Origin of the sequence: Gilliamella sp. G0441, from assembly GCF_050589305.1 — a bacterium.
GTDB lineage: Bacteria > Pseudomonadota > Gammaproteobacteria > Enterobacterales > Orbaceae > Gilliamella.
In genome coordinates this window covers 1-115,343 of sequence record NZ_JBNRJF010000006.1, presented here as the reverse complement: position 1 = coordinate 115,343, position 115,343 = coordinate 1, and the positions used below count along the sequence as shown (strand labels likewise).

Annotated in this window: 94 protein-coding genes, 1 tRNA gene and 1 CRISPR repeat array (1 of these 96 running past the window's edge); of the genes, 64 read left to right on the top strand and 31 right to left on the bottom strand. The window is 34.0% G+C overall.

The window, feature by feature from the left end; all coding sequences use genetic code 11:
• From ACKJXD_RS07085 to ACKJXD_RS07065, 5 genes are all read right to left on the bottom strand, one after another.
• A protein-coding gene (locus ACKJXD_RS07085) for an NADH-quinone oxidoreductase subunit N (RefSeq protein ID WP_430875940.1) crosses the window boundary here: on the bottom strand, positions 1 to 322 show its 5' portion. The gene continues 1,217 nt to the left of window position 1, outside the view; the window shows 322 of its 1,539 coding nt (coding positions 1–322); the start codon lies at positions 320 to 322; its stop codon lies off the left edge, out of view.
• A gap of 207 nt (positions 323 to 529) precedes the next feature.
• Complete coding sequence (locus tag ACKJXD_RS07080) at positions 530 to 2,074, bottom strand: complex I subunit 4 family protein (protein ID WP_430875939.1); 1,545 nt, start codon at positions 2,072 to 2,074, stop codon at positions 530 to 532.
• A 17-nt stretch (positions 2,075 to 2,091) separates the two neighbouring features.
• Positions 2,092 to 3,939 carry an NADH-quinone oxidoreductase subunit 5 family protein gene (locus tag ACKJXD_RS07075; protein WP_430875938.1) on the bottom strand — a complete coding sequence of 616 codons (1,848 nt, stop codon included), beginning with the start codon at positions 3,937 to 3,939 and terminating at the stop codon, positions 2,092 to 2,094.
• Entirely contained in the window at positions 3,936 to 4,238 is a 303-nt protein-coding gene (nuoK, locus tag ACKJXD_RS07070; protein ID WP_220216452.1) for an NADH-quinone oxidoreductase subunit NuoK, read from the bottom strand. Before nuoK ends, ACKJXD_RS07075 begins: the two co-directional genes overlap by 4 nt.
• A gap of 1 nt (position 4,239) precedes the next feature.
• Positions 4,240 to 4,731, bottom strand: coding sequence for an NADH-quinone oxidoreductase subunit J family protein (locus ACKJXD_RS07065; protein WP_220216453.1), 492 nt, complete (start codon positions 4,729 to 4,731; stop codon positions 4,240 to 4,242).
• Positions 4,732 to 5,077: 346 nt separating this feature from the next.
• On the opposite strand from ACKJXD_RS07065, the gene ppc reads away from it, so the two are divergent.
• The gene (ppc, locus tag ACKJXD_RS07060; RefSeq protein ID WP_430875937.1) at positions 5,078 to 7,723 is read left to right on the top strand and encodes a phosphoenolpyruvate carboxylase; all 2,646 of its coding nucleotides are present in this window, start codon (positions 5,078 to 5,080) and stop codon (positions 7,721 to 7,723) included.
• Between the two features lie 23 nt (positions 7,724 to 7,746).
• Here ppc and ACKJXD_RS07055 read toward each other — a convergent pair whose 3' ends face one another.
• Positions 7,747 to 8,805, bottom strand: a complete 1,059-nt coding sequence (locus ACKJXD_RS07055) for an SEL1-like repeat protein (protein WP_220216455.1) — start codon at positions 8,803 to 8,805, stop codon at positions 7,747 to 7,749.
• A 509-nt stretch (positions 8,806 to 9,314) separates the two neighbouring features.
• Here ACKJXD_RS07055 and yajC point away from each other — a divergent pair.
• The 7 genes from yajC to ACKJXD_RS07020 all read left to right on the top strand — a co-directional run bounded on the left by yajC (position 9,315) and on the right by ACKJXD_RS07020 (position 17,203).
• Positions 9,315 to 9,644, top strand: a complete 330-nt coding sequence (yajC, locus tag ACKJXD_RS07050; RefSeq protein ID WP_220216456.1) for a preprotein translocase subunit YajC — start codon at positions 9,315 to 9,317, stop codon at positions 9,642 to 9,644.
• A 61-nt stretch (positions 9,645 to 9,705) separates the two neighbouring features.
• On the top strand, positions 9,706 to 11,562 hold the full coding sequence (gene secD, locus ACKJXD_RS07045; RefSeq protein WP_255556808.1) for a protein translocase subunit SecD: 1,857 nt from the start codon (positions 9,706 to 9,708) through the stop codon (positions 11,560 to 11,562).
• A gap of 27 nt (positions 11,563 to 11,589) precedes the next feature.
• The gene (gene secF / locus ACKJXD_RS07040) at positions 11,590 to 12,573 is read left to right on the top strand and encodes a protein translocase subunit SecF (RefSeq protein WP_430875954.1); all 984 of its coding nucleotides are present in this window, start codon (positions 11,590 to 11,592) and stop codon (positions 12,571 to 12,573) included.
• Between the two features lie 125 nt (positions 12,574 to 12,698).
• Positions 12,699 to 12,774 (top strand) — tRNA-Ala (locus ACKJXD_RS07035).
• A 492-nt stretch (positions 12,775 to 13,266) separates the two neighbouring features.
• Positions 13,267 to 16,401 (top strand): autotransporter outer membrane beta-barrel domain-containing protein, encoded by a 3,135-nt coding sequence (locus tag ACKJXD_RS07030; RefSeq protein ID WP_430875936.1) that lies wholly within the window; start codon positions 13,267 to 13,269, stop codon positions 16,399 to 16,401.
• Positions 16,402 to 16,591: 190 nt separating this feature from the next.
• Positions 16,592 to 16,915, top strand: a complete 324-nt coding sequence (locus ACKJXD_RS07025; RefSeq protein ID WP_430875935.1) for a chorismate mutase — start codon at positions 16,592 to 16,594, stop codon at positions 16,913 to 16,915.
• Positions 16,916 to 16,966: 51 nt separating this feature from the next.
• Entirely contained in the window at positions 16,967 to 17,203 is a 237-nt protein-coding gene (locus ACKJXD_RS07020) for a hypothetical protein (protein ID WP_220216461.1), read from the top strand.
• Positions 17,204 to 17,368: 165 nt separating this feature from the next.
• On the opposite strand, the gene cas3 is transcribed toward ACKJXD_RS07020, so the two are convergent.
• On the bottom strand, positions 17,369 to 20,074 hold the full coding sequence (cas3, locus tag ACKJXD_RS07015; RefSeq protein WP_430875934.1) for a CRISPR-associated helicase Cas3': 2,706 nt from the start codon (positions 20,072 to 20,074) through the stop codon (positions 17,369 to 17,371).
• Between the two features lie 442 nt (positions 20,075 to 20,516).
• On the opposite strand from cas3, the gene ACKJXD_RS07010 reads away from it, so the two are divergent.
• The 5 genes from ACKJXD_RS07010 to ACKJXD_RS06990 are packed head-to-tail and all read left to right on the top strand — an operon-like array spanning position 20,517 to position 27,230.
• On the top strand, positions 20,517 to 22,475 hold the full coding sequence (locus tag ACKJXD_RS07010; RefSeq protein WP_430875933.1) for an extracellular solute-binding protein: 1,959 nt from the start codon (positions 20,517 to 20,519) through the stop codon (positions 22,473 to 22,475).
• A 1-nt stretch (position 22,476) separates the two neighbouring features.
• On the top strand, positions 22,477 to 23,565 hold the full coding sequence (locus ACKJXD_RS07005; RefSeq protein WP_430875932.1) for a microcin C ABC transporter permease YejB: 1,089 nt from the start codon (positions 22,477 to 22,479) through the stop codon (positions 23,563 to 23,565).
• The gene (locus ACKJXD_RS07000) at positions 23,565 to 24,596 is read left to right on the top strand and encodes an ABC transporter permease (RefSeq protein WP_430875931.1); all 1,032 of its coding nucleotides are present in this window, start codon (positions 23,565 to 23,567) and stop codon (positions 24,594 to 24,596) included. Before ACKJXD_RS07005 ends, ACKJXD_RS07000 begins: the two co-directional genes overlap by 1 nt.
• Complete coding sequence (gene yejF / locus ACKJXD_RS06995; protein ID WP_430875930.1) at positions 24,593 to 26,311, top strand: microcin C ABC transporter ATP-binding protein YejF; 1,719 nt, start codon at positions 24,593 to 24,595, stop codon at positions 26,309 to 26,311. Before ACKJXD_RS07000 ends, yejF begins: the two co-directional genes overlap by 4 nt.
• Positions 26,312 to 26,369: 58 nt before the next feature.
• On the top strand, positions 26,370 to 27,230 hold the full coding sequence (locus ACKJXD_RS06990; RefSeq protein ID WP_430875929.1) for a hypothetical protein: 861 nt from the start codon (positions 26,370 to 26,372) through the stop codon (positions 27,228 to 27,230).
• 69 nt (positions 27,231 to 27,299) lie between these two features.
• Here the strand turns inward: ACKJXD_RS06990 and frdD are convergent, their stop codons facing one another.
• Together frdD and ACKJXD_RS06980 are read right to left on the bottom strand one after the other, a co-directional pair.
• Positions 27,300 to 27,653 (bottom strand): fumarate reductase subunit FrdD, encoded by a 354-nt coding sequence (gene frdD, locus ACKJXD_RS06985; RefSeq protein WP_430875928.1) that lies wholly within the window; start codon positions 27,651 to 27,653, stop codon positions 27,300 to 27,302.
• Positions 27,654 to 27,667: 14 nt separating this feature from the next.
• Positions 27,668 to 28,105 carry a hypothetical protein gene (locus ACKJXD_RS06980; protein WP_430875927.1) on the bottom strand — a complete coding sequence of 146 codons (438 nt, stop codon included), beginning with the start codon at positions 28,103 to 28,105 and terminating at the stop codon, positions 27,668 to 27,670.
• A 640-nt stretch (positions 28,106 to 28,745) separates the two neighbouring features.
• On the opposite strand from ACKJXD_RS06980, the gene ACKJXD_RS06975 reads away from it, so the two are divergent.
• From ACKJXD_RS06975 to cas2e, 8 genes are all read left to right on the top strand, one after another.
• A complete protein-coding gene (locus ACKJXD_RS06975; protein ID WP_267351526.1) occupies positions 28,746 to 28,904 on the top strand; it encodes a hypothetical protein in 159 nt (52 codons plus the stop codon).
• Positions 28,905 to 28,985: 81 nt separating this feature from the next.
• The gene (casA, locus tag ACKJXD_RS06970; RefSeq protein WP_430875926.1) at positions 28,986 to 30,536 is read left to right on the top strand and encodes a type I-E CRISPR-associated protein Cse1/CasA; all 1,551 of its coding nucleotides are present in this window, start codon (positions 28,986 to 28,988) and stop codon (positions 30,534 to 30,536) included.
• A gap of 25 nt (positions 30,537 to 30,561) precedes the next feature.
• Entirely contained in the window at positions 30,562 to 31,182 is a 621-nt protein-coding gene (casB, locus tag ACKJXD_RS06965; RefSeq protein ID WP_430875925.1) for a type I-E CRISPR-associated protein Cse2/CasB, read from the top strand.
• Positions 31,183 to 31,187: 5 nt separating this feature from the next.
• Positions 31,188 to 32,252, top strand: a complete 1,065-nt coding sequence (gene cas7e / locus ACKJXD_RS06960) for a type I-E CRISPR-associated protein Cas7/Cse4/CasC (RefSeq protein WP_430875924.1) — start codon at positions 31,188 to 31,190, stop codon at positions 32,250 to 32,252.
• A gap of 12 nt (positions 32,253 to 32,264) precedes the next feature.
• On the top strand, positions 32,265 to 33,008 hold the full coding sequence (gene cas5e, locus ACKJXD_RS06955) for a type I-E CRISPR-associated protein Cas5/CasD (protein WP_430875923.1): 744 nt from the start codon (positions 32,265 to 32,267) through the stop codon (positions 33,006 to 33,008).
• Positions 33,009 to 33,680, top strand: a complete 672-nt coding sequence (cas6e, locus tag ACKJXD_RS06950) for a type I-E CRISPR-associated protein Cas6/Cse3/CasE (RefSeq protein ID WP_430875922.1) — start codon at positions 33,009 to 33,011, stop codon at positions 33,678 to 33,680.
• 10 nt (positions 33,681 to 33,690) lie between these two features.
• Positions 33,691 to 34,608 (top strand): type I-E CRISPR-associated endonuclease Cas1e, encoded by a 918-nt coding sequence (gene cas1e, locus ACKJXD_RS06945; protein WP_430875921.1) that lies wholly within the window; start codon positions 33,691 to 33,693, stop codon positions 34,606 to 34,608.
• 2 nt (positions 34,609 to 34,610) lie between these two features.
• Positions 34,611 to 34,904, top strand: coding sequence for a type I-E CRISPR-associated endoribonuclease Cas2e (cas2e, locus tag ACKJXD_RS06940; protein ID WP_220216475.1), 294 nt, complete (start codon positions 34,611 to 34,613; stop codon positions 34,902 to 34,904).
• 84 nt (positions 34,905 to 34,988) lie between these two features.
• Positions 34,989 to 35,261: direct repeats of the CRISPR family, unit length 29 nt; unit sequence GAGTTCCCTGTATACACAGGGATAAACCG.
• Positions 35,262 to 35,345: 84 nt separating this feature from the next.
• Here the strand turns inward: cas2e and ACKJXD_RS06935 are convergent.
• From ACKJXD_RS06935 to ACKJXD_RS06915, 5 genes are all read right to left on the bottom strand, one after another.
• Positions 35,346 to 35,870 (bottom strand): hypothetical protein, encoded by a 525-nt coding sequence (locus ACKJXD_RS06935; protein WP_430875920.1) that lies wholly within the window; start codon positions 35,868 to 35,870, stop codon positions 35,346 to 35,348.
• A 99-nt stretch (positions 35,871 to 35,969) separates the two neighbouring features.
• Positions 35,970 to 36,500 carry a hypothetical protein gene (locus ACKJXD_RS06930; RefSeq protein ID WP_430875919.1) on the bottom strand — a complete coding sequence of 177 codons (531 nt, stop codon included), beginning with the start codon at positions 36,498 to 36,500 and terminating at the stop codon, positions 35,970 to 35,972.
• Positions 36,501 to 36,599: 99 nt separating this feature from the next.
• The gene (locus tag ACKJXD_RS06925; RefSeq protein ID WP_430875918.1) at positions 36,600 to 37,118 is read right to left on the bottom strand and encodes a hypothetical protein; all 519 of its coding nucleotides are present in this window, start codon (positions 37,116 to 37,118) and stop codon (positions 36,600 to 36,602) included.
• Between the two features lie 9 nt (positions 37,119 to 37,127).
• Entirely contained in the window at positions 37,128 to 37,598 is a 471-nt protein-coding gene (locus ACKJXD_RS06920) for a hypothetical protein (RefSeq protein ID WP_430875917.1), read from the bottom strand.
• Between the two features lie 250 nt (positions 37,599 to 37,848).
• Positions 37,849 to 38,373: a hypothetical protein gene (locus ACKJXD_RS06915; protein WP_430875916.1), complete on the bottom strand. Its 525-nt coding sequence runs from the start codon at positions 38,371 to 38,373 to the stop codon at positions 37,849 to 37,851.
• Between the two features lie 386 nt (positions 38,374 to 38,759).
• Here ACKJXD_RS06915 and tmk point away from each other — a divergent pair, with 386 nt between their 5' ends.
• From tmk to yciH, 7 genes are all read left to right on the top strand, one after another.
• A complete protein-coding gene (gene tmk, locus ACKJXD_RS06910; RefSeq protein WP_430875915.1) occupies positions 38,760 to 39,401 on the top strand; it encodes a dTMP kinase in 642 nt (213 codons plus the stop codon).
• Positions 39,398 to 40,384: a DNA polymerase III subunit delta' gene (gene holB, locus ACKJXD_RS06905; RefSeq protein ID WP_430875914.1), complete on the top strand. Its 987-nt coding sequence runs from the start codon at positions 39,398 to 39,400 to the stop codon at positions 40,382 to 40,384. The genes tmk and holB overlap by 4 nt, the downstream gene beginning before the upstream one ends.
• 58 nt (positions 40,385 to 40,442) lie before the next feature.
• A complete protein-coding gene (locus ACKJXD_RS06900) occupies positions 40,443 to 41,840 on the top strand; it encodes an MBOAT family O-acyltransferase (RefSeq protein WP_430875913.1) in 1,398 nt (465 codons plus the stop codon).
• A 61-nt stretch (positions 41,841 to 41,901) separates the two neighbouring features.
• Positions 41,902 to 43,116, top strand: coding sequence for an SGNH/GDSL hydrolase family protein (locus ACKJXD_RS06895; RefSeq protein WP_430875912.1), 1,215 nt, complete (start codon positions 41,902 to 41,904; stop codon positions 43,114 to 43,116).
• Positions 43,109 to 44,287, top strand: a complete 1,179-nt coding sequence (locus ACKJXD_RS06890) for an SGNH/GDSL hydrolase family protein (protein WP_430875911.1) — start codon at positions 43,109 to 43,111, stop codon at positions 44,285 to 44,287. The genes ACKJXD_RS06895 and ACKJXD_RS06890 overlap by 8 nt, the downstream gene beginning before the upstream one ends.
• Positions 44,288 to 44,313: 26 nt before the next feature.
• Entirely contained in the window at positions 44,314 to 45,018 is a 705-nt protein-coding gene (pyrF, locus tag ACKJXD_RS06885) for an orotidine-5'-phosphate decarboxylase (RefSeq protein ID WP_430875910.1), read from the top strand.
• 4 nt (positions 45,019 to 45,022) lie between these two features.
• Positions 45,023 to 45,346, top strand: a complete 324-nt coding sequence (yciH, locus tag ACKJXD_RS06880; protein WP_220216486.1) for a stress response translation initiation inhibitor YciH — start codon at positions 45,023 to 45,025, stop codon at positions 45,344 to 45,346.
• Positions 45,347 to 45,400: 54 nt separating this feature from the next.
• Here the strand turns inward: yciH and tmaR are convergent, their stop codons facing one another.
• From tmaR to aspS, 5 genes are all read right to left on the bottom strand, one after another.
• Positions 45,401 to 45,721 (bottom strand): PTS system regulator TmaR, encoded by a 321-nt coding sequence (tmaR, locus tag ACKJXD_RS06875; RefSeq protein WP_220216487.1) that lies wholly within the window; start codon positions 45,719 to 45,721, stop codon positions 45,401 to 45,403.
• Positions 45,722 to 46,011: 290 nt separating this feature from the next.
• Positions 46,012 to 47,475 carry a 4-hydroxy-3-polyprenylbenzoate decarboxylase gene (gene ubiD, locus ACKJXD_RS06870; protein WP_430875909.1) on the bottom strand — a complete coding sequence of 488 codons (1,464 nt, stop codon included), beginning with the start codon at positions 47,473 to 47,475 and terminating at the stop codon, positions 46,012 to 46,014.
• Between the two features lie 84 nt (positions 47,476 to 47,559).
• Positions 47,560 to 47,976, bottom strand: a complete 417-nt coding sequence (locus ACKJXD_RS06865) for a hypothetical protein (RefSeq protein ID WP_220216489.1) — start codon at positions 47,974 to 47,976, stop codon at positions 47,560 to 47,562.
• Positions 47,977 to 47,997: 21 nt separating this feature from the next.
• Positions 47,998 to 48,435 carry a dihydroneopterin triphosphate diphosphatase gene (gene nudB / locus ACKJXD_RS06860; protein WP_294829432.1) on the bottom strand — a complete coding sequence of 146 codons (438 nt, stop codon included), beginning with the start codon at positions 48,433 to 48,435 and terminating at the stop codon, positions 47,998 to 48,000.
• A 10-nt stretch (positions 48,436 to 48,445) separates the two neighbouring features.
• Positions 48,446 to 50,203: an aspartate--tRNA ligase gene (gene aspS, locus ACKJXD_RS06855; protein WP_430875908.1), complete on the bottom strand. Its 1,758-nt coding sequence runs from the start codon at positions 50,201 to 50,203 to the stop codon at positions 48,446 to 48,448.
• Positions 50,204 to 50,475: 272 nt separating this feature from the next.
• Here aspS and ACKJXD_RS06850 point away from each other — a divergent pair, with 272 nt between their 5' ends.
• From ACKJXD_RS06850 to dusC, 5 genes are all read left to right on the top strand, one after another.
• Positions 50,476 to 51,267, top strand: a complete 792-nt coding sequence (locus ACKJXD_RS06850; protein ID WP_220216492.1) for a DUF3100 domain-containing protein — start codon at positions 50,476 to 50,478, stop codon at positions 51,265 to 51,267.
• Positions 51,264 to 51,713 (top strand): hypothetical protein, encoded by a 450-nt coding sequence (locus ACKJXD_RS06845; RefSeq protein ID WP_220216493.1) that lies wholly within the window; start codon positions 51,264 to 51,266, stop codon positions 51,711 to 51,713. Before ACKJXD_RS06850 ends, ACKJXD_RS06845 begins: the two co-directional genes overlap by 4 nt.
• A 20-nt stretch (positions 51,714 to 51,733) precedes the next feature.
• The gene (locus ACKJXD_RS06840) at positions 51,734 to 53,053 is read left to right on the top strand and encodes an amidohydrolase (protein ID WP_294829439.1); all 1,320 of its coding nucleotides are present in this window, start codon (positions 51,734 to 51,736) and stop codon (positions 53,051 to 53,053) included.
• Positions 53,054 to 53,132: 79 nt separating this feature from the next.
• Complete coding sequence (locus tag ACKJXD_RS06835; protein ID WP_430875907.1) at positions 53,133 to 53,894, top strand: molybdopterin-synthase adenylyltransferase MoeB; 762 nt, start codon at positions 53,133 to 53,135, stop codon at positions 53,892 to 53,894.
• Positions 53,895 to 53,902: 8 nt separating this feature from the next.
• The gene (gene dusC / locus ACKJXD_RS06830) at positions 53,903 to 54,856 is read left to right on the top strand and encodes a tRNA dihydrouridine(16) synthase DusC (RefSeq protein ID WP_430875906.1); all 954 of its coding nucleotides are present in this window, start codon (positions 53,903 to 53,905) and stop codon (positions 54,854 to 54,856) included.
• Between the two features lie 156 nt (positions 54,857 to 55,012).
• Here dusC and ACKJXD_RS06825 read toward each other — a convergent pair whose 3' ends face one another.
• Positions 55,013 to 55,594 (bottom strand): hypothetical protein, encoded by a 582-nt coding sequence (locus ACKJXD_RS06825; RefSeq protein WP_430875905.1) that lies wholly within the window; start codon positions 55,592 to 55,594, stop codon positions 55,013 to 55,015.
• Between the two features lie 522 nt (positions 55,595 to 56,116).
• On the opposite strand from ACKJXD_RS06825, the gene crp reads away from it, so the two are divergent.
• The 13 genes from crp (at position 56,117) to ACKJXD_RS06760 (ending at position 72,203) form a co-directional block, all read left to right on the top strand.
• Positions 56,117 to 56,749, top strand: a complete 633-nt coding sequence (gene crp, locus ACKJXD_RS06820) for a cAMP-activated global transcriptional regulator CRP (RefSeq protein WP_220216498.1) — start codon at positions 56,117 to 56,119, stop codon at positions 56,747 to 56,749.
• A 64-nt stretch (positions 56,750 to 56,813) separates the two neighbouring features.
• Positions 56,814 to 57,545: an isoprenyl transferase gene (locus ACKJXD_RS06815; protein WP_430875904.1), complete on the top strand. Its 732-nt coding sequence runs from the start codon at positions 56,814 to 56,816 to the stop codon at positions 57,543 to 57,545.
• A complete protein-coding gene (locus ACKJXD_RS06810; protein ID WP_220216500.1) occupies positions 57,539 to 58,381 on the top strand; it encodes a phosphatidate cytidylyltransferase in 843 nt (280 codons plus the stop codon). The genes ACKJXD_RS06815 and ACKJXD_RS06810 overlap by 7 nt, the downstream gene beginning before the upstream one ends.
• A 14-nt stretch (positions 58,382 to 58,395) precedes the next feature.
• The gene (rseP, locus tag ACKJXD_RS06805; RefSeq protein WP_220216501.1) at positions 58,396 to 59,715 is read left to right on the top strand and encodes an RIP metalloprotease RseP; all 1,320 of its coding nucleotides are present in this window, start codon (positions 58,396 to 58,398) and stop codon (positions 59,713 to 59,715) included.
• Between the two features lie 25 nt (positions 59,716 to 59,740).
• Complete coding sequence (bamA, locus tag ACKJXD_RS06800; protein ID WP_430875903.1) at positions 59,741 to 62,164, top strand: outer membrane protein assembly factor BamA; 2,424 nt, start codon at positions 59,741 to 59,743, stop codon at positions 62,162 to 62,164.
• 38 nt (positions 62,165 to 62,202) lie between these two features.
• The gene (locus ACKJXD_RS06795; protein WP_220216503.1) at positions 62,203 to 62,691 is read left to right on the top strand and encodes an OmpH family outer membrane protein; all 489 of its coding nucleotides are present in this window, start codon (positions 62,203 to 62,205) and stop codon (positions 62,689 to 62,691) included.
• Positions 62,691 to 63,719 carry a UDP-3-O-(3-hydroxymyristoyl)glucosamine N-acyltransferase gene (gene lpxD / locus ACKJXD_RS06790; protein WP_430875902.1) on the top strand — a complete coding sequence of 343 codons (1,029 nt, stop codon included), beginning with the start codon at positions 62,691 to 62,693 and terminating at the stop codon, positions 63,717 to 63,719. The genes ACKJXD_RS06795 and lpxD overlap by 1 nt, the downstream gene beginning before the upstream one ends.
• A gap of 108 nt (positions 63,720 to 63,827) precedes the next feature.
• Positions 63,828 to 65,129 (top strand): trigger factor, encoded by a 1,302-nt coding sequence (tig, locus tag ACKJXD_RS06785; RefSeq protein ID WP_430875901.1) that lies wholly within the window; start codon positions 63,828 to 63,830, stop codon positions 65,127 to 65,129.
• 90 nt (positions 65,130 to 65,219) lie between these two features.
• Positions 65,220 to 65,822: an ATP-dependent Clp endopeptidase proteolytic subunit ClpP gene (clpP, locus tag ACKJXD_RS06780; RefSeq protein WP_294827491.1), complete on the top strand. Its 603-nt coding sequence runs from the start codon at positions 65,220 to 65,222 to the stop codon at positions 65,820 to 65,822.
• A 15-nt stretch (positions 65,823 to 65,837) separates the two neighbouring features.
• Positions 65,838 to 67,124, top strand: a complete 1,287-nt coding sequence (gene clpX, locus ACKJXD_RS06775) for an ATP-dependent protease ATP-binding subunit ClpX (RefSeq protein WP_255556809.1) — start codon at positions 65,838 to 65,840, stop codon at positions 67,122 to 67,124.
• Between the two features lie 182 nt (positions 67,125 to 67,306).
• Positions 67,307 to 69,742 (top strand): endopeptidase La, encoded by a 2,436-nt coding sequence (gene lon / locus ACKJXD_RS06770; RefSeq protein WP_430875900.1) that lies wholly within the window; start codon positions 67,307 to 67,309, stop codon positions 69,740 to 69,742.
• A 129-nt stretch (positions 69,743 to 69,871) separates the two neighbouring features.
• On the top strand, positions 69,872 to 71,722 hold the full coding sequence (locus tag ACKJXD_RS06765; protein WP_430875899.1) for a SurA N-terminal domain-containing protein: 1,851 nt from the start codon (positions 69,872 to 69,874) through the stop codon (positions 71,720 to 71,722).
• A 160-nt stretch (positions 71,723 to 71,882) separates the two neighbouring features.
• Positions 71,883 to 72,203, top strand: coding sequence for a ComEA family DNA-binding protein (locus ACKJXD_RS06760; RefSeq protein ID WP_220216509.1), 321 nt, complete (start codon positions 71,883 to 71,885; stop codon positions 72,201 to 72,203).
• Positions 72,204 to 72,245: 42 nt separating this feature from the next.
• Here ACKJXD_RS06760 and priA read toward each other — a convergent pair whose 3' ends face one another.
• Positions 72,246 to 74,414, bottom strand: a complete 2,169-nt coding sequence (priA, locus tag ACKJXD_RS06755) for a primosomal protein N' (RefSeq protein ID WP_430875898.1) — start codon at positions 74,412 to 74,414, stop codon at positions 72,246 to 72,248.
• A 189-nt stretch (positions 74,415 to 74,603) separates the two neighbouring features.
• On the opposite strand from priA, the gene moaC reads away from it, so the two are divergent.
• The 5 genes from moaC to ACKJXD_RS06730 all read left to right on the top strand — a co-directional run bounded on the left by moaC (position 74,604) and on the right by ACKJXD_RS06730 (position 78,528).
• Positions 74,604 to 75,086 (top strand): cyclic pyranopterin monophosphate synthase MoaC, encoded by a 483-nt coding sequence (gene moaC, locus ACKJXD_RS06750; RefSeq protein ID WP_430875897.1) that lies wholly within the window; start codon positions 74,604 to 74,606, stop codon positions 75,084 to 75,086.
• Positions 75,087 to 75,098: 12 nt separating this feature from the next.
• Positions 75,099 to 75,344, top strand: coding sequence for a molybdopterin synthase sulfur carrier subunit (gene moaD / locus ACKJXD_RS06745; RefSeq protein ID WP_220216512.1), 246 nt, complete (start codon positions 75,099 to 75,101; stop codon positions 75,342 to 75,344).
• A 1-nt stretch (position 75,345) separates the two neighbouring features.
• Positions 75,346 to 75,789, top strand: coding sequence for a molybdopterin synthase catalytic subunit MoaE (gene moaE, locus ACKJXD_RS06740; RefSeq protein WP_220216513.1), 444 nt, complete (start codon positions 75,346 to 75,348; stop codon positions 75,787 to 75,789).
• A gap of 59 nt (positions 75,790 to 75,848) precedes the next feature.
• Positions 75,849 to 76,547, top strand: coding sequence for a Bax inhibitor-1/YccA family protein (locus ACKJXD_RS06735; RefSeq protein ID WP_294827510.1), 699 nt, complete (start codon positions 75,849 to 75,851; stop codon positions 76,545 to 76,547).
• Between the two features lie 142 nt (positions 76,548 to 76,689).
• Complete coding sequence (locus ACKJXD_RS06730) at positions 76,690 to 78,528, top strand: sulfatase-like hydrolase/transferase (RefSeq protein ID WP_220216515.1); 1,839 nt, start codon at positions 76,690 to 76,692, stop codon at positions 78,526 to 78,528.
• A 34-nt stretch (positions 78,529 to 78,562) separates the two neighbouring features.
• Here the strand turns inward: ACKJXD_RS06730 and sppA are convergent, their stop codons facing one another.
• From sppA to pcnB, 6 genes are all read right to left on the bottom strand, one after another.
• A complete protein-coding gene (sppA, locus tag ACKJXD_RS06725) occupies positions 78,563 to 80,392 on the bottom strand; it encodes a signal peptide peptidase SppA (RefSeq protein ID WP_220216516.1) in 1,830 nt (609 codons plus the stop codon).
• A 14-nt stretch (positions 80,393 to 80,406) separates the two neighbouring features.
• Positions 80,407 to 81,240 carry a bis(5'-nucleosyl)-tetraphosphatase (symmetrical) ApaH gene (apaH, locus tag ACKJXD_RS06720; protein ID WP_430875896.1) on the bottom strand — a complete coding sequence of 278 codons (834 nt, stop codon included), beginning with the start codon at positions 81,238 to 81,240 and terminating at the stop codon, positions 80,407 to 80,409.
• A 1-nt stretch (position 81,241) separates the two neighbouring features.
• Positions 81,242 to 82,042 carry a 16S rRNA (adenine(1518)-N(6)/adenine(1519)-N(6))-dimethyltransferase RsmA gene (rsmA, locus tag ACKJXD_RS06715; RefSeq protein ID WP_294827519.1) on the bottom strand — a complete coding sequence of 267 codons (801 nt, stop codon included), beginning with the start codon at positions 82,040 to 82,042 and terminating at the stop codon, positions 81,242 to 81,244.
• On the bottom strand, positions 82,035 to 83,348 hold the full coding sequence (surA, locus tag ACKJXD_RS06710) for a peptidylprolyl isomerase SurA (RefSeq protein ID WP_294827521.1): 1,314 nt from the start codon (positions 83,346 to 83,348) through the stop codon (positions 82,035 to 82,037). The genes rsmA and surA overlap by 8 nt, the downstream gene beginning before the upstream one ends.
• Before the next feature lie 77 nt (positions 83,349 to 83,425).
• Positions 83,426 to 85,783, bottom strand: a complete 2,358-nt coding sequence (gene lptD / locus ACKJXD_RS06705) for an LPS assembly protein LptD (RefSeq protein WP_430875895.1) — start codon at positions 85,781 to 85,783, stop codon at positions 83,426 to 83,428.
• A 68-nt stretch (positions 85,784 to 85,851) separates the two neighbouring features.
• Complete coding sequence (pcnB, locus tag ACKJXD_RS06700) at positions 85,852 to 87,189, bottom strand: polynucleotide adenylyltransferase PcnB (protein ID WP_370632151.1); 1,338 nt, start codon at positions 87,187 to 87,189, stop codon at positions 85,852 to 85,854.
• A gap of 457 nt (positions 87,190 to 87,646) precedes the next feature.
• On the opposite strand from pcnB, the gene oxyR reads away from it, so the two are divergent.
• Together oxyR and fabR are read left to right on the top strand one after the other, a co-directional pair.
• The gene (gene oxyR / locus ACKJXD_RS06695; RefSeq protein ID WP_220216522.1) at positions 87,647 to 88,573 is read left to right on the top strand and encodes a DNA-binding transcriptional regulator OxyR; all 927 of its coding nucleotides are present in this window, start codon (positions 87,647 to 87,649) and stop codon (positions 88,571 to 88,573) included.
• Positions 88,574 to 88,614: 41 nt separating this feature from the next.
• Complete coding sequence (gene fabR, locus ACKJXD_RS06690) at positions 88,615 to 89,259, top strand: HTH-type transcriptional repressor FabR (protein ID WP_220216523.1); 645 nt, start codon at positions 88,615 to 88,617, stop codon at positions 89,257 to 89,259.
• Positions 89,260 to 89,351: 92 nt separating this feature from the next.
• Here fabR and pntB read toward each other — a convergent pair whose 3' ends face one another.
• The gene (pntB, locus tag ACKJXD_RS06685) at positions 89,352 to 90,752 is read right to left on the bottom strand and encodes a Re/Si-specific NAD(P)(+) transhydrogenase subunit beta (RefSeq protein WP_294829054.1); all 1,401 of its coding nucleotides are present in this window, start codon (positions 90,750 to 90,752) and stop codon (positions 89,352 to 89,354) included.
• A 15-nt stretch (positions 90,753 to 90,767) separates the two neighbouring features.
• On the bottom strand, positions 90,768 to 92,300 hold the full coding sequence (gene pntA / locus ACKJXD_RS06680; RefSeq protein ID WP_220216525.1) for a Re/Si-specific NAD(P)(+) transhydrogenase subunit alpha: 1,533 nt from the start codon (positions 92,298 to 92,300) through the stop codon (positions 90,768 to 90,770).
• A 584-nt stretch (positions 92,301 to 92,884) separates the two neighbouring features.
• Here pntA and ACKJXD_RS06675 point away from each other — a divergent pair.
• Positions 92,885 to 94,273 (top strand): MFS transporter, encoded by a 1,389-nt coding sequence (locus ACKJXD_RS06675; protein WP_430875894.1) that lies wholly within the window; start codon positions 92,885 to 92,887, stop codon positions 94,271 to 94,273.
• Between the two features lie 44 nt (positions 94,274 to 94,317).
• Here the strand turns inward: ACKJXD_RS06675 and ACKJXD_RS06670 are convergent, their stop codons facing one another.
• On the bottom strand, positions 94,318 to 95,043 hold the full coding sequence (locus ACKJXD_RS06670; protein WP_220216527.1) for a DUF4198 domain-containing protein: 726 nt from the start codon (positions 95,041 to 95,043) through the stop codon (positions 94,318 to 94,320).
• A 379-nt stretch (positions 95,044 to 95,422) separates the two neighbouring features.
• Between ACKJXD_RS06670 and mukF the strand changes: the two genes are divergently transcribed.
• From mukF to mukB, 3 genes are read left to right on the top strand one after another with little or no spacing between them, the layout of a single operon-like run.
• Entirely contained in the window at positions 95,423 to 96,745 is a 1,323-nt protein-coding gene (mukF, locus tag ACKJXD_RS06665) for a chromosome partition protein MukF (protein ID WP_220216528.1), read from the top strand.
• A 43-nt stretch (positions 96,746 to 96,788) separates the two neighbouring features.
• A complete protein-coding gene (gene mukE, locus ACKJXD_RS06660; protein WP_363317426.1) occupies positions 96,789 to 97,520 on the top strand; it encodes a chromosome partition protein MukE in 732 nt (243 codons plus the stop codon).
• Positions 97,521 to 97,522: 2 nt separating this feature from the next.
• A complete protein-coding gene (gene mukB, locus ACKJXD_RS06655; RefSeq protein ID WP_430875893.1) occupies positions 97,523 to 101,941 on the top strand; it encodes a chromosome partition protein MukB in 4,419 nt (1,472 codons plus the stop codon).
• 62 nt (positions 101,942 to 102,003) lie between these two features.
• Here mukB and ACKJXD_RS06650 read toward each other — a convergent pair whose 3' ends face one another.
• Complete coding sequence (locus ACKJXD_RS06650) at positions 102,004 to 102,492, bottom strand: hypothetical protein (RefSeq protein ID WP_220216531.1); 489 nt, start codon at positions 102,490 to 102,492, stop codon at positions 102,004 to 102,006.
• Between the two features lie 1,420 nt (positions 102,493 to 103,912).
• Between ACKJXD_RS06650 and ACKJXD_RS06645 the strand changes: the two genes are divergently transcribed.
• The 7 genes from ACKJXD_RS06645 to ACKJXD_RS06615 form a co-directional block, all read left to right on the top strand.
• On the top strand, positions 103,913 to 107,323 hold the full coding sequence (locus ACKJXD_RS06645; protein ID WP_430875892.1) for a M23 family metallopeptidase: 3,411 nt from the start codon (positions 103,913 to 103,915) through the stop codon (positions 107,321 to 107,323).
• A gap of 836 nt (positions 107,324 to 108,159) precedes the next feature.
• A complete protein-coding gene (locus tag ACKJXD_RS06640; RefSeq protein ID WP_430875891.1) occupies positions 108,160 to 108,432 on the top strand; it encodes a hypothetical protein in 273 nt (90 codons plus the stop codon).
• On the top strand, positions 108,422 to 109,351 hold the full coding sequence (locus ACKJXD_RS06635; protein WP_220216534.1) for a hypothetical protein: 930 nt from the start codon (positions 108,422 to 108,424) through the stop codon (positions 109,349 to 109,351). Before ACKJXD_RS06640 ends, ACKJXD_RS06635 begins: the two co-directional genes overlap by 11 nt.
• A gap of 36 nt (positions 109,352 to 109,387) precedes the next feature.
• A complete protein-coding gene (locus tag ACKJXD_RS06630) occupies positions 109,388 to 113,344 on the top strand; it encodes a toxin VasX (RefSeq protein ID WP_430875890.1) in 3,957 nt (1,318 codons plus the stop codon).
• Between the two features lie 17 nt (positions 113,345 to 113,361).
• Positions 113,362 to 114,189, top strand: a complete 828-nt coding sequence (locus tag ACKJXD_RS06625) for a DUF6708 domain-containing protein (RefSeq protein WP_430875889.1) — start codon at positions 113,362 to 113,364, stop codon at positions 114,187 to 114,189.
• 54 nt (positions 114,190 to 114,243) lie between these two features.
• Positions 114,244 to 115,068, top strand: a complete 825-nt coding sequence (locus tag ACKJXD_RS06620) for a DUF6708 domain-containing protein (RefSeq protein WP_430875888.1) — start codon at positions 114,244 to 114,246, stop codon at positions 115,066 to 115,068.
• Between the two features lie 53 nt (positions 115,069 to 115,121).
• On the top strand, positions 115,122 to 115,343 hold a 222-nt coding region (locus ACKJXD_RS06615), incomplete at its 3' end, for a hypothetical protein (protein ID WP_430875887.1).

Genomic DNA, 115,343 nt, shown 5'->3' with positions numbered 1-115,343 from the left:
TTACGATAATTGATATCATTAAAATTAAACTACTATAAAGTAAACCATATCCATCACATGTAAAAAGTGTGGTGATTTCTTGTGACACCCAATCAGTATTATCTTCGTTTAGTTTCAGGCGTGAAGAATGTTTAGGCGCCTTTACAACATGTTTATGCTCAGTTGAATTGTTTTCTAACGTAATGTTATCGTTAGTAATTTTACTTTCTGTCGTATTGTTATCTGATGCCGTAGGGGCTGTAGGTGGGGTTTCAACAGCAAGTATTTTTTCTTTAGAAAAATTTGAAAATGTTGGAAGAGTTAAAGAAAAAGATAGTTGCATATTATCACTACTGATATCAGTAATGTTTTTATTATTGATAGAAATTTTATATCCAATTATCGCTGCGCTGAATAAAGCTAAGCTTAAACCGCTTATAGTTAAAATTGCACATTTTTTTGTTTCAATTTTTAAAAAAAATATTGAAAACAACAAGATAATTATTGTAACGCTCAATATGAAAATAGGCGATAAAGCAATCATAACTTATTATTCTCCTACTCGTTCCGTAGTGATATATTGTTGTATTTGGTTAACAACAGAATAAGACATATCTAAAATCAATTGAGGATATAGACCGATAAGAATAAGTACAGCTGATAAACTGCTTAATAATAATAAATCTTTTTTACTTAGTTGATTTTTTGGTGCAGTCTCTTCATCTGGAACACTAAAAAATATAGGTTGCATACGTATAATAAATGATATAGATAGCAATAATAATCCAATAGCTAATAAAATTGTATAATAAGAATAAGAACCAAAACTACCAAGTAACATTAGATAATTACCAATAAAATTTGCTGTACCAGGAATACCTAAAACAGCCAATATAAAAAATAATGTAAAAGTTGAAAGATAACTAACTTGGTGCTTAACACCCGAAAATTGATTAATATTTCGAGTTGAATAACATTCAACTAACAGGCCACTAATAATAAACATGCCTACAATAGCGAAATTGATAGCAATCATCTGTATGATGACACCTTGATAGGCAATAATTGAACCACTATAGATAATAGCAGTAAGAAAAGACATAAGTGCAATGTGGATATAGGCAATCAATTTTTTTATGTCAGTTTGTGTAAATGCAACTAAAGCGGAATAAAAAATTGAAAATAAGGCAAGTGACAAAATATAAGGTACGATCATCAGCGTTGCGTTTGGAAATAGTGGAATTACAAAACGCAGTATTCCGAAAATTGTGGTACTAAGTAATAAGCCACTTATCATCATCGAACCTGTAGTTGATGATTCTATATGAGCTTCGATAAACCAATTATGAAATGGGACAAAAGGGACTCGAACAATAAAGGCAGCCATAAAGCCAAGCATTAACCAAAATTCAGTATTGCTCGAAATGGGAGTTTTCGTTAGAACTCGGTAATCAAATGTCCAATGACCTGTTAAATTCCAATTAATCAACACCAGTGACACGATAGAGATTAACATCAATAAACTACTAACTTGAGTATAAATTAAAAATTTACTTGCACCATTGAAACGTAATAATGAGTTTGAATCCCGTCTTCCCCATAATGAAATTAAAAAATAAACTGGTATGGTAGCGGCTTCCCAAAAAAAGAATAGTAAAAATAGATCTGTTACGGTAAATAATAATATAACGGCCGAAGTCATTAATAAAATACTAAAATAAAACAGGCCAGGGTTATTAATATTTTCTTTACTTGAGTAGATAATAGTGATCAATACAATCAATAAGGATGAAGAAATCACAATTATAGATAAGCTATCTAAACATAAATGGAAACGAATCCCTAATAAAGATATCCATTCAAAATTGACTTCTTCTGCCCAGTTTTCTCCCTGTTCAATAGTCGCTGCGGCATTTAACCATAAATTGATTATTAATATCAGTGTGATAGAAATTGTAATTAACGCTATAATAAATGATAGGTTATTCCATCTAGGCTGTGTATCACTGGATGCCACTTTGCGGTGTATAAAAATCGGACATAACCAACCAATAAATCCGCCTAATACTGGTAAGAAAACAAGCCATAATAACATGAATGATTACACCCCTATCAAATAAAAATTAGTAACATCAAAATAAAGATACAACCCATCACAATTGAAACAATATACCATCTGAGATGTCCATTTTCTAAACCAACAACATGCGAGCTTGTCTTTTTTATGCTCGTCATTATCCAATTATCCCATATGCCTAATGGATCTTTTTTTAACTTATTGGCTAACATCATATAAGGTTTAACAAGTAACAGATTGATAAGATAATCAAAACGCCAATTAGCTGTGCAAAAACGGATGAAAGATTTTACCAAAGGAGTGTTAAATACTTCTTTCACTTCGCTGTTTGGATGTGCATATAAGGTATAAGCAATGATGAAGCTCAACACAACAATACCGGTCAACAGAAACAGGAAAGATAAATTCCCTTGATGATCTAATTCACTCGTTGAAATAATACCTTTGATTGGTAATGGGAAATGCGTAAAAAGGGCTGTAGTAAAGATCAACAGTATCAATATAGGAAGATAACTCATTAAGTTGGTTTTAGCAAAATCGTGTATTTTCAATTTATGATAAAACACTTTAAGGATTAAGCGCCAAATACTCAAGCTAGCAAATAATATTCCTAATAAGCCAATAGTGCCCGAAACTAAACTATTTTGTAAGATTAAGCTCCAAATGATATCGCCTTTTATATAAAATGCGGCAGAAATCCAAGGTAAAGCACTAACTGATAACATGATGAATAAAAAGATTACCAATAACAATGGAAATTCTTTAGTTAATCCTCCTAATTTACTTATATCACGCTCTCCATGACATTTTTGAATGAGTATTGATGAAGCAAATATTAGTAACACACTGGTAATGGCATAATTGATTAAGCAATTTAGCGATAACGTCCAATTTTGTGTAGAAAATGCAAAAAAGATATAACTAATTTGAGCTAAATTGATAAAGGTTACAATTCGTTTAATATCATATTGTACTAACGCAATTGTACTTGAAAATATTATCGATAATGATGAAATTATGGTCATAATGTAAAGTACATCGCTTGACATCATAAACAGATTACTCAGTCTTAAAATCAAATACACGCCCGCTAAAATTACTGTCGAAGATTGCATTAATGCTACGGCAGGCATAGAAGCTAGCGTTGATTCATTAAACCATGATTGCATTGGAAAAAGTGCTGATTTACTAATTGCACCTAAGAACAACAATAACGTGATCCAAAAAATGATGTCAGAATCTACCGCTAAATTATCATGTGCGGTGCTTAAGATATCTTGAATATTTAATGTTTCGAGTGTTTGAAAAATTAAAAATATTGCGATAATGAAGAAAAGATCAGTTAAATGCATCATAAAAAAAGTTTTTACTGCAGAATAACTATTACGCATTTGTTTGTGGTAAATACCAATAAGTAAGTAAATACTGAGGCTAACACCTTCCCATCCGATTAACATAACGAGTAAATTATCAACTAGAATGATGGTTAACATACTTGCTATTAATAAATTACTATAGGCGTAAAAGGTATAGATATCTTTTTGTGATGTTAAATAAAATGCAGCAAAAAAATAAACAAGAATTCCTATAAAAGCAATCAAAACAAGAAAAATTAGCGATAATCCATCTAAGGTTAAAGTGATCGGAATATTAAAATCGCCAATAGAAAACCAGTTCCATAGTGTTTTACTATAAATCAATGACATATCCGGTACTGAGTTAGTGATAAAGTCAATACAAGAAAATGTGGAAATTAATACGACAATTAGCATTGTACTAATACCGATAATGGTTATGTTAATTGAACGTATTTGTCTTCCCAAACTAACTAAAGCTAAAAAAGAAAGCAAGGGAATAATGATAGTTAAATAAAGTAAATTCATCCTTTCATTTCGCTTAATGAGTCAATATTGATAATTTTTCGTTTAAAAATTAATTTCTTCAGAAGTGCAAGTCCAACACAAACTTGAGCAAGCGTTGTAATAATAGCTAAAATAGCCAGAATCTGCCCATCTACTTGTTGCCAATAATTACTTGCAGCAATTAAGGCGATGATTATTCCGTTATTCATAACAATTAGACTAAGTAACAAGAAATAAAGATTACGGCGAATCATAACGCCAAATAAACCTATTACAAATAAAACACAAGCTAAAATCAAACATTGAAATAGCGGAATCATATTAAATCTCCGATAACAGTCTTTGCCTGAAATGATAAGCAATGACTGCGGCTCCTAATAATAAAAACGATGCTAATTCTGCCATTAAAATATAGACATATACTGATATTTCATGACTTAAATTATGTGAATCTTTCAGTAGTTGACTATCAGTTTTTACCACTCCGTAAATAAGAATGACTAATAAAATAAAAGCAAATATTAGTGGCATTAACCATATTTTAGGGCTTATTCCATACTTAGCTTTTTCTACATTATCTCGCTGAATTTGAAATATATTTGCAGCAATTAAAAAAAGCGTAACAGTTCCTCCAATAAATAAAAGGATATATAAAACAGCGGATAAATAACTATCAAGTATAATTAATATCAAAGCAGAAGCAAAAAGCGAAATAATAAGGTATAAAATAGCCTTATTAACCTGTAAGCAACTAATTACTTTTATGCTTGCAACGATAGCAATAATCGACGTGATATAAAATACAACGATCATTAAATAACCCAATACTCATTGTGAATGGTATTAGTATATACCCAAATTAATTTAAGATACAGGCTTACAGATAATCTATTCATTGAAAAACAGATATTTAAATATTCAGCTTTAGTATTTTTATCAAATAGGGCAATTATTTTAATTTTTATAACGTTGTATCCTCAATATAATTAAAACAATAAAAAAAATAAAAACCATAAAATTTTATTATTTAAAATCAAATTAGCATTGTTATAAAGTATATAACTTAAGCAAATAAACAGACATTTGTATCGTCGGTCTGTGCAATTGCAAACATAGATTAAAGTCGGTTAGGTATAATGTTAACTAAAATGAGATTAAAATGAATAGTCAATACTCCTCAATGCGAAGTAATGTCAATATGTTAGGTACGTTGCTCGGTGATGCAATAAAACGAGCAACAGGTAATGATACTTTCGAGTTAGTTGAGAAAATAAGACAACTCTCAAAATCTGCACAGCAAGGTAATAAACAATCTCATACTGAATTACTTGAGTTAATCGAAAATCTTAATGATGAAGATTTATTACATGTAGCTAGAGCATTTAATCAGTTTCTAAATTTAGTTAATACGGCTGCTGAATATTATGGCATTTCACCTCATGGGGAAGCAGCTAGCAGCCCTAAAAAAATGACGGAATTATTCAGTACGCTAAAACAGCTTAATTTTTCCAACCAGACAATCACTCAAGCTATTAAAGAATTATCTATAGAATTAGTATTAACCGCTCATCCAACAGAAATTAATCGTCGAACGATGATTAATACATACACAGCTATAAATAGTTGTCTATCCCAACTGGATCATAATGACTTAGCTGATTATGAAATAGAGCGAATTATGCGACGATTAAAACAGTTAGTTTGTCAAGCATGGTATACCGATGAAATCAGAAAAAAACGCCCCACACCACTTGATGAAGCTAAGTGGGGATTTTCTGTGATTGAAGATAGTCTATGGGAAGGCGTCCCCTTATTTTTACGTGAACTTAACGATCAACTGGTGGATGCGTTTAGTGAACAATTAGCTGTCGAAAATGTGCCTGTTAAGTTTACTTCATGGATGGGAGGAGATCGTGATGGTAATCCAAATGTAACAGCTAAAGTTACTGAAAAAGTGATGTTACAGGCACGATTAAAAGCGATTGAATTATTTTTAGCTGATATTCAAATTTTGGTGCGTGAATTATCAATGACAGAATGTAGTCAATCCGTTATTGATTTGCTTGATGAAACAAATAAAACCGCATCAGAACCATATCGTGCAGTCATGAAGCAGTTACGCGCTCGTTTAGTTAAAACTCAAAGTTATATTGTTTCGTTACTTAATAATGAACAAGTATTAGCTCCTTCAGATATTCTGATAAAAAATGAACAACTTTGGAATCCACTTTATACTTGCTATCAATCTTTAATTGATCATGGCATGTCTACCATAGCACATGGTCCATTAATAGATACTCTACGGCGCATAAAAAGCTTTGGTTTACAATTAGTAAGATTAGATATTCGTCAAGATAGCTCTGTTCATACTGAAGCGCTAGATGCATTAACTAAAGAGCTCAATTTAGGTCATTATGCTCAATGGTCTGAAGAACAAAAACAAACATTTTTATTAACAGAACTACAATCTAAACGCCCTTTGTTACCCTACAATTGGCAACCATATGAAATCGTTACTGAAGTGTTAGATACTTGCCGTGTTATCAAGAAAGCAGGTGAAGAATCCATTGCATCTTATGTCATTTCAATGGCAAAGGCACCTTCTGATATTTTGGCTGTTTATCTATTGTTAAAAATTGTTGATTGCCATAAATGTGTTCCGATTGTACCGTTATTTGAAACGTTAGATGATTTAAATAATGCGAAATCAGTTATGCAAAAATTACTAGATATTCCTTGGTATCGAGAAAAGATTCAAGGTAAACAAATGGTAATGATTGGTTATTCTGATTCGGCTAAAGATGCCGGTACGCTTGCTGCATCTTGGGCACAATACCGCTCTCAAGAAGAATTAGTGGCATTATTTGAAAAATATAATATTAATTTAGTACTCTTTCATGGTCGTGGTGGTTCTATTGGACGAGGCGGAGCCCCGGCTCATGCTGCATTACTTTCACAACCACCCGGCTCGCTAAAGGGCGGTCTTCGTGTCACTGAACAAGGTGAAATGATCCGCTTTAAACTGGGATTACCGGAAGTTGCATTAAGTAGCTTAATGCTTTATGCATCAGCAATATTGCAAGCTAATTTGCTACCACCTCCAGAACCAAAGCAGGCATGGCGCGATATAATGGATGAAATGTCAGATGTATCTTGTCGTTGCTACCGGCGTTATGTACGTGAACGGGCTGAATTTGTAGATTATTTTAGAATGGTGACGCCAGAAGCTGAACTTGGCAGGTTACCGCTCGGTTCTCGACCTCAAAAACGCAAAACAGGCGGAGGTATTGAAAGTTTAAGAGCAATACCATGGATCTTTGCTTGGACACAAAATCGTTTAATGGTGCCCTCTTGGTTAGGTGCGGGTAGTGCACTAAAAAAAGTAATTGAAGAAGGTAAAAAAGATTTACTTAGAGAGATGTATCATCATTGGCCTTTTTTTAATGCCCGTCTTGGTATGTTAGAAATGGTCTATGCTAAAGCTGCACCCAATATCCATCAGTACTATGAATACAGATTAGTTGATTCTGCAATGTGGGCCTTAGGAGAAGAGTTACGTAATTTATTAGCTGAAGATATTAATACAGTATTAACAATTACTGATGATGATAGCTTAATGGCTGATTTGCCATGGATTGCTCAATCGGTAGCTTTGCGTAATGTCTATATTGAACCGTTGAACTTATTACAAGCAGAACTATTAAGTCGTTCTCGTCAACGTAATGAGGATGATAATGGTATTGTAGAACAAGGATTGATGATTACGATATCAGGGATTGCTGCAGGAATGCGTAATTCAGGTTAGATACCAAAAGGGCTTTAGCCCTTTCATTCTTCTGTTATTAGTGTATCTAAATAAGCTTTAGCGTCTTGGTCGCCTTGCTCACTCGCTTTTGTAAACCAATAAATAGCACTTTTAGTATTTTTATCAAGTCCTTCACCTTCTAAATACTTCAATGCTAAATTATATTGCGCATCGGCACTACCTTGTTCCGCCGCTTTTAAATACCATTCTATTGCTTTTTTAGCATCTTTGGGAACTCCACCACCGACATCATACATTACACCTATATTATATTGTGCATCTGCATAGCCAGCTTCAGCAGCTTTAGTAAACCAGTGGGCAGCTAGCTCATTATTAGGTTTTGTACCCGTTCCAGTGGCATACATTATTCCTAAATTATACATTGCAAGTACATGACCATGTTCAGCAGCTTGAGTGTAAAAATAGTTTGCTGCCACATGGTTTTGAATTAAACCATCGCCATGTTCTGACATGACGCCTAGATAATATTGAGCTTCAGGGAGATTGCCTGTTGCCGCTTTACTAAACCAGTCTGCTGCAATCGTACGATTTTCAGGAACTCCATCGCCAAAAAAATACATAATACCTAGGTTAAGATAAGCATCATAAACACCTTGTTCTCCAGCCTGAACAAAATATTTTACGGCATTAGGAACATCTTGAGCGATGCCTTTGCCATTTTTATACATTAAAGCTAAATTATAATATGCTAAACCATAATTTTGATCTGCTGCTAATTTAAAGTATTTAAATGCTTTAGATAAATCTTGTTTGGTACCTAAGCCATTTTGATACATATAAGCTAAATTATTTTGAGCTTTAGCTAAACCTTGTTGAGCAGCCTTTCTATACCAAAAAAAAGCACGATTATCATTTACTTTAACTCCTGAACCTTGTTTATACATATTTGCTAATGAGTATTGTGCTTGCGCATCACCTTTTTCTGCGGAGAGTTTTAAAGCTGGAATTAAAGCACTAGGATCTGAAATTTTAAGTTTTGAATCTGTTATATCACTTTCATCAGCTATTACCCCAAAAGACAGGCATAATATTAATAACAATAATAAATGAATTTTATTCATAATTTTTATTCACAATAAAAGTAAAATTAAATATATATTAACAAGATAAAATTAAATAGTTTATATTATTTTTAATAGATAAAATCTATATGTGTAATATTAAATATTTAAATAAAAACAAAAAAATTTATTAAATTAATTAATTAAATCAAATTATTGTATCAACATTTGAAAGTCAGACTTTATTTTGCAATATTATTTGATTACCTTAAAATTGCGATTAAACTATAAAAAAATGATTCTTTCTATTACTAAGTTTCTATCTTATGAATAAATAATTCAAGTATTTTTGTCATTATTCATGCAACTTTAGTCATTTATTGAGATATTTATATCATTTAGTTACTTAATAACATCTTCATTACTTTCACAAAAACTTTAACTATTTGTCATCAAATTAAATATTTATTGTTTAACGCTTATTTTTGGTAATAAATAGTTCATAACCAAATTAATTTTTATGATACAATTTCAACCTTTAAAAATAATATCGAATTAAGAGGACAAGTATGGACTTTTTTATTTCTAAGGCCTATGCCAATGATGGAGCCAAACCAAACGATAATTATTTGATGATAATTATGCTGGTTGTTTTTGGATTGTTTTTTTATTTTATGATTATGCGACCACAACAAAAAAGAGCTAAAGCTCACCGAGAGTTGATGGCTTCTATCGGCAAAGGTGATGAAGTGCTTACTAATGGTGGACTAATTGGACGAGTTTCGAAAGTCAACGAAAATGGTTATATTGCTTTAGAATTGAATGATTCTACTGAAGTGATAATCAAACGTGATTTTATTACGTCTGTATTACCAAAAGGGACAATGAAATCTTTATAATAAAATTTTATAAATTAAGATTCATTGTGTTAATTTAATAACCCCCACAAGAGAACATGTCGTGTTAAATCGCTATCCTTTGTGGAAGTACATTATGTTGGTCGTCGTTATTTGCCTCGGCCTTCTTTATGCGCTTCCAAATATATATGGTGAAGATCCTGCTATACAAATTTCTGGTTCTGATAGTGCTAAAATTAATGCCGAAAAGCAAAAAAATATTATTAGCTTGTTAGATAAAAATAAAATTGGTTACAAATCCTATGTTTATGAAAATGGATCTTTGGTCATTCGTTTTGGTGATAATGATACTCAGCTTGAAGCTAAAGAGATAATTTCAAAGAATTTAGATGAAAACTATATTGTAGCTTTAAATTTAGTACCAGCTACGCCTCATTGGCTTGCTATGTTTGGTGCCTCTCCAATGAAGTTAGGTCTTGATTTACGTGGGGGTGTCCACTTTTTAATGGAAGTGGATATGACAACAGCACTAAATAAGCTAATCGATCAGTCGATTGAAAACATAAAATATGAGTTTTCTAATAATAAACTGAACTATAAATCATTAAATGCAAATCATGAACAACAAATTGTTATGCAATTTGATAATGTTAATGATCGCAACAAAGCCATTGCTAGAATAGATAGATTACAAGATTTCAAAGTTGTTTCACAAAATGACAATAGCATAGTAATTAGTATTAGTGATTTACGCTTGCAACAAGCGAAAAATGATGCTGTTGCACAAAATACGACTATTTTACGAAATCGTGTAAATCAGCTAGGTATTGCAGAACCAATTGTACAACGCCAAGGTTCTGATCGTATTGTTGTAGAGCTCCCTGGTATTCAAGATACAGCACAAGCAAAACGTATATTAGGCGCAACGGCAACTCTTGAATTCCGACAAGTAAATGAAAACAGTTCATCGGATTTAGCCGCTATTATTAATGGGCAAATGCGAATTCCTTATGGTTCCGAAATCAAATATAACGATAGAGGACAACCCGTATTATTATATAAACGTGTTGTATTAACAGGTGATCACATCACCGATTCTTCATACAGAGTGAATGAATACGGTCAACCAGAAGTATCTATTACTTTAGATAGTTCAGGTGGTAAAACTATGCTTAACTTCACCCAAAAAAATATTCATAAGCCAATGGCTACATTATTTGTTGAATACAAAGATACGGGTAAACGTGATGAAAACGATAAACCAATTTTTGAAAAGCATGAACGAGTCATTAACGTTGCAACTATTCAAGGTATCTTTAGTGAACGTTTTCAAGTAACGGGTATCAGTAGTATTGATGAAGCTAAAAACCTATCATTATTACTGCGAGCAGGTGCATTAATTGCGCCAATTCAAATTATTGAAGAGCGTACCGTTGGACCAACAATGGGGCAAGAAAATATAACTCAAGGCTTAGAATCTTGCGTTTGGGGACTATTAATTTCGGTTATCTTCATGTTAGTGGTATATCGCCTATTTGGTGTATTTGCAAGTCTTGCGCTAGTAGCTAACTTAATTTTAATCGTAGGCATAATGTCTTTGTTACCGGGTGCTACACTGAGTATGCCAGGTATTGCAGGTATTGTGTTAACTGTTGGAATGGCGGTTGATGCTAATGTTCTTATTAACGAGCGGATTAAAGAAGAACTCAAAAATGGTCGTGGAGTTCAGCATGCCATTAATGAAGGCTATGCTGGTGCTTGGAGCAGTATATTTGATGCCAATATTACCACATTAATTACTGCCATTATCCTTTATGCCGTTGGAACAGGTTCAATTAAAGGCTTTGCTATCACACTCGGTATCGGTATTTTAACGTCAATGTTTACATCGATTGTTGGTACTCGTGCATTAGCAAATCTCATTTATGGCGGTCGTCGTGTTAATAAGTTATCAATTTAGAGGTGTATTGTGATTGTTAATGATAAAATAAATCATGATGTTAGAGAATTAAATCATGGTCGCCGAGTCCTTGACTTTTTAAAATTTGGTTTTATTGCTTTTGTGATATCGATGCTACTCGTTGTTGCATCTATTATTGTAATCTTCACGAAAGGATTCAATTTAGGACAAGATTTTACAGGTGGTACGACAGTTGAGATTACAGTGACTAAATCAGTTAATCTTGATGAAATCCGTAATAGCTTGCGTGAAGCAGGTTATCACGAACCAGTCGTCCAATATTATGGTAGCAGTAAGGATATCATTATTCGGTTAGCATCGGCTAAACAAAACGATGGAAGTGTCTCTTCTGTAATTGATAATGAGTTAGGTGTCAAAATTTCAAATTTGATTCATAAAAGCATAGATGCTGATGCTCAAATTAAACGTATTGAATTTGTTGGGCCTACAGTGGGTTCAGAACTTGCCCAAGATGGTATCCTTGCTATTTGTGCAGCCTTAGTTTGTATTATGATCTATATTGCCTTCCGTTTTGAATGGCGGTTTGGTACGGGTGCTGTTGTGGCACTTGCACATGACGTGATTATTACGGCAGGCTATTTATCATTGTTTGAAAGAGAATTAGATTTAACAATCATTGCTGCAATGTTATCCATTATAGGTTATTCCCTTAATGATACTATCGTGGTATTTGATCGAATTCGCGAAAATTTTAGAAAAATTCGTCGAGCATCACCCTATGATGTGATTAATATTTCATTGACACAGACATTACATCGAACGTTAATGACTTCGGGTACAACACTTGCAGTTGTCATTATTTTATATATTTTTGGTGGTTCAATGTTAAAAGGTTTCTCTGAAACATTAGGTGTTGGTATTGTTTTAGGAACCATATCCTCTATTTATGTTGCGGCTTACATGTCACTTAAATTAGGAGTTAAACGAGAACACTTCATGCCACAAAAAATAGAAACAGATGAAGTTGATTCACATTCTGTCACTCGTTAATCTTTAAACTCTGCTGGTACTCAGCAGAGTTTTATCAGACCGTTATTTAATCAAATAATTTTAAATAGATTGACACTTTTCGGCTAGTTGAATATCATTAAGCACTGTTTTCTACCCTCTTATATGGGGCCATAGCTCAGCTGGGAGAGCGCAACGCTGGCAGCGTTGAGGTCAGGGGTTCGATCCCCCTTGGCTCCACCAAATAATATCTTTTTTCAAAATTAAATATCGTCATAATCATACTATCCATCTTAGTTAGCTACAGCAATAATCGATTAATAAATATACGCTAGCTGCCAATTTAAACCTTCATTGAATCTATGATTAAAATAGGCAAAATCTTAATGTCAATTTGAACAATGTTGATTGTATCAAGCTTTGAGCATATATCCTTAAAGACTGAGTTCGCATTTTTATACTGAAATAGCCTAAATTTAGATTTCGTTAAATAAGAGTAAAGAAACGTATATAGAAAGTAAATAATATTTAATTTATAATAATAACGTAAAGATAGACTTTGAAGTTATTTGTAATAGGTCATTTATTTTAAGAGCAAATAAGCTTCGTCGATTCTATCTAAGACATTCTGTTTTAATTGGAATTATAAGTGGAACAACATGATGTAATGCGAATTACATCATGTTTTTTTTGATTTTAATTTATGTTCGATATTTTTATAGGTTATTACTTTATATGAAAAATCCTAAGCTTTCGGTTATTTGTCAAACCATTGCACTAATAACACTTTCGAATGCGACTTATGTCAATGCTTTACCGTGTAGTATAACGAATGGACAAATTAATTCCACAAACTCTTGCGAAGCTAATGATAGCAATCTCACCACTATTAATGTTAATGCTGGAGCTACAATCAACCATGATACCGCAAGTGACTTAATAATTACTAATCCAGGCGCTAACTCAAATAGTAATGGGATTAATGTGATAGGCCAAGATGCCAATTATTTGTTGAATTCATCCGGTGCAAAAGGCGATGTAACAATTGATATCGGAAGCAATAAAAATCAAAGAGGACGTGGTATTTCGGTAGAAAAAGGTGCTTCTGCAACCATTAATTCGAAAAATATTACCATAAAATCAAAAGACAAATACACTAATGACTGGAATGCAAACAATGCATTATGGGCAGGCTCTGGCGGTCAATTAAATATTTTAGCAGATAATCTTGATTTAGCTGTCGAGAATGCCACCACACCTTATGGAACAATAGCTGTCAACAACGGAAAAATAAAAATTCAAGGCAATCATGGATTATCAGTCGCGAAAATTTCTAATACTGGTGCATCAAGTGCCGGCATATGGGCAGAAGGCAAAGGGACGATAGATCTTGAACTTGTCAAAATTAATACTGATTCTTCTCAAGATTATGTCATGGGAATTTATACTAAAAATAAAGGCTCAACCGTCACCTTTGCTGGAGGTGAAATAGGTAGCCTTGCTAGTCGCGCCGGTTCAGCGATTCGGACATTGGAACAGTCACAAGTTATTGCCAAAGGTTATGATAAAGGATCTTTAATTATACAGACTAACGGAACGGATTCACGGGGTATTCGAGCAACGGGTGGTTCATCTGTCATTTTAAATAACGACAAACACACTAATTTTGTCACGCAAATTCATACTACTGGAAGCATTTCTGATGGTATCAATGCTGGTCGATTAGGAACAATGCATAAAGATGGAAAGATTTTTAAGCACGGCGGAGAGATTGGTTCTGAATTGGCGTCTTCCAGCATTGAAACATTTGGTGAAACACATATAAAAACAGATTCAGAAAATTCTTATGGTCTTCGACTTATTGGTGATGGAGCAAGCATAAAAATGCATGCGTTGGATGGACAAGGTCGTAGTACGATTCATTCAGCGACCACAGCAATACGTTTTAATTTTGGCAATGGTTACAGTCTGAATGAAGATGGTTCTTCGGCAAAAGATCTTGCTCAAAATATGATGCTCGAAAATGTAGACATTACCAGTGATGGAAAATCAGGTAAGTTCGAATTGATTAATACCAGTGATAATAACAGTTTTATCTGTAAACTTGGTGGCTGTGACAAAAATGGAAATAATACGTATGCTAGCGGTAATTTAATTCAGGTTGGGGATCACAGCCTTGATGTGGGTATGTTATCGCATATCAACGATAATAATTTAGCTATGACTGTGGCTGATTCAGTAAAAAATGGAGCACTAGTATTAAAAAATAGTTCGGCAACAGCGGCTGAAAATACCGATCTATTAAATGTTACTTATGGCGGTGGAACGGCTAAAGTAGCTGATAAGGTTTCAAGTAGTTTTAATTTAACGTCTAATGCATCGATCTTAAAAGGGAGTATCTTTACGGATAAAACCTTGGACAAAGACAATCAAGCCAGCCAATCCAACATAAACTTGAATAATCAATCTGCATGGTACATTCAACGTGATTCAAATGTAACTAATTTAAATGTCCAAGATAGTGAAATTTACCTCAATCGTTACGACAATTGGAAAGATGAACAAGGTAAATTACTTGAAAATGCTGCGCAACCATCAAATTATACAGTGTTAGAAACAAATAAATTAACCGGTAACAACAGTCGTTTTTATTTTCAAACTGATATTGTTAACCAAAAAACGGATAAATTAATTATAACTGATAAAGATGGTACAGAAGGAGAACACTACGTAATTGTAAAAAATGATGGATCGCAAAGTACGAAAGGAACAGAAAAAATAGATATTATTCAAACAAATGGAAATCATGCTAATTTCAAGTTAATTAATAAAGTTGAATTAGGTGGTTATGAATACGATCTTAGACAAATCACTGATCCTGATTCAGACGATCTGGGTGGTTGGGAGTTATATAGTACAGGTTCAAAACAAAAACCTTCAAAACCACCAAAAACTTCAACGGCTCAAGCAACGCTAAGCTTTGCTAATACAAACTATATGCTCGTTTATATTGATATCCAAACTTTATTACAACGAATAGGTGATTTACGTAATATATCGAATCATCAAGGGGATTTTTGGATTAGAGGCGTAGTTGGTCAATTAAACTCATTTGCATCTGTTGATTATAGCCATTATAAAATGAATTATCGGGGGCTACAAAGTGGTATCGATAAACTTATTTATGAATCTGAAAATGGTCGTTTCTATTTAGGTGGAATGATTGGCTATTATGATGTTGATCAACATTTTAAACGAGGAAATGGTTCTGGTAAAAATTATAATATCGGTATCTATTCAACTTACATCACGAATAACGATTTTTACTTAGACGGTATTTTCAAATTATCCAAATTAAAAAATCAATTCAATGTTAGTGATAGCCAAGGTAAAAATATATCTGGTAAAGGGAATACCCACGCACTAAGTTTATCGTTAGAAGCGGGTAAACGTTTTTACCTTGCCGAGGCAAAACAAGGGATATATGCAGAACCTCAGTTACAACTTGTTTATACCAATAATAGTTCTGATTCAACACATGCGTCTAATGGATTAAAAATAAAATTTGATAGTTATAACTCTTTTATAGGACGCACTAGTGCAATTGTGGGTTATGCTTTATCCAACAACATCCGTCAAACTAACTTATATTTAAAAACAGGTTATGTAAAAGAATTTGATGGTGATACCACTTATCGATTAAATAATAGTAAAGAATCTAATCACTATCGTGGACATTGGTTTGAAAATGCGCTCGGTATAAATACAACCATTGAAAATAAGCATCATGTTTACGGTGAAGTTGATTTTGCTAAAGGTAATAAGTTTGATAAAAAACAGATCAACCTCGGTTATCGATACAATTTTTAATAATAATAAAATCCTAACAATCTAACTTTATAAGCTTATTCCTCAGGGATAGGCTTTTTTTTTATATGTTGCAATGAAATTAGATCACGCAAATTAGAGTCTTAATGAAAAATATCTTGTTTAAAAATAACTTTATTAACCTCGATTAAAAAGTTAGCATTAGATATATTAAAACATGAGGATATTACCGATGACCATTAAATATTCACTTCATCACTCACCCAATGATTGTAATAACATTGATGATGTTAGAAACGAAATCGACAAGATTGATTATACCATCATTAAACTATTAGCTCATCGATTTGAGTATGTTAAAGCGGCTAGCCAATTTAAAAAAAATGCGACTGATGTACAGGCTAAAGCTCGTTTTAACAGCATGCTAGACCAGCGTATGCTTTGGGCTACTGAGTTGGGACTTGATGGTGAAGTAATTAAAGAATTATTTGCTAACTTAGTAAAATATTTTATCAATGAAGAGATGAAGCATTTTAATCATGGACAAAAAAACTAAATTCAAGTTAGTAAAATCATAAAATTTATAGCGAAATAAATAAGGAAATATATGGCTTTTTCAGAATTAGAAAAGCAACACCTTTTAGAACTAAAATATGTTGGTGATAAAATAATCGAAAGATTACAACAGATGGGATTCGATTCATTCGAAAAGTTACGTAATACCTCCTTAGAGGAAATCCTAAATAAAGGGGCTTTATTAACCGGATCATCATGTTGGAAAAATAGCCATCAAGCTAAAACCGCAATCCAAAATATTTTGGCTTTGGTTAATCAACGAGATTAATTTGTGGTTCTAATCAGTGGCTATTTAATTAACCCCTATCTAAATAGGGGTTAATTATGAGTATAGCTACCTGATTTATATTTGAAATAATGACTTAGTCTATCATTATCAATTTTATCCAACGCATTCCAAGTTAAACGTGTTTATTTTTGAATTTGAATTAAATTAATTTAAATAAAAGCCCAATTCTTTAGAGTAAAAAGATGATTCCTTGTCTGTCTCAACTAAAACAATAATTGCGTTCGGTCTGTGTATTTGTTGTCTGAGTTTTTCTAAACTCGTTTGATCCAGTTGAGGAATCTGATTTTTGATTTTTTCCCATTTTGCACGTCTTAGCGAAATTCGACTTTGCTCCCAGGCATATTCGGCATTACTACAGTAAGGAATAATTTTTCCATTTTTTTGATAAGCTAAATAGATATCAACGCTATCTTCTGATAAACGAGTCACTACTTCGACTTCGCTATCCCATCCATTTGTTAAATCACGCTTATAACCTGCATTCAAATCTAATACGCTTTGATTGGCGATTGACGATTTACTTAAATTAGCCCCTTGAGCACCATAATAATCTTTTTGTAATCCTGCTGGTGGTACAGGATCTTGTTCATAAACGGATTCAATTAATTGCCTTGCATCATCCGGCATTTTGATGCAACCTTGCTCGGATAGTATTTTTTGGGTATACCATAAATGAGCCGGATTAGCGTAAACATAACTGGTATTCCGAAAGGCTGGTTCGTCAAGCCAATTCGCGCTAGGTTCAGCTTGCCAATCCGGGGCAAGCACGGTTAGGGTAGGGGGATGGCGTTCATCTAACGATTGATTTTTTTCATCATATGGCTTGATATTACCCTGTTTATCGCGGACATGTCGCTGTAAACGTCCAGCTCGTTGTATCAATAAATCTATCGGGGCAATATCGCTGATCATTTCATCAAAATCAAGATCCAAGGATTGTTCAATCACTTGTGTTGCTATAATGACTTTTCCTGCACGAATTTGATGATTCGATGTTTTTCCAGCCCATTGTAATGTTTTTTCTTCAATGTCCAAACGGTCACAATACGCAAAACGGCTATGAAAAAGTAGGATTTGTGTATGATCCAGTTGTAAATTGAGTTGAATTTGTTGATATAGACTAATTGCATCTTGTACACTGTTTTTGATCCAACAAATAATTTTACCTTGTTGCATAGCTTTGCTGATTTTGTCTATACCTGCTTCAATATGGTTAATCCATTCGATATTTACTTGGCGTTTAACTTCTTGTCGGGTTTCAATCGCTTGTTCAACTAAGCCGTTATGATTAAGCTGTGTCATGAGTGGAAAAGGTAATGACTGTTCTAATTTTAAAGCTTGTTTATTACCAGTTAAGCCTTTATAAAAGGCATCGAGTAGTTTTTGACGCAGAAAAAAAGGTAATGTTGCTGTCAAAATAATAGCACTGCCACCTTGTAACGCATGGTAATGTAATAAGTTTTCGAGTAATTTTACCATGTAACTGTCATAAGCATGAACTTCGTCTAATATCAGTAATTTATGGCGTAATCCTAATAAACGTAACGATTGATGTTTGAAAGGCATAATTGCCATTAACGCTTGATCTAACGTGCCAACTCCCACTTCGGCTAACAATGATTTTTTTCGTGTATCAACAAACCATTCATTACATTCTCCACTCACTGATTGTTCACCCTTCGGGTATTTTTGCTGGCTAATTTCATCGTGATTTAAAATTGTTTGAGTAAAATGCGGATTCATATAGCTAGAGCCATGAGCCAGTACCAGCGAAGGATGGCTATCAGCTTGATATAATTGTTCGTAGACTTGAGCAGTGCGCTGATAAATAGCATTAGCTGTTGCTTGTGTTGGTAAGCCGATATAGATACCCTGTGCTTTTTTAGCTGTCATAAGCCGATGTGCTAAAATCATTGATGCTTCCGTTTTTCCTGCACCAGTCACATCTTCCATAATAAAAAGTTCTGCGCCATTATCAGAAAGTTGGCAGGTTAATGCTTGTTGCTGTAGTGGTGTTGGTTTTTCAATGAAAGGAAACAAATTTTTAATATCATTAAAAGGGGTGATTGGCGATGCTGTTGGTAAAGTGGCAATGGCTTTTTCTGCTTTCAACATCGCATGATTGTGCCAATATTCATCAAGAGGCATGGGCTGTGAACAAAACGGAAAAAATTGTTCATTTGAACCCAGCCAATCACTGATTACGGTCAAACCCGCAATTAACCAACTTATTTGTTTTAATTTTTTATGATAATTTATATCAAAAAAATGGCAAGCATGATGTGCTAGATTGCTATCGACAATAAACAATTGATTCAGTGCGATAATATAGTCTAAAGCCGCTTGTTTATCTTGTTCATTAAATGATGAATTACCATAAGCTTCTCGTTCTGGTGGCTTGCCATGATGTCCCGTCATAATAAGCAGCCATGCGTCATATAATTCATCAATATCTTCACTATGTTGTTCAAGCTTAACGTTTGGTTGGTGTTTAAGTGAGTTATTCCATAACCAAAAACCAAGCGAATCATGTCTGGATTTATAGCTTTTAGATGTATCGATGCTGACAAGTTGTGGATTATTATGTTTAAATAATGCTTGGAATCCATTCGCAAATTTGCCAATATCATGCCAAGCTAGAAAATAAGCAAACCAAAGTGCTGCTTGGTCGACATCTTTTGCAGAAAAGCCAATTTGTTCAAATAATTGTGATGAATTAAATAAATTTTGTTTAACTATTTGATAACCACACGCAGCGACATCTAAATTATGGTAAACAAGTAAGTGATAACTATTATTGTCGGGATTTTGTCGGCATTTTCCCCAATACCGGTAAAACTGCTGAGTCACTGAATATTAATCCTTTATGAAACTGTTGTGGCATGATATAAATTAATTATTTGTTATTGATTCAATTTTAAAAAATCTTATTTTTCATTGACAATAATTATACTTAATAAATGAATTAATATAACCAATCTAGTATAAAATTATTTTTATGCTTTAAAACCATTATGAACAAGACTTTTGTCAAATATTTGCATAGTATTGTTATGATCTGATAAATATAGATTATAATATCGAATAATTTTTAGTTAACTTAAAAAAACGGATTAAGTTTAAAGTTCGGTAAAGCTATATTAAGAGTTGATTAATTAGGTTTTGCTCATTTTGTTGAAGTTTGGCAAAATGGAAATATAAAATTAAAAAGGTGAAATTCAATTAAGGTCGGTAAAATTAAGGCTGACAAAATAAATAAAACAAAGTTGATAAATACAGGAATCAAATTAGGATGATTAACCAAATCAAACAAAACATATACGCCATCCTCATATCTACTTGTATGATGGGATTTGTGATTATTCCCTCATCTGTTTATGCCGACCAAAAACAAACAATATCAAAGCAAGCTGAACAACCTAAGGATATCAGTTCGTCTAGCAAATTATCTGATCATGATAACCAAGCAAATGTGGATAGCTCAAATCAAAACGGTGAACAGATTTATCATAAATCTGTTTTTTCTCTGTTAGGTGAACCTAAATATCCTGATAATTTTGAACATTTAGATTATGTTAATCCTGATGCACCAAAAGGTGGAGTAATTAAACTTGCTGAAATAGGATCGTTTGATAACTTTAATCGCTATGCTAGTCGTGGTGCTCCTGAAAAAAGTTCAGGCGCTTTATATGATTCCCTTTTTACCAATACAGCGGATGATATCACCAGTTTTTATCCCTTGATTGCAACATCGATAACTTATTCAGATAGCTATCGTTGGGCTGAAGTTTCCATTAATCCCAAAGCGCTTTTTCAAGATGGTAAACCTATAACTGCCGAAGATGTTGAGTTTACCTTTCATAAATTTATGACTGAAGGTGTGCCTCAATATAAAGTCTATAATCAAGGCGTTACCGTGAAGGCTCTAGATACTTATCGAGTTCGTATTGAGTTACCTAAATCAGAACGCGAAAAATTATTTTCGTTTGTCGGCAGTATGAGAGTTATTCCTAAGCATTTTTGGCAAAATCTTAATTTTTCTGAACCATTAACAACACCACCGATTGGTAGTGGGCCTTACTATATTAGCGATTATAAAATGGGGCAGTATGTAATTTATCAGCGAAATCCTAACTATTGGGCAAAAGATTTACCTGTTAATAAAGGGTTAGATAATTTTGATGAAAAACGTATTGAGTACTATATGGATGGCAGTATTGCATTAGAAGCCTTTAAAGCAGGTGAGTATGATTTTCGGGGAGAGTCACAACCCAAAAATTGGTTTACGCAATATCAAGGTAAATATTTTGATTCGAATGATATTATCAAACAGGAAAAACCAGTACAAACAGCAACAGATACTAGATGGTTAGCATTTAATTTGCAAAAAGATCTATTTCAAGATGTTAAAGTCCGTGAGGCAATTACATTAGCGTTCGATTTTGAATGGTTAAATCACGCATATTATTATAATAGTTATAAAAGACCTTTTAGTTTTTTTGAAAATACCATTTATGCTGCACATGGCGTTCCTACTGAGCAAGAATTGAAATGGCTTACAAATTTTAAAGATATTATCCCTGAAAGTGCGTTTGGAAATGCTTATTCGTTGCCTAAAAGTGATGGACTCGGTTTCAATCGTAATAATTTATTAAAAGCGACAGCTTTATTAAAACAAGCAGGCTGGAAGATAGAAAATGGAAAGCTGCTTAATGCTAAAACCCAACAACCTTTTGAATTTGAATTGGTGACCTTTCTTGGTGATGATATAAAATATGCGATCCCTTTTCAGCAAAATTTAGCTCGTTTAGGTATTAAGATGAATATTGTTACATTAGATTCAGCTCAATATTTACGTCGAATGCGTGAGCGTGATTATGACATGATGCCTCGTAACTATAATGCTGTTGAGTATCCTTCCTCGGATCTTATGATCCTTTGGGGAAGTGAATATCTTAATTCATCATGGAATGGTTCTGGTTTGCATAATAAAGCAATTGATGGAATTATTGGTGAAATTACCAAAAATGTAGATAATCAAGATGCATTAATTCCTTTAGGTCGTGCACTAGATCGTATTCTTACACATGAATATCCCATGATTCCTATGTGGTATAACGCTAACACTTATTATGCATATTGGAATAAATTTGGACAACCTACCAAACAGCCAACTTATGCCGTTGGTGTGGACAGTTGGTGGTATGATGCAGACAAAGTAGCTAATTTGTCTAAAAATAAGGAACGTTAATATGTTACATTACTTAATCCGACGTTTGTTACTTATCATTCCTACGTTGTTTGTTATTTTGACTATCAATTTTTTTATTGTACAAGTAGCTCCTGGAGGGCCGGTTGATCAAGCTTTAGCTATGCTTGAAAGTGGTCCAAATGCAGGTCAAAGTTTATTGCCTGGCGGAGATAGTTCGTCTTCATTATCGCTGCATCAAAAAAGTGAATCAAATTATCGAGGTGCACGAGGACTTGATCCCCAAGTTGTTGCCATGATTGAAAAACAGTTTGGTTTTGATAAACCAATATTTGAACGTTATTTTGAAACATTAAAAAAATACGTTTTATTTGATTTTGGTAATAGTTTTTTCAAGAGTGAATCTGTTTTAGGGTTAATTGGCAAAAGTCTACCTGTCTCTATTTCATTGGGGCTGTGGAGTACGTTAATTATTTATATTATCTCGATTCCGTTAGGTATACGCAAAGCTGTAAAAGATGGTTCAGCTTTTGACTTTTGGTCTAGTACCTTAATTATTATTGGATATGCAATACCTGCTTTTTTGCTAGCAATTTTATTAATAGTTTTATTTGCTGGGGGGAGTTATTGGGATATCTTTCCGTTGCGAGGATTGATTTCGAATGATTTTGCCCAATTAGATTTTTGGGGAAAAGTAAAAGATTATGCTTGGCATATTTGTTTGCCAACTATTGCTATGGTGATCAGCGGATTTGCATCACTGACAATGTTGACTAAAAACTCATTTTTAGACGAGATCCGTAAACAGTATGTCATTACTGCTCGAGCAAAAGGATTAACTGAAAGAGCAATCTTATACAAACACGTTTTTCGCAATGCCACGTTACTTATTGTTTCAGGCTTTCCTGCGGCATTTATTGGTATTTTGTTTACTGGCTCGTTATTAACTGAAATTATTTTTTCACTTAATGGCCTTGGATTATTAGGTTATGAAGCGATTATACAACGCGACTACCCGGTAATCTTTGGTTCACTTTATATATTTACTCTAATTGGACTCATCACCAAATTGTTATGCGATTTATCTTATATGATGATTGATCCACGTATTGACTTTGAGGCTCGTAACTAATGACCATGCATTATTCTATCAATCAACAACGCTGGCAGCGATTCAAACATAATCGTCGTGGTTACTATTCGCTTTGGTTTTTTTTAATTTTCTTTATTATTAGTTTGTTTTCTGATTTTATTGTGAATGACAGACCGATTTTCATTAAATACCAGGATAATTATTATTCACCTATCTTCCATTTTTATCCTGAAACAGAGTTCGGTGGACAATTGGACACTCAAACTAATTACTTAGATCCTCAGGTACAAAATCAAATAGAACAAGATGGTTGGATTTTATGGCCACTATTCCGATATACATATAATACGTTAATCTATGATACTCAAAGTACTTTTCCAACGCCACCTTCTGCATCGCATTGGTTAGGTACTACCGATGCAGGATTTGATGTATTAGCCAATATTCTATATGGATTTCGCATATCGATGTTTTTTGCCATTCTGTTAACTTTATTTACCACTATTATTGGAATAATAATTGGTGCAATCCAAGGTTTTTACGGTGGTAAGGTAGATTTAATAGGTCAACGATTTATTGAAATTTGGTGTGGTTTACCTGAGTTATTTGTGATTATCTTATTAGCCAGTATTCTACCTCTCGATTTTTGGTGGTTACTTGGTATAACTGTATTATTTGGTTGGATGGGTTTAGCTGGTATTGTGAGAACGGAATATTTACGAACACGTAATTTTGATTATATTCGAGCAGCAAAAGCAATGGGTATTAGTGATAGTAAAATAATGTTCCGTCATATATTACCTAATGCAATGGTGGCAACATTGACTTTTTTACCTTTCATTCTTTGTGGCTCAATTACAACATTAACATCGCTCGATTTTTTAGGTTTTGGTTTACCCATTGATTCACCATCTTTAGGGCGTTTATTGTTACAAGGTAAAAATAATTTACAAGCCCCTTGGCTAGGAATTAGTTCATTTTTAATTATTGCAACTCTGCTTTCACTGTTAATTTTTATTGGTGAAGCAGTAAGGGATGCATTTGATCCAAACAAAGGAGTGTATCAATGAGTTCCCCTTTATTATCTGTACAGGATTTGAGTATTGCTTTTAAAGGTTATGCTCAATCAATTTCGCAAGTGGTTAGCAATATTAATTTTGATATCGATGAACAAGAGACACTGGCATTAGTGGGGGAATCAGGTTCTGGCAAAAGTATTACTTCATTATCAATATTACGTTTGCTACGCAAAGAACAAGTGATATATCCAACTGGAGATATCCTTTTTGAAGGAAAATCATTACTACATGCACCAGAAAAACAGTTAAGAAAAATTCGTGGAAATCAGATCAGCATGATTTTCCAAGAACCCATGGTATCACTTAATCCTCTGCATACGGTTGAAAAACAACTGTATGAAGTTTTGTCATTACATCGAGGCATGCGACGTAACGAGGCCAGAAGCGAAATATTGCAATATCTTGATCGGGTCGGAATAAAAGAACCTAAAAATAGATTGTCAGCCTATCCTCATCAATTATCTGGTGGTGAAAGACAACGTGTTATGATTGCTATGGCAATATTAACACATCCTAAATTATTAATTGCTGACGAGCCAACTACAGCTTTAGATGTGTCAGTTCAAGCGCAAATTATTCAATTACTCAAGGAGTTAAAGACAGAATTAAATATGAGTATGTTGTTTATTTCGCATAATTTAGCTATTGTGAAAAAATTAGCTGACAAAGTGGCGGTGATGCAACAAGGTAAAATTGTTGAATATAATAATAAACAGCGTATTTTTTTACGTCCACAACATAACTATACCCAAACACTATTAAATGCTGAACCTAGTGGTGAGCCAATGCCATTACCTGAGATTCCAGGTATCCTGCTCAATGTTAATCGTCTAAATGTTGAAGTCATAACTCAAAAAAGATTATTTAGCAGTAAAAAGAAAAAAATTGTGGATAATGTTGGTTTTACTCTTCATCAAGGAGAAACAGTCGGGATTGTTGGTGAATCTGGATCTGGCAAAAGTACAACAGCACTAGCTATTTTACGCCTGATTAAATCACAAGGTGATATTTTATTCGATAGTCATCCAATACATAACTTATCGGGTAAAAAATTACTACCATTTCGTAGCCGAATTCAAGTCGTATTTCAAGACCCTTTTTCTTCTCTTAACCCACGTTTCAATGTTGAACAAATTATAAGTGAAGGTTTACTAACACATAAAAAACTCAGTAAAAAAGAATGTGAACAAGCCGTTATTGATATTATGTCTGAAGTTGGTTTAGAACCTAATATGCGCTTTCGAAATCCAATGGAGTTTTCAGGCGGACAACGTCAACGAATCGCTATTGCTAGAGCATTGATTTTACAACCTGAATTACTGATTCTTGATGAACCGACTTCGTCGTTAGATCATACCACTCAACAACAAATTATAAATTTACTCAAATCATTACAAGAAAAATATCAATTAAGTTATCTGTTTATCAGTCATGACCTCGGTGTCATTTATTCAATGTGCCATCAAGTGGTTGTAATGCAAGATGGTCAAGTTATAGAACAAGGCGCAAGGGAGAAAATCTTCTTTGAACCAGAAAACGAATATACTAAAACTTTATTATCTTTTTGGGATAAACCTGCTAGGTTAAAGTCTAAAAATAAAACATTGCTTTATTCTGAAAAAATGAATGAGCAAGAAGAAAAAGATGATCAAAAGTTCAAAAATAAAGTCGATTGGGGTGATGCCTTATTAATGCGAAAAGATTAATAAAATTGTCACTAGCAATATTTATAACTTATTTAAACAAAGAGTTTATTAATAAATTATGCAAAAAATAAAGTTACCTTTTATAGCAATGCCGTTGATAGCATTGATTTCAACTAATACTTTAGCATTAAATTGTGGTGATAATATCACACAAAATCAAGTTGAAGCCAATAATTATATTTTTCAACTTCATGATTATATTGAAACTTCAGCAAAAGGTGTCAAACAAGAAATTAGAACGATAGTGAATACTAAAACAGACGAGCCAGCTTATCAAATGACAGCTCATCACACTTTAGACTATGATCCTGAAGGATTAATCTTGCTAAGCCATTATGAACTCTATTCGGATCAAAATAAGCAGTTGTACTCTGAGCATCTTCAAAAAATAAATACTGGCTGGGAAAACATTATTGAAGATTTTGAAGATAAAACCAATAGTATTACGCAGTTTACGACGGATAAAGAAGGTAAAATTATTCAGTCTCATCAAGTTAAAAAAGCGGTTGATTTTATCTTTATTCAAAATGATAGCTATCAATACGACAATAATAATTGCTTGATTAATAAGCGTGTTCAATGGCAATTGAAAGAAACGGATAAAAATAGTCAATATACTGGTAAAGACTTGAGTGGAGCATCATCATTTGTTTTTGAGTATCAAGATCAAAAACTTGCTAAAATGATTTCTCAATTTAGTAATGGGTTGCAAAAAGAAAATAATTACTCATACCAATATGATAATAATCAACTTACTACGATACAATCTAATGAATTTACCAATGGTAAAGAATCGGCTAATTATCTGATTCAATTGTTAACTTTCAATGATAAACACGATTGGCTTTCAGCAAGTAAAGTTAATAAATTTCAAGAAAACAAACAATCAACTATTGTTAGAAAAATTACATATTATTAATTTTTTCATTAAATTAGCGTTATTTCATATAACGCTAATGTTAATATTAGCTGTAGAAGAATCGAAATACTATTTGATAAACAAAATAAAGATGGCGTGAATAGACCAAGCTAGTGCTAATCCAACAATAATGAGTTTCCCTCGTTTAGGATAAATTTTAAAATGATGCAACACACTCAAAATTTGTAATAGTCCACACCAAATCGGTAAGCATATCATCAACAGCAAAAAGATTTTACCGGGTTCGCTACTAACTAATTTTAAAATATAGGAACGAGTTTGAGCATCGCCAAAAGGAATAATCAATCCAATAATAATCATCACTACCGGAACAAAAACAGCAGCCCACGTACCGCCTAAGGCATATAATCCTTTAATAACAGTATTATTCGAATGTTTATTTTCTGTTTCTTGAATTTTCATGATTTAAACACCATTCATCTTAATATCAATTTAATTAATAACACTGATACGGCAATTGTGATTATCCATAAACAGGCGATGAGTAACCAAGCTTGAGTTTGCTTATTATCAGTTGTTAATAATAATGCTTTAGGGGCTTTTATAAACCATATTATGCTATGTAATAGAGCCGACAAGAGTGCTACACAATTAAGTATGACCACAACAGGTTTTTGTAAAAAGAAAATAAAGCGGTAAAACTCATCTTGTCCAACCGCATTCGTGTACATACAAACTACCCCATAAGTTAAAACAAAACTGATCCACAACATTGAAAACGGCGTTATTTTGCTAATGATCGAAAAAATCAAGGATACCTTGTTTTTTTCCTGCCAATTATCAAGCTGATGAGGATTGTCTAGGGGATTTTGATGATTATTTAGTGGAAATTTAGTGTTATTTTTAGGATTCATAACTCTCTCAACATTAGATTTATCTACCCGCTTTTACATTTTATATCAGTTTTATAATAGCTTTTAACAAGCAATTATAGTGGCAAACCGACTTGATGTCGCCAGTTTAATATAAGTAATGTTAAAGATTTTACCGTTCTAAGGTTGCACATAATGTGCGTGATTTTGATTGTTTGAAAATTATGTAAGAAAAAATTACATCAACAAACAATACAAGTCATTAAATGCAAATTTTTTAAAAATTTGTGTTAGATCACATTTTTAACATTAATTTATCGTAAAATATGTAATTATTTGGTTAAATAAGGTTAATTTGTTTTTAATATGAAAATCCCCACGGTAGTGGGGAACTGATTATAGTTTTTGCTATCCTTTGGTTTAACCCTATTCGCATAAGGAACAGATAAAATTTTATCATAGAAAAATAAAACTAGTAATTTTTATTTTTATTTAGATATTTAGTTATTGTTGTCCTTCTTATGATTTTTGTTGCAATGATTTTTTATTGTAGTATATTAATCATAGTTGGTTACAAGATAGCCAATAGGTTTGGCGTTTCATGTAACCCTAATGGATTAGTGCTCCTTGAGTATACATGTATTGCTAATATTATCAGTCATTAATTTCAGGAGAAAATATAATGAAATTAATTGAATTTATATTAGATAAATTTTCTAAATTACTGGATAGTATTAAATTTAAAAAAATATCATTGGTTTTTAGATTCAGAAAAAAAACAGATAAAAATAAAAATCGCAGTTATACATTCAGTTTTGAAATCAACAAATCAAATTTTTAATGTATTGATTTTTTACGATCTGAAAACGATAATCGGTATCAGATCGTAACATCGATTTTATATGAAATTAAGGAGTAAAATTTGTCTACTTTTTCTTTATTAGACGAAAAATGGATACCGGTTGTTCATTTCGATGGTCACCTTAGTAAAATTCAACCTAGCCAACTGGTTGATGAAACCATTTCAGATTTAGCTTATTTTAGACCCGATTTTCAAGGTGCGGCTTACCAGTTTCTTATTGGTTTATTGCAAACCACACTATCGCCCGAAGATAATTCAGAGTGGCGAAAATATTGGAATAATGGTTTTTCATTACAGCAACTAACCGAAGCGTTTGAACAAGTCAGAACAGCCATGCAATTTGGTGCAACTAAACCTTCTTTTATGCAAGACTTTGAACCGTTAGATGGAAATAAAGTACCTATATCGGGTTTATTAGTTGAAGCCCCGGGCGAGAATGCATTAAAACGAAATACCGATCACTTTATTAAACGTGGTTTTGTCAAAGTGATGTGTCCACACTGCGCCGCTATGGCGCTGTTTACGTTGCAAGCTAATGCCCCATCGGGTGGTCAAGGACATCGGGTGAGTTTGCGTGGTGGAGGTCCTATCACGACTTTAATCATGCCTGAAATGAATAAACCGACACCATTATGGAAAAAATTGTGGTTGAATGTAATTCCTTTAGATGATGAAGAAAGACCACAGCAGTTTGATGCATTAGTCTTTCCTTGGTTATCCCCAACGAAGACCAGTGAACCACCAAAAAATTTAAGTCTATTTCCTGATCAAGCTAATTACTGCCAATCTTTTTGGGGAATGCCTCGGCGAATTGAGTTAGATTTTCATCAAACTGAGCAAGGGCAATGTGATATTTGTGGTGAAACCTCAACACAACTAATTACCCAATATCAAACCAAAAATTATGGCATTCAATATCAACATTGGCTACATCCACTAACACCCTATCGAACAGATAAAAAGACAGGTGAGCAACTTGCCATTAAAGGGCAACCGGGCGGCTTAATATATCGAGATTGGTTAGGTATGGTGAGTGCCAATGATGATACACAGTCGGCTAAAGTGGTTACCACTCATCTTGATCGAAACTTTAAAGATAAACAACACTACCATTTATGGTGTTTTGGTTACGATTTCGACAATATGAAAGCCCGTTGTTGGTATGAACACACATTCCCTGTCTATCCTGATTTAGCGGATCCTAACAGTGATTTAAAAGAGCTAATTGCACAAGCATTAGCACTCAGTAAAGATACATTACCGATTTTGCGTAAAGCGATGACGGCAATCAACAAGCAGTCAACTTCAATTGATATTGCCTTTTGGAAAGAGACGGAATTGCCATTTTATCAGTTTGTAAAACAACTCATTACACAAAAAGATAATTCTAGTGGTCGGCAATCATTGTTGGCTGATTGGGCTAAGACATTATTACATTATATTACCCAAATCTATGATAAAGCTGCTTTTTGTGATCCTAATCAGTCGCTTAAATACCTAAAGGATAATAAAACGAATCAAGAAGTTTGTATTCAAATCAGCGCCAGAGAAAAGTTGCTTTCTGATTTTAATAAACTTACGTATTTTAAGAAAATAAAAAATAGCAAATAATCTTGCTTGAAAAAGGGAGTACAAGATGTCAAATAGTTTTATGAGAAAGTCGATTATTCTCAAAGAAAACCACAAAAAAATCATTGATGATTGGTTTTCGATGTTGCAAGAACGGCAACATGGATTTAATGGTGGTACCTACAATGGACGACAATTACGTGCAGAGCTACGTCGTGCAACGTTTCTTCAAGAAATCATTTTACAAGAAGGTTATACTATTTTAAAGGATGCTCTGTTTGATAAAGATAGTACATTATTTAGTAATAATCCGTTTCATCAACAAGCATTAGTTTATTTTACTTGGGTCGCCCCATTTGCTGATTCTAATAATGATAATGCTTCTTTTGCATCACAATTAAGTGAAAAAGTTCGAAGTGGTGAACGCAACTTTTTATCACGTTTACGTTTTGAGCAACTTTTAGCGAGCGAAACACCCGAAGAATTTTGTCGTCGTTTAATTCGAGCGATAAAAATACGTGGTAAAAATGGTGTCAATCTCTTTTCATTGGCTGATGGCATCTTTTTATGGGTAAGAGAGTGGCATGAACGTCAACAAAATTTACCTTCCAATTCTGATCCATTTAAACGTCTTTCTGTTCGTTGGGCAATGGATTACAACTCAACTAAAAAAACATCAAAGGAATAATTAATATGAGTACATTTATTCAATTACATTTACTAACGGCTTATGCACCATCTAATTTAAATCGTGATGACCTTGGAAGACCTAAAACCGCTGTAATGGGTAATAGCGATCGTCTACGTATTTCATCTCAAAGTTTAAAAAGAGCATGGCGTACCTCAGATTGTTTTTATCAATCTTTAAGTGATCATATTGGTGTTCGTTCTCGTCGGTTTGCAAGAGATTGGGTATATGATCCGATGGATAAACACGGAATTTCTGAAAAAATAGCGAAAGAAAGTGCCATTAAAATTGCAGGACAATTTGGTAAAGTTAAAAATGAAAAAGCACCAAAAGATCCACTGACTAATGTAGAAATTGAACAGTTAGTCCATATCAGTAACGATGAACAACAAGCAATTGCCTCGCTGGTTAAGCTGTTGATTAGCGAAAAAAGGGTTCCAACAGATGACGAAGTTAAACTGTTACGTAAACAAAATAGTAGTGTTGATATAGCCCTGTTTGGTCGAATGTTAGCGGATAGTCCTGCATTTAATGTTGATGCTGCCTGTCAGGTTTCTCATGCTTTAGGGGTTAGTTCAGTCACAATCGAAGATGATTTTTTCACTGCTGTTGATGATTTAAATAATAAAGAACATGATGCTGGTTCTGCCCACCTAGGCGAACGTGGATTTGCCTCGGCACTGTTTTATACTTATATCTGTATTAGTCGTGATTTACTCCTTGATAACCTAAATGGTGATGAAGCATTGGTAGAAAAGACGCTAAAAGCATTAACTGAATCTGCTGCCAAAGTAGCACCATCAGGTATGCAAAATAGCTTTGCATCACGTGCTTATACCTCTTATTTATTGATTGAAAAAGGTACTCAGCAACCACGTTCACTTGCTGTTGCTTACTTCAATCCTATCCGTAGCCAAGATATGGTAAATGATGCTATTACAAGATTAGAGCAACAATTGGATAAGTTTGATCAAGTTTATGGTCAATGTGCTGATGATCGCTACAAACTCAATATTGAAAGTGGAGAAGGGACACTTGCTGCTGCATTAACGTTTGTTGCGCAAAAATAAGGAGCGGTCAAGATGATAAAACATCTTATTTTTCAGATTTATGCACCGCTCACATCGTGGGGAGAACCGGCTGTAGGCGAAGTTCGCCACAGCAATATTATTCCTTCTCGTTCGGCTGTATTAGGTTTTTTGGCGGCAGCATTAGGTATTCGGCGTAATGATGAGTGTATTGATGTTTTCAATCAGCATTATCATGTTGCAGTTCGTCCTTTTGTTGATAAGAGTCGTTGGTTTAGTGATTTTCATACTGTCCAGATGCCAAAAGCGAATAAAAAAGAGGTATTTTATACGCGTTTTGATGAAATACGTCGTAACCCCCAAGATCTTGAAACTTTACTTACCAAGCGTGAATATTACAACGATGTCTATTATCAAATTGTTATTACCGAAACAAAAGGTGCCCCTTATTCTGTAGAACAGATAAAGCAGGCATTATTAACCCCTGTATTTCACCTTTATGTAGGTAGAAAGAATTCCCCATTGTCATTGCCGTTAGCCCCCGTAATTTATGAAGGGCTGCTTAGTGATGCTTTTGTCTTCGCTAATGAACATTATCATCAATATCACCAATTAGATCCTGTCCTAAAGTATTTAGTTGATAGTGATGCTAACGAATATTATTGGGATCATGCTGATCAAGAAACTCATTTTGACGTAATGAAAATACAACTTCGACAAGATCAGCCCATTAACCGGAAGCGTTGGCAGTTTATCAATCGTCAGCAATATACAGGACACTTAAAAAGGAGCGAATAGATGTATTTTTCGAAAGTCGAGCTAAAACTTGAACGGCTTCCTTATGTGATGCAACAAAAAAGGTGGTCTGCTGGTGAATATGCTATGCATCAATGGTTATGGCAACTGTTTCCTGATGAAAATAAACGTCCATTTTTATTTCATAAAGATCAGAAGACTAAAAAACCTCAGTTTTATCTTTTATCTGAAGTTGCACCGCTTGCTAATCATGAGTTATTTAAAGTTGATACAAAACTTTATGCACCGCAATTAACAACAGGGATGAAGTTAAGTTTTTTATTACGTGCCAATCCTGTTGTCATGAAACAAGGAAAACGTTGTGATGTGATGATGAACGCTAAGTATCTGGCTAAACAACAGGGATTATCATCTAATGAGATAAAATCTCAGCAATATCAAGCGGCTTTAGATTGGTTGATTAAGCAAAGCGAAAAACGTGGATTTTCATTACAACAAAATGATCATTCAGCAGTCAGCTGTAATGTTATCAGTTACAATCAACATCTGCTTAATAAAAAGTCAGAACTTAAACCAATTCGTTATAGTAGTGTTGATTTTGAGGGGGTGTTGACTGTTACTGATCCTAATCTATTTTTAGCTACACTTTATCAAGGTATTGGTAAAAGCAAAGGATTTGGCTGTGGACTATTTTTAATCAAACACTGTCAATAGGATATTTGATATGGTGTATGTTCCACTGAATCCTATTCCTTTAAAAAACAGAACATCAATGATCTTCCTACAATATGGACAAATTGATGTTTTAGATGGTGCTTTTGTCTTAATAGATAAAACAGGCGTTAGAACCCACATTCCCGTTGGTTCTATTGCTTGTATCATGCTTGAGCCCGGTACCCGCGTATCACATGCTGCGGTTAGATTAGCCGCAACTGTGGGGACACTGTTAGTCTGGGTAGGTGAGGCTGGCGTCAGAATGTATTCGTCAGGTCAACCAGGGGGTGCCCGTTCGGACAAATTACTTTATCAAGCAAAATTAGCATTGGATGATGAACTTCGTCTAAAAGTTGTCAAAAAAATGTTTGAACTGCGATTTGGCGAACCGGCTCCTAGCCGACGTTCAGTCGAGCAACTAAGAGGCGTTGAAGGCGCCCGTGTACGTGCAACTTATGCATTACTCGCCAAAAAGTATCGTGTTAAGTGGCATGGACGTAAATATGATCCTAAAGATTGGCAAAAAGGCGATACTGTCAATCAGTGTATCAGTGCAGCCACTTCTTGTCTCTATGGTATTACCGAAGCAGCGGTTTTGGCAGCTGGTTATGCGCCTGCTATTGGTTTTGTGCATAGCGGAAAACCGCTTTCGTTTGTTTATGATATTGCCGATATTATAAAATTTGATACAGTAGTACCCAAAGCGTTTGAAATTGCTGCTAAAAACAGAGCTGACCCTGATCGTGAAGTACGCATTGCTTGTCGTGAGATTTTTAGAAGTCAAAAAACATTGGCGACATTAATTCCACTGATTGAAGAGGTATTATCCGCTGGAGGTATTGAACCTCCACCGCCTCCTGATGATGTACTACCGCCTGCGATTCCAGAACCTCAATCACTTGCCGATAGTGGCTTTAGGAGCCATTAATCATGAGTATGTGTGTTGTGGTGACTGAAAATGTCCCACCTAGATTAAGAGGACGCTTAGCTATTTGGTTATTAGAAATCAGAGCTGGTGTTTATATAGGTGATATTTCTAGACCGGTAAGGGAGATGATTTGGCAACAAATCATCGAGCTTGCTGAAGAAGGTAATGTTGTACTTGCTTGGGCAACCAATACTGAGTCTGGATTTGACTTCCAAACTTATGGTACTAACAGAAGAGTGCCGGTAGAACTCGATGGACTCAGGTTGGTCTCTTTTTTACCTATTGAAAATCAATAAGTTAACTTTCTTTAAAAATTTAAAAAATCTGGTAGAATTTCATGGTCGCTATAAGTTTAAATAAAACAGATAGCTACGTTTAGAGAGTTCCCTGTATACACAGGGATAAACCGCTGATGAAAACTATGGTCAGGTCACAATGTACGAGTTCCCTGTATACACAGGGATAAACCGGTAAAAATCAAACAGGCTCAAAAATTGTTTTGGAGTTCCCTGTATACACAGGGATAAACCGACCGCATACAAAATACAGGCGCAACGGCATCAGAGTTCCCTGTATACACAGGGATAAACCGTCGAGTCTGAGGGCGTCGAAACTATGGACATTGAGTTCCCTGTATACACAGGGATAAACCACTATCTATATCATAAAAACTCAATTTGTAAAATTTATGGAATTTGAAATTATCAGAATATCTAGAATCGTTAATGCATTAGGGATCATTTCAATTTTTCATCCATCTTTTCATAGATCTTAATTGGCTTAATGGGGAGTAATGTTTTGCCTTTTACTTCAAACTCAGAATTATTACTGGAGACAACTATTATTTGTCCTCTTTCTAAGTTAAAATCTAAAAGTGCATATGGTTCTACAAAACCTAAAAGAGAAAACTCCCTATCCCTGTTATCCGGAGGAAATACGTAATAGACAACTTTTTTATTATATACATACACTACAGTCTTAGAAAGCTCTTGATATTTTCCATATTTCCTTTTAGGTTTTTCTACTTTTTTGACATCAATATTATGTTCTCGCATTAATATGTTATACCGTCCACTAATACTGCCACTGATTATCCAAACTTCATCCCATTTAAAATTAGTATAATCAGAGAGTTTTATGGTTTGAGGGTGATTTTCTTCTATATCTTTTAATGCTTTTTCTAAAGGTCTTTTACTATTGCAACTGGTTAATGTTACTATTGATATGAATGTTATCACTAATAGTATTATTATTTTATTCATTTCTAATTTCTTAATATTCTTTTGCTTTAGGTATGGCCATAAACCAGACTATGTCTTCTTGTTTAACCTCTAAATTGTTTAAAACAATTTGTTAGCAGTTTATTTCAGTTTTTTATCCATATTTTCATAGATCTTAATTGGCTTAATGGGGATTAATGTTTTGCCTTTTACTTCAAACTCAGAATTATTACTGGAAACAACTATTATCTGACCTCTTTCTAAGTTAAACTCTAAAAGTGGAAATGGCTCTACAAAACCTAAAGGAGAAAATTCCCTGTCCCTGTTATCCGGAGGGAATTCGTAATAAACTACTTTTTTATTATATACATACACTACAGCATCCGAATGCTCTTGATATTTTCCAAAATCAGGATTTTTATCAGAAAACTCCACTTTCTTAACATTAATATTTTGTTCCCGCATTAATGTAATATAACGTCCGCTGATACTGCCATAGATTAACCAAACTTCATCCCATTTAAAATCAGTATAATCAGAGAGTGTTATGGTTTGAGGGTGATTTTCTTCTATATCTTTTAATGCTTTTTCTAAAGGTCTTTCACTATTGCAACTGGTTAATGTTACTATTGATATGAATGTTATCACTAATAGTATTATTATTTTATTCATTTCTAATTTCTTAATATTTTTTTGCTTTAGGTATGGCCATAAACCAGACTATGTCTTCTTGTTTAACCTCTAAATTGTTTAAAACAATTTCTTAGCAGTTTATTTCAGTTTTTTATCCATATTTTCATAGATCTTAATTGGCTTAATGGGGATTAATGTTTTGCCTTTTACTTCAAACTCAGAATCATTACTGGAAACAACTATTATCTGTCCTCTTTCTAAATTAAAATCTAAAAGTGAAAATGGCTCGGCAAAACCAAAAATCTCGCCGCTCCTATTATCCGGAGGGAATTCGTAATAAACAACTTTTTTATTATGTATGTACACTATAGTATTTGAAAATTCCTTCCACATTTTGATGGTATCATCTATTCTCTCCACATTAATATTTTGATCTCTCATGAAGTTTAAATAACTTACGCCAACATTTCCATAGATTAACCATGCTTCATCCCATTTAAAATTAGTATAATCAGATAAGGTTATGGTTTTAGGATGATATTCTTTTATATCTTCTAATGCTTTTTCTAAAGGTGTTTTGTTGCAACTGGTTAATGTTACTATTGATATGAATGTTATTACTGATAGTATTATTATTTTATTAATTTTTTTTATCATTTACATTACCTAGTATATAGGTTCTAATTTATAATAAATAGATGTAGTTCCATATTTTTTGACATTAAAAATTGCTTGATTTTTTAATATTACAATGAATTCTCTGTCAAACAAATTAAAAGTGAGAGAAAAATACCAATCAATACCTTTTCCTCTACAAGGTAAAGGTTCATAATACACGGTTTTTTTATTATATACATATATAATTATGTAACTTGACAATTCGCCACACGTTCCTCCTAAACTATAATCTAATTCTTTTACATCAATATTTTTTTGTTCCATTATTAAGGGAAAAGATTTTGACCAAATATCAGCATCAATTATCCAAACTTCATCCCATTTAAAATCAGTATAATCAGAGAGTGTTATGGTTTTAGGATTATTTTCTTTTATATCATTTAGAGCTTTTTCTAAAGGTGTTTTGTTACAACTGGTTAGAAATAAACACATAAGTAACAATGGTATGATTTTTTTCATTATTTAATGCTCTTTTGCTTTAAGAATGGTCTTAAACCAGACTATGTCTTCTTGTTTAACCTCTAAATTGCTTAAAAGAAATCGAAAGTATTTTCATAGTATCCATAACGGTTCATTAGGTTAACAGCTTGTTTGAGTGCGTTGTATTGTTCATTCGGTAACTTGGTTTGGAATACTTGCCATTTTCCACTTTCTGTTTTTTTTGCTTCCCATAAACCATGTTCGTAATAATAATCTAACACTTTGTGTGTTAATTAATTATCGGTTTCAATTTTTCATCCATGTTTTCATAGATTTTAATCGGCTTAATGGGAACTAAATCTCCATCTTTTACTTCACATACAGAATTATTACTGGAAACAACTATAATCTGCCCTCTTTCTAGTTTAAAATCTAAAAGAGCTAATGCTCCTTCTGAAGCTAAACCAATATAATCCCTGGCATCTGGAGGAAATTCGTAATAAACTACTTTGTTATTATATACATATACAACTGTATTTGAGAATTCTTGAGCAATTCCATATTTCAATCCAGGTATTTTTATTTTTTTGACATCAATATTTTTTTCTCGCATTAATATGATATACCTTCCACCAATACTGCCACTGATTAACCAAACTTCATCCCATTTAAAATTAGTATAATCAGATAAGGTTATGGTTTTAGGATGATTGTTTTTTACATCTTTTAAAACCTTTTCTAAAGGTGTTTTGTTACAACTGGTTAATGTTACTATTGACATAAATGTGACTAATAGTAGGAGTATTTTTTTCATTCTTTGGCATTCCAGATTAATTTTCTTTCGCAACACAGTTTTAAATACTCATTAATACTACTATGAATTGTTTATTAAACAAATGATAAGTGAGTGAAAAATATCAATCGATATCTCTTTTCTAGAAGGCAATAAATACAAAGTTCATATACTCAATGATTTTCCTATTAATGGACAACATCAAACTATTTTGATTTATTTCGATGTTATAAACGAATTGCTAATAAGTAAACAGGATGTTCTACTTTGTCGATATATCAAAAAGTACTCATATTTGATAAGTATTAACAAGGTATTTACGATACGAACTAAAATAATTGGTAAAAATAGCGTACAATAGCGCAATGTTTACTCTTTCATCAGCTTAATTAGTTTAGGAAATAAGTATGGCAGGCAAATTTATTGTCATCGAAGGTTTGGAAGGCGCCGGTAAAACGACTGCCATAAATACTGTTGCGCGTGTTTTGAATCAACATCATATTTGCGATCTGCAATTTACTCGTGAACCGGGTGGTACACCGATTGCTGAAGCGTTACGTGATATTATTAAAAATGGTTTACAACATGAACCATTAACCGATAAAGCCGAATTATTGATGTTATATGCTGCTCGTATTCAACTTATTGAAAACGTGATTAAACCTGCACTAAACAAAAGTAATTGGGTTATTGGTGACCGCCACGATTTATCAACACAGGCGTATCAAGGTGGTGGGCGCCAGCTTGATAGGCACTTTATTGAAACTTTAAAGAAACAAGTTTTAGGAGATTTTAAACCCGATTTAACATTATATTTGGATATTGATCCAGAAATTGGCTTAATGCGAGCTAAATCACGTGGAGAATTAGATCGGATTGAACAACAATCATTAGCATTTTTTAAACGTATACGTCAACGTTACTTAGAGCTCGCTAATCAAGATGCTACTATCATTACTATTGATGCTGCTCAATCAATTGATGCGGTAACCCAGCAAATTGAAGAAATTTTAACTAAATGGTTAACAAGACAGGTTAATAACACATGATTTGGGATGACTATCCTTGGCTTACAATGCCTTATCAGCAATTAGCAACGAGTATATTACAAAATCGTGCTCATCACGCGTTGTTAATTAATTATGTTCAGGGTAGTGGAGAGGATAAACTAATTAAAAGATTGGCTAATCGTTTATTGTGCCAAGCATCACAGAATTTAATGCCTTGTTTGCAATGTCATAGTTGTCAGCTATTTGTATCTCATCACCACCCTGATTATTATCAAATAACGCCTGAGCAGGGTAAGCAGTCGATTGGTATCGACCAGATACGAAATATGACAGCGAAAGTTTACGAAAAATCACAGCAAGGTGGCAATAAAGTGATTTGGATAAAATATGCAGCATTAATGACAGAAGCAGCGGCTAATGCATTACTTAAAACATTAGAAGAACCACCTGCAAATACCTATTTTATTTTAAGTGATGATCATAATAGTCATTTATTACCTACTATTCAAAGTCGTTGTTTTTCTTATTTTTTGCCGATTCCAAAACTTGAACAATCAGTAGAGTGGTTAAAAAAACAACATGATAAGGTGTATAGTGATAATGAACTTGCTTCTGCGCTATTATTGAGCGAAAATGCACCACTAGCTGCAAAGTTTTTAATAGAACCAGAAAGATGGCAGCAGCGTAAAATTTTTTGTGAAAACTTACTCAATGTGATTCCTAAAAATGATTATTGGTCACTAGCAGCTACGTTTGAGCATGAAAATTTTTTAGACCGTGTTATTTGGTTTTGTGCGCTATTAAGCGATGCATTAAAAGCTAAACAAAAAACAGGACGATATATTATTAATCGAGATCAAGTACCTTTGATAAGATTATTGGCTACATTTAGCAATGAAAAGATTTTTTCGCTCTATGAACTTTGGTTGCACGCCAGACGCCAATTAATATCAATAACTGGTTTGAACAAAGAATTGATTGTTTATAATGTATTAGCTCAATCAGAGTTAATTAGTCAGTAATAGTGTTATTTTTTTAACAGAGTTTTATTTAAGTATAAGTTTAGTATAAAGGATTGTAGTGAGTTACTTATCTATTGAATTTGGGCTTTTTTTTATCTCTTTTTTGGCATTATATTGGGGATTAAATGCGTTTCCTAAAATTCAAAATTGGTTATTATTAATTTCAAGTTATTTAATTGTTTTCAGTTATAGTTGGCAGTTTGCTACAATTCTTTTTGTTTATACCTGCATAATTTACTTATTTTCGATACTTATTTCATCATCAAAGCATGCCAAAACTTGGTTGATTATAGCAATAATTGTTGCAATAGCTAATTTAGCTGTATTCAAATATTTTGATTTCTTTAGACATGAGTTACAAACTTTACTTAATTATTTAAATATTCCCATACTTATACCATTAGTCTCAGTATTGATTCCTATTGGTATTTCTTTTTATACTTTTCATTCAGTAAGTTATTTAGTTTCAATAAGGAAACGAGAAATCGCAGTTGCCAATTTTTGGGATTTTGCGCTTTTTTTATCATTCTTTCCTAGTATTATTGCTGGGCCTATCAATCGAGCAAAAGATTTTTTGCCTCAAATTACAGTTAATCAACCCCGTCAAATTATTGAGCCTTATCGTGCATTGATGTTGATTGTTGTTTCAATCATTAAGGTTTACTGTTTGGGGGAATTAATAAATGAAAACTGGGTTAAACCAATATTTGCTAATCCCTTCGAATTTAATAGTCTGGATTTATTTGTTGGGCTTTATGCGTATGCAATTCAGATCTATCTAAATTTTTCAGGTTACACTGATTTAGTCACCGGTATTTCGTTATTATTAGGTTTTCGTCTTCCTATAAATTTCAATTTTCCTTATTTATCATTAAATTTAAGGCAATTTTGGGAACGTTGGCATATCAGTTTATCAAGTTGGATTCGTGATTATATTTATATTCCTCTTGGCGGAAATCGTAAGGGATTTATACGTACGCAAATTAATGTGCTATTAGCAATGTTACTATCTGGTTTATGGCATGGTTCCGGTCTTAATTTTGTTATTTGGGGAGCTTGCCACGGTATAGGTATCGTTGTGTTAAATGTGGGTGATCGGTACTTAGGTCGAGAATACCTCATAAAACGTTTTTCGTGTATTGCCCGATTGATAACTTGGCATTATGTCTGCTTTACATGGCTATTTTTTTATTGTGTCACTTTATCCGATGCCATGGATTATTTAACAGCATTAACGCATAACTTTGCGATAAAGTCGCAATACTGGCAAGCATTTTTAATAATCATCGTTATTTATATAATTTACCCAAAATGTAAACATCTTCCGGTGTTGTTTACAACACTGCTTATAAGATTAAATAAGTTATTTTTACCGTTTATATTTATTTTTATATTATGGTTAGCTATCTATTTTGCACCATCAGGTATGCCAAATTTTATTTATGCCAATTTTTAATAATCGTTGTTAAGATTAATAAAATATAAACATAGGGTTAAAAAGTAAGTTGAAGAAGTGTATGAAAACAAATAAAGATATCTCAGTTACAGTTGAAAAAACGCTACCTACCTGGTATATCGTTATAATGTTATTTTTTATAGCTTTATGTTTAATAACCATTTTTCATAAGTCCATATTAGTCTATTGTCAGCAGACGTATCATGATGATTTTTACTATTTAATAAAATTTTTAGAAAAAAATTCAATTATTCAGAATGTTAAAGATATGAATGATATGAATAATGATGATTCTGATGTTGATGAAAAAGGTAACGCTTTGATAATTAGTGATAACGATTTAATAGAACCTAAAATCATCACGAATCCAATTCAAAAAAAACATGAGCGGAAACCTGTAAATCAGAGTGATAAGATTTCGAATTTAAATAATAATAAAAGTATTGTTCACAATATGTCTTCTCAAGATATATTAAGTCAGTTGGTTAAAATAACAAATGATATACTTGCAAATAACAACCTAAAAGATAATAAAACATCTAAGATTGCCATAAAAGCATCCAAAAAACCGGTTGAAAAGCATGTGTATAAGACTTCAGAAAATGATGAGTTATCACTGATAACCTTAAATCAGAAAGATAGGGTGCTTTTTGCTGGGGATTCTTTAATGCAAGGGGTTGCACCATATGTTAAAAAAATGTTATTTAAACAATATAAGATAGAAAGTATTAATTTAAGTAAACAGAGCACTGGACTGGCTTATCCAAAAGCCTTCAACTGGCCTAAAACTATCAATGATAGCTTAGTTGCAAATCCATCTATTAAATTGTTAGTGATGTTTTTAGGACCTAATGATCCTTGGGATTTTGCGGTAAAGGGATATGCTAAATACGCAAAATTTAAATCTGAATTGTGGGAAGAGCAATATCGTTTACGAATCGTATCTATTTTGGAAATTGCTAAACAAAACCATGTTCACGTTCTCTGGCTAGCTCCTCCTTGCATGCGTAAACCAAAATTAAATGATGGAATGATTTATTTAACTCAATTATATAAATCAGAAGTGGAAAAAGCTCAGCAACATTTTCTCGAAACTAATGAATTATTAGGTTGCGATTATGATGAATTTAAAAGTTTTATTGAGACTGAGAAACAAAAAGTTAAAGTAAGAGTTGATGATGGTATTCATTTCACTCCAACTGGTCAAAAAATCTTAGCTGAAGCTATTATGAAACAAATCACAATCGAAGAATTAGAGGATACTCAAATTGATTAGATTTTTTAAATATATTATTTCGATATTTATGGTGAGTTTCTCAGTTGCTTGTAGCGTAGCTGAAAGTAAACCAAGTTCTTCATCTGGTGTGATTGATTTTGGTGATCCAAATGCTAAACAATTTGCCACTCAATTAAAATCATTATTAAAAAATAAAAAATCTAATAAAGTTATTAATATTATTCAGTTTGGTGATTCTCATACAGCGGCGGATTTTTTTACGGGTGAATTTAGAACGTTAATGCAAAAAAAATATGGTGATGCAGGTATTGGTTGGATTACACCTATTGCAATCAAAGGGCAAAATCATATAGGGGTGAATTGGAATAGCAAACATTGGGAAGTATTAAGTAGCCGAGTATTAAGTAATATTGATTTCCCTATGGGTGGATTTATTGCTAAACCAATAAAGGATACCGCGACAATTCAAATCACGCCAAAAATACAAGATAATCAAATTTGGCAAATGAAAATAAGTTTTAAAATATTAGAAGATATGACTAATCCTTTTAATATTCTTGATGCTTATAAAAGAAAAATTAATTATAGTGCAGTATCAAAAAAAGATGTCTGGCAAACTACATCATTTAAATCCCACCTTCCAATTGTGATAAATGGAAAAGAAAATACAGAAATCGGAGGGGTTTGGTTAACACGTGAAAAAAAATCTGGAGTGACTGTTTCGGCAATTGGCTCTAATGGGGCGAAGCAGACAATATGGCAAAAATGGAGCCCAAATTGGTATAAAGAGTTGTCTTCCTCTCAGGTTGATTTGGTTATTTTAGAATATGGTACGAATGAAAGTTTTGATGAAACACTTGATGCTAATGAATATCGTACTAATTTAGTAAATAATATTCGTAAAATTAGGAAGTTATTGCCTAAAGTTTCAATTTTATTGATCTCACCACCAGATACGATGATCAATGAAAATGAAATACCTAAATCCTATAACTTAGTTAAGCATATTCAACAACAAGTCGCAAAATCAGAAAAGACGCTATTTTGGGATTGGCAAGCAGCAATGGGTGGAAAAAAGTCAGTGATAAGTTGGCAAAAGCAGGGGCTTGCTCGACAAGATTTAGTACATCAAACCTTGCAAGGCTATAAAGAAAGTGCCAAAATCTTTTATAATGATTTAAATGAGTTTGTTAAAAAAAATAGCGATTAGTTATTAATAAAAGGAATAAATCTGTTATGTCTTCACCTATTATCGTTGCTGTTGATTTTGCTGATGTTAAATCAGCATGGAATTTTATTGATCGTGTTGAGCCAAACGATTGTCGTTTGAAAATTGGCAAAGAACTTTTTACGCATGCCGGCCCCGATTTTATTAAACAGATTATGAATAAAGGTTTCGAAGTTTTTTTGGATCTTAAATTTCATGATATTCCAAATACTGTAGCTAAAGCTATTAACGCAGCTGCTGATTTAGGTGTTTGGATGACCAATGTTCATGCTAGTGGTGGCGCTCGGATGATGGAAGCGGCTAAAGATGCACTCTATCCATATGGTAAAGATGCGCCTCTTTTAATTGCGGTAACTGTTTTAACCAGTATGGAGGCGGTTGATCTTCAAGAAATTGGAATTCATGTATCGCCTTTGGAACAAGCCACTAAATTAGCTTTGTTAGCCAAAAATTGTGGGCTTGATGGTGTAGTTTGTTCAGCTAAAGAAGTGCAAAGTTTTAGAACTCGCTTAGGAAGTGATTTCAAGCTAGTGACGCCTGGTATCAGACCCGCCGGTTCTAATCCAGATGATCAGCGTCGAATTATGACACCACAACGTGCGCAAGCGGCTGGTTCCGATTATCTCGTTATTGGTCGTCCAATCACGCAAGCAGAAGATCCTTCTTCAGCATTACAAGATATTTTATCAACCCTTGATTTAAGTAAGAGTTAATTTAATGATGTCTGATAACCCACTTGTTTATTCAACCGATCAAGGTCGAATTAAATCGGTTGAAGTAAAAGAATCTCGACCAAAAGGGGATGGGATTATTCGAATCCAACGCCAAACATCAGGACGGAAAGGCAAAGGTGTGTGTGTGATTTCAGGATTTGATTTTGACGATGCCCAACTGCAAAAATTAGCAGCAGAACTTAAAAAACGCTGTGGTTGTGGTGGTGCAGTTAAAGAAGGCTGTATTGAAATTCAAGGTGATAAACGCGATTTACTCAAATCATTGCTAGAAGATAAAGGCTTTAAAGTTAAGCTAGCAGGTGGTTAAGTTATTGTAATAGTATTTACTCCCATTGGTTAGTGGGAGTAAATAATTTGAGTATCAGTGAGAACGGTAGCTACGCATTTTGTTGCTGATTTCACGGCGTTCTTTTGAAATTTCTGCATTTTTGATAATATAATCATCAACGCGATCATCATAATCACTTTTCATATTAGCAATAATCGCTTGAAGTTCATCATAAGTCATATCTGGTTTTATATAATCACTTAAATTTTCAAGTAATAATACTCGTTTTTGATTATCTCGAATTTTTTTCTCATTGTCTGAGATTTCACGTTTTAATTTATTTAAACGACGTGATAAACGAATATATTCTAATACATCTTGAAATGATGGTGCGGCAGTTTTTTCCTTGTCCATCTATAACCCCTTATTTCTAAAAAATTGAAAAAACACATTAATACTAATTATATACTAATAAATTTATAGATGATAATTAAATCTGTTATAGTTTTTTGTAACTTTTGAGCCGTATATAGTATTAAATTAATTAAATTTCAATAAGTTGATATCCTTCAATTTAAACACTGTTTTAGTCGAAATTGCTAATTATTTTTCATTAGCCGTTCTTGATAAAAAACATCAATACTTATTATTTCGTTTTGAATTTACGAGATTAGTTATTCTGAATAACTTATCACTTAGATGAACTACAAGCCAAGTTTATCCCATATTTCATCAATATAAGCTACGATTTTTGTGTCTTTTTTGATGATTTTTCCCCATTCTCGCTGAGTTTCACCTTGCCATTTATTGGTCGCATCTAATCCCATTTTTGAGCCAAGCCCTGAAACAGGCGAAGCAAAATCTAAATAATCAATCGGCGTATTGTCAATAAATGTAGTATCACGATGAGGATCCATACGCGTTGAAATAGCCCACATAACATCTTTCCAGTCACGGGCATTGATATCATCATCACACACAATAACAAATTTGGTATACATAAATTGGCGTAAGTAAGACCAAACGCCCATCATGACTCGTTTAGCATGACCAGGATACTGTTTTTTTATGGTGACTATCGCAATCCGATAAGAACATCCTTCTGGCGGTAAATAAAAATCGACAATTTCAGGAAATTGTTTTTGTAAAATAGGGATAAAGACTTCATTTAAAGCGAGTCCCATTACGGCCGGTTCATCAGGTGGACGACCCGTATAGGTAGAATGATAAATCGCATCTTTTCGGCGAGTTAAATGCGTCACCGTAAAGACAGCAAATTTTTCGACCTCATTATAATAACCAGTATGGTCGCCATAAGGACCTTCTGGCGCCAATTCATTCGGATCGATATAGCCTTCTAAGATAATTTCAGCCGATGCCGGTACGTCTAATTCATTGGATAGCGATTTTACCACTTCAGTGCGACTATTGCGTAGTAGACCGGCAAAGGCATATTCTGGTAGCGTATCGGGTACTGGTGTGACAGCACTTAAAATGGTTGCTGGATCAGCACCAATTGCAACACTAACTGGGAATTTTTCATTAGGGTGTGTTTGTTGCCATTCTGCAAAATCAAGCGCTCCACCACGATGAGATAGCCAGCGCATAATCAACTTATTCTTACCTAATAATTGTAAGCGATAAACACCGACATTTTGTCTTTCTTTATAAGGACCTTTCGTTATGGTTAGTCCCCAGGAAAGAAGTGGTGCAACATCATCAGGCCAACAGTGCATGATAGGTAAATGAGTTAAATCAACCTCTTCATTTTTAAAAATTAGTTCTTGGCAAGGTGCAGAAGATCGCCGTTTTACTGGCATATTTAGTATCTGTTTATATTTGGGTAATACATTAAAAAATTGTTTAATACCTTTTGGTGGTTCTGGTTCACGCAAAAAAGCTAATAACTCACCGATTTTACGAAGTTGCGATGTGTCTTCTTGGCCCATTCCAATTGCAACACGCTTCGCTGTTCCAAATAAGTTACAGAGCACCGGCATATCATAACCTACAGGGTTTTCGAATAATAAGGCAGGGCCTTGGGAACGCAACACGCGATCTGCAATTTCGGTCATTTCCAAATAAGGATTAACAGGATAGGTAATTCGTTTTAACTCACCTTGTTCTTCAAGATAAGTTAAAAAATCACGAAAATCGGTAAAATTCATAAAATAATTACTCCCTATTAAACTGCTTTTTAAAAGATTAAAGCGAGTTTAACATCCTAAATGTTAAAGTTATTTTGTTATCAACTAATCAGTGTAAAAATTTTCACTATAGATAGGGATTTCTTGATTAGCGTTACATCCAACAATTTTAGGTAATAATGTTTCAAATTGTTGTTGATTTATATTGGTAAATTTATTTTCATCAACTTGATAAAAAAGATATAGAGAATTTTGATCTTTTAATTGAAAAGAAGCAAGCCAATAATTTCTATCCTCACTATTATCATTAGTGAAAATTTTTATGACAGTGTTTTCTCGTATATCAGGTTGATTATATAATTGATGATCAATAATATTTTCAACAATTTGAGAATCACTTTCATCAAAGATGATATAGTTCATTTTATAAATTTTGCACTGTTTTAAGTTTATTTCTGCCTGACTGTTGGGTATAAAAAGCAATAAGCTGAACAATATAGCTACATACTGATTTAACTTCATTTTAACTCCTTACACTTTACCTCAACAACCAATTTTATTGATGGCTTCTTGATTGTTTGGTGATGCAGTAATTTTAGCTGCGTCATCTATTGGTAACCATTGATAAGCTAAATGTTCAGTTAGTGTTGGAGTTATTTCATCTTCAAGTGGTAAATAAAACCAATGTTCTTTATTTATTTCAACTTCTGGCGCATATCGGTGCCTAAACTGCGGAAAAATCTTAAATTCAACCGTATGGTTTGTATCGATTAAATTAAGATTTTTACCCAGAATATCAATACCTGTTTCTTCATAAACCTCACGAATGGCTGTTTCTATTGGCAATTCGTTATCTTCCATGCTACCTGTTACTGATTGCCAAAAATTGGGATCATCCTTGCGTTGTAGCATAAGACAACGCAAAGTTTTTTGACAGTAAATAACAACTAATACAGATTCAGGTTTTTTGAATTTTTGCATTAAAACATCACTATTTTTTGCTAACTCCAATGCCAAGCTCTGCTAATGCATTAGGATTTGCTGGGCTTGGAGCATCCGTCATTAAACAAGTTGCCGCTGTTGTTTTCGGAAATGCGATAACATCCCGAATATTATCGGTACCTGTTAATAGCATACTTAATCTATCTAAACCAAATGCAAGTCCTGCATGTGGCGGTGTACCATATTTTAGCGCATCAAGTAAAAAGCCAAATTTTTCGTGTTGATCGTGTTCATTTATACCTAAAATAGAAAACACAGCTTGTTGCATTTCACTACGGTGAATACGTACTGACCCTCCACCTACTTCATAACCATTAATAACCATATCATAAGCGTTAGCTATCGCGCTTTCAGGATTTTGTTTAAGCTGTTCCGGAGTCATGTCTTTTGGTGATGTAAATGGATGGTGCATCGCACTAAGTCCTTCATCCGTTTCTTCAAACATTGGGAAATCCACTACCCAAAGCACCGCCCACCTATTTTCATCAGTCAGATTTAAATCTTTACCTACTTTTAATCGTAGAGCACCTAACGCATCGCTGACAACTTTATAACTATCTGCTCCAAATAATAAAATATCTCCATCTTTGGCATTAGCACGATTCAATAGTGCTTCCATTTGCGTTTCATTAAAGAATTTAGCAACCGGACTTTGTACCCCTTCAAGACCTTTATTGCGGTCATTGACTTTAATCCATGCCATACCTTTAGCGCCATAGACCGAAATAAATTGTGTGTAATCATCTAACTGTTTACGGGTTAACTGGGCTCCGTTTGGTACGCAAAGTAGTGCAACTCGACCTTTTGGATCATTTGCTGGAGTAGAGAATACGTTAAAATTGACATCTTTTACTAAATCGGCAACATCTATTATTTCTAACGGATTTCGTAAATCAGGCTTATCACTACCATAACGGCGCATCGCTTCGGCAAACGTCATGATAGGGAATTGACCTAAATCCACATTTTTAACATGTAACCAAAGTTCACGGATCATTTGCTCCATAACTTCACGAACTTGCTCTGCGGTCATAAACGAAGTTTCAACATCAATTTGAGTAAATTCTGGTTGGCGATCTGCACGTAGATCTTCATCACGGAAACACTTAACAATTTGATAATAGCGGTCAAAACCAGACATCATTAATAGTTGTTTAAATAATTGTGGTGATTGTGGCAGTGCATAAAACTCACCGTTATGAATTCGACTGGGTACAAGGTAATCACGTGCACCTTCAGGCGTAGCTTTGGTTAACATAGGGGTTTCAATATCAAGAAAACCATGCTCATTCATAAAGTTACGTACAAATGCAGTAATTTGAGCGCGGGTTTTAAAGATGTTTGTCATTTCAGGACGACGTAAATCAATATAGCGATATTTTAAACGCTGTTCTTCACTGTTGTTTTGGTTAAAATCAAGTGGCAGCACATCACTGCGATTGAAAATTGTTAGTTCGGTGGCTAGGATTTCAACTTCACCTGTAGCCATATCTTTATTCGCTTGTCCTTCTGGTCTCGCTCTCACTTTACCTTTAATTTGAATGCAAAATTCATTACGAAGTTCACTGGCAAGTTGATAAGCTTGTTGATATTCAGGATCAAAAAATACTTGGACAATCCCTTCGCGATCACGCATATCAATAAATATCATACCGCCAAAATCTCGACGCTTATTGACCCAACCGCATAATGTGACTTCTTGATTAATATGAGATGCTGTTAAATGACCACAATAAATTGAACGCATAAAATATCCTGTTTAAATACCAAACTTATAAAAAAATATGAGGTATTATAAATCAAATAGTGTCCTTATAAAGGCATTTGTTGAGATTTATTCTTTAATTATTTTTGCGTCATTGAAATATATTGTTTGGTTATGTGTATTTAATGGTAGATGCGTGTTGACGCAAGTAATCTGGGTTATGTATATTAGCTGTGCAAAATAATAATTATTATGATAATAGCTGTCATGGATAGTTTTATTGACCGGAAATTTATGTAAAGAGGCGTGAAAGGATGGAAATTTTAAAAGACTATAGAGTGCACTTGCTTGCGCTGATAGTTGTTTTAGTATGTGAGTTTGTTGGTAGGCAGTCTATCTGGATTATCATGTTGTATCCTATGCTATTTGCCATGATTATTGGTGGTCTTATCAGTCTTCCTAAATTAAAAATCTTAAAACATAAAAATATGCTTCATGCTAGTTCGGTGATGATTGTGACGTTAATGTTACTGATTGCCAAATTAGGCGTTGCGGTAGGGCCTAAAATTGATATGATTTTGCATGATGCCAAGTTGGCTTTGATTTTCCAAGAATTAGGGCATTTTGCGGGTACTATTTTACTCGGTTTACCGTTGGCAATGATGTTAGGTATGAAGCGTGAAGCGGTCGGGGCAACCTATTCTGTTGCACGTGAACCCAATATTGCCATTGTAGCTGATAAATATGGACTTGATTCGCCCGAAGGTCGTGGTGTCATGGCAATGTATGTTTGTGGTACGCTCTATGGGGCGATTTGGATGAGTATTCTTGCTAGTATAATGGCAAAATTAGACGTTCTTCATCCTTATGCATTAGCCATGGGGGCAGGGGTTGGTAGTGGTAGTATGATGGCGGCATCACTTGCGCCGATAAGTGACCTTTATCCTAATATGGCGAGTGACATCAAAGCTTATGCAACAACGGCTAATTTAATGTCTAGTATAGTTGGTATTTATATTTATACATTATTCTCACTACCGTTTGCTTCTTTTCTCTATAATGTTTTTGCTCGTTTCCAAAGCAGTAAAAGGAGTTCACTATCATGAAGATTTTCGAAACGGTTTTTTTATTGATTTTAGTCGCAATTATCATGGCTGCTGGCAATACAGTCGGTTATCATGTTGATTTTATGCTGTCATTACAAGCTTTAGCTGTGCTTGTTGCAATATCGGTTATTGGTTTTTTTATAAGCAAAGTGCCAGTATTCAATAAACTTCCTGTTATTTTGTGGGTGTCAGTCGTGGCGGCTGTGGCTTCTTCACCAATATTTCCATTTCATGAGCAAGTTGTTGCGATAACTGACAATGTCTCTTTACTTGCTGTTTGTACGCCAGTGCTTGCTTACGCGGGATTAGCCATTGGTAAAGATCTTGCTTTATTCAAAAGTATCTCTTGGCGAATCATTCCCGTTTCATTAGCGGTGTTTTCAGGTACTTTCCTTTTTGCCGCCATCATTGCCCAAATTACCTTAAAGTGGGAAGGTGTGATTTAATATTAGGTAGGATTTAATGTATGACAAAAGAAGAACTAAAACGACAAGTTTGCAGTGCTATTGCTAATCGTAAAGCGGATATCAAAGCGATTGCTGAGGCAATTTGGGCTGAACCTGAACTGGGCTATAAAGAACACAAAACCGCAAAAAAAGTTGAAGAAGCTTTTGAAAAACTTGGTGTACCCTATAAAAATAAATTGGCGTTAACAGGGGTGAAAGGGCGCTTAAAAGGTGGAAAAGGGAGCCAATGCAGTGTCGCAATTATTGGTGAGCTTGATGCCATTATCTGTGCTGACCATCCTGCAGCCGATGAAACCTCTGGCGCTGCCCACTGCTGTGGTCATAATGCTCAAATAGCGAATATGATGGCCGTCACCATGGGATTAATCGATTCTGGAGCGATGCAATTTTTAGCCGGTGATGTCGTTCCTTTTGCAGTACCTGCCGAAGAATACGTTGAAATTACTTATCGTAATCGTCTGATTGAAGAAGGTAAAATTAAGTATATTGGCGGTAAACCAGAACTTATTTCACGGGGTGAATTTGATGATGTGGATATGGCACTTCAAATTCATTTAACCAGCGTACCAAACGATCGCCAAGACGGATTTATTGAGATTTCAACCACAAGTAATGGATTTATCGGTAAATTAATCAAGTACAAAGGTGAAGCTGCACATGCGGCGGCGGCTCCTCATGCTGGTGTTAATGCGTTAAATGCAGCAATGATGGGGATGATGGGCGTTCATGCTATACGTGAAACGTTTCAGGAAAAAGATTATATTCGTTTTCATCCAATCATTACCCAAGGCGGTGATTTGGTAAATGTTGTACCAAGTGATGTCAGAATGGAAAGCTATGTTCGAGCGGGTAATGTTCCGGCAATGATTGATGCTAATGAAAGAATTAATCAGGCATTAAAAGCTGGGGCAATGGCTGTAGGGGCAACTTGTGAAATTAAAGATTTACCGGGTTATCTCCCATTGCAAAATAATCCAACCTTAAATGCTTTTTTGAAGTCAAATGCTGAAGCGTTAATTGGCGAGGAAAATGTGTCGGTTGCACCGCATATGACCGGTAGCACGGATACGGGCGATTTATCGCATATCATGCCTGTTAGTCATCCGTGGATAGGATCCGTTAGAGGTGTGTTACATGGGAAAGATTATACGGTATTCGATGAAGAGATGGCTTATATCCGTCCTGCTCAAATGATGGCATGTACCATTATCGATTTACTTTATGATGATGCAAAACCAGCCCAAGCATTATTATCAAACTATAAACCTCTTATGACTAAAGACGAGTATTTAAGCTTTTTAGCGAGTTTTGATAAATAATGTTTATGACTTGGCACAATGCTGTGCCAAGTTTCTGCTATAATAGATTCTTTATGATTAATCACGATGATGATTCCCTATGCTAGCACTAACCGATCAAGAATTACTTCGTTATGACAGGCAAATTTCCTTACTAGGCTTTGATATCGATAAACAGCAAATGTTAAAAAATAGTGCGGTATTGATCATCGGGCTAGGCGGTTTAGGGTGCGCAGCTTCGCTTTATTTGAGTCGTGCAGGTATAGGTAAATTGACGCTAGTTGATTTTGATACCGTATCAGAATCTAATTTAAATCGTCAAATTTTATATACTAATCAAGCGATTAACCAACTGAAAGTAGATGTGGCGAAACAAACATTAATTAAAATGAATTCTGATATTGAAATCGATACTATCAATCAGAAACTTGATGATGTTTCGTTAACTTCTCTTATAAAACAACATAATCTTGTCATTGATTGTACCGATAATTTATCTTCGAGAGAACAGATAAACCGCTGTTGTTTCCAAATAAAAAAACCGTTAGTGTCAGGTGCTGCAATTCGAATGGAAGGCATATTAACGACTTTTACTTATCAAGCAAATGAGCCTTGTTATCACTGTTTAAGTCGATTGTTTGGGCAAGATCAACTGACTTGTGTTGAAGCGGGGGTAATGGCGCCTTTAGTTGGCATGTTTGGTTCCATGCAGGCATTAGAGGCAATTAAAGTTTTGACTGATTATGGTCAACCTTTGGTTGGTCGTGTACTGATGATTGATGCAAAAAGTATGCATTTTAACCACGTTTCTTTGTCGAAACAGCCAGATTGTCAGGTTTGTGGAAACAGTCATAAAATATAGGTAACACAATGAACATCGATCGTATTATTTTAGCGCCAATGGAAGGAGTACTTGATTATCATGTCCGTCAAATTTTGACTGAAATAAACGCATTGGATTACTGTGTGACCGAATTTGTGCGCATTACTCATCATAAATTATCCAATCGAACTTTTTATCGACTTTGTCCCGAGCTGCATCATGGCGGCAAAACGGCATCCGGTACTCCAGTTCGTGTGCAGATTCTTGGACAATCACCCGAATGGATGGCAGAAAATGCCGTTAAAGCAATTGAATTAGGCTCGTATGGGGTAGATATTAATTTTGGTTGTCCAGCTAAAACCGTTGTTGGTAGTCATGGTGGCGCATATCTATTGCAATATCCAGATCAAATCTTCAATATTGTTAAGCAAGTCAGACAGGCAATGGGAACATCCGAAATATTATCCGTTAAGATTCGTTTAGGTTGGGCAGATAAATCTTATTGTTATGAAATTGCTGACGCCATTGCACTTGCTGGCGCAAATGAGTTGGTTATCCATGGTCGAACAAAAGCGGATGGTTATAAAGCCGATAAAATTGATTGGCAAACAATTGGAAATATAAAGCAACGGGTCAATATTCCGATCATAGCTAATGGCGAGATTTTTTCTATACAACATGCGCAAGATTGTGTAAGACAAAGCCAAACAAGCGATATTATGCTAGGTCGTGGAATATTAACTATACCAAATTTAGCGAATATGCTACGTTTTAATGAAGCGCCTTTAAGCTGGAAAAACGTATTAAATATATTAATGCGTTACGCAACCACGACGATAGAGGATGTAAAACCGTTATATCACTCAGCTCGCATTAAACAGTGGCTTGCTTATTTTCGGCAATACTATGCGCCAGCATCAGACTTACTTAGTCAGATTAGGACACTAAAAACCCAAAAAGAGATTTCCGAACATTTAAAGCGAATCATAGAACAATCATAGCATTTTTGATGTTATCGTTATTTCATTGGTCATTGATATTGCTTACAATGACCTCTATTTGTCACAACGTTTATTGAATGATAATTAAAATTAAGTCAATATATTTTGCAACTAATTAATTCTTAAAAGTTTTAATCGGTGTTTAAATTAGATTCACTAATCCATTTTTTTACCTGTTAGAATTCTTAAAGTAACTCCCCACAAGAATGATTGAATCATCAAAATTAGAAGGAGCAATAGCCAATATCTTTGATTTCCAAATATAGTTTTAACTAAAATGTCAAAAAATATTGGAGAGAAGCAAAGACTTATAATTAACAACAAGAAATTTGCTAAAAAAGCTAATTTAATTATCAGTTTTGCTTGAAGCTGATTACTTGTTTTTGTGAAGCGATTTTTTAACATCAAAATAGGAATAGGTGTACTTATAGTAATGTATAATATTACTACTATATAAAATACAAGTGATATGTCTGATTGCAAATAATTGGTATCCTTTGGAATCATAAAGAAATAGAGTTGAATCAGAATAGCGAAGAAAAAGATAATAAATAAATTACGATGGATTTTGGTACTGTTTTGACTGTCAATCCTAAAAGGTTGATAATTTTTATTAAAAATTTTTTTCATATTTTTTAATAAATAATAGGTAAATAAGCCTATAATACAATAGATTATACATTCTTGAACTATTCGAAAGAAAAGGCCTACCCAAATATCATAATCTGTTTCAAACATAATCCTTTGTATATCGAAGTTTATAAAATAGTGAACTATACTGATAAATAATCCGATTAAACAAACAAGGATAATATTAAATTGTGAAAAGTTATGAATATTGATTTTATAAAGTGTAATAGCTGAAATCGCTAATATGAATAAAAAATAGGGGAGGATTATAATCGATTTTATGAAAACAAAATAAGTGAAATGATTTTTAATAATGAATTCCATGTGATAACTATAACCAATTTGATATAAAAATATCATCAGTGAAAAAAATACATATGATAGTGCGAGAACAAAAGGTAGTTTAAAAAAAGAGAGTTTTTCCAATCCATTTTTCATCGTTATCTTCCAAAAATCGTGTAAAAATCAAACTTAAATATTTAGTCCTGATATTATAGAGATAATAAGTGATATAACAAAGATTTATCCATAATAAAATGCGGATTATCTTCATTGTGAGTATATAATTTATTGTGTAATTTTGTTATAGTGTACAAGTTGTAAATTGTAAAATAGTATAGAGAGGACTGAATGATTATTGGTAAACCACAATCGGATACAACGTTAGAATGGTTTTTGTCTCACTGCCATATTCATAAATATCCAGCAAAAAGTACCTTAATCCACCAAGGTGAAAAAGCAGAAACTCTCTATTATATTGTTAAAGGTTCAGTCGCCGTTTTAATAAAAGATGATGAAGGCAATGAGATGATTTTGTCTTATTTAAATCAAGGTCAATTTTTAGGCGAATTAGGCCTTTTTGAAGAAGGAACTGAACGAAGTGCTTGGGTGAAAGCAAAAACAAGTTGTGAAGTTGCAGAAATATCGTATAAAAAATTTAAGCAACTTGTCCAAGTCAATCCCGATATTTTAATGCGACTGGCAAGTCAAATGGCAAGTCGATTACAAGTGACTTCTGAGAAAGTCAGTAATTTAGCTTTTTTAGATGTTGCCGGTCGTATTGCGCAAACATTATTGAATTTGGCTAAACAACCTGATGCGATGACACATCCTGATGGTATGCAAATCAAAATTACTCGTCAAGAAATAGGTCAAATTGTTGGTTGCTCACGTGAAACAGTAGGGCGTATTTTAAAAATGCTTGAAGATCAGCATCTCATTTCCGCACATGGTAAAACAATTGTTGTATATGGAACACGTTGATTAGAAAAATGGCAAAAGTATTTAGTTTAATTCATAAAATGATTAAGATTATGCGAGATATAACGTGACAAAAGAAAGATGTATTCCAAGTCATGTGGCTATAATTATGGATGGAAATGGTCGCTGGGCACAACAACGAAAACAATTACGAGCTTTTGGTCACCGAGCTGGTCTTAAAGCGGTGCGTGAAATAGTTTCTTATGCAGCAAATATAGGCATAAAAGTCCTTACGTTATACGCTTTCAGCAGTGAAAACTGGAAGCGTTCATCAAGCGAAGTCTCAGCGCTAATTTCGTTGTTTATTTATGCATTGAATCGAGAAACTAAAAATTTGCATAAAAATAATATCCGTTTAAATATTATTGGTGATGTAACACGTTTTAATGATCAACTTCAATCAATGATTTTCAAAGCAGAAACTTTGACCAAAGATAATTCAGGTTTAATCTTAAATATTGCAGCCAATTATGGTGGACGCTGGGATATAATGCAATCTGTTCATAAAATAACCCAAAAAGTTAAAAATGGAGAGTTGAGGTTAGATGAAATTACCGAAGAACGGATAGGAGCAGAAATGAGCATGGGAGATTTTCCTGATGTTGATTTAGTTATTCGTACCGGTGGAGAATATCGAATAAGTAATTTTTTATTGTGGCAGATTGCTTATGCTGAGTTCTATTTTACTGATACTTTTTGGCCTGATTTTAATCAAACACAATTTGATAATGCAATTAATGAATTTAATCAGAGAGAGCGTCGTTTTGGTGCTGTTTTAACTGAGGAACTAACATGTTAATTCAAAGAATACTTGCTGCCATTATACTTTTACCTTTAGTTGTTGTGGCACTATTTTATGCACCGTTTTCCATTTTTGTTTATATTATTATATTAATTTGTGGTCTTGCTGCTTTTGAATGGGCACAATTTTTAGCTCTTACCAAAAAGCAATCTAAACTGCTTTTTGCTTTAGGGGTGGTTGTTTTTCTGGGTATTCTTTATTTTTTACCTTTTCCCATCGAGCTGAAATCAAAAATTTATATTTCAATCATGTCACTATCAATCGTTTGGTGGTTATTAGCACTGATTTTAGTGTTGAGTTATCCTAATAGTGCAAAATATTGGCGTAATTCTTTTATTGCAAAATTGCTTTTTGCTTTTTTCACTTTAATTCCTTTTTTTATCGGAATGATTCAACTTAGGGCAATTAATTATCCAACCAATTCTTATACCGGAGCATTTTTGCTTCTGTATGTTTTTGTTTTAGTGTGGGCAACAGATACCGGTGCGTATTTTGTTGGTAGAAGTTTAGGTAAACATAAATTATCCCCAAAAGTTTCACCAGGAAAAACATTAGAGGGTTTTTTAGGTGGCGTAATTGTTGCTGTAGTGATTAGCTTAATCATTTATGCAACGAATTTTTTTACAATAAGTTTTACAACATTTATTATTAGTTCTCTATTTGCTATATTTGTGTCAGCATTAGGTGATCTAACAGAAAGTATGTTTAAACGTGAAGCAGGAATAAAAGATAGTGGAAACTTGATTCCAGGGCATGGTGGTGTTTTGGATCGAATCGATAGTTTAACAGCAGCTGTTCCTATTTTCGCGACATTATCTTTGCATTTATTATAAAAAGGTTATAGATTTTGCTTTGGTCACTGTTGTTATTTATCATTACAATCAGTATATTAGTTACTGTACACGAATTTGGGCATTTTTTCGTCGCTCGATTATGCGGTGTACATGTTGAATGTTTTTCAATTGGTTTTGGTAAAAAAATTTGGTCGCATAAGTTTTCGAGTGGAACAGAATTAGTCATAGCTATGATTCCACTTGGCGGTTATGTTAAAATGCTTGATGAAAGTACCAAAAAATTAACAGCAGACGAAGAAAAGAAAGCTTTTAATAGAAAGAAAATTTGGCAACGTGCCGCAATTATATTTGCAGGTCCCTTTGCCAATTTTATATTAGCACTTATTCTTTATTGGATTATTTTTATGCTTGGAGTAGTAACCTATCCGGTTAAAATCGGTGGTTCGATACCCAATACCCCAATGTCGACTGTTAATATACCGTCAGGCGCTGAGTTAAAAAAGATTAATCAAATTAGCATAGAAAGTTGGAATGATGTAAATTTAGCATTAATTTCTGTTCTTGGTCAGAAAAATGTTACATTAACTTATATCGATAATAATGGTTATAATAACTCAAAAGAAGTTTCAAAAAACGTTGATATCAGTCATTGGCGTTTTGATATTGAAAAAGAATCTGCGATAAAGACCTTTGGTTTTATACCTAAAACACTGGAAATTTATCCAATTATGAGTAAAATTGTACCTAATTCTGCGGCAGAAAAAGCAGGATTGCAGGTTGGTGATAAAATAATAAGTTATAATAATCACCCATTTGTAGATTGGAATGATTTTTCCGCTATAATAAAAAAAGGTAATCAAATAAGATTAAAAGTTGAGCGTAATAATCAATACCTTTACTTGGAACTTAAGCCGGTAATTCAGGCTAATGGAGAAGGTATCGCTGGGTTATATCCTACTTCGGAAGCCATCATTAAGCAGTATGGATTTTTAGCAGGATTTAGCAAAGGATTAGAGCAGACGTTGTTAACTACTCAGTTAACGGTTCGTTCTTTTTATCAGTTGGTAACAGGTGTTATTGGTCTTAATAATTTATCTGGACCAATAACAATAGCAAAAAGCGCAGGGCAAACAGCAAGTTATGGTTTTACGCCTTACTTATATTTTCTAGCATTTATCAGTATAAGCTTAGGTGTAATCAATCTTGTTCCATTACCAATGTTAGATGGCGGTCACCTTATTTTTTTATTTTTTGAAAAAATAACAGGTAAAAGCTTATCAGATAAAGCAAAAGAAAGATTTTATCGTCTTGGATTTGTTTTATTAATTGTAATAATGGGAATTGCACTATTTAATGATGTTTTACGATTGTGATGGAATGAGGTTATAAACATTTACAATGAAAAAAATAAATAAATTACTTATAGCATCTTTGCTGTTTAGTACAACAGCAGTATACAGTTCCAATGCATTTTGTGTTGATGAATTCGTGGTTAAAGGCATCAGATTTGAAGGTTTGCAACGCGTAACTTTAGGTGCAGCATTACTTGAAACACCCGTTCAAGAAGGGGATTATATCAGTGAATCTGATGTAGGACATATTATCAAATCGCTTTATGCTAGTGGTAATTTTGACAATGTCACTGTATCTCGTGATGGTGATGTTTTAATTATCAGTGTCGAAGAACGTCCAACAATTGCAAGCATTAGCTTTTCTGGTAATAAATCCATCAAAGATGAAATGCTCAAAAAGAACCTTGATAGTTCAGGAATTCGAGAAGGTGATGCGCTTGATCGAACCATGCTTTCTGCGATGGAAAAGGGGCTAGAGGATTTTTATTATAGTGTTGGTAAGTACAATGCACGCATTAAAGCTGTTGTAACACCATTATCTCGCAATCGAGTTGACCTAAAACTGGTTGTGGCTGAAGGTAAATCAGCTTTAATCGACCAAATTAATATCGTGGGTGCTAATGCTTTTTCTTCTGAAGAACTTGTTTCTCGTTTTTCGTTGCGTGATCATGTGCCGTGGTGGAACTTTTTTGGTGATCGCAAATACCAAAAACAAAAGTTAGCTTCTGATTTAGATGAATTACAAAGCTTTTACTTAAATCGTGGTTATGCACGGTTTAATATTGAATCAACGCAAGTAAGTTTAACGCCGGATAAAAAAGGTATCTACGTTACCATCAATATTCACGAAGGTGATCAATATAAACTCTCTGACTTAGACTTTATAGGTAATTTTGCTGGGCATAAAGACGCTATTACTCAAATAGCTAATGAGCGAGTCGCTATTGGTGAACTTTATAGTGGCAAAAAAGTGACAGAAATTGAAGATAAAATTAAACAACTTCTCGCTAATTTTGGTTATGCTTATCCAAAAGTCTCTGTTCAACCTGAAATGGATGATAAAGCACACACAGTAAAATTGAATGTTATAGTTGATGTTGGACAACGTTATTATGTCCGTAATATCAACATTGAAGGAAATTCGGTAACCAGTGAAGGTGTTGTTCGTCGTGAACTTCGTCAAATGGAAGGTGCTTGGCTAAGTAATGGATTAGTTGAATTAGGAAAAGATCGTTTAAATCGATTAGGTTTTTTTGAGACAGTTGAAGTTGAAACGCAGCGTGTTCCAGGAATTGATGATCAGGTAGATGTGACTTATAAAGTTGCTGAACGTAATACAGGTAGTATTAAACTTGGTATAGGTATTGGTTCTGATAGTGGTATTAGTTTCAATGCTGGTATCTCTCAAGATAACTGGTTAGGTACTGGTAATAGTGTTTCATTTGATATCAATACTACCGATACAGATAAAACCGCTTCAATATCGATTGTAAATCCATATTTTACTATTGATGGTGTTAGTTTAGGTGGAAGCGTCTATTATAATACCTATAAAGCAGATAGTGATGACGATGAATCTGTCTATTCAAGTAAAGTATGGGGTGCAGCGGCAAATTTAGGGTTCCCAATTAGTGAAAATAACTTTGTTCGTTTTGGGACTGAATTTGCAAATCGTAAATTATCAGATATGCGACCTCAATATGGAATGTGGCGTTATTTTGACTCAATGGGTGAAAAAACCAAAAATAAAAACTCAATGACTTATAATACCAATGATTTATTATTGAATGCGAATTGGACCTATAACTCGCTTGATCGTGGTTACTTTCCTACCGAAGGTTTGAAATTAAACGCAAATGCCAAAATCACAGCGCCAATATTTGAGAATCGATTCTATAAAGTGGTAGCTGATGCTTCATACTATCTACCAATCGATAATGATCATAATTGGGTGTTCTTAACTCGAGGTCGATTAGGTTATGGAAGCGGTTTTGGTGGAAAAGAATTACCATTTTATGAAAACTTCTATGCCGGCGGTTCTTCAATCCTAAGAGGATTTAAATCAAATACGGTTGGTCCTAAAGCAGTATATTTTAATAAAAACTATTGTACTGATTTGAGTAATACAGCTGGATGTACAGAATCGAAAGATTCCGTTGGTGGTAATGCACTAGCATTTGCGAGCGCGGAATTAATTGTACCAACTCCTTTTGTTGGTGAAAAATATTCAGATAGTATTCGAACATCTTTATTTGTTGATGCGGGTACTGTTTGGGATACTGAGTGGGATTTAAAAGGACATAACATTCCTGATTACAGTTCTTTCTCTGATATTCGAGTATCTGTTGGTTTTGCTGTCCAGTGGATGTCTCCGTTAGGACCATTAGTCTTTTCTTATGCTGTACCAATTAAGAAGTATGATGGTGATTCCTCACAACAATTCCAATTTAATATAGGTTCAACATGGTAATAACATGTTGTGATAACGTAAAACACAAGGTGAAAAAAGTGAAAAAAATTATTTCGATTATTGGTCTTAGTGCAGTAATACTGTTTTCAGGTATGGCAAGTGCAGAAGTAAAAATTGGTGTTATAGATGTTATGTCTGTACTACAACGTATGCCTCAACGTGAAACTGTAGGTAAGGCTTTAGATAAAGAATTTGATTCAAAAATTAAATCAATGCAGGAGTTAGAAACCAAAGCTAAAGATGCGAATGCTCGTCTAAAAAAAGAAGGACCAACACTTTCTGCATCTGAAAAAAACAAATTAAATAAAATAATTTCTGATTTTGAAAGTAAAGCGAAAGCATTTTCTATTGAATACCGTAAACGTGAAACAGAAGAAGCTGAAAAATTATTAGTCAAAATTCAAGAAGCAGTTAAAAGTATTGTAGCAACTGAAAAATACGATCTTATTTTAAAAGCTGAAGCTGCATTGTCTGCTTCTGATGCCGTTGATATTACTGAAAAAGTATTGGAAAAGGTCAAAAATTAATGTTAGCTTGTCGTTTAGAGCAACTAGCAAAGCATCTTGATGCGAAATTACACGGTGATGGTGATTTAACTATCACCGGTTTAGCATCAATGAAAAGTGCAGTATCAGGACAGATCACTTTTTTGGCTGATAAAAAATTAAAAGATAACTTATCAAATTGTAAAGCATCAGCTGTCGTAATGACCGAAGAGTGTTTGGAATATTGGCAAGGAGCAGCACTGATAGTAAACAATCCTTATCTTGCTTATGCGAAATTAGCTCAGTTTCTTGATACTACACCGGTACCGGCAAAAGATATTGCACCATCAGCTGTTATTGATGAAACAGCTCAATTAGGTTCAAATGTCTCTATTGGAGCGAATGCCATTATCGAAAGTGGGGTAAAATTAGGTGATAATTGTATTATAGGCGCAGGTTGTTTTGTTGGTAAAAATACAACAATAGGTGCTGGTACAAAATTATGGGCTAATGTGTCTGTATATCACAATTGTGTTATTGGCGATAATTGTTTAGTTCAATCAGGAACTGTCATTGGCGCAGATGGATTTGGTTATGCTAATGATAAAGGGGTATGGATTAAAATCCCTCAATTAGGGCGAGTTGTTATAGGCAATAATGTTGAGATTGGGGCATCGACCACTATAGATCGTGGTGCACTTGATGATACTATTATTGGAAATGGTGTTATCATTGATAATCAATGTCAAATTGCACACAATGACATTATTGGTGATCATACCGCAATAGCGGGTGGTGTTATCATGGCAGGAAGCCTAACAGTAGGTCGTCATTGTTTAATTGGTGGAGCAAGTGTAATAAACGGGCATATGGAAATTTGCGATCAAGTTACTGTTACCGGTATGGGAATGGTAATGCGTCCTATCACGAAGCCGGGTGTCTATTCGTCAGGTATTCCATTGCAGGAAAACAAAGTATGGCGAAAAACAGCTTCATTAGTTTTACATATTGACGAAATGAATAAACGCTTGAAATCGCTTGAGAAGAAACTATTAAATAGCTCGACGTAGACGGTTTCGGTCGGTATAATGCCTGCCTATTTATAAATTTTTAAAGCTCAATTATCACGTTTAATGTATTTATGAGCAAAATATATTCAATAATTCCGAGGTATAAAGATGCAAGTTTCGGTAGAAACAACTCAAGGTTTAAGTCGACGTTTGTCAATCACGATTAAAGCTGATGAAATAAAAAAAGCTATTAATAAAGAACTCATTGATACTGCAAAAAAAGTACGTATTGATGGTTTCCGTAAAGGAAAAGTACCTTTAAAACTCGTTGAACAACGTTATGGGGCTTCTATTTTACAAGAAGCATTAAGTGATTTAATGCAAAAAAACTTTGTGGATGCGATTATTAAAGAGAAACTCAATCCAGCCGGAGCTCCAACATATACACCGACGCAGTATAAAGATGGTGAAGATTATACTTACACTGTTGAATTTGAAGTTTATCCTGAAATTGAAGTTAAAAATTTAGATAAAATTGAAGTTGAAAAACCTGTTGCAACAGTTGAAGATGCTGACGTTGAAACCATGATTGAAACTTTACGTAAACAACAAGGTACATGGAAAGCAACTGAGCAGGCAGCTGCAGAGCAACATCGTGTAACGTTAGATTTTATTGGTAAAGTTGATGGTGAAGAATTTGAAGGTGGCAAAGCTAACGACTTCGTTCTCGTTTTAGGTCAAGGGCGAATGATTCCTGGTTTTGAAGATGCGATTATTGGTCACAAAGAAGGTGATGAATTTGAAATCAATGTAACTTTCCCTGAAGACTATCACGCTGAAAATTTAAAAGGTAAAGCAGCTGTATTTGCGGCTACTTTGAAAAAAGTCGAAGAACTTGAACTTCCAGAATTAACGAGTGATGTGATCAAACGTTTTGGAATTGCTGATGGTACTGTTGAAAGTTTACGTAATGAAGTTCGTAAAAATATGACGCGTGAACTTAATGCGACAATTCGTAACAAAATTAAAACCCAAGTAATTGATGGTTTAGTGAAGAATAACGAAATTGACGTTCCTAATGCAATGGTTGATCGCGAGATTGATGTATTACGTCAACAAGCTTTATCGCGTTTTGGTGGTAATGTAAAACAGCCTATGGAACTACCAAAAGAATTATTTGAAGCTGAAGCAAAACGACGAGTAAGTATTGGATTGTTATTTGGTGAAATCATCGAAAGCAATAAATTAAAAGCAGACGATTCGCGCGTGCAATCATTAATTGATGAAATTGCGACTGCTTATGAAGATCCAAAAGAAGTGATAGAGTATTATCGTCAAGATAAGAAAGCAATGGATAATATCCGTGCGGTTGCATTGGAAGATCAAGTTGTCGATCTTTTATTAGCAAGTGCAAAAGTAACGGATAAAAATTGTTCATTCTCTGAATTAATGAATCAGCAAGTAGCTTAGTCTATTTTACTGTATACATCTTAAAAAGATTATTTAAAAGCCCAAATAAGGATTATCTGTTTGGGCTATTTTGTTAGTAAGGAGATAAAAATGCCTTTAGAGCCATTTATGAGCGTAGTTCCAATGGTTGTTGAGCAGAGTTCTCGAGGTGAGAGAGCTTATGATATTTACTCGCGATTATTAAAAGAGCGAATTATATTTTTAACTGGTCAAGTTGAAGATAATATGGCTAATCTTATCATTGCTCAAATGTTATTTTTAGAAGCAGAAAATCCTGAAAAAGATATCCATTTATATATTAATTCTCCTGGTGGAGTGGTGACAGCGGGAATGGCTATTTATGATACCATGCAGTTCATAAAGCCGGATGTCAGTACAATTTGTTTAGGGCAAGCTTGTTCAATGGGCTCATTACTTTTAACAGCTGGTACAAAAGGTAAACGTTATTGTTTACCGAATGCCCGAGTAATGATTCACCAACCACTTGGTGGTTTTCAAGGTCAAGCTTCAGATATTCAAATCCATGCTCAAGAGATCTTACAAGTAAAAAGTCGTCTGAATAAAATTATGGCTATGCATACTGGGCAAGATATAAGTGTAATTGAAAAAGATACTGATCGGGATAATTTTATGTCTGCTGAAAAGGCAGTTGAATATGGTTTAGTTGATGCCATATATAGCAAACGATCTTAATAAAAGACTAGGTAGGTGGTTAAAGTGAACAAAACAGATTCCGAAAAATTACTTTATTGTACTTTTTGTGGTAAGAGCCAGCATGAAGTTCGTAAGCTCATTGCAGGACCATCATCTATTTATATCTGTAACGAATGTATTGGATTGTGTAATGATATTTTGAAAGAAGAGACTAAGAATTTTCTTTCACATGAAGAGTTTGTTAGTAAACCTTTACCTACTCCTCATGAGATTCGAGCACATCTTGATGAATATGTGATTGGACAAGACCGAGCTAAAAAAGTCTTATCCGTTGCGGTATATAATCATTATAAACGATTACGTAGCTATTCTAATCCAAGAAATGTTGAATTAGGTAAAAGTAATATTCTATTAATTGGTCCAACTGGTAGTGGTAAAACACTATTGGCTGAAACATTAGCTCGTTTTTTAGATGTACCCTTTGCCATGACTGATGCCACAACTTTAACGGAAGCAGGATATGTCGGTGAAGATGTTGAAAACATTATTCAGAAATTATTGCAGAATTGTGATTATGATGTTGAAAAGGCACAACGAGGCATAATTTATGTAGATGAAATCGATAAGATCTCACGTAAGTCTGATAACCCTTCAATTACACGTGACGTATCTGGAGAAGGTGTTCAACAAGCGTTATTGAAAATTATTGAGGGTACAATTGCATCAGTTCCACCAAAAGGTGGTCGTAAACACCCGCAACAAGAGTTTTTACAAGTTGATACTTCTAAAATACTCTTTATCTGTGGTGGAGCATTTAGTGGTCTGGACAAAGTAATTGAAAATCGTGTATCAACAAATACTGGTATCGGTTTTGGTGCAAATGTAAAAAGTATCAAAAATAAGGCAACAGAATCAGAGTTATTTGCTCAAATAGAGGCTGAAGACCTAGTTAAATTTGGCTTAATCCCAGAATTCATAGGTCGATTACCTGTAATAGGTACATTGTCTGAACTTGATAAAAAAGCATTAATTAGCATTTTAACTGAACCCAAAAATGCGTTAACTAAACAATTTCAGGCATTGTTTGATTTAGACGGTGTTGAACTTGAGTTTTCTAATGAAGCACTTGAATCTATTGCGGTAAAAGCAATGCAACGTAAAACAGGTGCTCGTGGTTTACGTTCAATAGTTGAAAATATTTTATTAGATACCATGTACGATTTACCATCTGAGAAGAATATTAAACAAGTCATAGTTGAAAAGGAAACAGTAGAAAAATCTCAATCACCTAAATTAGTGTATAAAGATAATACTGAGCTTCTGCTTAATTATAACAACTAGCTGCTATTAAAATGGCAGTTAGTAACATTTAGTGTAGTCTAATATCAAATAAAATTATAAATAATTAAGATTGTCAGAATTATTAAGGAATAAAATATTATAAACAATAATAAAATAGGCTTGAATATCTCAAAACAATCCCAATATCTACCTAATAGGTTTGTACTACTAGAGAGAACAAAATGAAAACAAAACAAACTAAACAAATGATTATGCCTATTTTGCCATTACGTGATGTTGTTGTGTTCCCACATATGGTAATCCCTCTCTTTGTCGGACGAAATAAATCAATACGTTGCCTTGAAAGCGCAATGGAAATGGATAAACAAGTTTTTCTTGTCACCCAGAAAAATCCATCACAAGATGACCCTGATGTTGAAGATTTATATGAAATCGGCACTATTGCTAATATTTTGCAGTTACTGCAATTACCAGATGGTACTGTAAAAGTTTTAGTTGAGGGGGTAGAGCGTGCCAAAATATTAGATATTGTTGATCATAATGACGATGATTTTCTAATAGCAAATATAAAGCCGCTCAAAGAGAAAAAAAGTGCACAAAATTTAAATGAAGCACTGGTACGAGTTGTATTATCAAATTTTGAAGAATATTCAAAACTTAACAAAAAGATTACTCAAGAAGTTGTTGATTCTATTCGCTTGATTAAAGAGCCATCACAACTTTCAGATTCGATAGCAGCCACTTTATTTTTAAAAGTTGAACAGAAACAACAAATTTTGGTTACAGCGGATCTCGAAAAACGCTTTGAATTGCTGATTGCAATGATGGAAGCTGAAATAGATTTGTTGCAAGTTGAAAAAAATATTCGTCAGCGCGTTAAACAACAAATGGAAAAAGCGCAAAAAGAATATTACTTAAATGAACAAATCAAAGCTATTCATAAAGAATTAGGTGATATTGATAATAAGCCTGATGAATATGACGAGCTAAAAACCAAAATTACTAAAGCAAAAATGCCAAAAGAGGCTACAGAAAAAGCATTAGCTGAACTGAATAAACTTAAGATGATGCCAGCAATGTCTGCTGAAGCGACAGTTGTTCGTGGTTATATTGATTGGATGATCCAAATTCCTTGGTTTAAACGTAGCAAGGTCAAAAAGGATATTGAAGCTGCCCAAAAAACGCTTGATAAAGATCATTATGGTCTTGAAAGAGTTAAAGACAGAATTTTAGAGTACCTAGCAGTTCAAGGGCGAGTAAATAAAGTAAAAGGTCCTATATTATGCTTAGTTGGTCCTCCAGGTGTGGGGAAAACTTCATTAGGTCAGTCAATTGCGAAGGCGACAGGACGTCATTATGTTCGTATGGCACTGGGTGGTGTTCGTGATGAAGCTGAAATTCGTGGACATAGACGTACTTATATTGGCTCTATGCCAGGAAAACTAATCCAACGTATGGTAAAAGTAGGGGTTAAAAATCCATTATTTTTGTTAGATGAAATTGATAAAATGGCATCAGATATGCGTGGGGATCCTGCATCGGCATTGCTAGAAGTCCTTGATCCAGAACAGAATAATGCATTTAGTGACCACTATTTGGAAGTTGATTACGATTTGTCTGATGTAATGTTTGTTGCAACAGCAAATTCAATGAACATACCTGCTCCATTGCTTGATAGAATGGAAGTTATTCGACTTTCTGGATATACAGAAGACGAAAAATTAAATATTGCTAAACAGCATTTAATTGCAAAACAGATGGAAAATAATGGTTTGAAAGCCAGAGAGATTAACATCGATGATTCTGCAATTATTAGCATTATTCGTTATTATACTCGTGAGGCTGGTGTTCGAAGCTTAGAGCGAGAAATTGCAAAAATTTGCCGTAAAGTTGTTAAACAATTGGCTTTAAATAGTAAATTGAAAAAAATCTCAGTAACTGAAAGTAATTTAGGTGATTTTTTAGGAATAAAACGCTTTGATTATGGAAAAACCGATAATGAAAATCGAGTTGGACAGGTTATAGGTTTAGCTTGGACAGAAGTTGGTGGTGATTTATTAACAATTGAATCAATTAGTGTACCCGGTAAAGGTAAACTTACCTATACAGGTTCACTAGGTGATGTTATGCAAGAGTCTATTCAAACAGCATTAACCGTAGTACGATCACGAGCAGAAAAATTGGGTATCAATAGCGATTTTTATGAAAAGCGGGATATTCATGTTCATGTTCCGGATGGAGCAACGCCAAAAGATGGGCCAAGTGCAGGTATCGCTATGTGTACTTCGCTAATTTCAACATTGACTGGCAATCCAGTTCGTTCTGATGTAGCAATGACAGGTGAAATCACTTTACGCGGTGAAGTATTACCGATTGGTGGTTTGAAAGAAAAATTACTGGCAGCTCATCGAGGTGGTATTAAAACGGTACTTATTCCGATGGACAACATCAAAGATCTTGAAGAGATTCCTGAAAATGTCAAATCAGAAGTTGAAATCAGACCTGTAAAATGGATTGATGAAGTGATTACCATCGCACTTCAAAATAATCCATTTGGGATGGAACCTGTAACCAAAAAGGTGAATTTAAAACAACCTGCTAAAAAAGCAATTAAAAAAGTAAAGAGTAGTGTTGAAGTTCCTACGCATTTAAATTAATTGCCCATTTTAAAAAAGATCAACATCTGGTTGATCTTTTTTTTTCGCTTAACATTCTGATAATAGCCTATTTTACTAATTATGCTATACTTGCAAGATTCAACGTTATTTTATGGAGAATCGTAAGAAATGATGGAAACAATCCGAGCAGCGGCAAATCATGTAGCTGTTAAAATTATTTTTGCAATAATCATCATCAGTTTTATATTCACAGGTGTTGGTTATTTTGGTTTTGGTGGTAATAGCGTACGAGATGAACAATTGTATGTTGCTAAAGTCGACGGAGAGGGGATAAGTCGAGCTCAATTCGAAGCAATAGCAAAACAACAAACATCCAGAGCGATGGGTGATAGTGCTTTCATTAACCAAATTCGTCAAGAAGTACTCTCAGGTCTAATTGATAATTATTTAGCCTATAAATTAGCAAAGGATCTAAATATCCATGTTAGCGATGCTAAAATTAAAGAAACGATAAGCAAAGAAAAAGTGTTTTTTGAAAACGGTAAATTTAATAATCAGAAATATTTGAATACACTTGCGGCAAATGGATATACACCCGATAGTTATGCTGAAAATTTAAGAACACTTTTACAACAACAACAATTGATGAATACGCTTGTTTATAGTGAATTTTCTTTACCCGTTGATTCTGAAGTATCGTTACTAGAAAATCAAACAAGAAAAGTTTATGTTTCTCCAATTAATTCTTCAATAATCAATATGGATGATGTAAAAATTTCAACCGAAGAAGAACAAAAGTATTATGATGAAAATAAAAATTTATACTTCAAAAAAGAAAGAGTTAAATTTAAATATATTGTTAATGCTAAACAAGATTATTTAAATGAAGCTGAAATTACCGATGATTTAGTAAAACAAGAGTATAATTCACATATTAAAGATTATACATTCCCAGCAAAAAAATCATTTAGTGTTATTTTTGTAACAAATCAAAATCAAGCTGAAGATATCATAAAAGACCTTTCTACAGGGGCAGAATTTGCAACGGTAATAAAAAATATTGATCAGAATAAAGATAATGAATCACCTTATGGCAAAAATGGTTCATTAGGTTGGTTTGCTGATGATGATTCTTTACCGCAAGAGTTTAAGGATGCCAATTTACAAAAAGTTGGAGAGATATCTAAACCTATAGCGGTTAATGGTGGTTATTTAATCGTGAAATTAGATGATTTACAAGAAGCGAAAACCATGGATTTTGATTATGCAAAATTTGATATCAAATCAAAATTAATGAATGAACGAGTAAATCATGCTTTCGAAAACAAAGAAAACAAAATTATTTCAGCACTAAGTAATCAGCCGAACGATCTTGATGCTATTGCAAAAGAAGCCGGTCTGATAGTTAAAGAATCAGATTGGACTTATTATAATGATCCTAATTCTATTTTACGTTATCCTGAATTAAAAGATGTTGCTTTTGGAAACGAAATGATTGAAGAAGGTAAAGCGACAAATAAAGTTTCCGATATGATACCTGTTGGTCGAGACATGGGTATGTCTGATTTTGTTATACAAGTCATTGACTATAAACCTGAAGGTATTGCAACCTTTGATGAAGTAAAAGATGAAATTCACAGTAAACTTTATAATAATATTTTAGAAGAGCGTTTTAATTCAAAAGTAGATGGAATTGTTAAAGAATTAAATGAAAAAGGGAATTCGCCTAATATTCAGTTCACTCAAAATTATACGTTAAATAGAAACTCAACTGAACTTGATAAAAAAGTTGTTGATATGGTATTTAATCTCGTCCCTTCTGTAACGAACAAACGCGTATATGGCGTAGAATATATCAACAGTAAAAATGCTTATATTGCCGTATTAACGGATGTGATAAATTCACAAGAACAAACTGATATTTCATCAAGTTTATTACCGATGTTATTCCAAAATACTTATTTTTCATTAACAGACGATATTCGTTCTCAAGCTAAAATTGAGATTATGCCAAATTAAAATGTGTGACGTATCTCGAATAATTTGAGAAAAGGATGTTAACATTAAAAGCCACTTACGTGGCTTTTCTCATTTTTATGCTATATAAATTTTTTTTAGTTATGTTTCTGAGATAGTGATAACGCAAATTTGTTGCGTAACTATTTTAGAGGTTAATTAAATGAAGTTATTTTCACTATTATCAATTTTACTATCCACACTTGCTTTTTCAACAATGTCTTTGGCTGATTCTTCTACAGTAGAAACAACGAAACAAGAATCAGTTAAACAAGAACAAAAGCAAATTATTCAGGTAAATATAAACACAGCAACGGCAGAAGAATTAACGAAGATATTAACAGGAATAGGTAAAAGTAAAGCCATAAAAATTGTTGAATACCGTGAAAAATATGGTCCATTTGTTTCGATAGAACAACTTAAAGAAGTATCGGGTATAGGTCAAGCGACATTAGATAAAAATGCAGGAAAAATAACATTATAATCATGTATATTCCACCAATTTTGATTGGTGGAAATTTTTGAGTTAAGCTTCAACGGGATCTACATCGATATTCCATCTAACTCTTGAACTTTCATTCCAATTTAGAATAATAATGAGTAACTCATCCAATATTTGTTGAAGTAAGGTTCGATTATTATGCTGTAAAAGTAATTGCCATCGATGGTAGTCTGCTTTTTTGGCCTGATTTGCAGGCATCGGGCCAAGTTGCCATAAACCTGAATCGCAGTTTACTTTTAGCCAATCATGAATTTTTTGTAAAAAAATGGGTGCATAACGATTATTACGATCCGCTGCACGGATCAGTACTTGATAGCTAAAAGGAGGTAACTGCGTTATTTGACGTTCTTGTAGCGTTACGCTTGCAAATTTCTGATATCCTTCATTTAATAAAATATTAAGAAGTGGATGATCTGGATGATAAGTCTGTAAAATAACTTCGCCTGCTTTTTTTTCACGACCTGCACGACCAGAAACTTGAGTATAAATTTGGGCGAATCTTTCGGTCGCTCTAAAATCACTTGAAAATAAAGCGCCATCTACATCGATAATTCCGACCAAGGTAACATCAGGAAAATGATGCCCTTTTGCTAAAATTTGAGTACCAACCAAGATATGAGCACCACCTTGATGAATATCATGTAAATAATTATTCAACGCGTCTTTTTTACTGACTGTATCGCGGTCAATACGACTAATTTTAATATTGGGGAATAAAACTTCGAGCTTTTTTTCCAGCTGTTCTGTCCCAAATCCAATTGGTACAAGGTGAGTCGAGCCACATTTAGGGCATTGTTGAGGAACAGCTCGTGGTGTATCGCAATGGTGACAACTTAATTTATGCTGTTTATGATGATAAGTATAGGGTCTGTCACAACGAGGACATTCTGCAATCCAACCACAGTCATGACAAATCAATAATGGAGAAAAACCACGTCGGTTTAAAAAGAGCATGACTTGATTATTATTAGTTAAATGTTTCTGTATCTGCTCAATTAATGGCTTTGATAGCCCCGCTTCAAGCGTTAAGCCTCGAATATCTAAAATAGACTGTTTAGCCAACGTTGCATTACCCGCTCTTTCTGTAAGCTGTAGTAACTGATATTTGTGATAGAAAGCATTTTTGAGCGTTTCAAGGGAAGGTGTTGCAGAACCTAACAAAATCGGCACATTTTCAATTTTGGCTCGGATTATTGCCAAATCTCGGGCATGATAGCGCCAACCTTCTTGTTGTTTATAAGAGCTATCATGTTCCTCATCGATAATAATGATACCTAAATCTTTAAATGGTGTAAAAAGTGATGATCGGGTTCCAACGACAATGGCATTTTCACCATTTCGACTTCTTAACCATACGCTAAGTCTTTCTTTAGCAGACAATCCAGAGTGTAAAATATCAATCGGTGCATTGAATCGTTGTTTAAATCGTGCAATTGTTTGTGGTGTCAGACTAATTTCAGGTACTAAAACCAGTGCCTGTTTACCTATTGATAATACAGAAGATAAAATATTTAAATAGACTTCGGTTTTACCTGAGCCAGTTACTCCCTCTAGTAGAAATACGTTAAAACTATCTAACTGTTTATTGACGCTTTGTATGGCATTTGATTGCTGTGCATTGAGCTCAATTGACGTTGTATTTGTTGTATAGCAAGTTTGCCATTCATTACTTTCTGGTAAACAACGGACTTGTTCTATTAACTGTTTTTTCTGTAATGCAAGATAGACAGCTGAATTGAAGTCGGTTTCTTGTAGCGTATTATTTTTTAAGGCTAATAATAGTTGTTTTTGTTTGGTTGCACGAGGCATTGAGTCAATATTGAACTCATTACCAAGCTCAGTTAATTGCCATCTCTTAATTTCATCTTTACTTGCTGCTCGCCCTTGTCTTAATAAAATGGGTAAAGCATGGAATAACACCTCACCTATTGGGTAATGATAATAACTTGCTGCCCAATTTAATAATTGCCATATTGACTCATTAAATACGGGTGTTTCATCAACAATTGATTTTATGGATTTCAAATGACTAATATCAACATCGGTATGTTTATCGATACTAACAATAATACCAATAGCATCTCGATACCCAAAAGGAACCTTGACCCGCATACCAATTTGAGCAGGCATAGTTAATTGATAATCATAAAGTTGGTGTAATGGTACAGGTAAAGCTACATGAGCGATAAGCATGAAAAATCACATCAATGGTTAAATTAAATTCGTATTGTACGTAAAATTGAATAAACTCGCAAAAGCTACGCCATGAAATCTAATTTTGATATATAAAGAATATTTATCAAAATTGAAAAGTGGTTTCAAGTTGTAAAATTTGTTATCTTGATCTTATCGGATTTTTTATGACTATAAAAGGAATAAAATATGTCAGAGATATTTTCACATATTAATCAGCGTGGTGATGCGCACATGGTTGATGTCTCAGCAAAAGAAATAACAACGCGAGAAGCAAAAGCAGAGTCAATAATTTTAATGAATGAAAAAACATTAAATATGATCCTTCAAGGAAAACATCATAAAGGTGATGTTTTTGCAACAGCCCGAATTGCCGGGATTCAAGCTGCAAAAAAGACTTGGGAACTCATTCCTTTATGTCATCCATTATTATTAACTAAAATTGAGATCAATATTCAAGCAGATATCGATAATAGTTGTATAAGAATTGAATCTTTTTGCCGATTAAATGGGCAAACCGGCGTTGAAATGGAAGCGTTAGTTGCTGCCTCGGTTGCCGCATTAACCATTTATGATATGTGTAAAGCTGTACAGAAAGATATGGTAATAACACAAGTAAGGTTGCTATCAAAAACCGGTGGAAAATCCGATGATTTTGTTGCAGAAACATAGAAATAGAAAATCATGAATAAAATTATTTTTTTTGCTCAAACCAGAGAGTTAGTTGGAACAGATACTATTGAAGTAAATGCCGAACAATGGTCTATTTCCGAACTTATTGAACAACTAAGTCAACGCGGGGATAAGTGGGCATTAGCTTTAAAAGAAAAAACAGTATTATGTGCAGTGAATCAAACATTCGCTGATGTTAACTATATTATTCAATCAGGCGATGAAATTGCATTTTTCCCGCCCGTAACGGGAGGATAAAATGGATCTAATTAAAATTGACGATGAATTGATTAATACTAATGAAATGATTAACTGGCTTTCTGAATTACCACAAGATGGCGCTGTAGTGACATTTATTGGTAAAGTTCGTAGTGCAGAAAAAAAGATCTCTGGACTTTATTTGGAGCATTATGCGGGAATGACAGAAAAGGTAATAAACAATATTGTTGTTCAAGCTAGACAACGTTGGCAATTGAGTCGAGTCGCTGTCATTCACCGAGTGGGTGAAATTAAGACCAATGAAAAAATTGTGTTCGTGGGCGTGAGTAGTGCACATCGCTCAGATGCATTTGCTGCGGCTGAGTTTATTATGGATATATTAAAAAATGAAGCGCCATTTTGGAAGAAAGAAAATACTATTAATGGTAATAATTGGGTTGAAGCAAAAAAATCTGATGTTGATGCATTGAAAAAATGGTATTAATTACTATTTACTATATAATAGTAGCGTTATTTCAATTAATTTTTAATGAGAGGTAAGGAATGGCAGGATATACTCCTAATGGTTCAATTATTGAACAGTCTGGTAGCCGTGTACAAACATATATGAGTCATGTCTATGGATGGATGACGGTCGGTTTGCTTTTAACGGCAATTATTGCGTGGTATGCATCGACAAATATACAGCTTCTAAATGTACTATATAACATGATGTGGGTTTTGTTGATAGCTGAACTCGGATTAGTGTTTGTTATTTCTGGTTTGATAAATCGTTTATCAGGTGCGGCAGCGACAACATTATTTATGCTGTATTCAGTTTTAAATGGTTGTACGTTCTCTATTTATTTTCTAGTTTATACTTCATCTTCAATTGCAAGTGTATTCTTTATCACTGCTGGTATGTTTGGTGCACTAGCATTTTATGGCTATACGACAAAACGTGATTTATCTGGTTTAGGACGTTTCCTATTTATGGGATTAATTGGTATAGTTATTGCCTCTATCGTTAACATATTTTTAAAAAGTGAACCATTAATGTGGGCAGTTACCTATATTGGTGTTTTTGTTTTTGCAGGGTTAACAGCGTATGATACTCAAAAATTAAAAGAGTTAGGTGAAAATATATCACAAGATGACCAAAACGAGTTTAGACGTTTTGTTATTTTAGGTGCATTAACACTTTATCTTGATTTCATCAATTTATTTATTATGTTATTAAGAATTTTTGCAGATCGTCGATAAATTCATTTAAAGAATAAGGGGCTCTTTAGAGCCCCTATTTTTTATTCCTGTGTTCCAACTTTCAATAAAAGGAATTTTTTAAGTATTAATTACTATATTATCTGATTGATATATGGTTTAAATATTTATTTATCAATTTGTTATGAAAAAATTATATACATTTATTTTAATCAATACGTTTATATCATCTTTAATTGCAATAAGATATTTTTTAGTTTCAGGAGTTTCGTTTTCTTGGTTAAGCGGTTTGTTTTCTCTTTTTGCTGTACTAGGGCATTTTTTCTCATTATACCTCTTAATTTTTCTGATACTTCTTACTTTACTTTGGCTAAAAAATTGTTTGTTTAATATTGTTGTAGCTTTGTTGTTAAGCTTTGGTCAGATATTGTTATTTTGTGATACTATAGTTTTCCAACAATATCGTTTTCATATCAATCAATCAGTTATTTCATTAGTATTTTCTGGACAAGTCGTAGACTTTTCGGCTATTACTTATCTTTTAATGTTTGCACTTGTAATGGTTGTTTTTTGTATAGAATTATTGATATTGCGTTTTTTAGATAAAAGAATGGCTATCGTCAATAATTCTGAGAAGAAAACTCGAATTGTTTTGTTCACTACATTAACTCTATTAGGATCCATTTTAATGAGTCATTTAGTACACATGGTGGCTTTTTATTATGCTTATTCTCCTATTATGGTCATTAAAGAGTATATTCCTCTTTATCGTCCTTTTACTTCAAAAAAAATTATGGGATTTTTTGATAAAGAAGGTGAACGTAAAGTAGTTAATCAAAACGTTAATTTTAATACTAATGCCAGTATTTTTTATCCTAAAAATGATTTAGTGATTAATCCCGAAAATAAACAAAATATGAATATCATGTTTATCGTTCTTGATTCATGGCGATACGATACTTTCAATGAAGATAATTCACCTAATACATTTCGATTTGTAAAAGAAAACAATGGTGTTATTTTTGATCACCATTATTCAACTGGAAATGCTACTCGTACTGGAATATTTGGTTTATTTTATGGCATTCCTGGTACTTATTGGGATACTTTTTTACGTAACAGTATACCTTCTCTTTTTATTACAACTTTACAAAAACAAAATTATAATATTGGTATTTTTACATCGGCAAAAGTATCTTCTCCTGAGTTTGATCGAACGGCATTTGTCACTATTGAAAATTTGAGAATTAGCAGTAAAAATGGTTCTCCTTCAAATCGTGATAAGCAAATGACGGATGATTGGTTAACATGGTATAAAAATCGAGATGAATCTAAACCAACTTTCTCCTTTTTATTCTATGATGCTCCTCATGGTTATGATTTTCCTGATGACTTCGAAGTGAAATACAAACCAGTCGGTGATATAAATTATTTAACATTGAATAATAATACTGATCCACTTCCGATTCTTAATCGTTATAAACAAAGCGTATATTATGACGACTATTTAATGCAAAATATTTATGATGAACTTGAAAGATCAGGAACACTCAATAATACAATAATCATTATTACAGGCGATCATTCTCAAGAAATAAATGATAATAAACTTGGTTTTTGGGGACATAATGGTAATTATACCGATGCACAAACGAAAGTACCTTTTATCATTGTGGGAGCTAAAGATTTAAAAAACCTTCAGGTTAATAGTCAGCGATTGACTAGTCATGAAGATGTTGTACCTTCACTAATGAAACATTATTTACATGTTGAAAATGATATATCTGACTATTCAACAGGGTATGATTTATTTAGCCCAATCACAGATCGTAATTGGTTATTAATGTCAAATTATAGCTCTTATGCAGTGAGAACATTAGACAAAATTTACTTCGTTAATCGAATAGGTATTAGCCATTATATGGATTCTCATAATCATGAAATTGATGAGACACCAAATTATCAGTATATACATGATGCAATGAATAAGATGCGATATTTTTATCAGGAAGGTAAACAGTGATCAAAATGATGCCACCAATCGGTGGCATTTTCATTTAACGCACATCAGCACAATTCAAACAATATATATAGCGATTTTGTTTGTCTGTAAATTTATCCCATAAAGATATGTGTTGTTGGAGTTGTTTTACTTCTGGTAATTTTTCAAACAAGACTTCGGCAGTTGATTTTGGTAGCATAGCAATCATATCTGAATAAAACGCACTAAACCAATTCATTTCCGGTTCTTGCCAATCAATTCTATAGTCAGTCAGATTTGCTAATGTTGCAGCCATTTCAACGGCATCATCGAAATCACCTAACTTATCAACTAAACCAATTTTATTTGCTTCTGAGCCTAACCATACTTGACCTTGCCCAATTTTGTCTACTTGTTCGGGAGTCATATTTCGAGATTTTGCAACTAACGAGATAAAAGTATTATAACCATTATCAATATTCAGTTGAATAAGTTGATTCATTTCGTCTGGTAAATCTTCAGCAAAATTATTACTTGCTAGTGGTGATGTTGATACTCCATCACTATAGACACCAATATGAGAAAGTGAATTTTCAAATGTAGGGATAATACCAAAAATACCGATAGATCCTGTTATAGTGTTTGGGCTAGCCACTATATAATCAGCCGCTGATGATATCCAATAACCACCTGAGGCAGCCATATTTCCCATTGAAACAACTACTGGTATTTGATAATCACGTAACGCTTCTAATTCACTGCGAATTGCTTCAGAAGCATCGACACTTCCACCTGGACTATTAACACGTAAAACAACGGCTTGAATATTCTCATTTGCCAAATTTTCTCGAATTGATTTAAGCTGATCAACAATATCTTGGCTTCCAGCTATGTTGTTACTGCTTTCACCATCAGAAATAGTACCATTGACAAAGACAACGGATATAAGAGGTTTATTACTATTTTTAACATCTAATTCATCATTTTCTTGTTTCAATTGATAATCATAGATGCTTATAGTATTTTTACTTTTTAATTCTTGTTCGAATTGATAATTCGATACGATAGAATCTATTAAACCATTGGATAATGCATATTGTCCCATATTACCATTAACGGCTTTTAGCTCAGATAACATTTTTTCTGGACTTGGTACGAGTTGAGTCGCTGCTTTTTTTCGTCCAGCAGAAATATCATCTAGATAATTATTCCACATTAGTACCAGCCATCGAGTCGCATTACTTCTTGCTTCTTCTGACATATCATCACGAATAAATGGCTCAATTGCCGATTTATAAGTACCGACTCGGAAAACATGAGTATTAATTTTTAACTTGTCGAGCAGTGTTTTATAATACAGATTATTAGCAGCAAGCCCATAAACATTTACCGAGCCTTGTGGCGTTAAATAAATTTTATTGGCATAACTTGCTAAGTAATATTGACTTTGATTGAAATTTGAACCAATAGCTAAAATAGATTTGTTATTGTTCTTGAATTTATTTAGATATTTACCTACATATTGAAGTGAACTTATATCAGCACCAACAAAATTATCTAACTTTAATACCATATTTTCAATGTTAGGATCGGTGGCGGCTTGATCAATTTTTTGAGTTAATACAAATAAACTGTTTTCACGCGATAAATTTATTCTTTTACCATAAATTTTATTTTGTAGTGCATAAATATTATCATTATAACTAGTTGTATCGACAATCGTTCCTTCCAGATCTAAGACTAACGTACCATATTGTGGAAGAATATCTTTTTTATGTGCGTCTTTAAACAACGCTATACAGCTAAAAATTAAAAGAATAAAAAGTAAAAATATAATGTTAAGAAAGATTTCTCTAAATAAATTGATAGCTTTCCACACGGATTTAACGACAGATAAAACAGACATAATAAATGATCCTTTTATAGTAGTTTATCTAACTTCTTGGCTTCAATATTTCTTTTTTTGAAATATTTTTTATCTTCAAATCGTAAACAAGTTAATTTTCCTCCCCAGCAACAGCCTGTATCTAATGCATAGATATTTTCTGGGGTGCCCTTACCGTTTAAAGCTGCCCAGTGACCAAAAGCAATACTATATTCAGGCGAGATTTTACTTGGTATTAAAAACCATGGTTTTAGTTTTGCCGGCACTTGTTCAGGTAATTTTTTATAATAAAAATCCAATCGACCATCTTCATAACAAAAACGCATTCGAGTTAATGCATTTGCCGCAAAACGAAGGCGATCAAATCCTTGTAAGTTAGTTGACCATTCATCTGGAAAATTACCATACATTTTATCTAAAAAAAGAGGATATGAATCACTCGATAAGATGACGTTTAAATCATAAGCACACTTTTTTAATGTTTCCATATCCCATTGTGGTGTAATACCTGCATGAGTCATAATCAGCTTTAAAGAATCATCAATTTGAACCAATGGTTGTCTACGTAACCAATTCATTAATTCATCATAATCGTGTGCATTAATAACATCATCTAGATTATCTTTTTTCTTGGGAAGGGTAATACCTGCATAAATAGATAATAAATGAAGATCATGATTTCCTAATACTAACCGGATTTGTTGAGAATTATGTTTAACAAATCTCAACACTTCAAGTGAATTAGGACCTCTTGCGACAAGATCACCGGTAAGCCATAATGTATCAGATGATGAAAAATTAGCTTTTTCAAGCAAACGCATAAATTCATCATAACAACCGTGGATATCGCCGACAAGTAGGTTTGCCATGTTATTCTTTCCAAGAATTAGCCAGAATACAATACTGTTCAACAGTTAAATTTTCAGCACGTAAAGAGGGATCAATATCTAATGCAACTAATTGCTCTACAGTGAACATATTACTTAAGCTATTACGAATTGTTTTACGTCTTTGATTAAAAGCTTCAGTTGTTATACGTGAAAGTACTTTAACATCGCTTACCTTGTAAGGTTTTTCTTGATAAGGGATTAATTTAACTACAGCCGAATCAACTTTTGGTGCAGGTTTAAAAGATGTTGGAGGCACTTCTAAAACAGGTATAATTTGGCAATAATATTGTGCCATCACACTTAATCTACCATAATCTTTGCTGTTTGGCGCAGCTACCAAACGGGTTACCACCTCTTTTTGCAACATAAAATGCATATCAACAATCTTATTTGCGTATTCAAAAAGATGAAACATTAAAGGCGTGGAAATATTATAAGGTAGATTACCAAATACTCTTAATGGCTTGCCTAACTCATCGGCAAGTTTATAAAAGTCAAATGTGAGTGCATCTTGCTCTATAATAGTGAGCTTATTATTTAAAAGAGGATTTTGTTTAAGTCTTTCAGCTAAATCACGGTCAATTTCGATAACAGTAAGATGATCAAGCTGTTCACTTACAGGTATCGTTAATGCGGCAAGCCCTGGCCCAATTTCAACCAAAGCCTGATCTTTTGTTGGTTGTATGGCAGAAACGATACTTTCAATAATATAGTCATCATGCAAAAAGTTTTGCCCGAATCTTTTTCGGGCGAAATGTCCTTGGTGAACTCGATTATTCATTCTTGCCTTCACCTGTAATTCTGATATATGCGTCACCTTTTAATTCTTGCATCCATATTTGTGCTTCTTCAGCAAATTTACGGTTAAATATTAGGCGATAAGCATGATCTTTTTTAGCTGCTTCGGTTTTATCTGCCATTCGAGTATCAATTAATTGAATTAAATGCCAACCGTAAGCCGATTTGATAGGCTGACTGATTTGACCTTTTTTAAGTTTGAGTAATCCATTTTTGAAACCAGGATCAAAACGATCCGGAACATTCCAACCAAGATTACCACCTTTATCGGCTGAACCTAAATCTTCGGAGTAAGTTTTAGCTGCTTTTTCAAATGTTGTTTCACCACTCTCAATCGCTTTTCGAATATCCATTAATTTTTGTTTAGCAACTTGGTCGGTAACTAATACATTTGTTTTAATCAATATATGGCGAGCATCAACCTCTTGAACGGTAATCTTTTTAGGTTTTTCAGTTTTGGTATCTTCTACTTTCAAAATGTGCAACCCAACACCAGAACGAATTGGACCAATTATACTCCCCTTAGGTGCGCGTCTTAAACGTTCTTCAAAAATTGTTGGTAATGTATTGAGTTTTCGCCAACCCATATTTCCACCTTTCAAAGCGAGATCATCTTTTGAATAGGTAGTAGCAAGTTTGGCAAAATTTTCACCTTGTTTAGCTTGAGCTATGACATCTTTTGCTTTTTCAGTTGCTTGATCAACTTGTTCTTTAGATGCTTTTTCCGGAATAGATATCAAAATGTGACTCAATTTTACATCAATATTATTTGTCATTTGTTCATTAATATTTTTTGTAAAATTATCCACTTCTTTTTCAGAAATATTAATTCGCTGTCTGACTTCATTCATTCTGATTTGATCAATTAACATATCACTATGAATACGTTCACGATAACTCGCATAACTGATTCCCATACTAGACAATTTACTTCGTAATTCATTGAGACTCATACCGTTATCTCTGGCAATTTGGCTGATAGCATTAGTGACATCTTCATCACTAACCGTAATTTTAGCCACTGCTGCTTTTTGTAAGATTAGATTTTCAATAATCAAACGATCAATAATTTGTTGTCTAAGGGTTTTATCATCAGGAAGTTTTTGTGAATCAGTACTTGCTTTGATTGTCCTTAACATATCTTGAACATCACTTTCCAAAATGACATTGTTATTGACAACGGCAGCAACTTGTTCAAGAACTTTAGGCGCTGCACTTGCTGTCAATGGTGTCAGTAATCCAATACTGATACTTAAGTTTAACGCAATAATTAGTTTTAATAATTTCATATTTATTTAACTCATTTTTTCGCTATAGTTTAATTATTACAGTAATAAATTTGTTTTAAACAGTTTTATTACAATAGTTATTCAAATGCTGTTACATAAGGTAGTTTACCGAAACTTAACATTTTTGCTTTTGCATCAGTCTTGCGTTCAAAACCAAGTAACTCAAAGTAAATTGAAAATTTGTTTTCATATTTACTTTTATGACTAATACTATCCCAATCATTTAATTGTCGACCATATTGAACAGTAACTCCCCAACAACAATCGCTATAGTGTAATCCAACAAAGCTATCCACCATTTGCCCTAACTTGATATCATGATAATATGAACCAACTGCTGTAATGGTATCTGACAACGGCCAAGTTGTCATAATACCAGCTTGAGAAATATCTTGTTTATAGCCATTATAGAATGAATTCTTATCTACAGTATCGATATAGTTATGATTAGCATAACGGTATGACATTTGAACTAATTTATTACTCGATGGGCGGTATTCTAAAATAGTATTGGCTAATGATACCGTTTCGAGTCGAGTATCATATTGGATACCGCCTCTAAAGATAACATCATCAGAAATTTGCCAAAAGTTATCTGCTGCCCAAGTTATACTCCCTGTATCGGAGTTTTTGTCTAATTCTGTATTATCCTCACTCGTTCGTGATTTTGTGAAATAAGTCGTTTGTCCAATTGAAAAATTGAATCTTTCAACTTTATCATCATCATAGAAACGCGTAGTGACACCTGTACTAATTTTATTTGTTGAAGGAATTCGGTCTAAACCACTATAAGGTTGATCGCGAAATAATCCAATATAATCTGATTGTAGTAAAGTTGAATCGTAATTTAAAATATTCGATTGTTTTCGATAAGGTATATAAATATATTTTATACGAGGCTCTAATGTCTGTGTATAGCCTTTAATTAATGTTGTATCCCGTTCAAAAATAATTTTACCATCAATGGATAATTTTGGTATAAATCGATTTACTGTTTTATCCAATTCTTCATATCGATAATCATTACGAGGCACGTCCTGATTATAGTGTGTTGCCATAAAGCCCACTTCAGTAGATAATGACGACCAAGGATTGGTTAAAGTATAGTTAAGTGTGGGTTCGATATGAGCTCGCCACGTTTTGGGATCTCGTTTTGATTTACTAACAAAGTGAGTAATTTGTGTGTGATTTTTGAATTTAAATGGTCCTAAATCATAATTATAATAAGTCATGTCTAACTGTGGTTCAGTTTGATAAAGATTATCTTTCGAATGCACTCGAAATGTTTGGAAGTTCAACTGACTTAATGTAATATCCCAATTCTCATTGTTAAAACCAACTTGATAAAGCTGCGATAGATAGCCTGCAGTAGAAGATACATAGTCAGAATCCAAATCAGACAAATAATTATTATCACTTACGCGAGTGGTATCAACTTTTAATCGCCAATTATAATTAATTAATTCATCGTTTTTCCAATAAAATAACCAACGATGTTGATTATTGCTGTAATGGTTTGAGTTGAATCCTTTCCGTCTGTCTTTATCGTACTTGCTATCATGTTGTAGCCAATCAAATGCTACTGTACCAAGACCAATTTCATTTAAATAACGAAATTCTGTTTTTAATTGAACGCCTCTTTTTTCTAAAATTCTTGGTTTAAAGGTTGCGTCATAATTAGGTGCTATATTCCAATAGATTGGTAGAGATAAATCAATGCCATTTTTGTTAGTAAAACTAATATTAGGCATTAATAGCCCTGATCGGCGTTTGTTACCAGTTGGCAACTGAATATAAGGCGAATATAAAACAGGAACTTTACCAATACGAAATACTGCATTCCATGCCTCAAGTAACTGTTCTTCATTATCATGAATAACGGTAGAGCCTTTAATGCTCCAAGTATTATCCTCAACTGGGCAAGATGTAAAACTACCATTTTTTAAAACTACATATCGATTTTGATCTAGTTTTGTTTTTTCTGCAGTACCACGCCCAAGACGATTCACCAGATGATATTCATTTGATGATATTTCAGTGTCATTGTTATCAATATTGATTGTTGCATAATCACCTTTCATTTCAATCAGATTATCTTGATAATCTATATTTCCATTCAATGTAATTATACGATTATTATTTTCTGAATTTATCGTAACTTTATCAGCTCTGACCGAGCGATTTCCCTGTTCAATTGACACATCACCTTGATAGATAGCGGTGTGTGGATAAATAGCTTCAAAATTGTTAGCTTCAGCATTGATAGGGATAAAGTTAATGTTTCCTTTTACCAAAGGTCGATTAAACTTTGGTACGTTGGATAGGCATTGTGAATTACTGCTATCAGTTTTAGGTAAACCGATAGCATAACTTACATTGCTATACAAAGAAAATGTCACAGTTAATGCAATAAGTGAAGGCGTTAATTTTTTCATCAATGATTAATTATGATTTTTATGATTAACACATTATAGCGATTATTTATAAAAGTGCGAATTAAAAATTAACGTTTGCTTCTACGTTTGTATGTTTTACTCAACTGTTTTACCAGTGTTATACGTTTTTCGGGCGATGCAAATTGAAATTCATCCCACCACTTTGCCAATTCCAGTAATTCACCTTTTTCAATAGATGCTCGCATTTCTAAAAGATCATAAGCAGCACGGAACTTCGGATTTTCTAATAATGCGAATGCGCGTTTACCCTCACGTTTCTTTAATCGTAACTGTAATCGCCAAATGTCACCCATCACTGATGTAAAGCGCTTAGGTATAGCAATTACTCGGCATTGCTCACTGAGAATATCATTGATAGCTATTGAAAAAGCATCGTGAAATTGTAATCCACTTTCAATACATGTCACTTGAGTTTGCTCCATGAGTGGATACCAGAAAAAGGCAGCAAATAAAAAAGCCGGATTGATTCGTTTATTGTGATTAATACGGTAATCAGTATTTTTGAGCACTTTCTCAATAATTTTTTCCAGATAACTATTTTGATTAGTTGTCATTAATCGTTCAATAAGCGGGAATAACTGTTCAAATAGATTATACTTTTTTAAAAGTAAATATGTTGCATAACCATTACCTGTTTGTAATAGTTTAAGCGATTCATCAAAGAGCCGAGCAGAAGGTATGTTTTTAAGAAGTGATGCTTGCTTTTTAATGGGATCAGCCGTCGCAGGATCAATTTCCATACCAAGTTTTGCTGCAAATCGCACAGTTCTTAACATTCTAACGGGATCTTCCCGATATCGAGTTTGTGGGTCACCAATTAATCGGATAATCCCGTTTTGCAAATCTTTTAAACCACCGCAATAATCACGTATTGTAAAGTCTTTTACATTGTAATAGAGCGCATTCATGGTAAAGTCTCGACGAATTGCATCTTGTTCTATCGTTCCGTATACATTATCCCGCAATAACATACCTGACTGTGAACGCTTAGATATATTATTTTGTTCCATTTGATTATCATGATCACCACGGAACGTTGCAACTTCAATAATTTCTTTTCCGAACATAATATGTGCAAGTCTAAAACGTCTTCCAACTAAACGACAATTGCGGAAAATTTTTTGTACTTGTTCTGGCGTTGCATTTGTTGCAATATCAAAGTCTTTAGGTTTTTTTCCTAAAAGAAGATCCCGAATACAACCGCCCACCAAATAAGCCTCATAACCTTGCTTGTTTAGACGATGAAGTACTTTAAGCGCATTCTCGCTTATATCTTTACGAGAGATATTATGCGCATTTCTTGGAATGGACACATAATGTGATTCTAAGTTTTTATCATTATGACCAAACATTTTGCGATAAAAGCGGGAAACTTGTTTAAAAATAGTGCACCTCAAAAAGTTTTGATTGAAAATCAGATATAACTTTAAAGTATAGCTTAATTAAACTTATCTTTCCATGTTTGCTATTGACAAGAACTATATATTTTTTACCTATATAATATTAAAAACTGATGTTACTATCTAATTATCTAAATCATTTTTTAAAGACAATTATCAAAAATAGCATTTATTTATATAGTACAATATAGTAATATCATTCCATCAAAACAGCATGTTATATTTCTTTTTAATCTATGTAATATCATGGAATTGATTATAATTTTTTAAACTTATACTTAAATTTTGTTGAGTTAATTGTAGGGAAACAATAATTTCCACCAAAAGACAAAACGTTAAAAACCACTTTCAAAAAATTTTTTACCGTTGATTCTAACACTGCAATTAAGTACCCAAAAACACTTGAGTATATACAATTAACGGATAACTTATCGGGGGCATTATGAATATTCGTGATTTAGAATATTTTGTTTCGTTAGCTGAATTTCGCCATTTTCGTAAAGCAGCTGATGCTTGTAATGTAAGTCAACCAACCTTAAGTGGACAAATCAGAAAATTAGAAGATGAACTTGGTGTAATGCTATTAGAGCGTACTAGTCGCAAAGTATTATTTACTCAAACTGGTATGATGTTAGTAGAACAAGCCAAAGAAATTCTAAGAAATATTCAAATTTTAAAAGAAATGGCGAGTCGGCAAGGTGAAGAGATGTCTGGGCCTATGCATATCGGCTTGATACCAACTATCGCACCTTACTTATTACCTCATGTTATTACAGTGTTGCATGAATCATTCCCACAATTAGAACTCTATTTACATGAAGCACAAACAGCGAGTATTGTAGCTCAACTTGAAAGTGGTAAGCTTGATTGTGCAATAGTTGCTCAAGTGAAAGAGACAGCTCAATTTATTGAATTACCTTTATTTGATGAACCAATGTTTTTAGCTGTTCCCACTATAAGTGAGTTAGCGAATCAAAAAACGATCAAATTGTCAGATTTGAAAGGACAAAAATTTTTAATGTTAGAAGATGGTCACTGTTTACGTGAACATGCAATGGGCTATTGTTTCCAAGTTGGTATTGATGAAGATAAACAATTCAAAGCTACCAGTCTTGAAACATTACGTAGCATGATTTCTGCTGGTCGTGGCATTACCTTATTCCCAGAGTTAGCTGCACCAAATGAGCGAACTCGTGATAATATTTGTTATATACCTTGTACTGATCCTGTACCTTCACGAAGTATTGAGCTAATTTATCGACCTGGTTCTCCATTACGTTCTCGTTATGAAACCATAGCTAAAACAATTCGCGATCATATGCCTAAAGTATTTGCCGAAAAAGAAAAATTACTTAACGTGATGAATTGATTTATAACGAATGAATTTATTAAAAAACATTAAAAATTGAAATGAAAAATAGCAAATCTGGTGGCGTTCGTGCAAAACAAAAAGAGAAAACTCGCCGTAGCTTAATCGATGCAGCATTCAACCAACTAAATGCAGAACAAGGTTTTGCAAGTTTAAGTTTACGTGAAGTTGCTCGTGAAGCAGGAATAGCAGCGACCTCTTTTTATCGCCATTTTCGAGATATGGATGAATTAGGTTTAGCGATGGTTGACGAAAGTGGTTTGACACTTCGTCAATTGTTACGTCAAGCTCGAAAACGTATTGAAAAAGGGGGGAGTGTATTACGCACCTCTGTTACAACCTTCATTGAATTTATTGATAAAAACCCGAAAGTTTTTTTATTACTATTACGTGAAAAAGCAGGAACCTCATCAGCTTTTCGCTCCGCTATTGCTCGCGAAATACAACACTTTATTGTTGAACTGGTTGACTATCTCGATCATGCTAATAAAATGCCTCATTACTATAATGAAGCTCAGGCAGAAGCAATGGTCACCATTGCTTTTAATGCAGGTGCTGAAGCTATTGATTTTGATATCGTTCAACGTCAAGAACTTATCGAAGATCTTATATTTCAACTTCGTATGGTTTCGCGTGGTGCCTATTACCTTTATCATAAAGAACAAAGTAAACAAGAAAATCGCTAATTCAATCTTTTTATTTAATAAATACCTATAATTTTGTTATAAAAAAACTGCGGTCTAAACCGCAGTTAAATAAAATGATTAATCAACAACTACTACAGATTTTGTAATACTTTTTCAACACTATCTTTTGCATCACCAAATAACATATAGCTATTTTCTTTAAAGAATAGTGGATTTTGTACTCCAGCATAACCCGTATTCATTGAGCGTTTAGAAATAATCACTGTTTTTGCTTTCCAAACTTCAAGAACTGGCATACCTGCGATAGGGCTATTTGGATCTTCTTCAGCAGCTGGGTTAACCGTATCGTTAGCACCAATTACCCAAACAACATCTGTATCAGGGAAGTCATCATTGATTTCATCCATTTCTAATACAATATCGTAAGGTACTTTGGCTTCGGCTAATAACACATTCATGTGACCTGGTAAACGTCCTGCAACTGGATGAATACCAAAACGGACTTCTATACCCATACCACGAAGTTTTTCAGTAATATTGCTTACCGCACCTTGTGCTTGAGCAACTGCCATACCATAACCTGGTACGATAATTACTGAACGGGCTTCTTTTAAAGTTTGAGCAACTTCAGCCGGTTGCATTTCACGATATTCACCTTGTTCTTCATCAGAAGCATTCGCAGTGCTACCATCAGTACCAAAACCGCCTGCAATAACACTAATAAATGAGCGATTCATCGCTTTACACATGATATATGAAAGAATTGCACCAGAAGAACCGACTAAAGCACCGGTAACAATTAGTAAGTCATTACTTAACATAAATCCAGCAGCTGCGGCAGCCCAACCCGAATAGGAATTCAGCATTGAAATAACCACAGGCATATCTGCACCACCAATAGATGCTACCAAATGGAAACCAAATACGAATGCAATAATTGTCATGGCAAGTAAGCAGACAAGCGCTCCCGTTCCTGTTTTTACATCAATAAAGGTAAACATCAGGATAATTGAAACAACGATCGCAGCTAAATTCCAATAGTGTTTATTTGGAATTGATAATGGTTTAGAGCTAATGCGTCCATTTAATTTGCCAAAGGCAACAATGGAACCTGAGAAAGTCACTGCACCGATAAAGACACCGATAAAAATCTCGACCAAATGGACGGTCAGTTCACTACCATGGTATATCTGTGTTGCATTGTTTAAATCTAAAAAGCTATTTAAACCAACTAGTACAGCAGCCATCCCGACAAAGCTATGAAGTAACGCCACCAATTCTGGCATTTGAGTCATTTCGACCTTTTTAGCTAAGTATAAACCAATCGCAGCACCAAGTATCATGGCAATGATGATCCAATGGAATCCACCTTTAATACTTGCAACGGCAGCAACAAGTGCAATGCCCATACCGATCATACCGTAAATATTGCCTGATTTTGCTGACTCTTGATTAGAAAGTCCACGTAGACTAAATATAAAAAGTAATGCAGCAATCACATAGGCTGCTTGAATAAATCCATTACTGAACATTATTGATACTCCCCTCTATTTGCCACGTTGGAACATTTTCAGCATTCTTTGAGTAACAAAGAATCCACCAAAAATATTGATGCTAGCAATCAAAATAGCCACAAAGGCAATGGCAGTCGTTAAGCCATTATCATCACCGATTTGCAATATTGCACCGACTAAAATAATGCCTGAAATAGCATTTGTTACTGACATAAGTGGTGTATGTAAAGAGTGAGTGACATTCCAAACAACGTAATAACCAACCACACACGATAATGCAAAAACAGTGAAATGCCCTAAAAAGCTTTCTGGCACTGAATTGGCAATCCAAAAATAGGCGAGAATTAATAAAGCTAAAATACCAAATTTCTTTTGTGGATCGATTGGTTTTGGTTCCGGTTTAGCAATAGGCGATGCTGCTTTTTGTTGTGGTTGAGCTGAAACTTGAATTGGTGGAGCAGGCCAGGTGATTTCTTTATCTTTAACCACCGTTACGCCACGAATAACCACATCATCAAAATTGATATCAATGTTACCGTCTTTTTCTTTAGAAAGTAATTTTAATAAGTTAACAATATTCGTACCATAAAGCTGTGAGGCTTGAGCAGGCATACGATTAGCTAAATCGGTATAACCGACGATTTTAACATTATTATCGGTTTCAAAAACTTCTCCAGGGTGGGTTAATTCGCAGTTACCACCAGTTAATGCTGCTAAATCAACAATTACACTACCTGGTTTCATTGACTCTACCATTTCTTTAGAAATCAATTTAGGTGCTGGTTTACCTGGAATAAGAGCGGTTGTAATGATGATATCTACATCTTTGGCTTGCTCAGCAAATAACGCCATTTCGGCTTCGATAAAGGCTGGAGACATCTGTTTTGCATAGCCATCACCCGAACCTGCTTCTTCTTCAAAATCGAGTTCTAAAAAATCAGCGCCCATACTATTAATTTGTTCTGCCACTTCAGGACGAGTATCAAAAGCTCTTACAATTGCGCCTAAACTCACGGCTGCACCAATTGCAGCAAGACCGGCAACACCTGCACCAATGACTAAGACTTTTGCAGGAGGAACTTTACCCGCTGCGGTAACTTGACCTGTAAAGAAACGACCAAATTGATTTGCTGCTTCAATCACCGAACGATAACCGGCAATGTTAGACATAGAACTTAATGCATCAAGGGATTGTGCTCGTGAAATACGTGGCACACAGTCCATTGCCAACACTGTTATGTTTTTTGCAGCAAGCTTTTCCAATAAATCTTTATGTTGAGCAGGATAAATATAGCTAATGAGGGTTAATCCTTCTTTCATCAACGCAATTTCTTCATCAGTCGGTGCGTGAAATTTCAAAATTAAATCATTTTGCCAAATATCTTGCGTGTTTTGGATTGTGGCTCCAGCATCAATGAAAGCTTGGTCTTCGAAATGAGCAGCATGTCCAGCACCTTGTTCAACTGAAACTGTAAAACCAAGTTTTAACAGTTGTCCAACAGTTTGTGGTGTAGCAGCAACTCTTGCTTCATTGGCTAACCGTTCTTTAGGTATACCGATATGCATTGCGTTACATCCTTATGTTAAGTGAGTTTGTAAATGTTTCTCGATTTTAGCATAAATTAGCGACGGTGCGAGTAGGGAATTTATTTTTTATTATCGAAATATTAATATTAAATTTAATAATAATTGAATATTAAATCTGTCAATTAAAATTAAAATACTTATCCTGCAACCAATGTGATTAAATCTTTTTGATAGTGAACTAATACATGAAGAAGAATATTTATTAGTTTGTCTAAAAAATGATTATACCTTCTACTGATAGCTTCGCATTTATTAGAAAGAAAACAGGTTTAGTTGGCTTGTGATTCATCGTGTAAAACTCGATATTTACCAAATAATTCAATAAAAAACTTATAAAACATTTAAGTGAAAAATTGATAAAAAATCGATAAATAGTGCTGGCTAGATAAAATTTTAACCTATCCCAATGGATACTTCATCATTGGGATTTTTAATGTCGGTTTGATAAAGGCTGAGAAGTTAACCGACAGATAAAAAGGTAAAAATTGATAGCTATAGCAATTTGTGATTGTGGTTAGGTAAATTCAAGTATTGTCCAATAATAAGTATTAACGAGGTAAAATATGGCCGAATTAAGCCAGAAAAAAAATAGTATGCTAACATTAATGTTTGCATTGCTTGCTGCTTGTATGGCATTTCAACTCAATGCGAGTATGTTAAGCCCTGTATTAGTGACTATCGCTAAAGAATTAGGTTCCAACGACGCACAAGTCGGATTATCCCAAACTGCTTTTTTTACCTCTGCTGCACTGTTTTCATTATTTTTACCGCGTTTAAGTGATATTAAAGGTCGTAAAAAAGTATTAACGATTATGTTATTTATTATGACAATAGGTACTGTGCTTGCAGCGTTAGCACCTAATATCGTTGTATTATATATTGCGCGAATTATTCAAGGTGTATCAGGGCCAGTCGTTCCACTTTGTTTACTGATGCTCAGCCATGAAGTCAAAGACGTTAAAAAATACGGTATGTTAATGGGTATTGTAACTGCTGTTAATGGTGGTATTGCCGGTATAGATGCGATTGCGGGTGGTCTACTTGCTACTTATTGCGGTTTTCGTTCGGTGTTTTGGGTCATTGCAATTGTTGCCGCATTATCAACCTATTTTGTCCATCGCTATGCTTCAGAATCTAAACCATCTGAAGGAACGAAAATGGATTGGTTAGGCGTGCTGTTCATTGTGCTAACCGTTGCTGCATTATTACTAGCACTTAATGAAGCAGGGAATTTAGCACATGCTAATTGGATTAAAGTCATTGGACTAACGATTTTTGCTGGTATGTGTTTTATCTTATTTTGGAAAACAGAAAAAATCAGCAAACAACCATTAGTTACCACGGTTCATTTAAAAACCAGAGCGACTTGGGCACTATTGTTAACGACACTATTAACTATGACAGGGATTTTTGCCGTCGTTAATGGGTTAGTTATGTCACTAGCACAAAATCCTGAAATCGGATTTGGTTTAGAAGCTGATTGGGCTTCCCTTATTTTATTAACACCTTATGCCTTAATTGGGTGGTTGATAGGGCCATTTGCTGGACGTTTAGCCCCAAGTTTAGGTTACAATAATGTACTAAAATTAGGCTTAATAGGTTGTGTAATCAGCATATTAATCATAATGTTTTACGGTATTGATTCTCTTCCAATATTAATTATTGGTGTTCTGGCGTTAGGTGTTTTTTATGCGGGAATGGCGAATATCATTTTAAATGGTCTTGGTGTAGTTTTATCGCCAAAAGAGAATTTAGGTTTTCTGCCAGGTATGAATGCAGGAGCTTTTAACTTAGGCGCTGGATTAAGTTTTGCATTATTGCCTGCTGTACAAATGATAAGTGGTTATACCGTTGAGGGCTATTTTAATGGGATGTTACTTGGGTTAATTATTACAATCTTAGCCTTATTCTGTAGCTTCTTTATTCCTCGACCTGTCGATGCTGAAGTATAAACAAGATAAAACGGGATTTTTTAATCCCGTTTTTATTGTCTAAATTAATCTTCTTCTGGCATAAGTGTAAAAACTAATGTTGTAAAAAATTTTTCTTGGGTCGCAAGTTGGCTATCTTTTAGGGGAAAACCTATTTCGACACCTACTACATTTAAGCCTTGATTAGGAATAGTAATGGTCGCTTGACCTTTATCATCAGTTGTAACCGTTTTATCTAAATTATTAACGACATCAATAATAACAGCAGTATTTGTTAATGGCTGACTATCTTTATAGACCGTTACAAGTAAATTATCACCGCGTTTTAATTGGGTTGGATCAACTGCTGGTACTATTTGTAATGGAATATCTTCAACCCGTTTAGGGGCGTTGACAGAAGATAAATAATTGACACTGTATTTAATAGCATGGGTGCCTTTACTCGCTCCTTCTACTTTATTCATTGGAAGATTAACATATTTACCCTGTGCATTTTTAGTCCAATAACCATAATCAAAACTAACCGTTACAACAGCGGTATTTTCTGTCGGTTCAACGGTCACATAATTTTGATGCTTTTTTTGATTAATCGGTAAAGAAGTCCAATTACCATTATAAGCATGAATCTTTTTTACATTTTCCGTTTGATAACCATTATCTAACGGGCCTTCACCTAAAACGATTTGCTTTTGATCAACCCGATTAGCGATCCAAATACCATGAGCAGAAAGCGATTGTGATATCATACAAATAACACTTCCTGATAAGATGAGTACAAATAATTTACGCATGATAAAATTCCTTATATTTTATGAAAATGATAATCATTATCATATCGATATAAAAAAAGTCAATGCTATTTGTGTAATTATTGATTATCAAAAAATGTTTAATATGATAATAAAATATAAAATATGTTTTGTTCGTTTTTGATCGCTTTAGTAATAAAATAATTGCATTACAATTCTTAAATATAAATAACCAAATTTTGTTTTTATTTTTTTGATATATAGAAACATGTTATCAATAACAAATCTTAAACTTACTATTTTTAACTAGCATAATTTGTTATATAATCAAAAGTATTTTGTCCTTAACGCAATATATTGTCTTACTCATTTATATTTAGGGCGCATTCAACAATTGAGCATCTTTTATTAAGGAACCACTATGATGGATTTTTCCCAATCAGTGCCAGAACTGGTCTCTTGGGCAAAAAAAAATGATTTTTCAATTAATTTGCCAGTTGAACGGCTCGCTTTTTTATTGGCGATAGCCGTCTTAAATAGCGAACGCTTTGATGGTGAAATGACTGAATCAGAATTAATTGATGCTTTCAGGCATGTATCACAAATTTTTGAACAGAGTGAAGATACGATTACTGTTCGAGCAAATAATGCCATTAATGACTTAGTACGCCAGCGATTAATTACGCGTTTTACTAGCGAAATGACGGATGGTTATTCAATTTATCGTTTGACGCCTTTGGGAATAGGCATTTCGGATTACTACATTCGTCAACGAGAATTCTCTACATTACGTTTATCGATCCAGCTTTCTATTGTTGCTCAAGAGCTAAAACGTGCTGCTGATGCGGCGCTTGAAGGTGGTGATGATCTTCACTGGCATCGCAACGTTTTTGCGCCCTTGAAATACTCCGTTGCAGAGATTTTTGATAGTATTGATATCACCCAACGGGTAATGGATGAGCAACAAGCGGATGTAAAACAAAATATTTCGGCCTTATTAAGTCAAGATTGGCAAGCAGCAATTAGTAGTTGTGAAGGCTTACTCACTGAAACGTCACAAACATTACGAGAATTGCAAGATACGCTAGCCGCTGCGGGCGATAAACTCCAAGCAAGTCTGCTCTTGATTCAAGATGCAACCATGGATAATCCTGAACTTGATAAAATCAATAATGTGGTTATGGATTTACAAGGCAAACTTGATCGTATTATTGGCTGGGGACAAAAGGCGATTGATCTTTGGATTGGTTATGATCGCCATGTTCATAAATTTATCCGTACCGCTATTGACTTAGATAAAAACAGAGTCTTTTCACAGCGATTACGTAAATCAATACAAGGCTATTTCGATTTACCATGGTCACTTATTTTTGCCAATGCTGATCGCCTACTTGATATGCGTGATGAAGAACTTGCACTACATGAAGCAGAAGTAACAGGTGAATTACCGTCAGAACTTGAATTTGAAATGATTGAAGAGATTCAAGAACACATTATTGCCCATATCGAACAAAATTTATTGGTCTTCAAACAAGAAAATAAACCACTGGATATGAGTATCGCTATTCATAGTTATCTAGCACAGTTCCCTCGTGAACAACATTTTGATATTGCAAGATTATTTATCGATCAGGCTATTCGTTTAGGGATTGCCGAAAATGATTTACTCGGTATCCCAGCCGAATGGAAACCTATTAACGATTATGGAGCTAAGGTACAAGCACATGTCATCAACAGATACTAAAGATTTAGAATTAGAACAAACAGCTCATCATCTTGATGAAGTCATGGGGCGCATTGCGGCAAGTTCCCAAGCATCTATCGATAAATATATGCCCGTTAAATTAGCACAGGCAATTGCCAATCCCCTTTTTCCTGAGCTTGATAGTTTATTGCGTTCCGGACGTCATATCGGTATAGATGAACTGGATAATCACGCCTTTTTAATGGATTTTCAACTTGAACTGGAACAATTTTATCAACGCTATAATGTAGAGTTAATTCGTGCACCAGAAGGCTTTTTCTACCTTCGTCCTCGTTCAACAACATTAATCCCACGTTCGGTATTATCAGAACTTGATATGTTAGTTGGTAAAGTCCTTTGTTACTTATATCTCAGTCCTGAACGGCTAGCGCATGAAGGTATTTTTACCTTACAAGAACTCTTTGACGAACTTGTTTCGTTAGCGGATGAAAGTAAATTACTTAAATTAGTTAATCAACGGTCGACTGGATCAGATTTGGATCGACAAAAGCTATTTGATAAAGTCAAAACGGCACTTAATCGATTACGTCGTTTAGGCATGATATTTTTTATTGTAGGAAATGACAGTAGCCGTTTTCGTATCAACGAATCTATCTTCCGTTTTGGTGCAGACGTGCGTAGTAGTGATGATGCACAAGAAGCGCAATTACGTTTAATTCGAGACGGTGAAGCAATCAAAATCGAATCATCGCTTATTCTAGACGATGATAATAACGAAGAACAAGAAGAAGATGTTAATGAGGAGATTGAATAATTATGATTGGACACGGTAAGTTTCACTCATTAACCCTAATAAACTGGAATGGTTTTTTTGCCAGAACATTTGAATTAGATCAACTTGTCACCACGCTTTCAGGGGGGAATGGGGCAGGTAAATCCACAACCATGGCGGCATTTGTGACCGCATTAATTCCTGATTTAACACTATTACACTTTCGAAATACTACTGAAGCCGGTGCAACATCAGGATCACGTGATAAAGGTTTACACGGTAAATTAAAACCTGGCGTTTGTTATTCCATGCTTGATGTCATTAATTCACGTAATCAGCGAATTATATGCGGTGTTCGATTACAGCAAGTGGCTGGGCGTGATAAAAAAGTCGATATCAAACCTTTTCTATTACAAGGTTTACCTGTTGGCATTAGCCCAACTGAACTAGTAACCGAACGTTTAAATGATAAACAAGCAAGAATTTTATCCTTGCCCGAATTAAAAGATAAAGTCGAAACAATAGAAGGCGTTATCTTTAAGCAATTTAATTCAATTACCGATTATCATTCGGTTATGTTTGACTTTGGTGTATTACCTAAGCGCTTACGTTCCTCATCCGATCGTAGTAAATATTACCGATTGATTGAAGCGTCACTATATGGTGGTATTTCAAGTGCGATTACCCGCTCACTTCGTGATTACTTACTTCCTGAAAATAGTGGTGTACGTAAAGCGTTTCAGGATATGGAAGCGGCACTTCGTGAAAACCGAATGACACTAGAAGCTATTCGGGTGACTCAATCTGACCGAGACCTATTTAAACATCTTATCACTGAATCAACCGATTACGTGGCTGCGGATTATATGCGTCATGCTAACGAGCGTCGTGTACATATTGAATCGGTGCTGGGTTTGCGTCGTGATATGTTCAAAACACAAGATTTGCTCATTAGTAACCAGTTCCGCCAAGTTGAAATGGCAAAAGAACTTAAAGAGTTTCAAGATGCACAAAGTGACTTAGAAACCGACTTACAAGCAGCCAATGATCACCTTAATTTAGCACAAACAGCGCTACGTCAACAAGAAAAAATTGACCGTTATCAAGCTGATTTAGATGATCTCAATTTAAAACTTGAAGAGCAAAATGAAGTTGTACTCGAAGCGAATGAACAGTATCAAACCTATCGAGATCAAGTGGAACACACCGAACACGAAGTGGATGAAATCAAAACGCAGTTAGCGGATTATCAACAAGCGCTTGATGTACAACAAACCCGTGCCATTCAATATCAACAAGCGCTGCAAGCACTAAAAAATGCTCAATCTTTATGTCAATTACCCAAATTAGGCATAAGCAATATCGAAAATCATTTTGAGATTTTTGAAGAAAAACAAAAAGAAATAACTGATCAAGTGCTTGAAATGGAGCAAAGACTCAGTGTTTCTGATGCGGCGATAAATCAATTTGATCGGGCATATCAATTAGTGGTGAAATTAGTTGGTGATGTTGTTCGTAGTGATGCTTGGCGTGCAGCGAAAGAAGCATTAAGACAATGGCCGTCACAATGCTATCAAGCTGAACAAGCTGAACATTTGCAACTCCAACTTGATGAATTAGAACAACGCTTTTTTGAACAAAAAGAAGCCGAATCACTATTAACACAATTCTGTAAACGCATTGGTCGCCAAATTGAATATGATCAACTTGACGAGTTAAAACAAGAACTTGAAATACAACTTGATGAAAACGCAATATTGGCCAATGAATCAAGTGAAAAACGAATCGAATTCAGACAAGAACTTGAACAAATTCAATCCAAAATAGCGAATTATCGACAAAAAGCACCAATGTGGTTAAAAGCACAAGATGCCTTAATTGCCTTACAAGAGCAAACTGGACAAAGCTTTACCCACAGTCAAGCTGTCACGCAACATATGCAACAGCTACTTGAACAAGAACGCGCATTAGTTACAGAACGCGATCAGATAACCTTCAAACGAAATCAATTAGATACTCAAATTGAACAACTTAATCAACCAAGTGGGGTTGATGATGGTCGTTTATCGGCATTAGCTGAGCGATTTAATGGTGTATTACTTTCTGAAATTTATGAAGATGTCACCATTGATGATGCACCTTATTTCTCAGCCTTATATGGCCCATCACGTCAAGCAATTGTGGTACCGGATTTGTCGCAAGTTAAAGCACAACTTGAAAATCTGACCACCAGTGAAGAAGATTATCCAGAAGATATCTATTTTATTGAAGGCGATCCATCCTCATTTGACGATAGTGTTTTTGATTGTGAAGAGATGAATAAGGCCGTATTGGTTAAAACAGGTGAACGCCAATGGCGCTTCTCCAGTTTTCCAAAAGTTCCATTATTTGGGCGAGCAGCACGTGAAATCCATCTTGAAAAACTATCATTAGAGCGAGATGAACTGCATGAACGTTATGCTAACCTCTCATTTGATTTACAAAAATTACAACGTATTGAGCAAAATGTGGGTCAATTTATTGGTGAATATTTATCGGTTGCCTTTGATATCGATCCCGAAGCTGAAGCGCAAAAACTAGCGACAAGACGCAATGAAATTGAACGTCAATTAACATCACAAGAATCGATAGATCAACAAAATCAACAGCAAGTTGCCAACTGTAAAGAGCAACTAGTGACAGTAAATCGATTAGTTGCTCAAATGCATTTACTGGCTGATGATGATTTAGCGGATAGAGTAGATGAATTGCGTGAACAGGTTGCTGAAGCACAAGATGCGGCGCAATACGTCAGCCGTCATCGCCATACCGTTTCTGAGCTTGAACCATTAGTTGCTGTATTACAAAGTGATCCTGAGCAAAACGAAGCATTACGTGAACAATACAACATCGTTAAAGCACAGCAACAAACTATTCGCCAGCAAGTCTTTGCACTTACTGAAGTGATGCAACGCCGAGCTCACTTTAGTTACGAAGATTCAGCTGGAATGTTGAATGAAAATACTGATTTGAACGAAAAATTGCGCGCTCGATTAGAAATTGTTGAAGCACAAAGAACTGAAGCACGCAGTCAAATGCAGCAATATCAAGATAAGTATAATCAATACAATCAAACGTTAGCTTCACTAAAAAGCGCCTTTGAAACTAAACGAGATATGCTTAATGAACTGCATAAAGAAATAGATCAAATTGGTGTGAAAGCGGATGCGATCACTGAAGAGCGTGCTCGAGCTCGTCGTGATGAAATTCATCAAAAACTAAATAGTAATCGTCAACATTGTACTTCGCTTGAAAAGCAGCTCATTATGTGTGAAAGCGAAATGACCCAAATGCAAAAACGACTTGCTCAAACACTGCGGGATTATAAACAGCTAAGAGAACAAGTTGTTGAAGCTAAAGCTGGGTGGTGCTTAGTATTACGTTTAGTTAAAGAAAATAGCGTTGAACGCCGATTACATCGTCGTGAGCTGGCTTATTTAAGTGCAGATGAACTACGTTCAATGTCAGATAAAGCGTTAGGTTCACTACGTTTAGCGGTCAACGATAACGAGCACTTACGTGATGTATTGAGATTATCCGAAGATCCAAAACGACCAGAACGTAAAATTCAATTTTACATTGCGGTTTATAAACATCTTCGTGAGCGAATTCGCCAAGATATCGTCAAAACGGATGACCCAATTGAAGCCATTGAACAAATGGAAATTGAATTATCACGCTTGACCGAAGAATTAACTTCACGTGAGCAACAGTTAGCCATTAGCTCAAAAAGTGTGGCAAATATTATCCGTAAAACTATTCAGCGTGAACAAAACCGTATTCGTATGCTTAACCAAGGTTTACAAGCGGTGGCATTTGGACAGGTGAATGGTGTACGATTAAATGTTACGATTCGTGAAGCTCACTCATCACTGTTAGCGGCATTAGCCGATGACCAGAACGAGCATCAAGATCTCTTCAGCAATAACCGCATAACCTTCTCTGAAGCGTTAGCGAAACTTTATCAACGTTTAAATCCTCATATCGATATGGGACAACGAACTGCGCAAAATATTGGTGAAGAATTACTGGATTACCGCAACTATCTAGAATTGGACGTTGAAGTTAATCGGGGTGCAGATGGTTGGTTACGTGCTGAAAGTGGTGCATTATCAACCGGTGAAGCAATCGGTACCGGTATGTCAATACTATTAATGGTTATACAAAGTTGGGAAGAAGAATCCAAACGCTTACGTAATAAAGACATCTCGCCATGTCGTTTATTATTCTTGGATGAAGCCGCTCGACTTGATGCCAAATCTATTGCTACACTCTTTGAACTTTGTGAACGGTTAGAAATGCAGCTTATTATTGCTGCACCTGAAAACATTAGTCCAGAAAAAGGGACAACTTACAAACTGGTACGTAAAGTGATCAACAATCAAGAACATGTTCATGTGGTTGGATTAAAAGGCTTTGCATAACCTAATTAGGTTTTTTTATATAATATTTTCGCCGACATTTGTCGGCGAATTAGTTATTTGCATTAATAATTGCTTAAATCTGATTGCCACAGGATATAAGGATCATAATCATCATCCCCATCAGGTAAAGCCCCTGTTTTTGGCGCCGGTGTAAAATCGGTTTCAGCCAATTGACCATTATCGAGATACTCTATTTTCCATATCAATAAATTCTTTCTGCTTTCGGGTTTATCAAGGTTATAACTAATATGAGAAAGTGAATTATGATAAATAATTTGTCGCCAGCAGGCATCGGAATTTTTAATACAATATTTAATACTAATTGGTTGATATTTTTTGCCATCTTTTAATAACACGGGTATGGCTTTCTGTTCTTGGCTATCAACAAAAAATGACAAAGAAAGATTATCGGCTAATTGCGCTTTATACTCTGTATAATCGCTATTTGTTTGTAATTTAGGTTGTATATGGAAACTATTTTGACTTTCATCTGCATAACTATTACTACCATACAAACTACATAAGAATAATATAGGAATGAATTTTTTCATAATATATTCCATTGATTCGTTTAGTAAATTGGATTAAGTAATTTAGCCGAATGATTGAAGGCTAATAGGAAAGCTATAACACAGAATCGTTTATAGCGTGCTTAATAGAATAGCTTAAAAAGAAAATAATATGTAGTCATTTCTTATTAATGTAGTGATGACATAAGAAAAATTAACCAGTATTAATAAATTTTAATCAAAATTTAAAAATAGAAAATAGTTTAAGTGATTAATCCTTGTATCACCCAATAATTTAACGTTTTTTTAAACGTAATGGAATTAAAAACAATTAAGCCAATTTAAACCTAAAACCCACACTAAACCGTTGCATAACAAGGAAAACAGGTTTTAAGGCAAGAATGGCATAGCAACACGCTTTCAACGTCGATTTTTTTTCCAAAATTTCCTCAACTTCTACTCTATAGTCATTCATATAAAATTTCGTAAACTACTTTTTAGATGATCTTAATTGTTGCAATACAGATCGACCAAAAGATAATTTGAACTAGATAGGTGCGCTATATTTAACTATTAATAGGGTTTAAATAGGCAGTTAAGAACATTATATGACCGCTACCTGTAGTTTAATCAAATACCATACCGTCATTACATATCAGCTAATTCGATAAAGAATAAATAGATAATTACATACAACCTTACATTTTTTACTGATATAAATCTTTAATCCCATATTGAACAAACAATAAACAAGTCAGTATTGAATATTATCTTATTGATGATTTTCAATGAGTTATCTTGTGAAATTAAATATTGCAATATTTCTGGAAAAATAGTAATTTATGATCTGTTTCGATTATCAATATTATGTAATAAAATAATCGTCTTAGATGCTTTAATACTATAAACTTAAATAAATTTGAAAAGTAGTGATTATAAAATTGTTAGAATGTCGATATCCTTTTGTTATAACTTTAAATTACTTAATCTGAAATATATTTATGCGAAATAGCGCTCATCATTTCTTCTTTTGGTTAAGTTTATTAATCGATAAAAACCTATCACCTTATAAATTTCATTGTCATTACTTTAATTCTAATCGTTGTCTTATTCACTATATTCAATCGTCATTTTGAATAAATTGAATGAGTTCAATCAAAAAAATTTAAGTTAAAAAGTCTAATAGTCAGCTTTAGTAAAAAAGACAATTAAGGTCATCAAGCAAGTTGGTAGGCATTGAATTCATTTAGAATTAAATTCAAATAAAGAAAACATTACCTATTTAAAATCGATGAGTTTAATTTATGCACTGTGTTCTTAACTGAAAACAGAAAAGCAACGGTATCAATTATGATGATATACCATAAGGATTATTTGTTGTAATAGATATGCGGTGCTTATAATTAAAATTTAATAAAAAACATATAATTAAAAAAATACAATTAATGGATTAGGAATAACAATGACAATAAAAAAAATAACAAACTTTATCTTTCCCGTTGGTAAAAAAAAATTCAGTCAAGACGCTTATTATAAAGCTTTATCGGAAACAAATAGTGGTTTTTATCCATTTGGTGAAAATGGGATATGGCACGGCGGTATTCATCTTGATGAGGCAGTATTAAATAAAATCGGTAGTGATGGCAAACTACGATGTATGGCTAATGGGGAAGTTGTCGCATATCGAATTAACAACGTATATCCAAAAATTGTATACAATGACAATGATGAACAAAAAACACCCACCAAACAACAAAAAGTAGCCTATTTTTCAAGTGGTTTCACTTTAGTTCGGCACTATTTAGAAATGCCAAAAATTGCTGATTCAAGCGAACCGCCACCTGCTATAACCTTATACAGTTTATATATGCATCAACTTGATTGGTATGGTTATGAGCAAAAAAAACAAGATAAAAGTAATCAAGTTGAATATCCTCATTTTTGGCAAGTAAAATCAGCTAAAGTGAATGAAGAAAAAGCAGAAGCAATTCAAGGTTGCGAAATAAGAAAAAAAGGAAAAGGAACTAAGGTTGTCGGCTTATTATTAAAAGGAAGTAAAATTCGGTTAGGTGAACAAAGAAGAGGTAGACCAGGTTGGTATAAAATTGTTTCAATCACGCAAGGCACGTTGGTCACTTCAAGCGAAATTAAAAATGAATTAGGTGATATTGAAGGTTATGTTTGGCATGAAAATATTGGTACAACCGCATATGATAGACCAACAGGAAAAATAGCAGAAGCGAATAAAGACTACGTAATCTGTCGGGAAGATAATAATAAGGTTGGTCATCCAGAAAAAGAAATCAAAGGTATTGCAATATATGAATCTGCTACTGGAAAACAAAAACTAACCTATTTGCCTCAATCCGCAACTTTTGAATTTGATGGACAAGAAAATGGATATGCCAAGATTCGGAAAATCAGCCAGTGCACAGTACCAACAATATTGATAAACAAAAGTGGTGATAACAATTCGCCACATAAAGGCTATGTTAAATTAACATCGCTGCTATTAACTTCACAAAAACCAGAAAAATTAGATGAAGTCGTAGTGTTAAAAGAGCCTATCCCAATAGAAAAGGGCGCTTTTGTCGGTTATATCGGTCATAACGTCAGTCAAAGCGAACGTTTCGATGAACCAAAAGAAGCGCCGTTATCGACAATGAAACGTGCATTAGATAACAAATTACCAGAACTAGCACATATAGAATTATTTACCTGTGAAAATTTTCCTGCATTTATCAATAAAACACGTGCTTTGGCGGATAAGTTACCCAACAGTGAAAAGACAATTATCTTAGTTGAAAAAGATGCAAATTTAATTAGTGCCTCAAAACCGGATGGTTTTATAAGTAAAGGGCCAGTTATAAAATTTATTGGTAATACGGATAATTATTACGTCAAAATTACGCTTCAATATACGTTACAAATGTTAATGGCATATTTTGATCGTTTCAGAGTATTGGACAACAAAGACAATACGACAAATACTAAAAAACAGCATAGTAAAGTTAAAAAATACCGTTTAACGAAGGATGATAAAACTAATCTGGTTAGCTTTTACGAATATCGTCATCCTGAATTGAACGCAGCAGATATTCCAGATGAAGTTGAACTATTGATTGATTATACGCCTTTAATATTAAGTAATGAGGATACGCCTAAATTCTTTGAAATACGGTTTTGCATTGAGAATAAGCATTATTGGATCGCTTCGAAAGACGTTCTACACTTAGGTGGTAAAGAGGGGCAACTTAATAGCAAGATAGAGTGTTGGAAAAAATTTCCACTATCACTCGAAAATTCAAAAGTAAACAAGAATAACAATACAGTATATTATCAGCGCACGATATCGATTAATGCATCATCGGATGAAGAACGCCTAACAGCAGTAGATGATGCTGATGCGGATACAGTATGGCGATATATTCAGGCAGGCAATAAATATGGCGTACCAATACAAGGTTGGGTAAATACTAAAAAAGGTGCTCAGCCACATATAAAACTTGTTACCCCATGGCATTGGTCAGATTTTAAGACGTTAGAAGAAAAAGCGTCGGTAGGTGATTTTTCAAAAAAATTGAATAAAAACCGTGCAGTAAAATTAAACACTGAAGATTATTCTGAAACAATGATGGCATTAATAATGATTCTATCTCAAACCGGATATAATCATGCTCTTATAAATACATCAATGGATATGCCGAAAAGTAAGCTTAAAAAGTTTTTGCAACAACTAAAAATAAATAATAAACAACCATTTATAAATGACCAATTCAAAGATGTATTACGAACAAGTTGGACGGCAGAACAGATTGGACATTTATCAGTAAAATATGAAAGTGAATGGTATGCGGATGAAGCGTTAAAAAAATGGAATGAAATTGATTCACTTTTTGACGAAGAAAAACAACAAAATAAAAAATTTATAACAAACGAATTAGACAACCTCGGTATCACCAAAAAACACGAGCGAAAATTTGCTTTAGACAAAGTAGAAGAGGCTCATGAATATGTTAAAAAAAATTGGCAAATTGAAAAAACAGAACGCATAAAACCATCATTATGGTGGAAAAACGTATCCCAAGCACAATCAACTGATTCAACAAATAACAATAAGACCGATACGAATACCGACACACCTAAACTAGCCAATTTATCAACCGATGGCAAAGCTTGGTTTATTCACCCTGTGGCAATGGTAAATTATTTCAATACTACAAGTCCTGAACCTGAAATTATTTTTCCACTAAAAGAAAAACCAATAAATAATTCTGATATGCAATTGGGTCAAAATTTCAATTGGACAGAAAATAATAATCAAACAGCGTTTGGATGGAAATGTGATGGCGGTAAAAGAAAACATGCCGGGCGAGATCTCTATACTGAACCTAACGCCGAAATCGTTGCAATATGTGATGGAACAGTTCTAGGAATAGACAGTTTTTACTCTCGAACATATGAAATAACAATAAAGCATAAAACTAAAAATGGGCGACAATTCATTATTCGCTATGGTGAAGTTGACTATAATAGTATTACCGTTAAAGTGGGTGACTCTGTTAAGCAAGGCACGGTAATTGCTAAAACAGGACTATTATTAAAAGAACTCAAACGCAGTGAAAAAAGTCCTCATAGTATTGAGATTAAAACTGATTCCAAAGAAACAACCAAGTATAAACCAGAACTCATTATTGATGACAAGATTATTTATATCCTGCACCTAGAATATTATTCAGGCGAAAACGGATTAGATTTAAACAATCCATTAACGGATAGTAAAAACCAACCGTATCAAAGACGTGCTGACTTATTAGATCCTCTAGACATACTAAAAGAGGGGTATGAAAATACGTTTTCGTCAGACTTTTAATAAGTTGAAGTTAAATATAAATGGCAGAAAAGAATAAGCTAGAGATCATACAAGGATTTAAAGGATGGGAGACTTCTTATACTTTTATATATCAAAATAGTCAAACAAAACGGATAACATCATGTCATTCTCCCGAACGAAAATCTTATATTAGATGATCGTTCATGAGTTTGTTCAAAATGACAGCAATCAGTAAATTAACCAAGACAGATTGTTTAATCAAGCTATTTTGCTAAGTTATCAAATAGTCATTAAATAGTTATTAAACAGTTAGTTGCGATAATTGCAGTTTAAAACTATAACTTAGGATAGTATTGCTATTTAGCCCTCAAACAAAAGTTTGTCGAATGATAAGTTAACTTTACTCATGCCAAGCTTACGTTTATACCTCAAAACGCTCTTCCAAAATTTAATTTTTATAAATTAAATAATGCTCTACAAATAAATAATATATTGCAAAACCTCTAGAAAAAAAGTAATTTTTTATTTAATATTAATAATCTTTATTGATTATTTAATTTTATGTAAAAATGGTTTGATAATTTAAAATTAGATAAATTTATGTAAATAGTGAATATAAGCATAGTGTAATGGTGGTTTTATCGCGCTCTGCAATAAATAACATCATTTTGATGAGATAGAACACGGTGATACAAATCAAACCTTATTACTTTACCGCAAAATAAAATTCACTCATTAATTTTAAGCTAACGCTATACAAATTAGATCACCATTCTAATTTTAAATACATCGTTATTAACAATAGTGCAATATACCTAATAGTGACGAGTTAAAACGGGCGGCTATTAAGTAATAAAAGGAATAAGAAGCAAAAAATGGGAAACGATTTTAAGAAAGTCATCAATCAAGTTGCTGAAGGATTAATCAACAAATTAACCGAACATCTTATCCTCAATCGCCATACTTTTGCCAAATCAGAACACCATTTAATAACGCCTGCTATAAACATTAAAGGCAAAAAACAGTTAAACCAACAAAAAAATTCAGCCAAAAAAAGACAATTACTGCCAAAACCCAATCAATTGAATAATGATCAAGCAAATTGGATGTTACACATATGCAAACAAGGAATAAAAAATGCTTGCTGAATTAAACAATAGTGAAAATCTTTACCAATATCGTTACCTATTGGTTAATAACCTAATCGCCCTTAATCCGTTTCATCCATTATCAAAAGAACGATTATTTGCTCACTATGGTGAAAATAAAGCCTTTGGTGAAAAAAAACTTACTCAAGTACTGCGTACAGATTTGGATTACGATCCAAGCGTATGCCCGACACTGGTTAGGCTTGCTGAACCCGATCAATTTTTAGAAAGACCGATACTTGATATAATTAGCAAACAGACAGCAGTAGAATGCTTTTGGTCAAAACGTTATATTAGTGCCTATATTGTCACTGAACTAAAACCGTCGTTACTGGCTAAAAAACTTGTTGATATTGGAAATCACATCGCTAAAACATTGCGACAAAAACATTATTACCCCTTCTTCGAACCTTTTCGGATGCAATTTTTACACGAGCTTGGCTCGAACCAAGACAACGCATTGTTAAACGCACAATTTTCTGAGTTTGAAAATATCTATTATCCGTCTGTGCAGGGAGGGAAATTTATTCGCTACACTGTTGATGACGAGTCCGAAGTGCCAATAAGTTGGAGTCACGATTACTGTCAGCGTTTAAAAAACCTAAGGATGATACGCACGCTAGTCAATGCATGGGGAAATAACCGCAAAAAATTCGATGATCAAAAAAATGTACCACTGTCAAACGAAATCATTGTCGAAGCGGAATATTATGTTGATCAAGCGTACCAATTAGGGTTAACCGATGCCGCTGATATCTTATTTTGGGGATTAAATGGATTAAGGTATCACAAAGCCTTTACTCTAAATCCCAACGTACTTGAACATATCCCCAAAGCGATAAAAGCACCAGGCACGTTATCACGTCGAATCATTGAAGCAAAAATTAATATTGAAATTAAACCAAATAATATTCAATAAAATAATAGGTTAAGAATAAAGAATGTAAGGTAAAAAATGGAAACAACAGAAAACATAGCCAACCGAAACCAAGATGACGCTAAAGGTCGTTGCCCTGCTTGTGAAAGAACTGGCTTACCTATATTTTTATTGCGTCAAGCTGTAATCAAAACGCAATCAGTACTGACTCCAGATATTGACCCTACTTATCAAGAATTAGCCGATTATGCTAAAACCTTAGACTTTAAAAAACGTATGCCTGATGAGGAACTAAAATATTACAGTTATGTGTTAAGAACATTACGAAATGGCTATGTATATGTGATACAACAAATCGAAGATATCGAAAGCCGAATACTTCATGCCTATGAATGTATTGAAGGGGCGCTTAGGTTAAAAGACTACTACCAGTTGACCAGTACCACGCCAAGACCGATATCAAAAGCATGTAAAAACTACTGTCACACTATTCCTGCATCGTTTATTCATCTGCAAAAAGAGTGCACCCTGGCATGGGTGGCTTACTCTTCACAACCTTGGAACGAGGAAACCATTAATAGCTATTTACAAGAACAAGATAACCACGCATTATCCCGTTTTACTAAAATTGATGTAAAAAATTTTAAAGATTCCCCTTCTCAAGCAACGGGCAATCGAGCGGTACCGTTTAAAGATATTTTTGGTAGTAGTTATCAGGATTATAAAAATGAAGACAGTAAAGTACTTGAGTTTCGTTTGGATAATCTCCCAAATAGTTTTGAATCAGCACATCCATTTATCAGTTTAAAAAACGAAAAATTAAAATATGTTACGCATACCAGCAACTTATACATAAACAAAACCCCTATTTCTTGTGGCGTGGTATTAGAAGATACCTTTGGCATTGCCGAAGAGCTTAACTCACAACGTCAGAACAGTTTATGTATGTTTGATAACGAAGCTGAATTACCGCCAGACGAAGAGATAAAACTTGATGATGATTTCGATGCTGGTTTTGATGTCGACAAACAAAATCAAATTTTTGAACGGCGTGCTCAAAACATGCTAAAAATGATTAATCCTAAATTAAAAAAACGTTTTAAATATTATCGACCAAACGTATTTAAAAAGCGCACAATTTTACAGTTAATAGAGCAATACCGAACTTCAATTGTCACATCATATGATCGGGAAATCGAAAAAGTAAAGGACACAATTATAAAACACGAGGATCCCTCAAGAACTTATGATTATTACCCACTCACTAAAGATGATATGAAATTGAGTGAATTAATTACCGATAAGAAAAACGCATTAAATGATTTTGACAGCTGTATTAATCAGAAAGAAATTGGCATATTTAACGACGAATTAAAAGACGCCTATCAAGAGCTGGTAGATTATTGCAAAGAGTGGTCGCAGGACTATTTTACTTATGTTCGTTGGTTATTTGGTGATAAAGAATATCAATCAAAATACAGTAACATCACCCCGAAAAGCGTCAATATGGTACGTTTTTGGCAGGCTGAATTTGACTTTACTAACGAAGAAAGCATACAAAGCCACATTAAAGACGTGACTCAAATACTGATTGATGCCAGCCATTTTGATGTCAAATTAGATGAAGACAATGCGCTATGGGATGAACTCCTTAGCAATCCGAGCAGTATTTATTACATTATTACTCACCTGAATATTAACGGTATCGATTTGGAACAAAAAGACTTTATCGATATTAATACTGACACCGAAATAAGTTGGAATGATGTCATATCAAGAAGCCTTAATATTGCGCTGATCCCAAACAAGTTACAAGAAGATCAACTTAAAAAAGAATCAGGTGAGAAACAGAAAATATTAACGCAACAGCAAAAAGAACTTGAAGAAAAAATTAAAATCAATCAGCAAGAGCTAGACAAACTAGAAAAAGAAAGAAAAACCATTCCGCTGCAAGACACCGAAAAACACAAGCAGTTACAACGAAAAAAAAGGCAACATACGCAACAAATACAAAAATTAAAAGGTCAACTAAAAAACGTCAATACACAATTATCGGCACGCAATCCAACTAATAGCCCTTACAGCAAAAAACTAGTTCTTGCTCATGGTTATTTGAATGATGTGTCATTAAATAAATATTCAAGGCTAGTGAAAGATCAGAAGCTAACGTTAATTAAGCCGCAATATTCCGAAATACATTTTATGTTTCGATTGGCTCAACTCAATGTTTATCCACTCAGACTTGACGTTAAAATCAGACCAACGCATATCGAACCATTAGTCGCGCTAATCAGTCAAATGAACCGCACATATTACAGTTCAGAAGGGCTTACCTTGCAAGAACAAAAGTTCTTAAGTCAATTTGAAACCGATGACGAAAAACGACCTGTTGATGAAAAACAACCTGCTGGTAAAAAAGCATCATTGAAAAAACTCAGATTAATGATGTTCCTGCCAGATCTGGAAATCAAAAATACCATTGAATCATTTATCAAAAACCTAGAAAATAATGTTTTAAAACCGCAAGAACTTGCCAAAGTAATAAAACCAGCGTTAAAAGGAAAGGTTAAACTTGAGCAAACCAAAACTGAATTAGAAACCAAAATTGAACAACACAAAGAACAAAAACAAACCACGATTGAAGAGATAAAACAGGATAACCGAATCGAGAAAAATCGGCAGATCCTTAATCAAGAACGGGAAAAACTCGAACAAATTTTAAACCAAAATCAGCAAGAACAGATCGACTTAGACAAAACCACGCATCAAGCCAAAATCGAAAAACATCGCACTAGTGTCAACATCGCTAAAACAGGGTTTGCCATCAATATAGCGGTGAGTGGCATTATCGGAGTTTTGACCTTAAGCAATATTTGGGACAACTTAAAACAGTGGGGAACCCCACAAGCAGGCGAAGGCGAATTACAGCTTCAACAACAGTTATACACCAATTTATTATCATTAGGATTAATTGGGGTTGATTTAACCAGCCAATACCGTGATGTGAAATTGAAAATGCAACTAACAAAAGCCACCGAAGCTGGCAACAGTATTACTAAAATTGAAAGCCGTCTTGCATTAAATAATATAATTATAAGAACAGTATCAGTTGCCTTTGCGGCAATAACCGTCATAGATGCCATAGGCGAGCTAAAAAGTGCTTTTGATATGGTAGATATGGAAGATTCTATTTACTTTAAAGCGAGAATTTTTGGTGCTTTTTTAACGATGATTGGTGCAATATTCTTAGCAATTGCTACACCATTTACTTTTATTGCGGGTATAGTGCTACTTATAGCTGGAGCTATAGCATTGATATTTAGCAAGAAATACGATAACTTCACCCCTATTCAACATTGGTTAAATCGCTGCTGTTTTGGCAAACAAGGGGAGCTTAAATATCTTGGTTATGATGCCTATCACGAAGAAGACTACAACACGCATTCGGGTTTTGGTTGCGCGATTAATGACTATATGGTTATTGTTTATGGTATTAACACCTTTATCCGCCTTAAACCGTTCCAGAATACGATAGTGCAGACTTATCCAGCACATTACATTACCAAAGATAGCCCTAATTCAATGCAACGGCATATCTATTTTTATGTCAATATTGCTGAATTTGCCGAAAACAACCCTAACGAATCGCTATCCGCTCATATTCGCTTGTACCTGAACGACAATATCTATACCGATTTCAAATACCACATTAACACACAGGGTATAAAATTAATTCAAATCAACGAAAGTTCAATGCAAGACGACTATCTAAGTACCGATATGGAGGATTATATAAATAAATATGATCAGCCAAAAACCAACAGCTATCCAATTGCAAACTCGACTATTGGCAAGTCCAAGTCACAAGACTTTAGTTTGCAAAAATCACCAGAGCATGATTTTCAAGAACTAATGATTAATAAATGGATAGCCGGAACAATTGGGTATTGTCGAATCAAAAAATATCAAATAATAATTCAATATAATCACCGTGAAGAAGTACCATTAATAATTATGAAAAACGGAAAAATTTAATCAATCAGGAGAGCAGCATGCCGTCAAAATATCGCCCACAGCTTTTAGGTTGGATAGGGGATCTAGAGAAAGGGAAAAATTACTTAACTAGCTCAGAGAAGCGGTTGATCTATATGAATGATAATTATTGTGCTTTTATTCGACAAACATTTGCAGATCAAATTTTTTATTTTTTTATATATTTATTAGCTATTTTATTGGGTTGTGGGGCAATTTATACAGGTTTATTATTAGTTATGGAATATGATAATCCTAACATGGAAAACTATTTACTAATTGCTACTATTATAGGACTTATATTTTGTTTGGTTGGTATGAATACTATTATTCCTGGATTTTATCATGTTTTGTTTAGCCGCCGAGGAAGTCCAATTATTTTTAACCGTAAAACGGGTAAAGTGTATGTGAATGAAAGTTACTTTTTTAGCTTTCGATTTTGGTATAACCCCTTAGTATTTTTACACCCCAATAAACGCCGAATAAAAGAGTATGATTGGGCAGATTTACACGGTGTTGCTATTCATAACTACTCCCCTTATTCACTAGTCAGCGATATTTTAATGGTGTGCAAACCCGGCACTAACCAAACCATAGACCATATCATGTTCGACCCAGCCCGAAATGGGGTAGGCAGTCATTTAATTTGGGGTTGGGTCAATAATTATATGATATTTGATAAATTAGCCGACCCCAGCCGAAGCATCTACCCAACCGACCAAGAAGACAAATTCAAACAGAAAATTATCAACGGCCAAGGTTGGCCCAAATGGATGATCGAAGCATTCAATGCCACAACACAAGATGAGCTAACCGACATCAAACAAAAATATCAGGTTAAGCAGTAATAAGGTTAGATAGTAAAGAAAGTTGGAAATAAAACTAAACAACAGGAGCCAGATATGCCGTCAAAGTACCGCCCCCAACGTTTTGGTTGGATAGGGGATCTAGAAAAAGGGAAAAATTACTTAACTAGCCCTGAAGATCGGTTAATCTATGCCAATGATAACTATTGTTCATTAATTAGACAAAAGTTGTCAGATAAAATCTTTTATACATTTATTTACTTTATTTTATTCCTTCTGTTGATTCCAGCAATTTTATTATGCGGAGCATTATTATTTATATACAATACAGATAATGAGATCGAAATAACACTATTAAGTACTATTGCTTTAATAACTTGTTGTATTACCATATATGTAGTTATCCCAGGATTATATCAATCATTATTTTCTCGTCGAGGAAGCCCAATTATTTTTAACCGTAAAACGGGTAAAGTGTATGTGAATGAAAGTTACTTTTTTAGCTTTCGATTTTGGTATAACCCCTTAGTATTTTTACACCCCAATAAACGCCGAATAAAAGAGTATGATTGGGCAGATTTACACGGTGTTGCCATTCATAACTATTCGCCTTACTCACTAGTTAGCGATATTTTAATGGTGTGTAAACCCGGCACTAACCAAACCATTGACCATATCATGTTCGATCCTGCCCGAATTGGAGTTGGTAGTCATCTAATCTGGGGTTGGGTCAATAATTATATGATATTTGATAAATTAGCCGACCCCAGCCGAAGTATCTACCCAACCGACCAAGAAGACAAATTCAAACAAAAAATTATCAACGGTCAAGGTTGGCCTAAATGGATGATCGAAGCGTTCAATGCCACAACACTAGACGAGCTAGCCGATATCAAACAAAAATATCAGGTTAAGCAGTAATAATGTTAGGTACTAAATAAGCTGGAAATAAAACTAAACAACAGGAGCCAGATATGCCGTCAAAGTACCGCCCCCAACGTTTTGGTTGGATAGGGGATCTAGAGAAAGGGAAAAATTACTTAACCAGTCCTGAAGATCGGTTAATTTATGCTAATGATAATTATTGTGTTTTAAAACGTAAAAAATTATCAAATCAAATTTTTTATTTATCTATAAGTTCATTTTTATCAATTTCATTATTTTTTTTAATTCCTATGTTGATATGTGATATTTCA

What these genes read in the sequence shown, in the direction of transcription:
- ACKJXD_RS07080 (WP_430875939.1), bottom strand. Translation starts at nt 2,074, where the DNA reads ATGTTATTATGGCTTGTTTTCTTACCAGTATTAGGCGGATTTATTGGT.
- ACKJXD_RS07075 (WP_430875938.1), bottom strand. Translation starts at nt 3,939, where the DNA reads ATGAATTTACTTTATTTAACTATCATTATTCCCTTGCTTTCTTTTTTA.
- nuoK (WP_220216452.1), bottom strand. Translation starts at nt 4,238, where the DNA reads ATGATTCCGCTATTTCAATGTTTGATTTTAGCTTGTGTTTTATTTGTA.
- ACKJXD_RS07065 (WP_220216453.1), bottom strand. Translation starts at nt 4,731, where the DNA reads ATGATCGTTGTATTTTATATCACGTCGATTATTGCTATCGTTGCAAGC.
- ppc (WP_430875937.1), top strand. Translation starts at nt 5,078, where the DNA reads ATGAATAGTCAATACTCCTCAATGCGAAGTAATGTCAATATGTTAGGT.
- ACKJXD_RS07055 (WP_220216455.1), bottom strand. Translation starts at nt 8,805, where the DNA reads ATGAATAAAATTCATTTATTATTGTTATTAATATTATGCCTGTCTTTT.
- yajC (WP_220216456.1), top strand. Translation starts at nt 9,315, where the DNA reads ATGGACTTTTTTATTTCTAAGGCCTATGCCAATGATGGAGCCAAACCA.
- ACKJXD_RS07030 (WP_430875936.1), top strand. Translation starts at nt 13,267, where the DNA reads ATGAAAAATCCTAAGCTTTCGGTTATTTGTCAAACCATTGCACTAATA.
- ACKJXD_RS07025 (WP_430875935.1), top strand. Translation starts at nt 16,592, where the DNA reads ATGACCATTAAATATTCACTTCATCACTCACCCAATGATTGTAATAAC.
- ACKJXD_RS07020 (WP_220216461.1), top strand. Translation starts at nt 16,967, where the DNA reads ATGGCTTTTTCAGAATTAGAAAAGCAACACCTTTTAGAACTAAAATAT.
- ACKJXD_RS07010 (WP_430875933.1), top strand. Translation starts at nt 20,517, where the DNA reads ATGATTAACCAAATCAAACAAAACATATACGCCATCCTCATATCTACT.
- ACKJXD_RS07005 (WP_430875932.1), top strand. Translation starts at nt 22,477, where the DNA reads ATGTTACATTACTTAATCCGACGTTTGTTACTTATCATTCCTACGTTG.
- ACKJXD_RS07000 (WP_430875931.1), top strand. Translation starts at nt 23,565, where the DNA reads ATGACCATGCATTATTCTATCAATCAACAACGCTGGCAGCGATTCAAA.
- yejF (WP_430875930.1), top strand. Translation starts at nt 24,593, where the DNA reads ATGAGTTCCCCTTTATTATCTGTACAGGATTTGAGTATTGCTTTTAAA.
- ACKJXD_RS06990 (WP_430875929.1), top strand. Translation starts at nt 26,370, where the DNA reads ATGCAAAAAATAAAGTTACCTTTTATAGCAATGCCGTTGATAGCATTG.
- frdD (WP_430875928.1), bottom strand. Translation starts at nt 27,653, where the DNA reads ATGAAAATTCAAGAAACAGAAAATAAACATTCGAATAATACTGTTATT.
- ACKJXD_RS06980 (WP_430875927.1), bottom strand. Translation starts at nt 28,105, where the DNA reads ATGAATCCTAAAAATAACACTAAATTTCCACTAAATAATCATCAAAAT.
- ACKJXD_RS06975 (WP_267351526.1), top strand. Translation starts at nt 28,746, where the DNA reads ATGAAATTAATTGAATTTATATTAGATAAATTTTCTAAATTACTGGAT.
- casB (WP_430875925.1), top strand. Translation starts at nt 30,562, where the DNA reads ATGTCAAATAGTTTTATGAGAAAGTCGATTATTCTCAAAGAAAACCAC.
- cas7e (WP_430875924.1), top strand. Translation starts at nt 31,188, where the DNA reads ATGAGTACATTTATTCAATTACATTTACTAACGGCTTATGCACCATCT.
- cas5e (WP_430875923.1), top strand. Translation starts at nt 32,265, where the DNA reads ATGATAAAACATCTTATTTTTCAGATTTATGCACCGCTCACATCGTGG.
- cas6e (WP_430875922.1), top strand. Translation starts at nt 33,009, where the DNA reads ATGTATTTTTCGAAAGTCGAGCTAAAACTTGAACGGCTTCCTTATGTG.
- cas1e (WP_430875921.1), top strand. Translation starts at nt 33,691, where the DNA reads ATGGTGTATGTTCCACTGAATCCTATTCCTTTAAAAAACAGAACATCA.
- cas2e (WP_220216475.1), top strand. Translation starts at nt 34,611, where the DNA reads ATGAGTATGTGTGTTGTGGTGACTGAAAATGTCCCACCTAGATTAAGA.
- ACKJXD_RS06935 (WP_430875920.1), bottom strand. Translation starts at nt 35,870, where the DNA reads ATGAATAAAATAATAATACTATTAGTGATAACATTCATATCAATAGTA.
- ACKJXD_RS06930 (WP_430875919.1), bottom strand. Translation starts at nt 36,500, where the DNA reads ATGAATAAAATAATAATACTATTAGTGATAACATTCATATCAATAGTA.
- ACKJXD_RS06925 (WP_430875918.1), bottom strand. Translation starts at nt 37,118, where the DNA reads ATGATAAAAAAAATTAATAAAATAATAATACTATCAGTAATAACATTC.
- ACKJXD_RS06920 (WP_430875917.1), bottom strand. Translation starts at nt 37,598, where the DNA reads ATGAAAAAAATCATACCATTGTTACTTATGTGTTTATTTCTAACCAGT.
- ACKJXD_RS06915 (WP_430875916.1), bottom strand. Translation starts at nt 38,373, where the DNA reads ATGAAAAAAATACTCCTACTATTAGTCACATTTATGTCAATAGTAACA.
- tmk (WP_430875915.1), top strand. Translation starts at nt 38,760, where the DNA reads ATGGCAGGCAAATTTATTGTCATCGAAGGTTTGGAAGGCGCCGGTAAA.
- holB (WP_430875914.1), top strand. Translation starts at nt 39,398, where the DNA reads ATGATTTGGGATGACTATCCTTGGCTTACAATGCCTTATCAGCAATTA.
- ACKJXD_RS06895 (WP_430875912.1), top strand. Translation starts at nt 41,902, where the DNA reads ATGAAAACAAATAAAGATATCTCAGTTACAGTTGAAAAAACGCTACCT.
- pyrF (WP_430875910.1), top strand. Translation starts at nt 44,314, where the DNA reads ATGTCTTCACCTATTATCGTTGCTGTTGATTTTGCTGATGTTAAATCA.
- yciH (WP_220216486.1), top strand. Translation starts at nt 45,023, where the DNA reads ATGATGTCTGATAACCCACTTGTTTATTCAACCGATCAAGGTCGAATT.
- tmaR (WP_220216487.1), bottom strand. Translation starts at nt 45,721, where the DNA reads ATGGACAAGGAAAAAACTGCCGCACCATCATTTCAAGATGTATTAGAA.
- ubiD (WP_430875909.1), bottom strand. Translation starts at nt 47,475, where the DNA reads ATGAATTTTACCGATTTTCGTGATTTTTTAACTTATCTTGAAGAACAA.
- ACKJXD_RS06865 (WP_220216489.1), bottom strand. Translation starts at nt 47,976, where the DNA reads ATGAAGTTAAATCAGTATGTAGCTATATTGTTCAGCTTATTGCTTTTT.
- nudB (WP_294829432.1), bottom strand. Translation starts at nt 48,435, where the DNA reads ATGCAAAAATTCAAAAAACCTGAATCTGTATTAGTTGTTATTTACTGT.
- aspS (WP_430875908.1), bottom strand. Translation starts at nt 50,203, where the DNA reads ATGCGTTCAATTTATTGTGGTCATTTAACAGCATCTCATATTAATCAA.
- ACKJXD_RS06850 (WP_220216492.1), top strand. Translation starts at nt 50,476, where the DNA reads ATGGAAATTTTAAAAGACTATAGAGTGCACTTGCTTGCGCTGATAGTT.
- ACKJXD_RS06845 (WP_220216493.1), top strand. Translation starts at nt 51,264, where the DNA reads ATGAAGATTTTCGAAACGGTTTTTTTATTGATTTTAGTCGCAATTATC.
- ACKJXD_RS06840 (WP_294829439.1), top strand. Translation starts at nt 51,734, where the DNA reads ATGACAAAAGAAGAACTAAAACGACAAGTTTGCAGTGCTATTGCTAAT.
- ACKJXD_RS06835 (WP_430875907.1), top strand. Translation starts at nt 53,133, where the DNA reads ATGCTAGCACTAACCGATCAAGAATTACTTCGTTATGACAGGCAAATT.
- dusC (WP_430875906.1), top strand. Translation starts at nt 53,903, where the DNA reads ATGAACATCGATCGTATTATTTTAGCGCCAATGGAAGGAGTACTTGAT.
- ACKJXD_RS06825 (WP_430875905.1), bottom strand. Translation starts at nt 55,594, where the DNA reads ATGTTTGAAACAGATTATGATATTTGGGTAGGCCTTTTCTTTCGAATA.
- crp (WP_220216498.1), top strand. Translation starts at nt 56,117, where the DNA reads ATGATTATTGGTAAACCACAATCGGATACAACGTTAGAATGGTTTTTG.
- ACKJXD_RS06810 (WP_220216500.1), top strand. Translation starts at nt 57,539, where the DNA reads ATGTTAATTCAAAGAATACTTGCTGCCATTATACTTTTACCTTTAGTT.
- bamA (WP_430875903.1), top strand. Translation starts at nt 59,741, where the DNA reads ATGAAAAAAATAAATAAATTACTTATAGCATCTTTGCTGTTTAGTACA.
- lpxD (WP_430875902.1), top strand. Translation starts at nt 62,691, where the DNA reads ATGTTAGCTTGTCGTTTAGAGCAACTAGCAAAGCATCTTGATGCGAAA.
- tig (WP_430875901.1), top strand. Translation starts at nt 63,828, where the DNA reads ATGCAAGTTTCGGTAGAAACAACTCAAGGTTTAAGTCGACGTTTGTCA.
- clpP (WP_294827491.1), top strand. Translation starts at nt 65,220, where the DNA reads ATGCCTTTAGAGCCATTTATGAGCGTAGTTCCAATGGTTGTTGAGCAG.
- lon (WP_430875900.1), top strand. Translation starts at nt 67,307, where the DNA reads ATGAAAACAAAACAAACTAAACAAATGATTATGCCTATTTTGCCATTA.
- ACKJXD_RS06765 (WP_430875899.1), top strand. Translation starts at nt 69,872, where the DNA reads ATGATGGAAACAATCCGAGCAGCGGCAAATCATGTAGCTGTTAAAATT.
- ACKJXD_RS06760 (WP_220216509.1), top strand. Translation starts at nt 71,883, where the DNA reads ATGAAGTTATTTTCACTATTATCAATTTTACTATCCACACTTGCTTTT.
- priA (WP_430875898.1), bottom strand. Translation starts at nt 74,414, where the DNA reads ATGCTTATCGCTCATGTAGCTTTACCTGTACCATTACACCAACTTTAT.
- moaC (WP_430875897.1), top strand. Translation starts at nt 74,604, where the DNA reads ATGTCAGAGATATTTTCACATATTAATCAGCGTGGTGATGCGCACATG.
- moaD (WP_220216512.1), top strand. Translation starts at nt 75,099, where the DNA reads ATGAATAAAATTATTTTTTTTGCTCAAACCAGAGAGTTAGTTGGAACA.
- moaE (WP_220216513.1), top strand. Translation starts at nt 75,346, where the DNA reads ATGGATCTAATTAAAATTGACGATGAATTGATTAATACTAATGAAATG.
- ACKJXD_RS06735 (WP_294827510.1), top strand. Translation starts at nt 75,849, where the DNA reads ATGGCAGGATATACTCCTAATGGTTCAATTATTGAACAGTCTGGTAGC.
- ACKJXD_RS06730 (WP_220216515.1), top strand. Translation starts at nt 76,690, where the DNA reads ATGAAAAAATTATATACATTTATTTTAATCAATACGTTTATATCATCT.
- sppA (WP_220216516.1), bottom strand. Translation starts at nt 80,392, where the DNA reads ATGTCTGTTTTATCTGTCGTTAAATCCGTGTGGAAAGCTATCAATTTA.
- apaH (WP_430875896.1), bottom strand. Translation starts at nt 81,240, where the DNA reads ATGGCAAACCTACTTGTCGGCGATATCCACGGTTGTTATGATGAATTT.
- rsmA (WP_294827519.1), bottom strand. Translation starts at nt 82,042, where the DNA reads ATGAATAATCGAGTTCACCAAGGACATTTCGCCCGAAAAAGATTCGGG.
- surA (WP_294827521.1), bottom strand. Translation starts at nt 83,348, where the DNA reads ATGAAATTATTAAAACTAATTATTGCGTTAAACTTAAGTATCAGTATT.
- lptD (WP_430875895.1), bottom strand. Translation starts at nt 85,783, where the DNA reads ATGAAAAAATTAACGCCTTCACTTATTGCATTAACTGTGACATTTTCT.
- oxyR (WP_220216522.1), top strand. Translation starts at nt 87,647, where the DNA reads ATGAATATTCGTGATTTAGAATATTTTGTTTCGTTAGCTGAATTTCGC.
- fabR (WP_220216523.1), top strand. Translation starts at nt 88,615, where the DNA reads ATGAAAAATAGCAAATCTGGTGGCGTTCGTGCAAAACAAAAAGAGAAA.
- pntB (WP_294829054.1), bottom strand. Translation starts at nt 90,752, where the DNA reads ATGTTCAGTAATGGATTTATTCAAGCAGCCTATGTGATTGCTGCATTA.
- pntA (WP_220216525.1), bottom strand. Translation starts at nt 92,300, where the DNA reads ATGCATATCGGTATACCTAAAGAACGGTTAGCCAATGAAGCAAGAGTT.
- ACKJXD_RS06675 (WP_430875894.1), top strand. Translation starts at nt 92,885, where the DNA reads ATGGCCGAATTAAGCCAGAAAAAAAATAGTATGCTAACATTAATGTTT.
- ACKJXD_RS06670 (WP_220216527.1), bottom strand. Translation starts at nt 95,043, where the DNA reads ATGCGTAAATTATTTGTACTCATCTTATCAGGAAGTGTTATTTGTATG.
- mukF (WP_220216528.1), top strand. Translation starts at nt 95,423, where the DNA reads ATGATGGATTTTTCCCAATCAGTGCCAGAACTGGTCTCTTGGGCAAAA.
- mukE (WP_363317426.1), top strand. Translation starts at nt 96,789, where the DNA reads ATGGGGCGCATTGCGGCAAGTTCCCAAGCATCTATCGATAAATATATG.
- mukB (WP_430875893.1), top strand. Translation starts at nt 97,523, where the DNA reads ATGATTGGACACGGTAAGTTTCACTCATTAACCCTAATAAACTGGAAT.
- ACKJXD_RS06650 (WP_220216531.1), bottom strand. Translation starts at nt 102,492, where the DNA reads ATGAAAAAATTCATTCCTATATTATTCTTATGTAGTTTGTATGGTAGT.
- ACKJXD_RS06645 (WP_430875892.1), top strand. Translation starts at nt 103,913, where the DNA reads ATGACAATAAAAAAAATAACAAACTTTATCTTTCCCGTTGGTAAAAAA.
- ACKJXD_RS06640 (WP_430875891.1), top strand. Translation starts at nt 108,160, where the DNA reads ATGGGAAACGATTTTAAGAAAGTCATCAATCAAGTTGCTGAAGGATTA.
- ACKJXD_RS06635 (WP_220216534.1), top strand. Translation starts at nt 108,422, where the DNA reads ATGCTTGCTGAATTAAACAATAGTGAAAATCTTTACCAATATCGTTAC.
- ACKJXD_RS06630 (WP_430875890.1), top strand. Translation starts at nt 109,388, where the DNA reads ATGGAAACAACAGAAAACATAGCCAACCGAAACCAAGATGACGCTAAA.
- ACKJXD_RS06625 (WP_430875889.1), top strand. Translation starts at nt 113,362, where the DNA reads ATGCCGTCAAAATATCGCCCACAGCTTTTAGGTTGGATAGGGGATCTA.
- ACKJXD_RS06620 (WP_430875888.1), top strand. Translation starts at nt 114,244, where the DNA reads ATGCCGTCAAAGTACCGCCCCCAACGTTTTGGTTGGATAGGGGATCTA.